Origin of the sequence: Microbacterium phycohabitans (assembly GCF_032464935.1) — a bacterium.
GTDB classification, from domain to species: Bacteria; Actinomycetota; Actinomycetes; order Actinomycetales; family Microbacteriaceae; genus Microbacterium; species Microbacterium phycohabitans.
Genome location: NZ_JAWDIT010000001.1, coordinates 788681 through 904023 on the forward strand (window position 1 = coordinate 788681; position 115343 = coordinate 904023).

99 protein-coding genes, 4 tRNA genes and 1 pseudogene (2 of these 104 running past the window's edge) are annotated in these 115343 nt (G+C 71.1%); 46 read left to right on the forward strand and 58 right to left on the reverse strand.

The features are described 5' to 3' along the window. Positions 1-640, forward strand: partial view of an SDR family oxidoreductase gene (locus RWH44_RS03745; RefSeq protein WP_316003514.1) — the 3' portion only. Its footprint begins 95 nt before the window's first position; the window shows 640 of its 735 coding nt (coding positions 96-735); the start codon falls outside the window, past its left edge; the stop codon is at positions 638-640. Here RWH44_RS03745 and RWH44_RS03750 read toward each other — a convergent pair. Both RWH44_RS03750 and RWH44_RS03755 read right to left on the reverse strand, forming a co-directional pair. Further along, complete coding sequence (locus RWH44_RS03750) at positions 637-2262, reverse strand: MFS transporter (protein ID WP_316003515.1); 1626 nt, start codon at positions 2260-2262, stop codon at positions 637-639. The two genes, RWH44_RS03745 and RWH44_RS03750, sit on opposite strands and share 4 nt — an antisense overlap. A 78-nt stretch (positions 2263-2340) precedes the next feature. Continuing rightward, a complete protein-coding gene (locus RWH44_RS03755; protein WP_316003516.1) occupies positions 2341-5538 on the reverse strand; it encodes a DEAD/DEAH box helicase in 3198 nt (1065 codons plus the stop codon). A gap of 101 nt (positions 5539-5639) precedes the next feature. Here RWH44_RS03755 and RWH44_RS03760 point away from each other — a divergent pair, with 101 nt between their 5' ends. After that, on the forward strand, positions 5640-6707 hold the full coding sequence (locus RWH44_RS03760) for a threonine aldolase family protein (protein WP_316003517.1): 1068 nt from the start codon (positions 5640-5642) through the stop codon (positions 6705-6707). A gap of 88 nt (positions 6708-6795) precedes the next feature. Here RWH44_RS03760 and RWH44_RS03765 read toward each other — a convergent pair whose 3' ends face one another. Further along, positions 6796-8718, reverse strand: coding sequence for a M3 family metallopeptidase (locus RWH44_RS03765; RefSeq protein ID WP_316003518.1), 1923 nt, complete (start codon positions 8716-8718; stop codon positions 6796-6798). An 82-nt stretch (positions 8719-8800) separates the two neighbouring features. Further along, positions 8801-9415 carry an NUDIX hydrolase family protein gene (locus RWH44_RS03770; protein ID WP_298870927.1) on the reverse strand — a complete coding sequence of 205 codons (615 nt, stop codon included), beginning with the start codon at positions 9413-9415 and terminating at the stop codon, positions 8801-8803. Between the two features lie 153 nt (positions 9416-9568). Here RWH44_RS03770 and RWH44_RS03775 point away from each other — a divergent pair, with 153 nt between their 5' ends. From RWH44_RS03775 to RWH44_RS03790, 4 genes are all read left to right on the forward strand, one after another. Continuing rightward, the gene (locus RWH44_RS03775; protein WP_316003519.1) at positions 9569-10234 is read left to right on the forward strand and encodes an alpha/beta hydrolase; all 666 of its coding nucleotides are present in this window, start codon (positions 9569-9571) and stop codon (positions 10232-10234) included. Between the two features lie 101 nt (positions 10235-10335). Next, on the forward strand, positions 10336-15009 hold the full coding sequence (locus RWH44_RS03780; RefSeq protein WP_316003520.1) for an ATP-dependent helicase: 4674 nt from the start codon (positions 10336-10338) through the stop codon (positions 15007-15009). Next, positions 15002-15778, forward strand: coding sequence for a DNA-formamidopyrimidine glycosylase family protein (locus RWH44_RS03785; RefSeq protein WP_298870917.1), 777 nt, complete (start codon positions 15002-15004; stop codon positions 15776-15778). Before RWH44_RS03780 ends, RWH44_RS03785 begins: the two co-directional genes overlap by 8 nt. A 292-nt stretch (positions 15779-16070) precedes the next feature. Further along, the gene (locus tag RWH44_RS03790; protein WP_076673580.1) at positions 16071-16478 is read left to right on the forward strand and encodes a transferase; all 408 of its coding nucleotides are present in this window, start codon (positions 16071-16073) and stop codon (positions 16476-16478) included. Positions 16479-16592: 114 nt separating this feature from the next. Here RWH44_RS03790 and RWH44_RS03795 read toward each other — a convergent pair whose 3' ends face one another. Next, positions 16593-16982, reverse strand: coding sequence for a DUF1304 domain-containing protein (locus RWH44_RS03795; RefSeq protein WP_316003521.1), 390 nt, complete (start codon positions 16980-16982; stop codon positions 16593-16595). Positions 16983-17016: 34 nt separating this feature from the next. On the opposite strand from RWH44_RS03795, the gene RWH44_RS03800 reads away from it, so the two are divergent. The 4 genes from RWH44_RS03800 to RWH44_RS03815 all read left to right on the forward strand — a co-directional run bounded on the left by RWH44_RS03800 (position 17017) and on the right by RWH44_RS03815 (position 20904). Further along, positions 17017-17739, forward strand: a complete 723-nt coding sequence (locus RWH44_RS03800; protein ID WP_316003522.1) for a LysR substrate-binding domain-containing protein — start codon at positions 17017-17019, stop codon at positions 17737-17739. A 217-nt stretch (positions 17740-17956) separates the two neighbouring features. Further along, positions 17957-18685 (forward strand): glutamine amidotransferase-related protein, encoded by a 729-nt coding sequence (locus RWH44_RS03805; RefSeq protein WP_298870909.1) that lies wholly within the window; start codon positions 17957-17959, stop codon positions 18683-18685. Between the two features lie 208 nt (positions 18686-18893). After that, positions 18894-19709: a TspO-related membrane protein gene (locus RWH44_RS03810; protein ID WP_316003523.1), complete on the forward strand. Its 816-nt coding sequence runs from the start codon at positions 18894-18896 to the stop codon at positions 19707-19709. 154 nt (positions 19710-19863) lie between these two features. After that, positions 19864-20904, forward strand: coding sequence for a sodium:calcium antiporter (locus RWH44_RS03815; RefSeq protein ID WP_316003524.1), 1041 nt, complete (start codon positions 19864-19866; stop codon positions 20902-20904). Positions 20905-20929: 25 nt separating this feature from the next. Here the strand turns inward: RWH44_RS03815 and RWH44_RS03820 are convergent, their stop codons facing one another. Further along, a complete protein-coding gene (locus RWH44_RS03820; RefSeq protein WP_316003525.1) occupies positions 20930-23068 on the reverse strand; it encodes an alpha-galactosidase in 2139 nt (712 codons plus the stop codon). Positions 23069-23124: 56 nt separating this feature from the next. Here RWH44_RS03820 and RWH44_RS03825 point away from each other — a divergent pair, with 56 nt between their 5' ends. Next, on the forward strand, positions 23125-24234 hold the full coding sequence (locus tag RWH44_RS03825) for an ROK family protein (protein WP_316003526.1): 1110 nt from the start codon (positions 23125-23127) through the stop codon (positions 24232-24234). Between the two features lie 41 nt (positions 24235-24275). Here the strand turns inward: RWH44_RS03825 and treZ are convergent, their stop codons facing one another. The 7 genes from treZ to RWH44_RS03860 form a co-directional block, all read right to left on the reverse strand. Next, entirely contained in the window at positions 24276-26027 is a 1752-nt protein-coding gene (treZ, locus tag RWH44_RS03830; RefSeq protein ID WP_316003527.1) for a malto-oligosyltrehalose trehalohydrolase, read from the reverse strand. 85 nt (positions 26028-26112) lie between these two features. Further along, complete coding sequence (treY, locus tag RWH44_RS03835) at positions 26113-28518, reverse strand: malto-oligosyltrehalose synthase (protein ID WP_316003627.1); 2406 nt, start codon at positions 28516-28518, stop codon at positions 26113-26115. A gap of 5 nt (positions 28519-28523) precedes the next feature. Beyond that, entirely contained in the window at positions 28524-30746 is a 2223-nt protein-coding gene (gene glgX / locus RWH44_RS03840; protein ID WP_316003528.1) for a glycogen debranching protein GlgX, read from the reverse strand. 97 nt (positions 30747-30843) lie between these two features. Beyond that, a complete protein-coding gene (locus RWH44_RS03845) occupies positions 30844-31326 on the reverse strand; it encodes a glutaminase (protein WP_316003529.1) in 483 nt (160 codons plus the stop codon). Continuing rightward, a complete protein-coding gene (locus RWH44_RS03850) occupies positions 31323-32174 on the reverse strand; it encodes a transposase (RefSeq protein WP_316003530.1) in 852 nt (283 codons plus the stop codon). Before RWH44_RS03850 ends, RWH44_RS03845 begins: the two co-directional genes overlap by 4 nt. Before the next feature lie 56 nt (positions 32175-32230). Continuing rightward, positions 32231-32908: a GTP pyrophosphokinase gene (locus RWH44_RS03855; RefSeq protein WP_298870887.1), complete on the reverse strand. Its 678-nt coding sequence runs from the start codon at positions 32906-32908 to the stop codon at positions 32231-32233. Between the two features lie 43 nt (positions 32909-32951). Continuing rightward, entirely contained in the window at positions 32952-33095 is a 144-nt protein-coding gene (locus RWH44_RS03860) for a hypothetical protein (protein ID WP_316003531.1), read from the reverse strand. Positions 33096-33207: 112 nt separating this feature from the next. Between RWH44_RS03860 and RWH44_RS03865 the strand changes: the two genes are divergently transcribed. Beyond that, complete coding sequence (locus RWH44_RS03865; protein ID WP_136586020.1) at positions 33208-33534, forward strand: DUF7882 family protein; 327 nt, start codon at positions 33208-33210, stop codon at positions 33532-33534. Between the two features lie 3 nt (positions 33535-33537). Here RWH44_RS03865 and RWH44_RS03870 read toward each other — a convergent pair whose 3' ends face one another. Further along, positions 33538-33855: a DUF7882 family protein gene (locus tag RWH44_RS03870; RefSeq protein ID WP_055959437.1), complete on the reverse strand. Its 318-nt coding sequence runs from the start codon at positions 33853-33855 to the stop codon at positions 33538-33540. A 118-nt stretch (positions 33856-33973) separates the two neighbouring features. Between RWH44_RS03870 and RWH44_RS03875 the strand changes: the two genes are divergently transcribed. Next, positions 33974-34285 carry a DUF7882 family protein gene (locus RWH44_RS03875; protein ID WP_298870878.1) on the forward strand — a complete coding sequence of 104 codons (312 nt, stop codon included), beginning with the start codon at positions 33974-33976 and terminating at the stop codon, positions 34283-34285. Between the two features lie 57 nt (positions 34286-34342). On the opposite strand, the gene RWH44_RS03880 is transcribed toward RWH44_RS03875, so the two are convergent. Both RWH44_RS03880 and RWH44_RS03885 read right to left on the reverse strand, forming a co-directional pair. Then, positions 34343-34597 carry a three-helix bundle dimerization domain-containing protein gene (locus tag RWH44_RS03880; RefSeq protein WP_298870877.1) on the reverse strand — a complete coding sequence of 85 codons (255 nt, stop codon included), beginning with the start codon at positions 34595-34597 and terminating at the stop codon, positions 34343-34345. A gap of 90 nt (positions 34598-34687) precedes the next feature. Continuing rightward, entirely contained in the window at positions 34688-35215 is a 528-nt protein-coding gene (locus RWH44_RS03885; protein WP_316003532.1) for a MarR family winged helix-turn-helix transcriptional regulator, read from the reverse strand. A 149-nt stretch (positions 35216-35364) separates the two neighbouring features. Between RWH44_RS03885 and RWH44_RS03890 the strand changes: the two genes are divergently transcribed. Beyond that, on the forward strand, positions 35365-35898 hold the full coding sequence (locus RWH44_RS03890; RefSeq protein WP_298870872.1) for a MarR family winged helix-turn-helix transcriptional regulator: 534 nt from the start codon (positions 35365-35367) through the stop codon (positions 35896-35898). A 31-nt stretch (positions 35899-35929) separates the two neighbouring features. Here the strand turns inward: RWH44_RS03890 and RWH44_RS03895 are convergent, their stop codons facing one another. Next, positions 35930-36169: a DUF3072 domain-containing protein gene (locus tag RWH44_RS03895; protein ID WP_298870869.1), complete on the reverse strand. Its 240-nt coding sequence runs from the start codon at positions 36167-36169 to the stop codon at positions 35930-35932. 79 nt (positions 36170-36248) lie between these two features. Between RWH44_RS03895 and RWH44_RS03900 the strand changes: the two genes are divergently transcribed. Both RWH44_RS03900 and RWH44_RS03905 read left to right on the forward strand, forming a co-directional pair. Continuing rightward, positions 36249-37214 carry an alpha/beta fold hydrolase gene (locus RWH44_RS03900; protein ID WP_316003533.1) on the forward strand — a complete coding sequence of 322 codons (966 nt, stop codon included), beginning with the start codon at positions 36249-36251 and terminating at the stop codon, positions 37212-37214. 96 nt (positions 37215-37310) lie between these two features. Beyond that, entirely contained in the window at positions 37311-38414 is a 1104-nt protein-coding gene (locus tag RWH44_RS03905) for an FUSC family protein (protein ID WP_316003534.1), read from the forward strand. A gap of 95 nt (positions 38415-38509) precedes the next feature. Here RWH44_RS03905 and RWH44_RS03910 read toward each other — a convergent pair whose 3' ends face one another. The 5 genes from RWH44_RS03910 to RWH44_RS03930 all read right to left on the reverse strand — a co-directional run bounded on the left by RWH44_RS03910 (position 38510) and on the right by RWH44_RS03930 (position 43868). Continuing rightward, positions 38510-39754, reverse strand: a complete 1245-nt coding sequence (locus RWH44_RS03910; protein WP_316003535.1) for an ADP-dependent glucokinase/phosphofructokinase — start codon at positions 39752-39754, stop codon at positions 38510-38512. Between the two features lie 19 nt (positions 39755-39773). Then, entirely contained in the window at positions 39774-40637 is an 864-nt protein-coding gene (locus RWH44_RS03915) for a ketose-bisphosphate aldolase (RefSeq protein WP_076673539.1), read from the reverse strand. Between the two features lie 34 nt (positions 40638-40671). After that, a complete protein-coding gene (locus RWH44_RS03920; RefSeq protein ID WP_298870858.1) occupies positions 40672-41571 on the reverse strand; it encodes a carbohydrate ABC transporter permease in 900 nt (299 codons plus the stop codon). Between the two features lies 1 nt (position 41572). After that, positions 41573-42502: a carbohydrate ABC transporter permease gene (locus RWH44_RS03925; RefSeq protein WP_316003536.1), complete on the reverse strand. Its 930-nt coding sequence runs from the start codon at positions 42500-42502 to the stop codon at positions 41573-41575. Between the two features lie 73 nt (positions 42503-42575). Further along, complete coding sequence (locus RWH44_RS03930) at positions 42576-43868, reverse strand: ABC transporter substrate-binding protein (RefSeq protein ID WP_316003537.1); 1293 nt, start codon at positions 43866-43868, stop codon at positions 42576-42578. A gap of 234 nt (positions 43869-44102) precedes the next feature. On the opposite strand from RWH44_RS03930, the gene RWH44_RS03935 reads away from it, so the two are divergent. Then, positions 44103-44909, forward strand: coding sequence for a DeoR/GlpR family DNA-binding transcription regulator (locus tag RWH44_RS03935; RefSeq protein WP_298870853.1), 807 nt, complete (start codon positions 44103-44105; stop codon positions 44907-44909). A 6-nt stretch (positions 44910-44915) separates the two neighbouring features. Here RWH44_RS03935 and RWH44_RS03940 read toward each other — a convergent pair whose 3' ends face one another. Then, positions 44916-46031, reverse strand: coding sequence for a PQQ-dependent sugar dehydrogenase (locus tag RWH44_RS03940; RefSeq protein WP_316003538.1), 1116 nt, complete (start codon positions 46029-46031; stop codon positions 44916-44918). 196 nt (positions 46032-46227) lie between these two features. On the opposite strand from RWH44_RS03940, the gene RWH44_RS03945 reads away from it, so the two are divergent. Next, complete coding sequence (locus RWH44_RS03945; RefSeq protein WP_298870849.1) at positions 46228-46854, forward strand: TetR/AcrR family transcriptional regulator; 627 nt, start codon at positions 46228-46230, stop codon at positions 46852-46854. A gap of 10 nt (positions 46855-46864) precedes the next feature. Here the strand turns inward: RWH44_RS03945 and RWH44_RS03950 are convergent, their stop codons facing one another. Both RWH44_RS03950 and RWH44_RS03955 read right to left on the reverse strand, forming a co-directional pair. Beyond that, complete coding sequence (locus RWH44_RS03950) at positions 46865-47680, reverse strand: DUF1206 domain-containing protein (RefSeq protein ID WP_298870846.1); 816 nt, start codon at positions 47678-47680, stop codon at positions 46865-46867. Between the two features lie 16 nt (positions 47681-47696). Beyond that, positions 47697-48377 carry a phosphatase PAP2 family protein gene (locus RWH44_RS03955; protein WP_316003539.1) on the reverse strand — a complete coding sequence of 227 codons (681 nt, stop codon included), beginning with the start codon at positions 48375-48377 and terminating at the stop codon, positions 47697-47699. A gap of 116 nt (positions 48378-48493) precedes the next feature. Here RWH44_RS03955 and RWH44_RS03960 point away from each other — a divergent pair. From RWH44_RS03960 to RWH44_RS03975, 4 genes and pseudogenes are all read left to right on the forward strand, one after another. After that, positions 48494-50167: pseudogene (locus RWH44_RS03960) on the forward strand (amidase); the annotation flags it as partial. 365 nt (positions 50168-50532) lie between these two features. After that, on the forward strand, positions 50533-53406 hold the full coding sequence (locus RWH44_RS03965) for an aminotransferase (RefSeq protein ID WP_316003540.1): 2874 nt from the start codon (positions 50533-50535) through the stop codon (positions 53404-53406). 63 nt (positions 53407-53469) lie between these two features. Beyond that, entirely contained in the window at positions 53470-54498 is a 1029-nt protein-coding gene (locus RWH44_RS03970; protein WP_316003541.1) for an agmatine deiminase family protein, read from the forward strand. Positions 54499-54616: 118 nt separating this feature from the next. Further along, positions 54617-55453: a universal stress protein gene (locus RWH44_RS03975; protein ID WP_316003542.1), complete on the forward strand. Its 837-nt coding sequence runs from the start codon at positions 54617-54619 to the stop codon at positions 55451-55453. A gap of 208 nt (positions 55454-55661) precedes the next feature. Here RWH44_RS03975 and RWH44_RS03980 read toward each other — a convergent pair whose 3' ends face one another. Then, positions 55662-56198 (reverse strand): pyridoxamine 5'-phosphate oxidase family protein, encoded by a 537-nt coding sequence (locus RWH44_RS03980; RefSeq protein ID WP_316003543.1) that lies wholly within the window; start codon positions 56196-56198, stop codon positions 55662-55664. A gap of 122 nt (positions 56199-56320) precedes the next feature. On the opposite strand from RWH44_RS03980, the gene RWH44_RS03985 reads away from it, so the two are divergent. Further along, positions 56321-58006: a sensor histidine kinase gene (locus tag RWH44_RS03985; protein WP_316003544.1), complete on the forward strand. Its 1686-nt coding sequence runs from the start codon at positions 56321-56323 to the stop codon at positions 58004-58006. After that, a complete protein-coding gene (locus tag RWH44_RS03990; protein WP_316003545.1) occupies positions 58003-58638 on the forward strand; it encodes a response regulator in 636 nt (211 codons plus the stop codon). Before RWH44_RS03985 ends, RWH44_RS03990 begins: the two co-directional genes overlap by 4 nt. Before the next feature lie 34 nt (positions 58639-58672). On the opposite strand, the gene RWH44_RS03995 is transcribed toward RWH44_RS03990, so the two are convergent. After that, a complete protein-coding gene (locus RWH44_RS03995; protein ID WP_316003546.1) occupies positions 58673-59509 on the reverse strand; it encodes a universal stress protein in 837 nt (278 codons plus the stop codon). 297 nt (positions 59510-59806) lie between these two features. Here RWH44_RS03995 and RWH44_RS04000 point away from each other — a divergent pair, with 297 nt between their 5' ends. Then, the gene (locus tag RWH44_RS04000) at positions 59807-60457 is read left to right on the forward strand and encodes a COG1361 family protein (protein ID WP_298870825.1); all 651 of its coding nucleotides are present in this window, start codon (positions 59807-59809) and stop codon (positions 60455-60457) included. A gap of 10 nt (positions 60458-60467) precedes the next feature. Beyond that, positions 60468-62189, forward strand: coding sequence for a LamG-like jellyroll fold domain-containing protein (locus RWH44_RS04005; protein WP_316003547.1), 1722 nt, complete (start codon positions 60468-60470; stop codon positions 62187-62189). Between the two features lie 97 nt (positions 62190-62286). Here the strand turns inward: RWH44_RS04005 and RWH44_RS04010 are convergent. Next, positions 62287-62376: transfer RNA gene (locus tag RWH44_RS04010), tRNA-Ser, on the reverse strand. A 126-nt stretch (positions 62377-62502) separates the two neighbouring features. Between RWH44_RS04010 and RWH44_RS04015 the strand changes: the two genes are divergently transcribed. Beyond that, entirely contained in the window at positions 62503-63456 is a 954-nt protein-coding gene (locus RWH44_RS04015) for an L-lactate dehydrogenase (RefSeq protein WP_316003548.1), read from the forward strand. Positions 63457-63710: 254 nt separating this feature from the next. Then, the gene (gene radA, locus RWH44_RS04020) at positions 63711-65078 is read left to right on the forward strand and encodes a DNA repair protein RadA (RefSeq protein WP_298870817.1); all 1368 of its coding nucleotides are present in this window, start codon (positions 63711-63713) and stop codon (positions 65076-65078) included. 433 nt (positions 65079-65511) lie between these two features. Here radA and RWH44_RS04025 read toward each other — a convergent pair whose 3' ends face one another. The 6 genes from RWH44_RS04025 to RWH44_RS04050 all read right to left on the reverse strand — a co-directional run bounded on the left by RWH44_RS04025 (position 65512) and on the right by RWH44_RS04050 (position 71444). Beyond that, entirely contained in the window at positions 65512-65922 is a 411-nt protein-coding gene (locus RWH44_RS04025; protein WP_298870815.1) for a dehydrogenase, read from the reverse strand. A 386-nt stretch (positions 65923-66308) separates the two neighbouring features. Next, positions 66309-67025, reverse strand: coding sequence for a FadR/GntR family transcriptional regulator (locus RWH44_RS04030; RefSeq protein ID WP_316003549.1), 717 nt, complete (start codon positions 67023-67025; stop codon positions 66309-66311). 23 nt (positions 67026-67048) lie between these two features. Beyond that, positions 67049-67828 (reverse strand): 3-oxoacyl-ACP reductase, encoded by a 780-nt coding sequence (locus tag RWH44_RS04035; protein WP_298870813.1) that lies wholly within the window; start codon positions 67826-67828, stop codon positions 67049-67051. A 151-nt stretch (positions 67829-67979) separates the two neighbouring features. Continuing rightward, on the reverse strand, positions 67980-69335 hold the full coding sequence (locus RWH44_RS04040) for an aldehyde dehydrogenase family protein (protein ID WP_316003550.1): 1356 nt from the start codon (positions 69333-69335) through the stop codon (positions 67980-67982). After that, positions 69332-70087 carry a gamma-glutamyl-gamma-aminobutyrate hydrolase family protein gene (locus RWH44_RS04045; RefSeq protein ID WP_298870811.1) on the reverse strand — a complete coding sequence of 252 codons (756 nt, stop codon included), beginning with the start codon at positions 70085-70087 and terminating at the stop codon, positions 69332-69334. Before RWH44_RS04045 ends, RWH44_RS04040 begins: the two co-directional genes overlap by 4 nt. Position 70088: 1 nt before the next feature. Next, complete coding sequence (locus RWH44_RS04050; RefSeq protein ID WP_316003628.1) at positions 70089-71444, reverse strand: glutamine synthetase family protein; 1356 nt, start codon at positions 71442-71444, stop codon at positions 70089-70091. 152 nt (positions 71445-71596) lie between these two features. On the opposite strand from RWH44_RS04050, the gene RWH44_RS04055 reads away from it, so the two are divergent. Beyond that, the gene (locus RWH44_RS04055; protein WP_316003551.1) at positions 71597-73132 is read left to right on the forward strand and encodes an amino acid permease; all 1536 of its coding nucleotides are present in this window, start codon (positions 71597-71599) and stop codon (positions 73130-73132) included. Between the two features lie 205 nt (positions 73133-73337). Here the strand turns inward: RWH44_RS04055 and RWH44_RS04060 are convergent, their stop codons facing one another. The 3 genes from RWH44_RS04060 to RWH44_RS04070 all read right to left on the reverse strand — a co-directional run bounded on the left by RWH44_RS04060 (position 73338) and on the right by RWH44_RS04070 (position 77209). Further along, positions 73338-74000 carry a hypothetical protein gene (locus RWH44_RS04060; RefSeq protein WP_298870803.1) on the reverse strand — a complete coding sequence of 221 codons (663 nt, stop codon included), beginning with the start codon at positions 73998-74000 and terminating at the stop codon, positions 73338-73340. A gap of 101 nt (positions 74001-74101) precedes the next feature. Beyond that, positions 74102-74611, reverse strand: a complete 510-nt coding sequence (locus RWH44_RS04065; protein ID WP_298870801.1) for an amino-acid N-acetyltransferase — start codon at positions 74609-74611, stop codon at positions 74102-74104. 72 nt (positions 74612-74683) lie between these two features. Next, positions 74684-77209: an ATP-dependent Clp protease ATP-binding subunit gene (locus RWH44_RS04070; protein WP_298870799.1), complete on the reverse strand. Its 2526-nt coding sequence runs from the start codon at positions 77207-77209 to the stop codon at positions 74684-74686. 189 nt (positions 77210-77398) lie between these two features. On the opposite strand from RWH44_RS04070, the gene RWH44_RS04075 reads away from it, so the two are divergent. Beyond that, complete coding sequence (locus RWH44_RS04075; protein ID WP_298870797.1) at positions 77399-78025, forward strand: hypothetical protein; 627 nt, start codon at positions 77399-77401, stop codon at positions 78023-78025. Further along, the gene (locus tag RWH44_RS04080; RefSeq protein ID WP_316003552.1) at positions 78022-78255 is read left to right on the forward strand and encodes a helix-turn-helix domain-containing protein; all 234 of its coding nucleotides are present in this window, start codon (positions 78022-78024) and stop codon (positions 78253-78255) included. Before RWH44_RS04075 ends, RWH44_RS04080 begins: the two co-directional genes overlap by 4 nt. Before the next feature lie 18 nt (positions 78256-78273). Here RWH44_RS04080 and RWH44_RS04085 read toward each other — a convergent pair whose 3' ends face one another. From RWH44_RS04085 to RWH44_RS04095, 3 genes are all read right to left on the reverse strand, one after another. Beyond that, positions 78274-79011: a hypothetical protein gene (locus RWH44_RS04085; RefSeq protein ID WP_316003553.1), complete on the reverse strand. Its 738-nt coding sequence runs from the start codon at positions 79009-79011 to the stop codon at positions 78274-78276. An 86-nt stretch (positions 79012-79097) separates the two neighbouring features. Then, the gene (gene cls, locus RWH44_RS04090) at positions 79098-80564 is read right to left on the reverse strand and encodes a cardiolipin synthase (protein WP_316003554.1); all 1467 of its coding nucleotides are present in this window, start codon (positions 80562-80564) and stop codon (positions 79098-79100) included. 64 nt (positions 80565-80628) lie between these two features. Next, positions 80629-80826, reverse strand: coding sequence for a hypothetical protein (locus RWH44_RS04095; protein ID WP_298870789.1), 198 nt, complete (start codon positions 80824-80826; stop codon positions 80629-80631). A gap of 113 nt (positions 80827-80939) precedes the next feature. Between RWH44_RS04095 and RWH44_RS04100 the strand changes: the two genes are divergently transcribed. Continuing rightward, complete coding sequence (locus RWH44_RS04100) at positions 80940-82094, forward strand: DUF4192 family protein (protein ID WP_316003555.1); 1155 nt, start codon at positions 80940-80942, stop codon at positions 82092-82094. On the opposite strand, the gene lysS is transcribed toward RWH44_RS04100, so the two are convergent. From lysS to hpt, 12 genes are all read right to left on the reverse strand, one after another. Then, on the reverse strand, positions 82045-83565 hold the full coding sequence (gene lysS, locus RWH44_RS04105) for a lysine--tRNA ligase (protein WP_298870784.1): 1521 nt from the start codon (positions 83563-83565) through the stop codon (positions 82045-82047). The genes RWH44_RS04100 and lysS overlap by 50 nt on opposite strands. Positions 83566-83709: 144 nt before the next feature. Then, a complete protein-coding gene (gene panC, locus RWH44_RS04110) occupies positions 83710-84564 on the reverse strand; it encodes a pantoate--beta-alanine ligase (protein ID WP_298870781.1) in 855 nt (284 codons plus the stop codon). Continuing rightward, positions 84561-85283, reverse strand: a complete 723-nt coding sequence (locus RWH44_RS04115) for a DUF2520 domain-containing protein (RefSeq protein WP_316003556.1) — start codon at positions 85281-85283, stop codon at positions 84561-84563. Before RWH44_RS04115 ends, panC begins: the two co-directional genes overlap by 4 nt. Next, positions 85280-87169: a PH domain-containing protein gene (locus RWH44_RS04120; RefSeq protein WP_316003557.1), complete on the reverse strand. Its 1890-nt coding sequence runs from the start codon at positions 87167-87169 to the stop codon at positions 85280-85282. The genes RWH44_RS04115 and RWH44_RS04120 overlap by 4 nt, the downstream gene beginning before the upstream one ends. After that, positions 87166-87759 (reverse strand): PH domain-containing protein, encoded by a 594-nt coding sequence (locus RWH44_RS04125; RefSeq protein WP_316003558.1) that lies wholly within the window; start codon positions 87757-87759, stop codon positions 87166-87168. The genes RWH44_RS04120 and RWH44_RS04125 overlap by 4 nt, the downstream gene beginning before the upstream one ends. After that, positions 87713-88198, reverse strand: a complete 486-nt coding sequence (locus tag RWH44_RS04130; protein WP_298870771.1) for a DUF3180 domain-containing protein — start codon at positions 88196-88198, stop codon at positions 87713-87715. The genes RWH44_RS04125 and RWH44_RS04130 overlap by 47 nt, the downstream gene beginning before the upstream one ends. Next, the gene (gene folK, locus RWH44_RS04135; protein WP_316003559.1) at positions 88195-88722 is read right to left on the reverse strand and encodes a 2-amino-4-hydroxy-6-hydroxymethyldihydropteridine diphosphokinase; all 528 of its coding nucleotides are present in this window, start codon (positions 88720-88722) and stop codon (positions 88195-88197) included. The genes RWH44_RS04130 and folK overlap by 4 nt, the downstream gene beginning before the upstream one ends. Next, positions 88719-89087 (reverse strand): dihydroneopterin aldolase, encoded by a 369-nt coding sequence (folB, locus tag RWH44_RS04140; RefSeq protein ID WP_298870767.1) that lies wholly within the window; start codon positions 89085-89087, stop codon positions 88719-88721. Before folB ends, folK begins: the two co-directional genes overlap by 4 nt. After that, positions 89087-89878 (reverse strand): dihydropteroate synthase, encoded by a 792-nt coding sequence (gene folP / locus RWH44_RS04145; protein WP_316003560.1) that lies wholly within the window; start codon positions 89876-89878, stop codon positions 89087-89089. The genes folB and folP overlap by 1 nt, the downstream gene beginning before the upstream one ends. Beyond that, positions 89875-90462 carry a GTP cyclohydrolase I gene (gene folE, locus RWH44_RS04150; RefSeq protein WP_298870763.1) on the reverse strand — a complete coding sequence of 196 codons (588 nt, stop codon included), beginning with the start codon at positions 90460-90462 and terminating at the stop codon, positions 89875-89877. The genes folP and folE overlap by 4 nt, the downstream gene beginning before the upstream one ends. A 6-nt stretch (positions 90463-90468) precedes the next feature. Continuing rightward, positions 90469-92472, reverse strand: a complete 2004-nt coding sequence (ftsH, locus tag RWH44_RS04155; RefSeq protein ID WP_316003561.1) for an ATP-dependent zinc metalloprotease FtsH — start codon at positions 92470-92472, stop codon at positions 90469-90471. Positions 92473-92596: 124 nt separating this feature from the next. Next, the gene (gene hpt, locus RWH44_RS04160) at positions 92597-93148 is read right to left on the reverse strand and encodes a hypoxanthine phosphoribosyltransferase (RefSeq protein ID WP_316003562.1); all 552 of its coding nucleotides are present in this window, start codon (positions 93146-93148) and stop codon (positions 92597-92599) included. Positions 93149-93263: 115 nt separating this feature from the next. On the opposite strand from hpt, the gene RWH44_RS04165 reads away from it, so the two are divergent. After that, complete coding sequence (locus RWH44_RS04165; RefSeq protein WP_316003563.1) at positions 93264-94601, forward strand: MFS transporter; 1338 nt, start codon at positions 93264-93266, stop codon at positions 94599-94601. A gap of 13 nt (positions 94602-94614) precedes the next feature. Here the strand turns inward: RWH44_RS04165 and tilS are convergent, their stop codons facing one another. After that, positions 94615-95613: a tRNA lysidine(34) synthetase TilS gene (gene tilS / locus RWH44_RS04170; RefSeq protein ID WP_316003564.1), complete on the reverse strand. Its 999-nt coding sequence runs from the start codon at positions 95611-95613 to the stop codon at positions 94615-94617. 224 nt (positions 95614-95837) lie between these two features. Here tilS and RWH44_RS04175 point away from each other — a divergent pair, with 224 nt between their 5' ends. Further along, the gene (locus RWH44_RS04175; protein ID WP_298870751.1) at positions 95838-96371 is read left to right on the forward strand and encodes an inorganic diphosphatase; all 534 of its coding nucleotides are present in this window, start codon (positions 95838-95840) and stop codon (positions 96369-96371) included. A 57-nt stretch (positions 96372-96428) separates the two neighbouring features. Here the strand turns inward: RWH44_RS04175 and RWH44_RS04180 are convergent, their stop codons facing one another. Continuing rightward, positions 96429-97880 (reverse strand): peptidoglycan DD-metalloendopeptidase family protein, encoded by a 1452-nt coding sequence (locus tag RWH44_RS04180; RefSeq protein WP_298870748.1) that lies wholly within the window; start codon positions 97878-97880, stop codon positions 96429-96431. A 213-nt stretch (positions 97881-98093) separates the two neighbouring features. Between RWH44_RS04180 and RWH44_RS04185 the strand changes: the two genes are divergently transcribed. The 4 genes from RWH44_RS04185 to RWH44_RS04200 all read left to right on the forward strand — a co-directional run bounded on the left by RWH44_RS04185 (position 98094) and on the right by RWH44_RS04200 (position 100988). Continuing rightward, positions 98094-98166 (forward strand) — tRNA-Glu (locus RWH44_RS04185). Positions 98167-98196: 30 nt separating this feature from the next. Continuing rightward, a tRNA-Asp gene (locus RWH44_RS04190) sits at positions 98197-98270 on the forward strand. Positions 98271-98334: 64 nt separating this feature from the next. Continuing rightward, a tRNA-Phe gene (locus RWH44_RS04195) sits at positions 98335-98407 on the forward strand. A gap of 502 nt (positions 98408-98909) precedes the next feature. Continuing rightward, positions 98910-100988: an MDR family MFS transporter gene (locus tag RWH44_RS04200; RefSeq protein ID WP_437127261.1), complete on the forward strand. Its 2079-nt coding sequence runs from the start codon at positions 98910-98912 to the stop codon at positions 100986-100988. Between the two features lie 263 nt (positions 100989-101251). Here RWH44_RS04200 and RWH44_RS04205 read toward each other — a convergent pair whose 3' ends face one another. The 3 genes from RWH44_RS04205 to RWH44_RS04215 form a co-directional block, all read right to left on the reverse strand. After that, positions 101252-102835, reverse strand: coding sequence for an AMP-binding protein (locus tag RWH44_RS04205; RefSeq protein WP_316003565.1), 1584 nt, complete (start codon positions 102833-102835; stop codon positions 101252-101254). A gap of 254 nt (positions 102836-103089) precedes the next feature. Then, the gene (gene chrA, locus RWH44_RS04210; RefSeq protein WP_316003566.1) at positions 103090-104283 is read right to left on the reverse strand and encodes a chromate efflux transporter; all 1194 of its coding nucleotides are present in this window, start codon (positions 104281-104283) and stop codon (positions 103090-103092) included. 70 nt (positions 104284-104353) lie between these two features. After that, on the reverse strand, positions 104354-105310 hold the full coding sequence (locus RWH44_RS04215) for a Gfo/Idh/MocA family protein (protein ID WP_316003567.1): 957 nt from the start codon (positions 105308-105310) through the stop codon (positions 104354-104356). 106 nt (positions 105311-105416) lie between these two features. Here RWH44_RS04215 and RWH44_RS04220 point away from each other — a divergent pair, with 106 nt between their 5' ends. The 8 genes from RWH44_RS04220 (at position 105417) to RWH44_RS04255 (ending at position 113914) form a co-directional block, all read left to right on the forward strand. Beyond that, positions 105417-106577, forward strand: coding sequence for a polysaccharide deacetylase family protein (locus RWH44_RS04220; RefSeq protein ID WP_316003568.1), 1161 nt, complete (start codon positions 105417-105419; stop codon positions 106575-106577). Between the two features lie 159 nt (positions 106578-106736). Then, a complete protein-coding gene (locus RWH44_RS04225; protein ID WP_298870727.1) occupies positions 106737-107864 on the forward strand; it encodes a glycosyltransferase in 1128 nt (375 codons plus the stop codon). Between the two features lie 69 nt (positions 107865-107933). Next, positions 107934-108191, forward strand: coding sequence for a glutaredoxin family protein (locus RWH44_RS04230; protein WP_298870725.1), 258 nt, complete (start codon positions 107934-107936; stop codon positions 108189-108191). A gap of 47 nt (positions 108192-108238) precedes the next feature. Next, entirely contained in the window at positions 108239-109120 is an 882-nt protein-coding gene (locus RWH44_RS04235; RefSeq protein WP_316003569.1) for an amidohydrolase family protein, read from the forward strand. Then, complete coding sequence (locus RWH44_RS04240) at positions 109110-110396, forward strand: kynureninase (protein ID WP_437127262.1); 1287 nt, start codon at positions 109110-109112, stop codon at positions 110394-110396. Before RWH44_RS04235 ends, RWH44_RS04240 begins: the two co-directional genes overlap by 11 nt. Before the next feature lie 107 nt (positions 110397-110503). After that, complete coding sequence (locus RWH44_RS04245; RefSeq protein WP_316003570.1) at positions 110504-112252, forward strand: cation:proton antiporter; 1749 nt, start codon at positions 110504-110506, stop codon at positions 112250-112252. Positions 112253-112347: 95 nt separating this feature from the next. Continuing rightward, positions 112348-113100: an SDR family NAD(P)-dependent oxidoreductase gene (locus RWH44_RS04250; protein ID WP_316003571.1), complete on the forward strand. Its 753-nt coding sequence runs from the start codon at positions 112348-112350 to the stop codon at positions 113098-113100. A gap of 337 nt (positions 113101-113437) precedes the next feature. Then, a complete protein-coding gene (locus RWH44_RS04255) occupies positions 113438-113914 on the forward strand; it encodes a dehydrogenase (RefSeq protein WP_316003572.1) in 477 nt (158 codons plus the stop codon). Between the two features lie 271 nt (positions 113915-114185). On the opposite strand, the gene RWH44_RS04260 is transcribed toward RWH44_RS04255, so the two are convergent. Then, positions 114186-115343 carry the 3' portion of an ATP-binding cassette domain-containing protein gene (locus RWH44_RS04260; protein WP_316003573.1) on the reverse strand. The gene runs 1182 nt beyond the window's last position, so 1158 of the gene's 2340 nt are visible here — the last part of the coding sequence; its start codon lies beyond the right edge, outside the window — the gene reads right to left on this strand; it ends in the stop codon at positions 114186-114188.

Below are 115343 nucleotides of genomic sequence, written 5' to 3' on the forward strand. Positions count from 1 at the left end.
CGGGACGAGCGCGGCGGGCCGCGCCGCAGCGCGCGCGCTGCTCGAGGCGGGCGCCCGGGTCGTGATCGTGGGGTCGGACGCCACCCGTCTGGCGGAAGCCGCGGCGGAAGCGCCCGGTGCCCTCACCGAGCAGTGCGACCTCACCGATGCGGATGCCGTGTCCGCGCTGCGCGACCGCGTGCACGCCGCGCACGGCGGGGTGGACGGCGTTCTCCATCTCGTCGGCGGATGGCGCGGGGGCGGCGGGCTGGCCGGCCAGAGCGACGAGGACTTCGCCTTCCTGCTCCGATCGTTCACGGCGCTTCGAACCGTCAGCCGCGCCTTCGACGACGACCTGAAGGCATCGCCCGCCGGCCGTCTCGCCATCGTGTCGTCGACCGCGGTCAGCCGCCCCCTGGCCGGCGGCGCGAACTACGCCGCCGTCAAGGCCGCGAGCGAGGCGTGGACGCGAGCGGTCGCCCAGGGGTTCGCGAAGAGTGCCCGCGACGCGGATCACCCGATCTCCGCCGCGGCCGTCATCTTCCGGGTGAAGAGCCTGGCCGGTCTCGAGGACGCCCTGGCCGCCGCCTTCGTCTCCCTGTGGGACGACACCGCCGACGCCTTCATCGATGTCGTGATCGAGGTGGGGGCGGGCGCCTAGGGGCGGCCTCCCGAACGGGAATCACGCTCCGCGCCCGGCTCCGCGGATGCGCGGCTGGACATCGCGACGCCATCGCGGCGCGACCCCTCTTCGAGAGTCGCCGCCGCCGTAGAGGCCGGGACGGCAGAGCCGGTCGCGCCGATGGCATCCCCCTCGCCCGACGTCGCGGGCGCGGCTGCGCCGGTACCGTTCGTGCCTGCGGCGTCGTTCGCGTGTGCATCCGCACTCGCATCGAGGTCTGCGTTGGCGTCGGCCGATCGATACTGCGTGGACAGCGTGCGGTACGACCGGGTGAAGAACGCGAGCACGCCGACCACGACCATCACGAGACCGGCGATCACGAAGACCAGCGCGATGCCGCGCGACTGTCCGTCGCCGAGCAGCCACCCCCATGCGGCACGCCCGCTCGCGCCCTCCATGTAGGGGATGACCACGAACTGCGCGATCGGCGCGATCAGGAACGAGGTGACGGGGGCGGCGGCCGATTCGAAGGCCGCGGCGAAGCCGAAGACGCGTCCCTGTGTGGCGAACGGCACGACCTTCTGGATCACGGTCTGCTCGGCCGCTTCGACGGGCGGGATCAGCGCCATGTACACCCAGATGCCGACCGCGTAGAGCCACCACCAGTCACGGAGGGTGAAGACCGCACCGAGCGCCCCCATGGCGATGACGATCCACAGCATGGTGCGGATCGGGTTCTTGCCGAGCCCGAACCTCGCGACCAGCCCTCCGCCGATGATGAAGCCGGTCGCGGTGACGGCGAGCACGACGCCCCAGACTTCGGCGTCGTAGACCCGGCCGTCGATCTCGATGCGGAACAGCTCGAGACCGTACGGGTCCATCAGCGCCATGTAGACGCCGCCGATGAGGTTGTTGAACGTCGTGAAGATGATGAGGGCGAACAACCCGGGTGCGGCTCGGACGGCCCGGACGGCCCCGCCCAGGTCGACGAGGGAACCCGCCTCGGCCCCCGCCGCCGGACGATTCTCGGGGATGCGGATCGTGAGGAGGTGCACGAGCGCCACGACGGTGAGCCCCACGGCGATCGCCAGCGTCCACCCCATGCCGAGGAATCCGACCGAGAGCCCGCTGAAGACACTGGTCACGACGAACGCGAGCCCTTGGACGGTGCCGACGAGGCCGTTCGCGTTCGCGTGACGCTCGACCGGCACGAGGAGGGTGACCGTGGTCGACAGGGCGATGTTGCGGAGGTTCTCGATCACGGCACCCGCGAGGATGATCCCCGAGAAGAGCCAGAACCAGGGTGCGCCGAGGTCGAGGAGCGCCGCCTCGGGGAAGGCGAGCCAGAGAGCTCCCGCGAGGAGGAAGGCCCCGAGGGTCACGACGCCCGAGAAGACCATGACGCGGTGCTTGCGGTGGCGGTCCACGAGGGAGCCGAAGACCATCGCGAAGATCGCGAGCAGCAGCATGTAGGCACCGCCGACGATGCCCGTCGCCAGCACCGAACGCGTTTCGAGGTAGACCCAGAACGTGAGCGCGAACCAGAGGAAACTCGTGGTGACGTTGGCCGCAGCCGTGTTGATCAGCACGGCGAGGAAGGTGCGGCGCCCGCTCTCGGGCGCGACCGAGACGACGGCGTCGGGAGCTGACTCGGGGGTCATGAGCACACGGTAGACCCGACCCCCGACATCGGCCAGACCTCGGCGTTCGCGACCGGGCTCGACACCCGGGCCTCGCGATCAGTCGAGCAGACTCCGGATGTCGTCGGCGGTCAGGCTCGGGCCGCCCGCGAACGTGCCCCCGCCCTCGTCGGAACCGCCGTCGAGGACGCGCGAGAAGAGATCGGCCTTCGCCTGACGCAGCGCCACGACCTTCTCCTCGACCGTGTCGGACGAGACCAACCGGTACACGATCACCGGTCTGGTCTGTCCGATGCGGTGGGCGCGGTCGATCGCCTGCTCCTCGACGGCGGGGTTCCACCACGGGTCCAACAGCACGACGTAGTCGGCCTCGACGAGGTTGAGCCCCACTCCGCCCGCCTTCAGCGAGACGAAGAACGCCGGCGCATCCCCGTCGCGGAACCGGTCGATCTCGGCCTGCCGGTTCACGGTGGTGCCGTCGAGGTAGCCGGATGCCAGTCCCGCATCGGTGCAGCGCTGACGGGCCGCCTTGAGGAAGCGCGTGAACTGGCTCAGCACGAGTACCCGATGCCCCTCGGCCTCGGCCTCGACCAGGAGGTCTTCCAGGGCGTCGAGCTTCGCGGACGGCGCATCCCCCTCGTCGACGAGGGAGGGGTCGAGCGCGAGCTGACGCAGCATCGTGAGGGAGCGGAAGATCGCGAACCGGTTGCCCTCGGCGTCGTCGTCGAGCAGCCCCAGCAGTCGCTGGCGCTCGCGATGGAAACGCCGGTCGTAGAGCTTGCGGTGCGCGGGGTGCAGGGCGACCTCGATGATCGTCTCCTGCTTGGGCGGGAGCTCTGCGGCGACGAGGTCTTTCGTCCGCCGCAGGAGGAACGGCCGGATACGCCGGCGCAGGAGATCGAGCCGCTCGGCGTCGGCGCCCTTCTCGATGGGCGTGCGGTACAGCTCGGTGAACGACTCGCGCGTTCCGAGCAGCCCCGGGGCCACGAGCGACATGAGCGCCCACAGCTCGAGCAGGTTGTTCTCCATCGGCGTGCCGGTGATGACGAGCGTGAAGGGCACCGCGAGCGCCCGGGCCGCCCGGTAGCCGCGAGACGACGGGTTCTTGATCTGTTGCGCTTCGTCGAGCACGAGACCCGACCAGTCGACCTCGGCGTACTGCTCCTGCTCGAGCCGGAACAGGGCGTAGCTGGTGACGACGACGTGCGCCCCCGTCGCGGCGTCGGCGATCGTGCCGGCGCGCCGCGCCCGCGTGGCCGAGATCGTGCGGACCTCGAGGTCGGGTGCGAAGGTCGCGCACTCGCGCGCCCAGTTGCCCACGACACTCGTCGGCGCGACGATCAGGAACGGCGGGAGCGTCGGGTCGTCGGCACGGGCCGCCTCCATCATGGCGATGGTCTGCACCGTCTTGCCCAGCCCCATGTCGTCGGCGAGGATGCCGCCGAGCCCCTGGGTGCGCAGGAAGTGGAGCCAGTCGAGCCCCGAACGCTGATAGTCCCGGAGGGTGGCTCGCAGCCCCACCGGGGGATCGACCCGGGTGAGGGCCGCCTCATCGGTCAGACCGCGCACGCGCAGCCACCACTCGGCCTCCTGGACGGCGAGCATGCCGAGCTCGGACAGGTCGTCCCACAGCCCCACGTTGTAGCGGTTGATCGTGAGCTCGTTGCCCGGCCGGTCGGCGAGGGTGCGGGCCTCGTCGATGACGGCGCGGAGGCGGTCGAAGTCGGGGCTGTCGAGCCGGACGTACTCGCCATCGCCCAGGAAGAGCACCCGGTCGCCGAGCGCCAGGGCGGTGTAGAGGGCGGTGAAGTCGACCTCGACCTCTCCCACGGTCACCCGGGCGTTCAGGTCGAACCAGTCGCTGCCGTCGTCGGCGCCGGTGCTCAGCTGCACCACGGGGACCTCGGCCGAGGCGCGGTAGTCGGGAGCGTCGCCGCGCACCTCCACGCGGACGGACTCGAGGGCCCGCAGACGCGGCATCATCTCCCCCACGAACAGTGCCGCCGCCGCGGGCGCCATCGCTCGCGCCGGCGCGGTCCCCGTCGCGAACGGCGTCGGGACGTCGATGCGCATCTCTTCGGCGAGGGAGGAGACCGCGCCCCACACCGCACCCTCGTGCTCATCGTGGCGGCGGCCCTGCGTCGACGAGCGGTCCCAGCGCGTGGCGAGCGTCGTGGAGGCGTCACGATGCTCCACGGTCACCTCGAGCACGGGACGCGGCGCGGGAGGAACATCGACGGTGCCCCGCGGCGAGACCACCGGAGCGTCGAGCTGGAGCCGCGGGAGGTACTCGCGCAGGAACGTCTCGGACCCGCGCTCGTCGACGGTGAGCGCGCTCGAGCGGGCGAGGAGTCCGCGGACCGGTCCCGACGCGGGTGTCGACAGCCGCACGAGGGTGATGCGCTCGTCGTCGCCGTCGCGGTCGGCGACGAACGCCACGGCCACGGCGGGGTCTCCCACCACCCAGGAGGGCAGCGCGGCCGTCTCGTCGTCGACGCCCTGCACCGCCCCGCGAACGTGCAGCGTCGGGCCGCGGCGGTCCAGCGCCACCGCTGCGGTCACGGGCTCTTCGACGACGCGGACCGGGTGATGGATGCCGGCACCCGATACGAGCGGGACCCCCGCCGCGACGACGGCCTCGAGCTGCAGCCACAGGGAGTGCGGGGGCACGGCGGCGAGGGGCATCCACTCGTCGGACAGATACGGGCCGGCGCTGAAGCGCCCCAACCGCCCCAGGCTGTCGAGAGCGGCACGCGCCCGCGGCTCGGCCGGGAGCGTCGCCAGGGCCGACCAGCCGGCCCGACCCTTGATCCACGTGCCGCGAGTGCCCCGCACCCCCGGTCGCGCGCTGAGCGTGAGCGCCGTTCCGTAGCCGCGCCCGCCGCCGCGGCGGATGGAGAGGAAGAGGCAGAGGTCGAAGGGGGCTTCGTCGCCGACGACCGGGGCGGCGGCGAACAGTTCGTCGAGCGAGCGCTGCCACTCGGCGCGGGGCGGGCGGCCCGCCGAGATGAGGCGGTCGAACAGCACCAGCGCCGCCGCGCACGAGTGCTCGCACTCGGGTCCGCGTCCGCACGAGCACCACCCGGAGAGGCGGGACAGGTCGTCGGGGACGCGGAGCTCGAGGTGTTCGTACCCCGACGCTCCGAAGGACTGCGCCGTGACCACGAGGACACCGGCGACGGATCGTGCGTCGCCGACCTCGACCGAGCCGTAGACGAGCAGGCGGTCGGCGCGCGTCATCGCGGACGCCGAGAACATCTCGCCGGCGATGCTGAGTGCTTCGGGATCCAACCGCATCCCTCCATTGTCGTCGGGGGCACGGACACCCCGACGCGTCACCGGATTCCCGTGGAGGAGATCGCCCCTGGGGAGGAGCCGGGAAAAGTTACGCTGGAGGGGTGACTTCCCTCCACGACACGTCGGTGCGCGGCTTCGCGTCCGACAACTATTCCGGCATCCACCCCGACGTGCTCGCCGCGATCGCGACGGCCAACGAAGGCCACCAGGTCGCCTACGGCGAAGACGTCTACACGGCGCGCCTGCAGGAGCTCTTCGTCTCGCTGCTGGGCGACGGCGTCGAGGCGTACCCCGTCTTCAACGGCACGGGCGCCAACGTCGTCGGGCTGCAGTCGATGCTGCCCCGCTGGGGCGCGGTGATCTCGGCATCCACCGCGCACATCAACGTCGACGAGGGAGGAGCCCCCGAGCGCGTGGGCGGCATCAAGCTGCTCACGGTCCCCACCGACGACGGCAAGCTCACGCCCGAGCTCGTCGACCGCGAGGCGTGGGGCTGGGGTGACGAGCACCGCGCGCAGCCGCTCGTGGTCTCGATCACGCAGTCGACCGAGCTGGGCACGCTGTACAGCGTCGAGGAGGTCCGCGAGCTGGCCGCCCACGCGCACGGCCACGGCATGCGCCTGCACATGGACGGAGCGCGCATCGCGAACGCCGCCGCCGCTCTCGACGTCCCGCTGCGCACCTTCACCCGCGACGCGGGCGTCGACGTGCTGAGCTTCGGCGGCACGAAGAACGGCGCGATGATCGGCGAGGCCATCGTCGTTCTCGACCCCGAGGCGTCGACCGGGCTCACCTACCTGCGCAAGCTCGACATGCAGCTCTCGAGCAAGATGCGCTTCGTGTCGGCCCAGCTGGTCGCGCTCCTCGACGGCGATCTCTGGCTGCGCAACGCCCGTCACTCCAACGCGATGGCGCAGCGCCTGCGCGCAGGCGTCGAGGCGGGACTGGCCGACGGCTCGATCCAGGGCGTGGAGTTCACCCAGCCCACGCAGGCCAACGGCGTGTTCGCGACCCTGCCGGCCGGCGTCGCCGATCGGCTGCGCGCGAGCTTCCGGTTCTACGACTGGGACGAGATGCGCCGCGAGGTGCGCTGGATGTGCTCGTTCGACACCACGGAAGACGACATCGACGCGTTCGTCGCCGCGATCGCGCGCGAGACGACCGCGTGACCTGACGCGCCTGCGCCCGTCGCCGACGGGATCGACGCGAGCCCGAGGGCCGCGGCATCCGGACCAGGATGCCGCGGCCCTCGTCGTCTCACGCTCCCGCGAGCCAGTCGCGGTAGGCGTCGAACGTGCTCTCACGCCCGAGGAACGACTCGACGAGCTCCCGAGCGTCGCGGGTGCCGCCGGGTTCGAGGATCTCGCGGCGGTAGCGCGTCGCCGTGTCGACGTCGAAGAGGTCGTCGCCGAACGCCGAGAGCAGGTCGCGCGCGATGACGAGGCTCCACTGGTACGTGTAGTAACAGGCCCCGTAGCCCGTGAGGTGCCCGAACCCGGCGTACGAGTGCGCACCGTCGAGCGGGGTCACCGGACTCGCGGCGCGGTAGTAGCCGTCGACGGCCGCGGCCAGATCCACCGGGCGGTCCACGTGCAGGCGGTACGAGGTGGTCGCGTGCCCGAGCTGCCTCGTCACCTCGAGGCCGCGCCCGAAGGCGTCGGCGGTGCGCATTCGCGCGACGAGGTCGGCGGGGATGGGCTCGCCCTGGTCGTTCACGGCGAAGGCGGCGAGCGCCTCGGCATCCCACGCCCACTCCTCGAGCAGCTGGCTGGGCGCCTCGACGAAGTCCCACTCGGTCGCCACGCCCGTCCAGCGCGCCCATGTCTGGTGGCCGCCGAGGATGTCGTGCACGAGGTGACCGAACTCGTGGAAGAAGGTCACGACCTCGTCGTGTTCGAGCAGTCCGCGCGAGAAATTGCACAGCAGCACCGATTCGGGCAGCGCGCGCCCCGCGATGCCGGAAGCGAGTCCGAAGCACGCGGCATGGTTGTACTTGCCCTCGCGGGGGTGCAGGTCGAGGTGGATGCGACCGAGTCGCTCCCCCGCGCGGACGACGTCGTACGTGCGCACGTCGTCGTGCCACGACGGAGCCTCGACTGGCACGTAGTCGACGTCGAGCAGGCGCCCGGTGGTGGCGAGGACCCCGTCGAGCACCCGGTCGAAGCGGAAATAGGAGCGCACGAGCTGCGCGTCGACGTCGTACTCCTCGCGCTTGAGCGCACCCAGGACGTACCAGAAGTCGGCGATCGTGACGGCCTCGGCGGTGGGGTCGTCGCGCCGGAGACGGGCGAGGACGCGCTCGTATTCGGCGGTCGCCGCCGGAGCCACGGCCTCCGCGACCCGCTCGAGGAATGCCGCGACCGCGGCGCTCGAGCCGATCATGCGCGTCTCGGTCTCGTAGTCGGCCCAGTCGCCGTAGCCGAGCAGCGCCGCGCGCTCCGCCCGCACCGCGAGCAGCTCGGCGAGCACGGGCTCGTTGACGGGCCACGCGAGGTCGTTGTACGTCGCCACCAGGGCGTGTCGCACCGACCGGTCGCGCGCGTACTCGCGCACGGGCATCAGGTCGGTGTACTCGGTGGTGAGGGTGACCATCCCCTCGTCGTCGGCGGGGTGCTCGGCGAGGAAGTCGTCGGGGAGGCCGTCGAGCGACGACGCCGGGACGCGGATCTCGCGACGACCCTCGCGGATGTTGCGTGAGAACGTCAGCGACAGCTCGGTGTCGCGATCGGTCAGCTCGCGCACGCGTTCGCGATCGGCATCCGCGAGATCGACGCCCCCGCGACGGAAGTCCCGCCGGACGTGCTCGAGGAAGCGCCGCTCGTCGGGGTCGAGCCCGTCGGGGTCGGCATCGGCGAAGACGCCCCAGAGCTCGCGCTCGAGGAGCCGGCGCGATTGCACGGCATCCACGGTCTGCGCCTGCTTCTCGGCGGCGTCGCGGACGCCGGCGTCGGGGTGCGACTCGCTGAGGAGGTGGGAGGGCGCCGCGGCATCGGCGAGGGCGAGATCCGCCTCGTTCCACAGGGCGAGACGCTCGCGCAGGCTCAGGTCGGTCTCGGCGACGAGCCGCGCGTCGATCTCGGCGACCCGGTCGAGGAGTCCACGCGGACGCTCTTCGGCGAACGCGCGCCAACCATCGAGGTCGTGGGGCAGGGTCAGGGGTTCCAGGGGAGAATCCGGCATCCTCCGACCCTAGGCAGAGCCTGCGACGCCGGGCAATGGCCGGGGGACGACCTCCCGCCCTCCCAGGCCTGGGGAGGAGTGGTCAGCGCAGGGCGCCGACCGAGGCCAGCGCGAGCCGGATGAGCGTGCCGCGGCCGCCCTCCATCTCGTCGGAGAGGGCATCGGATGCCGCCTCCTGCGGCGAGAGCCACGTGACCTCGAGCGCGTCCTGACGCGGTTCGCACGTGCCGGTGACCGGCACGACGTACGCGAGGGACACCGCGTGCTGGCGGTCGTCGTGGAAGGCGCTCACGCCCGGGAGCGGGAAGTACTCCGCCACGGTGAAGGGGGTGGGCTGCGGCGGCAGCAGCGGGAAGGCCATGGGCCCGAGGTCGTTCTCGAGGTGGCGGAACAGCGCATCGCGCACCGTCTCGCCGTAGCGCACGCGACCCGAGACCAGCGTGCGGGTCATCTCGCCGAGCGGGGTCGCCCGCAGCAGGATGCCGACCTGCGTCACCGCGCCCATGCCGTCGGTGCGCACCGGCAGCGCCTCGACGTAGAGCATCGGGAGGCGCCGGCGCGCCTCGGCCAGCTCGACCTCGCTCAGCCAGCCCGGGTTGGGGTTGGGGCCTCCCTGCGCGCCTGAGAACGACGCCGAGAGCGGCTCGCGCTCGTCGCCGTTGTCGCCGGGTTCGGGGTCGGGGGTACGCACGGGCATGATCCCTGTATATCAACGTCTGCTCCGGATGCCGCGTTCGGCGGTGCCGGAGCGGTCGCGCGGCGATCGCCCGTACCGGTCTCCGATCCCCTCCTGCATCGCGCCGCCCCGCGCGAGCGCCGCCGTGTCGGAGGCCTTTGCCACAATGGCGGCATGAGCGCGCATCCCTCCCTCGATCCCTCCGTCGTGCGGTGGTCCGTCCCCGCGGCCGAGCGCGGCGATCGCCCGGTGCTGCTTCTGCTGCACGGCTACGGCTCCGACGAGCACGACCTGTTCGGCCTCGTGCCGTACCTGCCCGAGGCCTTCGTGGTCGCGAGCGTGCGCGCTCCGCTGGCGCCGCCGTGGCCCATGCCCGGAGCCTCGTGGTACCCGATCGAGGGTCTCGACGGGCGCGACCCCGAGGCCGTGACCCTCGCGGCGCACGCGGTGCTGTCGTGGGTGCGGGAGGCCGTGGGCGAGGCGCCCGTGGGCCTGCTCGGGTTCTCGCAGGGCGGCGCGGTGGCGCTGCAGACCCTCCGTGCGGCGCCCGACGCGGTGTCGTTCGCCGTCGTGCTCGCCGGCTACGCCGCGGGTGGGGAGCTGCCGGGCGACGACATCCTCGCCGAACGTCGCCCCCCGGTGTTCTGGGGGCGCGGGGCCGCGGACGACGTCATCCCCGCGGCGCTCGTCGATTCGACGGCGCAGTGGCTCCCCGTGCACAGCGAGCTGAGCGGGCGGGTGTACCCCGGGCTCACGCACTCCATCTCGCAGGACGAGCTCGACGACGTGCGGGCGTTCCTCGAGGCACGGCTGCGCGACCGCGACGCCGCCTCCGACTGAGCGGCGCGGGGCCCGTGCGGCCCCGCCCTCCCGACGGGCGTTCCGCGACCAGCGAACGTCAAGCCCGACCCGATGTCGGAGGTCCGGGAGAGGATGTCGGCATGGCCGACGTGCTCGAGAGATTCGGTCCTGCGACGCAGGACTGGTTCCGTGGCGCGTTCTCCGCGGCCACCAACGCGCAGAAGGGCGCGTGGGAATCCGTCTCGTCCGGTCGCAACGCGCTGGTGGTCGCCCCGACGGGCTCGGGCAAGACGCTGTCGGCCTTCCTCTTCGCGATCGACCGCATCTTCCGAGAGAAAGCCCCCGAGGCCGCGGATGCCGCGCCCGCGCGCCGCGGCAAGAAGGCGGCCGCGAAGGCCCCCGCCACGAACACCCGCGTCCTGTACATCTCGCCGCTGAAGGCGCTCGGTGTCGACGTCGAGCGCAACCTCCGCTCGCCCCTCGTCGGCATCGGCCAGTCGGCCCGGCGACTCGGCATCGACGTCCCGGCCGTGAGCGTGGGCGTGCGCTCGGGAGACACCAGTTCGAGCGATCGCCGCAAGCTCGTCTCCGACCCGCCCGACATCCTGATCACCACTCCCGAGTCCCTGTACCTCATGCTCACGAGCCAGGCGGCCGAAACGCTGCGCGGGGTGCACACGGTGATCATCGACGAGGTGCACGCGGTCGCCGCCACCAAGCGCGGCGCGCACCTCGCGGTGAGCCTCGAGCGACTCGACGCCCTCCTCGACTCCCCCGCCCAGCGCATCGGGCTGTCGGCCACGGTGCGGCCGATCGACGAGGTCGCGCGGTTCCTCGGTGGAGCACAGCCCGTCGACATCGTGGCCCCCAAGGCCACGAAGGCCTTCGACCTGTCGGTCGTCGTGCCGGTCGACGACATGCTCAACCCACCGCCCCCGCCCGGATCGCCGGCTCCCGACGAAGCGGCCGAGGGCGAGTGGTTCTCCGAGCGCCCCGAGAGCACCGAGATGGCGGGGTCGGTCTGGCCCCACGTCGAGGAGGCCATCGTCGATCGCATCCTCCAGCGGCGATCGACCATCGTCTTCGCCAACTCCCGGCGTCTCGCCGAGAGGCTGACCGGACGCCTGAACGAGATCTACGCCGAGCGCCAGGGCATCGACGTCCCCGAGCCCACCGTGCCGGCATCCCTCATGGCGCAGGCCGGATCCTCGGCCGGCGTCGCCGCGATCCTCGCGAAGGCCCACCACGGCTCGGTCTCGAAGGAGCAGCGGGCCCAGGTCGAAGACGAGCTGAAGTCGGGGGCGCTGCGGTGCGTCGTGGCGACGAGCAGCCTCGAGCTCGGTATCGACATGGGCTCGGTCGACCTCGTCATCCAGGTCGAATCGCCGCCGAGCGCGGCATCCGGTCTCCAGCGCGTCGGGCGCGCGGGCCACCAGGTCGGCGAGGTGAGCCGCGCCGCCCTCTTCCCGAAGCACCGCAGCGACGTGCTGCACACCGCGGTGGTCACCGAGCGCATGCTCGGCGGACGCATCGAGGCGATCTCCGTGCCGCAGAACCCGCTCGACATCCTCGCGCAGCAGACCGTCGCCGCGTCGGCCCTCGGGTCGATCGACGTCGAGGAGTGGTTCGACACCGTCAAGCGCAGTGCGCCGTTCCGTTCCCTCCCCCGGTCGGCCTACGAGGCGACGCTCGATCTGCTCGCCGGCCGCTACCCCTCCGACGAGTTCGCCGAACTGCGCCCGCGCCTGGTGTGGGACCGCGACGCGGGGACGCTGACGGGGCGGCCGGGCGCCCAGCGCGTCGCCGTGACCAGCGGCGGCACGATCCCCGACCGCGGTCTGTTCGGCGTCTTCGTCGCCGGGGAGTCGCAGAACGCCCGCGTGGGTGAGCTCGACGAAGAGATGGTCTACGAGTCGCGCGTCAACGACGTGTTCACCCTCGGCACGACGAGTTGGCGCATCGTCGAGATCACCCACGACCGTGTGAACGTCGTCCCGGCGTTCGGCCAACCGGGCAAGCTGCCGTTCTGGCACGGCGACGGCATCGGTCGCCCCGCCGAGCTCGGCGAGGCACTGGGCAAGTTCTCCCGCGACATCGCCGGCGCCGACCGCGCCAAAGCCGAAGAGCGTCTGCGCGAATCGGGGCTCGACGACAACGCCATCGCCAACCTGCTCGCCTACCTCGCCGAGCAGCGCGAGGCCACCGGGAGCCTGCCCACCGACAAGACGCTCACGGTCGAGCGCAGCCGCGACGAGGTCGGCGACTGGCGCATCATCCTGCATTCCCCCTACGGCATGCAGGTGCACTCCCCCTGGGCCCTGGCGGTGAACGCGCGCATCCGCGAGCGTCTCGGCGTCGAGGGCGCCGCCGTGGCGAGCGACGACGGCATCATCGCGCGCGTTCCGGATGCCGCAGCCGAACCGCCCGGCGCCGATCTCTTCGTCTTCGAGCCCGACGAGCTCGAGCAGATCGTCACCGACGAGGTCGGCGGCTCCGCACTGTTCGCCTCGCGGTTCCGCGAGTGCGCCGCGCGCGCCCTGCTCCTCCCGCGTCTGAACCCGAACCGGCGTTCCCCTCTCTGGCAGCAGCGCCAACGTTCGGCCCAGCTGCTCGAGGTGGCGAAACGGCATCCCCGTTTCCCGATCATCCTCGAGACGCTGCGCGAGGTGCTGCAGGACGTCTACGACCTGCCCGCGCTGTTGCGCATCACGCGCCAGATCGGCGAGCGCCGCATCCGCCTCGTCGAGATCACCACCTCGCAGCCCTCGCCCTACGCCCGCGATCTGCTGTTCGGCTACGTCGGGGCGTTCATGTACGAGGGCGACTCGCCCCTCGCCGAGCGTCGCGCCGCCGCGCTCTCGGTCGATCCCGCGCTGCTGAGCGAGCTGCTCGGCAAGGTCGAGATGCGCGAACTCCTCGACCCCGACGTGATCGCCCAGTTCGAGCGCGAGGTGCAACGGCTCGACCCCGACCGGCGCGCCCGAGGGGTGGAGGGGGTCGCCGACCTGCTGCGCATCCTCGGTCCCCTCGACGCGGCCGAGGTGTCGGCGCGTCTCGACACCGACGGCGACGCCCTCGCCGAGGCAGAGCACCACCTCGCAACGCTCGTCGACGAGCGTCGGGCCATCCGTGTGACGATCGCCGGGATCCCGCGCGTAGCCGGCATCGAAGACGCCGGTCGCCTTCGCGACGCCCTCGGTGCCGCCCTGCCCGTCGGCATCCCGAACGCCTTCCTCGAACCGCTCGCCGATCCGCTCGGCGACCTGGTCGCCCGTTTCGCCCGCACGCACGCCCCCTTCACGACGGATGCCGTGGCCGAGCGGCTCGGTGTCGGTGTCGCCGTCGCCCGACTCACGCTGCAGCGACTCGAGTCGCAGGGGCGCCTGTCGAGCGGCTTCTTCCTCCCGGAGGCCTCGGGGGGAGCGCGCGGCGATGACATGGAGTGGTGCGACGTCGAGGTGCTGCGGCGCTTGCGCATGCGCTCCCTCGCCGCGATCCGCGGCAGTGTCGAGCCCGTACCGCCCGCCGCCTACGCGCGGTTCCTCCCCGTGTGGCAGCATCTCGGCCGACCCCTCGAGGGGATCGACGGCGTGCTGGCCGTCGTCGAGCAGCTGGCGGGGGTCCCCATCCCCGCGAGTGCGTGGGAATCGCTCGTGCTGCCCTCCCGCGTCGCCGATTACAGCCCGGCCCTGCTCGACGAGCTGACCGCCACGGGCGAGGTGGTCTGGTCGGGCCACGGCACCCTGCCTGGCCGTGACGGGTGGATCGCCCTGCACCCGGCGGAGGCCGCTCCCTTCACGCTGCAAGACCCCGACGAGGCCGACGACCCCGCCCCCGATTCGCTCGAGGCGCGACTCCTCGCGGCTCTCTCCGGCGGCGGCGCCTACTTCGCGGCCCAGCTGAAGCAGCTGGCCGGGGCCGAGAACGAGCAGTCCGTCAACGACGCACTGTGGGCGCTCACCTGGACTGGGCGAGTGACGAACGACACGTTCGCTCCGGTGCGCACCCTGCTCAGCGGGGGCGGGCAGTCGCACCGCGTCGCTCGGCGGGCGCCACGGGCCCGCATGTACCGCGGGGCCGCCATGCCCCGCGCGACCTCGGCTCCTCGACCGCCCTCGCTCGGCGGACGCTGGTCGCTCCTGCCCGAGCGCGAAGCGGATGCCGCGGCACGGGCGACCGCCACCGCGAGCCTCCTGCTCGACCGGTACGGCGTCGTCACCCGCGGAGCCGTTCAATCGGAAGGGGTGCCGGGCGGATTCGCTCAGGTCTACCGCATCCTCGCCGGGTTCGAAGAGGCCGGGCACTGCCGTCGCGGCTACGTCATCGAGAAGCTCGGTGCGGCGCAGTTCGCGGCGTCGGCGACCGTCGACCGCCTGCGCGAGTTCGCCGCGGTCGCCGATCCCCCACCGCTGCGGACCGTCACGCTCGCCGCCACCGACCCCGCCAACCCGTACGGTGCCGCCCTCGGCTGGCCGGCGATCGAGGGGGTCACGCACCGCCCCGGACGCAAAGCGGGCGGCCTGGTCGTGCTCGTCGACGGAGAGCTGACGCTGTACCTCGAGCGTGGGGGCCGCAGCGCTCTCGCCTTCACCGATGATGAGGCCTCCCTCCAGGCTGCGGCGCGCCACCTCGCGGAGACGGCGCGCAAGAGGCGGCTCGACACGCTGACGGTGGAGCAGGTGAACGGCGAGTTCGTCTACGGCACCGCCGTCGGGCGTGCCCTTCGCGAGGCCGGCTTCGTGGAGTCGCCGAAGGGTCTGACGCTGCGCAAGCTCACCGCCGGCGACACCCTGCGAGAGGCCGCGCGTGCCTGAGGGCGACACCGTCTACCGCGCCGCCGCGAAGCTGAACGCCGCACTGGCGGGCAGGGTCGTCACGCGCTTCGACATCCGCGTCCCCGGCAGCGCCACCGCCGATCTGCGCGGCGAGACCGTGCACGAGGTGGCGGCCCGCGGCAAACACCTCCTGCACCGCATCGGCGGCTACACCCTGCACTCGCACCTCAAGATGGAGGGCCGCTGGGACCTCTACCGCCCCGGGCAGCGGTGGCGACGCCCCGCGTTCAAGGCCCGCGCGATCGTCGGCGTCGACGGCATGGATGCCGTCGGCTTCGACCTCGCGATGGTCGAGGTCCTGCGCACCACCGACGAGCACACCGTCATCGGCCACCTCGGCCCCGACCTGCTCGCCGACGACTGGGACGAAGCGGAGGCGGTGCGGCGCGTCTCCGTCGACGACCGGGCAGCCCACGTCGCCCTTCTCGACCAGCGCAACGTCGCGGGTTTCGGCAACGTCTACGCGAACGAGCTCCTCTTCGTGCGGGGCATCGCTCCCACGACCCCCGCGACGCGGATCGACGCCCGCGCGACGATCGCCCTCGGCGAGCGCATGATCCGCGCGAACCTCCCGCGGCCCGAACGCACATTCACCGGCGACAGCAGGCCCGGTCGTCGCTTCTGGGTCTACGGGCGCGAGGGCGCGCCGTGCCGGCGCTGCGGCACCCCCATCCGAGCCACGACCCTGGGCGCGACCGACACGAGCGAGCGCAACGTGTTCTGGTGCCCGACCTGTCAGCCCGGCTGAGACCGGATCCGCAGCGCACCTCGACGGGGTGCACCGACCGTGCGCGCGACTCCCGGCATCCCGCCCGGAAAACGACCGTCGCGCCGTCCGCTGTCAACCCGGCCGTGACTGTCGGTTCGACATGCGAGAACAAGGGGACAACACAACGCCGGGCAACGGACCGCAGAGGATCTCTCGACATCGAGGAAACCGATAGCGGGAGGGGCGACGAAGAACCATTCGAGGGAATGAAGAGCATTCCCCACCCGTTGTCAGACATGTCGGCGCACCCGAGGGCCGACCGGAGGGGATCGTGGGAAAGAACTACATCGACATCGAGAACGACCACGGCGAAACGCTGCGTTACCGCAAGCACGTCAACGGTCGGGGCCTCGTCGCGCACGGCGCGAAGGTCCACCCGTCGGCGCTCGTGGAGAACGGCGCTTACGTCGAACCCGGCGTGCAGATCGCGGCCGGTGTTCGAGTGGGTCGCGGCGCGTGGATCGAATCCGACGCCGTCATCGGTCCGGAGGCCCGTATCGAACCGCACGCGCACATCTGTGCGGGCGCGGTCATCGGCGCCGGAGCGCACATCGGCGTCCGCACCCAGGTCGGCCACAATGCGCGTATCGCGGTGGGGTCGCTCATCGGCGACGACGAGATCATCAATGACGGCGAGGCCGTCGCGACCGACCGTCGGGGTCTGCGCCTCGCGGCCTGACCCTCGCCCGCCGGGCATTCATCGACCCGCACGACTCCTCGGAGCGTGCGGGTCTTCGTCTGCCCGGGCGAGGCGCCCGCGCACCCGCGACGGAGCGGGTGGCCGTCGAGTCCCTCAGGCGAGGATCGTCAGCACGAGACCGAGCAGCGGAAGCGTCCCCTGGATGGCGGCGGGACGAAGGTACTTCCGCCCGGAGGTGACGAGCACGAGCGCCGCCGCGAGCATCGAGCCGAGCGAGAAGATCAGCAGCGTCCGACCCGCGACGTCACCGGTGCCGTTGACGATCCACAGCACCACGCCCACGGCGGCGCCGATCGCGAGGAACAGGTTGTAGAAGCCCTGGTTGTACGCCATGGGCTTGGTGATGTCGGCGGCGCGCTGGTCGGCGATGCCGAACACCTTCCACGTCGCGGGCTGCGTCCAGCGCACGCTCTCGAGCACGAAGATGTAGACGTGCAGCAGGGCCGCGAGCCCCGCGAAGACGAGTGCCAGGACGCCGATCATCCCTCCACGTTAGCGGCGCGGCTAGCCTGGGACCATGGCGAACGGTTCGGGCTCCCGAGGTCGCGGCGGCGCACCGCGACGCGGCGGACCCGCGCGCGCGGCGGCGAAGGGACGGCCGCGGCCCACGCCGAAGCCCTCGCGCCGACCGGAGCCGACGCCTCCCCCCGAACCCCGCGCGTTCCGCCTCGGCGCCGTCCCCGGGGCGACGCCCGGCAAATGGATCGGCGTCTGGCGCGAACGCCTGCCGCACGTGTCGCTCGAACTGCGGGAGATCGCCGTCGCGTCGCAGCGGGATGCGCTCGACGAGGTCGATGTGGCTCTGGTGCGCCTTCCCGTGGAGTCATCCGACGACGTCCACGTCATCGAGCTGTACGAAGAACTCCCCGTGGTGGTGATGGTCGCCGAATCGCACCTCACCGCGGCCGAAGAGCTCGCCCTCGCCGATCTGGCCGGCGAGGTCGTGATCGTCCCGGCCGACGACGTGCTGCACACCGAGGTCCCGGATGCCGTGCCCCCGGCGTTCGCGCCTCCGGCCGACACCGCGGAGGCCATCGCGACGGTGGCCGCGGGCGTCGGCGTCGTGATCGTGCCGATGTCGCTCGCGCGCGCGCACCAGCGCCGCGACGTGGACTACCGCGTCCTCACCGACGGTCCGCGCTCCACGGTCGCCCTGGCGTGGCTGCGCGAGCGCACCACCGAAGACGTCGAGACGTTCGTCGGCATCGTGCGCGGCCGCACGGCCCGCTCCTCGCGCTGACGAACGGCTCGCGGATTCCGATCCGACGCGCCGCGTCAGCGGCATCCGCCCGCATCTCGAGCCGAGGGCGGCGAACGCGCGTCGAGCGGGGCTTCGTCGAGAATGCGCGGAAAGGCTTTCGCGCGCGGCGGGTCGCGCGAGAGGACGCGCAGCGCGGAACGTGTCGCCGCGTGTCCAGGCCCGCTCGGCCCGGGCGCCGCCCGCATAGAATCCCTGAGTGACCGCCCCCCTCCTCTACGTCTGCGCGCGCCCCCAGCGGGTCGCGGCGGAGGCGGAGTGGGCGTCGTTCCGTGATGGGCTGGGCGTGCGCGATCACGAGCTCGTGCACCACGACCTCGTCCGCGAGCCCCTGCCCGCCGATCTCGACCGGTTCGCCGCCGTGGTGGTGGGCGGCAGCCCGTTCAACGTCACCGATCCCGACAAGACCGACGAGCAGCGGCGCCTCGAACGCGACCTGGAGCGCCTGGCCGCTGCCGCGATCGAGGGTCGCACGAGCGCGCTGTTCACGTGCTTCGGGATCGGAGTGGTCACGCGGTTCCTCGGTGGCGACGTGACCCTCGGACACCCCGAGGGCACGGGTCCCGCCGACATCTCGCTCACCGAGGCGGGCCGCGCCGACGAGCTCTTCGGCATCCTGGAACCGCGCTTCCAAGCCCTGACCGCGCACAAGGAGGGCACCGCGAGCGTGCCGCCGGGGGCGACGCTGCTGGCCCAGAACTCCGCGTGTCCGGTGCAGGCCTACCGGGCGGGGCGCGCGCTATGGGCGACGCAGTTCCACCCCGAGCCGACCACCGAGGCGTTCGTGGAGCGCATGGTCGTCTACCGGGATGCCGGCTACTTCGACGCCGACGCCTTCGACGAGGTCTCGGCGCACGTGCGCACCGCGTCGGTCGAGCAACCCACCCGGCTGCTGCGCTCGTTCGCCGCTCGCGCCGTCGCCGCCTGACGGGCGGCACCTCCTCCGAGGCCAGGCGGGCACAACGGCGGGTGGCCGCGGCGAAACGCCGTCGGGCCCCGGCCGCCCTCCGGCGTGTCGCCGTGCGCTCCCGCTGCTGTGCACGGCCAGGCACGGCGGCGCGGCGGGCTCGGTGGGCGACGAGGGAGAAAGTCAAGCCCACGGCATCCATTTACCTAGCTTTTCTAGTGTTCTCTGTATGAACGCATCAGCTCAGTGGCGGGGCGCAGACCTCGCGCGTCAGATCGTCGTCCTCTCCGCGGTGTCGTTCATGCTCATCGCGGCCGTGATCGGCGCGGGAGCCTTCGGCAACACGGCCGTCGAGGATCAGCAGGGCGGCGCCCTCAGCACGAGCGGTTCGTACCTCGCGCCGGCCGGCCCGGCCTTCTCGATCTGGTCGATCATCTACCTCGGCCTCATCGTCTACGCCATCTGGCAGGCCCTCCCCCGCCAGCGCACGAACCCGCGCCAGCGCGCGATCGGTTGGCTCATCGCCCTCACGATGACCCTGAACGGTCTGTGGCTCGTCGCCGCCCGCTTCGGCACGCTGTTCCTCACCGTCGTCGTGATCGTCCTGCTCCTCGCCGCCCTCGGCTGGACCTTCCGCGTCGCCGTCGCCACCCGCGAACCGCGCGGGGGCGTCGTCGACTCGGTGCTCATCGACGGCGTCACGGGCCTTCACCTCGGATGGGTCACCCTCGCCACCGTCGCCAACACCGCCGCCTGGCTCACCACGGTCGTCCCGCCGTCGTGGGAGGAGGGGGCGGATGCCATCGGCGTCGCCGTGCTGATCGTGGTGGCGCTCATCGGACTCGCGATCGCCTGGCGCAGCTCGTGGCGCGTCGCGCCGGCTCTCGCCCTCGCGTGGGGCCTCAGCTGGCTCGCCGTCGAACGCTTCGGCGGCGAACCGCAGAGCACCCCGATCGGCGTGACGGCGATCATCGTCGCCGTCGTCGTGCTCGTGCCCCCCGTGGCCGTGAGCGTACTGCGCCTCATCCGCCCGAACGTCGACTGAGCGGGGGCGCACGAGCCGGCGGGGCGCCACGGCGCACCGCGCTTCACCCGCCGGACGTCGACGGATCGGGGGCGCACGGGCCGCTCGCGTAACCCCTCGGCATCCGCCGCACAAGAGCATCGGATGCCACAGCGATCGGTGGTCTCATCGGGGCGTGGACTCGTTGCCCTTCGCCCTTCTCGTCGTGATCTTCGTCGCCGCCGCGGCGGTGGTGTGGGTCGCCGGTATCCAGCTGTCGAAAGCGACCGACGTCCTGGACGCGCGCCTGCATCTGGGCAGCGCCCTGGGCGGGCTCATCGTGCTCGCCGTGGCGACCAACCTTCCCGAGATCGCCATCACCGTGTCGGCGGCGATGGCGGGGAACCTCGAGGTCGCCGTGGGCAACATCCTCGGCGGCATCGCCCTGCAGACGGTCGTCCTGGTGATCCTCGACGCGTTCGGCAAACGCGGGCGCGGCGTGAAGCCGCTCACCTACCGCGCGGCCTCGCTCACCCTGGTGCTGGAGGGATTGTCGGTGGTGGCGGTGCTGGCGGTGGTGATCGCCGGCAGCCAGCTGCCCGACGGCCTCGAGGTGCTGCGGCTGACCCCCGACGTGGTCCTGATCGCCGCTCTCTGGATCATCGGGCTGGTTCTGGTGCAACGCGCCGGCAAGCACCTGCCGTGGCACGAGGACGGCCGCGCCCCCGATGCGAGTCCGAAGCCCTCGCCCGCGAAGACGAAGATGAGCACGAAGAAGGCCGCGGTGGTCTTCTCGATCTCGGCGCTCGCGACCCTCGTCGCCGGTGTCGTCCTGGAGCGCGCCGGTGACGCGGCCTCCTCGCAGATCGGACTGTCGGGAGTGCTCTTCGGCGCGACGGTGCTCGCCCTCGCCACCTCCCTACCCGAGATCTCGACGGGTCTGCAGGCCATCCGGCAGGGCGACGACAACCTGGCCATCAGCGACATCTTCGGCGGCAACGCCTTCCTGCCCGTGCTGTTCCTGCTGGCCACGGTGATCTCGGGATCGGCGGTGCTCCCGCGCGCCAACGGCGCCGACATCTACCTGACCGCGCTGGCGGCGCTGCTGACGCTCGTCTACGTCGTCGGCCTGATCTTCCGTCCGCAGCGGCGGATCATCGGGATGGGCGTCGACTCGTTCGTCGTCCTCGTGCTCTACGCCGTGGGCATCGGCGGGCTGTTCGCGATCTCCGCGTGAGCGAGCCCCGGCTTTACGCCCGGGATCACGCCGTGAGCTCGACGACCACCGCCTGCTGCGGATTCTGCACCGGGGGACGGATGCCGGCGACGGCCAGCTGCCGGCCGGTGAGCACGGTGTCGTCGTGCGCCCAGGGCAGCGGGGACTGCGCGGGCTCCTGCACGAGTCCGCCCGGGGTGACCAGCCGCACGCGGTACGCGCGGTCGGGGTCGAGCCCGGGGAGGCGCACGCGCCCCGCGGGCGAGGCGATGAGCGTCTGGGTCTGCGCGATCGTGAAGAACGCGTGGTCGCGCTCGGCCGAGACGACGCCGCGCACGTCGAGACCGGGGTCGGTCGTGTCGACGTTGACCAGGCGTCCGGTCGCCACGAGCGGCCGCACCCGCCGCGCTAGGTCCACCCACTCCGCCACGAGCGCGCGGTCGTCGGCGGAGAGCGTCGTGAGGTCCCACTCGATCCCGAAGTGCCCGAAGAGGGCGACCGCCCCACTGAACGCGAGCGACACCGTGCGCCCCGTGGAGTGCACGTGCGGAGTGGTCAGGTGCATGCCCATCATCTCGGGCGGCACCACCAGGGCCGTGTGACGCTGCGTCTCGAGCCGTTCGACCGGGTCGAGGCAGTCGCTCGTCCAGATGCGATCGGTGCGATCCAGGATGCCGAGATCCACCCTTGCGCCGCCCGAGGCGCAGGATTCGATCTCGAGGTCCGGGAACGCGGCTTTGAGGTCGTCGATGAGGCGGTACACGGCGAGCGTGTGGGCGTGCACGGCCGAGCCTCCGCCCGGCCCGGTCGCGGCATCCACGAGATCGCGGTTGTGATCCCACTTCACGTAGGCGATCGGGTAGGCCTGCAGCACCGCGGTCATGCGGTCGAGCAGATAGGCGTAGGCGCCGGGGTGGGCGAGGTTCAGCACCTGCTGCTGGCGGGCCGAGGGCGGCAGCTCGTCGCGGCCGCGCAGGATCCACTCGGGGTGCGCGCGTGCGATGTCGCTGTCGGGGTTGACCATCTCGGGCTCGAACCACAGCCCGAACTCCATGCCGCGCTCGATGACGTGATCGACGAGCGGGCTCAGGCCGTCGGGCCACACGCCCTCGTCGACGAACCAGTCGCCCAGCCCCGCGGTGTCGTCGCGGCGGTGCCGGAACCACCCGTCGTCGAGCACGTAGCGCTCCACGCCGATCTCGGCGGCGACGTCGGCGAGCTCGAGGAGCTTCGGCAGGCGGTGGTCGAAGTACACGGCCTCCCAGGTGTTCAGGGTGATCGGGCGCGGGCGCGTGGGATGCTGCGGGCGGGCGCGCCAGGCGTCGTGGAAGCGCGTCGCGAGCTCATCGAGCCCGTCGCCCCACGAGCCGTAGACGATCGGCGACGACAGCTCGTCGCCGGGGGCGACGACGACCTCTCCCCACGCGAGCAGCTCGCCGCCCGCGAGCAGCGCCTCGCCCAGCGGCAGCCGCTCGGCGAACACTCGCTGGTTTCCGCTCCAACCGACGTGGATGCCGTGCACGAGACCGCTCTCGAACCCGAACCCCGGCCGCCCGGCGGCCAGCAGCAGCGTGGCATCCGCCCCCGGTCGACCCCGGCGGCTCTCGCGCAGGTGCGTTCCGAAGGTGAAGGCGTGGCGCTGCGCCGAGCGCTCGCGCAGGTGGCGCCCGGTCGTGTCGAGGATCTCGGTGGCGTCCCACGGCAGCGGGAACGTCGGCTGCAGCGCCTGCACGACGAGGTCGTCGGCGCCGTCGTTGGTCACCGTGAGTCGCTGCGTGAAGAGTCCGGCGTCATCCACCCGCAGCTCGGCGCGCAGGCGCAGAGCGCGCTGCTCGTCGACGAGGTGCAGCGTGAGGGCATCCTCGGCGACATCGACGGATGCCGTCGAGAACACCGTCCCCTGCACGACACCACCGCGTCCCCCCTCGAACCCGGGCGCCCCGGGCCATCCCGCCGCGGCGGTCGGCACGATCGTGAGGCGGGGCGTCTGGTCGATACCTCCCGACACGCGCTGCGGCCGCGCGGCGACGACCATCGACGACAGCTCGCGGGCCCCGAGTTCGCCGAGGTCGGGGCCCCAGTGGATGATCGCGGGCGCCGGGTGCGCGGTGAGGTCGACGACGACGCTCGTGCCACCGCCTCGCAGGTGGACGGCGGTCTCGGCGGCGGCGACGGGGTCGGACATGGCATTATTTTTATCACGGAAGTTATTCGACGCATCAGCCGGCGGGGGAGGAAACGATGCTCACCGAGAGCGAAGCCGCCGTCGCGCGCGAGGTGCTGATCCACGGACCGCTCTCGCGCAGCGCCCTCGCGACGCGCCTGCACCTGTCGCCTGCGAGCCTGACCCGTCTCACACGCCCGCTGCTCGACGCGGGCCTGCTCATCGAACTCGACGACGCCGCCGGATCGGTCGGCCGCCCGTCGCGTCCCCTCGACCTCTCCCCCGCCGCAGGAACCTTCGTGGGTGTCAAGCTCACCGGCGAGCGCCTGTACCTGATCACCACCGACATGCGCGCCCGGGTGATCGCGACGCACGAGAGGGCCCTCGCCGACACCTCTCCCGACGCGGTCGCCGCGGCGATCGCGCACCTTGTGGATGCCGTGGACCACGTTCGTGGCGTCGGCGTCGCCATCGGCGGGCATGTGCACGACGGCCTCGCCGCCGACGCCCCCTTCCTCGGATGGCGTGACGTGCCGTTCGCCGCCATGCTCGCCGAGCGGCTCGGCGTCCCGGTCGCGCTCGAGAACGACGTGGTCGCCCTCACGGATGCCGAGCGCTGGTTCGGCGTCGGACGGGGCATCCCCGGGTTCGCCGTCGTCACGATCGGCGCCGGCGTCGGCCTCGGGCTCGTTGTCGACGGGCGCACCGTCCGCTCCCCCGACGCGTCCCGCGGCACCGTCGGACACCTCCCGCTCCGGGCCGACGGGCCCTCGTGCGCGGAGGGTCATCGCGGGTGCGCCGACGCCCTGCTGACGACCGGTGCACTGAGCATCCGGGTGTCGAGGGATCTCGGGCGCGCGGTCAGCGCCGACGACGTCTTCTCGCTGGCCCGCGACGGCGAACCCGCGGCGCGGGCCGCGATCGACGATGCCGGCGAGGCCCTCGGCATCCTGTGCGGGCTGGCGGCGAACCTGTCGCTGCAGGCCGACATCGTGCTGGCGGGGGAGGCAGCCGCCGTCTGCGACCTCGCGCGCGAGCATGTCGACGCGGCCCTCGAGCGCACCCGCCCTCACGGCTCGACGCCGGTGCGGGTGCACGTCGACGGCGCGGGATTCTCCGCCTGGGCGAGGGGAGCGGCGGCGGTGGCGATCCAGGCCGAACTGGGACGCATCCCGCTGACACGCTGACGGCCCCACTCCCTCGCGGGAACGGGGCCGTCAGCGCGACGTCAGAGCGCCGGACCCACGATCGCGCCGGCCCCCGCGGGGACGCTCAGCGCCGTGCCGTCGAGCACCACGCCGTCCGCGGTGGCGAGCAGCACGCGCGCTCCCGGAACGACGGATGCCGTGGCCTCCGCCTCCGAGAGGTTCACCACGACCACGAGGTCGCGACGGTGCAGCTCGTAGACGCGTCCGCCGGTGGCCTCGCGCGCGGCGGCCGACAGACCCTCGTGCGACGGATCGGTCAGCTCGGGGCGCTCCCGGCGCAGCTTCGCGAGCTCGCGGTACAGGCCGAGGAGCTGCGCGTGATCGCCCTCGCCGACCTCGTCCCAGTCGAGCTTCGAGTTCTCGAACGTCGAGGGGTCCTGCGGGTCGGGCACGGAGTCCTCGTCCCACCCCATCTTCTCGAATTCGGCGATGCGCCCCTCGGCGGTGGCCTTGCCGAGCTCGGGCTCGGGGTGCGAGGTGAAGAACTGCCACGGCGTGGTCGCGCCCCACTCCTCGCCCATGAAGAGCATCGGCGTGCCCGGCGCGGTGAGCGTCAGCACCGCTGCCGCGGCGAGGCGGTCGTAGCCGAGCGACTGCGACAGGCGGTCGCCGGCGGCGCGGTTGCCGATCTGGTCGTGATCCTGGGCGAACGTCACGAGACGCCAGTTCGGCACGGCATCCGGGATGGGCTTACCGTGCTTCTCCTCGCGGAACGAGGAGTAGGTGCCGTCGTGGAAGAACCCGCCCTCGTTGACCTTGCGGAAGGCGTCGAGGTCGGCGAAGTCCTCGTAGTAACCGGTCGTCTCGCCGGTGAGGGCGACGTGGGCGGTGTGGTGCCAATCGTCCGACCACTGGGCGGTGAGGCCGTAGCCGCCGGCCTCGCGCGGCAGGATCAGCTTCGGGTCGTTCATGTCGCTCTCGGCGATGGTCGTGAGCGGGATGCCGCGGTGCGCCGACAGGGCGTCGGTGCGCTCGGCGATCTCCTGCAGCACGTGGACGTCGCGGTGGTCGAGCAGCGCGTGCACGGCGTCCAGGCGCAGGCCGTCGACGTGGTAGTCGCTCATCCACATCAGGGCGTTCTCGACGATGTAGGCGCGCACGGCGTCTTCGTCGAGATTGACCGAGTCGCCCCACGTGTTGCGGCTGCCCTCGCGCAGGTACTCCCCGAACTCGGGCAGGTAGTTGCCCGAGGGGCCGAGGTGGTTGTATACGACGTCCTGGATGACGGCGAGCCCGGCCGCGTGCGCGGCGTCGACGAAGCGCTGGTAGGCCTCCGGCCCGCCGTACGCCTCGTGCACGGTGTACCAGAGCACCCCGTCGTAGCCCCAGTTCCACGTGCCGTTGAAGCCGTTGACCGGGAGCAGCTCGATGTGCGTCACGCCGAGGTCGACGAGGTGGTCGAGGCGCCCGATCGCGGCATCCAGGGTCCCCTCGGGGGTGAAGGTGCCCAGGTGCAGCTCGTAGATCAGGCCCCCGGCGAGTTGCCTGCCCGTCCACGCGGCGTCGTTCCACGAGTACACCGACGGGTCGAACCACGCCGACGCCTCGTGGACGCCGCCGGGCTGACGCCGCGACCGCGGGTCGGGACGCAGGTCGTCGCCGTCGCCGAGCACGAAGCCGTACCGCTCACCGTCGGCGAGGTCGACCGGTGCCGTCCACCACCCGTCCGACGCCGAGGTCATCTCGATGTCTTCGACGACGTTGTCGCCGCTGTCGTCCAGCCGGCGCAGCCGCACCCGCTGTGCCTTGGGTGCCCAAACGTCGATGCTCATGGGGTGTCCTTACGCGTGAGGTGCCAGAAAGTGTCGCTGCGGGAGCGCGTGAGGCGACGATTCCCGGCACCTCACGCGCTCGGGGTCAGAAGATCAGGAGGGCGACCGGGAGGAACGCCAGCAGATCGGCCAGGGGGGTCGGGCCACCGGCGAACGAGCGGCCCGTCAGCACGTCGACGACGGGCGTGTCGGGCAGCAGCACGACGGTGTCGCGCCAGCCTCCCGCCGCCTTCAGCCCGTGCGGCAGACGCGTGGCGACCGTGAACACGCCGCCGCGGTCGAACGCGACGACATGGTCGGATGCCACTCCCGCGGCCTCGAGCGGACGGTAGATCTCGAGCGGGTGCTCGCGGCGCAGGCGCAGCGCGCGCGAGGTCACGAGCAGCTTCGCCGCCCCCGTGGCATCCACCGCCGGAGGACGAGCCCCCGGGGCGTCGATCTCGGCGAGCATCCGACGGCGCTCGGCGAAGTCGACCGCACGACGGTTGTCGGGGTCGACGAGCGACTGCTCCCACAGCTCCGAGCCCTGGTAGACGTCGGGGACGCCGGGGCCCATGATCTGCAGCAGCTTCGCCGACAGGCCGTTCGACCACCCGGCGGGCGAGATCTCGTCGACGAAGGCGCGGACGCGCTGGGCAGCAGGGCCGGTGGCCGCGTCGACGACCGCGTGCATGCGCTCCTCGAAGGCCTCGTCCTGCTCCCACCAGCCGGTGACCTCGCTCGCCTCGCGCGCCGCCTTCTCGGCGTACGCGCGCAGGCGCTCGCGGTAGTCCTTCAGCCCCTCGGGGGTGGATGCCGAGGCGGGCCACGCCCCCACGATCGCCTGCCACAGCAGAGCGTCGAAGGGTCCGTGGCCGGTCGAGGCGATCCCGCGGAACTCCTCGAGGCGTGCCGCCCACGTCTCCGGGATCTCGGCGAGCACCGCGATGCGGGCGCGCGTGTCCTCGCCGCGCTTGGTGTCGTGGGTCGACAGCGTCGTCATGGCGGTGGGCCACGACGCGTGCCGCAGGGCCTGCGCGGTGTGGAAACCCGCGACGTCGAGGGAGAACTCCCCCGGGTCGCCGCCCACCTCGGTGAGCGAGCCCAGCCGCGTGTAGCGGTAGAACGCCGTGTCTTCGACGCCCTTGGCCATGACGGGCCCGGTCGTCTGCTGGAACCGCCACGCGACCTCGAGACCCGTGTCGGCGAGCACCGGCACGAGCTTCTCGATGACGTCGCCGAGCTCGGGGCGGCGCACCTCGGCCTCGCCCGCGGCGGCGTCGAGGTGCGCGCGGCCGGCGGGGAGGTAGGAGCGGTAGACGGGGAAACAGGCCAGGATCTCGGCGAGCGCGTCCTGCAGCACGTCGGCGCCGAACTCCTCGCGCAGCCCCGCGGGAAGGCCCCGCACCAGGCGACGGATCTCCGACACCTGGATCGAGTCGGCGATCTTGCGCTTGGTGTCGTGGATGAGGTCGTGCCAGCCGGTGAGCGGCGCGAGGTCGCTGTCGGCGCGAAGGCGCGCATCGAGCGCGTCGAGGGCCGCCTCTCCGGCGGGGTCGGTGAGCACGCGGTCGATCTCGGCCAGCGCGTCGTATCCGGTCGTGCCGGCGGTCTTCCACCACGAGGGCAGCGCCTCGCCGTGCTCGAGGATCTTCTCGCCCAGCACGTAACCGACCTCGCCGTCGCCGGCCTCCTCGAGCGCGACGGCGAGCCGGTCGAGGTAGCCGCCGGGGTCGACGAGACCGTCGGGGTGGTCCACGCGCAGGCCGTCGGCCAGGCCCTCGCGCACCCAGCGCAGGATCTCGGCGTGCGTGGCGTCGAACACCTCGGGCAGCTCGACGCGCACGCCCGCGAGGGTCGTGACGGCGAAGAAGCGCCGGTAGTTGAGGTCGTCCGCCTCGTCCTGCCAGAACCGCAGCTCGAAGTTCTGCGCGTCGAGGAGAGCCTCGATCGCCTCGCGTGAGCCCGCGGCCGCGGCATCCGTCCCCGTTCCCGGCGCGACCGGGAAGGCGTGGTCGTAGTACCGGATCAGGCCGTCGGGAGCGTCGTCGGCGGGCGCGGGGTCGTACGTGATCTCGTCGATGACCGCGTCGAGGTGATCGCCGAGCACGGGCACGCGCACCTTGCCGCGACCGAATTCCCAGTCGATGTCGAACGCACTCGCGTGCGCCGACGCCCGCCCCTGTCGCAGCACGTCCCACCACCACGCGTTGCTGCGCGGTTCCGAGACGCCCATGTGGTTGGGCACGATGTCGATCAGGATGCCGAGCTCCGCCGCGCGCGCCGCCGCGGCGAAGCGGTCGAGGCCCTCGGCGCCCCCGCGTACGGGGTCGACGCGCTCGACGTCGACCACGTCGTACCCGTGGTCCGAGCCGGGAGTGGCCTCGAGGATCGGCGACAGGTACGCCCACGAGACCCCGAGGTCACGGAGGTATCCCGTGACCTCGGCGGCGTCGTCGAGGGTGAACGATTCGCGGATCTGCAGGCGGTAGGTCGAGAGCGGATGCCGCATGTCGCTCACAGCTCCGGCTTGGGCGCCTGACCGGGCAGGTCGTCGGTGCCGACCACCGGGATCTGCGCGGTGAGGGAGGCGGCGACCGAGTGGTCGATCTCGGGCTCGGGCAGGTGGTGCTCGCGCAGGACCATGAGCGACTTCGGCTCGAGCGGCAGCGTCTCCCCGGGCTCGAGGGGCTCAGTGTTGGCGCGCTCCCCCGCGGTGTCGACGTAGGCGTCCCACTTGGGGGCGTACTCGAAGTCGGGCAGGCGGAAGTCGACCTTGTCGTCACCGGCGTTGAACAGCACGAGGAAGTGATCGTCGCTGATGGACTCTCCACGACGATCGCGCTCGCGGATGCCCTGGCCGTTGAGGAACACGCCCACCGCGAGGCCGAAGCCGTTGTCCCAGTCCTCCGGCTGCATGAGCGAGCCGTCGGGACGCAGCCACACCACGTCGGGAATGGGCGCGCCCTCCTCCATCTTCACCGGGCGGCCGTCGAAGAACCGGCTGCGGCGGAAGGTGGGGTGCTGCTTGCGCAGTCGCGCGAGGGCGGCCGTGAACTCGATGAGCGGGGTGTCGATGTTCGACCAGTCCACCCACGTGATCTCGTTGTCCTGCGCGTAGCCGTTGTTGTTGCCGCCCTGCGTGCGACCGAGCTCGTCGCCGTGCAGCAGCATCGGCACGCCCTGGCTGAGCAGCAGTGTCGCGATGAAGTTGCGCTGCTGCTGCGCTCGACGCTTCAGCACGACCTGATCGTCGGTCGGCCCCTCGACGCCCATGTTGCTGGAGCGGTTGTGCGATTCGCCGTCGTTGTTGTCTTCGCCGTTGGCGTCGTTGTGCTTCTCGTTGTACGACACGAGGTCGCGCAGCGTGAAGCCGTCGTGCGCGGTGACGAAGTTGATGGATGCCACCGGGAAACGTCCCGAGTGCTCGTAGAGGTCTGCCGATCCCGTGAGGCGGGAGGCGAACTCGCCGAGGGCCTGGGGCTCGCCGCGCCAGAAGTCGCGCACCGTGTCGCGGTACTTGCCGTTCCACTCGGTCCACTGGGGCGGGAAGTTGCCGACCTGGTAGCCGCCGGGGCCGACGTCCCACGGTTCGGCGATGAGCTTGACCTGCGAGACGATCGGGTCCTGCTGCACGAGCTCGAAGAAGGTCGCGAGCTTGTCGACCTCGTAGAACTCGCGGGCGAGGGTGGATGCCAGGTCGAAGCGGAAGCCGTCGACGTGCATCTCGAGCACCCAGTAGCGCAGCGAATCCATGATCAGCTGCAGCGTGTGGGGGTTGCCCACGTTCATGCTGTTGCCGGTTCCGGTGTAGTCGGTGTAGTACCGCTTGTCGTCGTCTTCGAGGCGGTAGTACGCCTCGTTGTCGATTCCGCGCATCGAGAGGGTCGGGCCCATGTGGTTGCCCTCGGCGGTGTGGTTGTAGACCACGTCGAGGATGACCTCGATGCCGGCCGCGTGCAGCGCCTTGACCATGGCCTTGAACTCCTGCACCTGCTGACCGTGGTCGCCGGTGGACGAGTACGTGTTCTGGGGCGCGAGGAACGCGATCGTGTTGTACCCCCAGTAGTTCGACAGACCCTTCTCCTCGAGAGTGGAGTCGTTGACGAACTGGTGCACCGGCATGAGCTCGATCGCCGTGATGCCGAGCTTGCGCAGGTGGTCGATGACGGCCGGGTGGGCGACACCGGCGTAGGTGCCGCGCAGCTCTTCGGGCACGTCGGGGTGCAGCTGGGTGAGGCCCTTCACGTGGGCTTCGTAGATGAAGCTCTCGGCGTAGGGGATCTTCGGCTGACGGTCGCCCGCCCAGTCGAAGAACGGGTTGACGACCACGCCCTTCATCATGTGCGGGGCGGAGTCCTCGTCGTTGAACGAGTCGGGGTCGCCGAATTCGTAGCTGAAGACCGGCTGGCCCCAGTCGATCTGCCCCTCGACGGCTTTCGCGTAGGGGTCGAGCAGGAGCTTGCTCGGGTTGAAGCGCTTGCCCTGCGAGGGGTCGTACTCGCCGTGGACGCGGTAGCCGTACCGCTGCCCCGGCTGGATGTTGGGGAGGTAGGCGTGCCACACGAACGCGTCGACGTCCACGAGCTCGAAGCACGTCTCCGTTCCGTCCTCCGCGAAGAGGCAGAGCTCGACTTTCTCCGCTCCTTCACTGAACAGGGCGAAATTCGTCCCGTTACCGTCGTAAGTGGCCCCGAGGGGATAACTGGATCCTGGCCATACCTGCTGCACGTCGCTCACGATAGACCAGCGTCGTTTCGCCGAACGGTCGGGGTCGCGCCTGTTGACACCCGGGGCACCCCCGACTATGCGCACGAGGCTCCGCGAACTCCGGCCCTCACGCGCGCTCGGGCGGATGCCTCAGCAGCTCGACGCGCTCGTCGAGGTACCGCGCGAGCGGCATGTATCCGCCCGCGGCGCTCCACCGCACCCACGCCTCCCCGTCGCGCAGCGCCAGCGGCGCCGAGGCTGGGTCGAGGCGCTCGAGGTCGACCGGCCGCCACCCGATGTGCACCGTCTCCCCCTCGTCCACCCCGCCGCGAGCGGCGGCCGCGGCGAGCTCGGCGCGGCGCCGTTGCGACTCCGCCGCGAAACCGCGGCGCACCTCGGCGCGAGCGCGCACGATGTCACCGGTCGCGAGGATCCCGTCGTCGGTCACGAGCAGCACCCCGAGGTGCCACGCCGTTCCGCGCGGCACGATGCGGGGAGCGCGCGGGATGCCGAGCAGCCGCCGCCCCTCCTGCAGCTCGCCGATGCGCTCGCGCGGCGCATCGACGAGGCGGGCCCGGGCGGCGTCGATCAGGGGTGCGGCGCCGGTCATGCGTCCCCTCCCCCGTCTCGCGCGGCCTCTGCCCGTTCGAGCGCCCGCGCCGCGTCGCGGGCGACCGCCGCGGCGTCGCGCTGCGCCTCCTCGCGCTCGGTCACGGCCTCGTCGGCCTCGTCGGCCTCGGCTTCGGCGCGGCGCAGGTCGGCGCGGAGCCCCTCGACGCGCTCGCGCAGGCGGTCGGCTCGCTCGCGCGCCGTGGCGAGGCGCTTGTCGACCGCCGCCTTCTCGCGTTCGGCGTCGGCCCGCGCACGCTCGGCTTCGCGCACGGCGCGCTCGGCGGCCTTGCGCGCACGACGGGCCGTCAGATCATCGCGCGGCGCGGATGCCGGCGCGGCGTCTGGGACCGAACCCGCGACGGCGGCGCCCAGGTCGGAGGGGTCGAGGTCGGCCAGGTCGATCGCCGACACCAGGCGCCCGGTGAGCACGACGGCCGCCACCGCCGGATCGACGACCGCGGCGTTGACGGTCTTCTCGACCGCGTCGGTGATGGCGGCGCTGAGCGGAGTCCCCGCCTCGCTCGCCAGCTCCGCCGCCCGCCGCGCCAGGGCGGTCACCAGCTGACGCCGCTGGCGTCCGAGACGGGCGAGCTCCGCGGCATCCAGGTCGTCCTGCGCCTCGTGCAGGGCGCGCGACAGCTCCACGGCCTCTCCCAGCTGCCCGTCGGCGACGAGCAGGTTCACCGCCCAGGCCGCCACGGTGGGCTTGCGCAGCTTCGCGATACCGCGCCCCAGGGCGCCGCCGGCGGCGGCGGCGCGTTCGTTCCGGGCTGCGGTGAAGCGCGCGGGGGGAAGCGCGAGAAGCGCGGCTGCGGCTTCGTCGAGGCGGGCGGCGTCGTCGCTCATCCCTTCATTGTGGTCGCCCACCGAGACCTCGACCACCCGGCGACGGTCGGCGCGCGTCAGAGCGAGACGATGCCCGGGCGCGGGCCGCGGATCTCGCGGTGAAGCCGCTCCATGCGCGCGTCGAGCTCCGCGGCGGTGTCGGCGGCGTTCTTGAGCTCGGCCAGCAGCTCCGGGGGCACGAGCCGGTCGTATTTGTAATAGATCTTGTGCTCGAGGCTCGCCCAGAAGTCCATGGCGATGGTGCGGAACTGCACCTCGACCGGCACGTCGACCCGCCCGGTCGAGAGGTACACCGGCACCTCCACGATGACGTGCAGGCTCTTGTACCCGTTCGCCTTCGGCTCGGCGATGTAGTCCTTGACGTCGCGCACGGTGATGTCGTCCTGCCGGGTCAGCAGGTCGGACAGACGGTAGGCGTCGTCGACGAAGCTGCAGGTGATGCGGATACCGGCGATATCGGTGATGGTCGCGCGGATCGAATCGAAGTCGGTCTCGATGCCCTTGCGTCGCACCTTGTCGACGAGGCTGTCGGGCGACTTCACCCGGCTCGAGACGTGCTCGATCGGGTTGTACGCGTGCATCTCCTGGAACTCTTCCCGCAGGATCGAGATCTTGGTCTCGACCTCCGCGAGGCCGAAGCGGTACTCCATGAGGAATCGCTGGAACTCGTCGCGCAGAGCCCGCAGCGCCGCCCCGGAGACGGTGATCTGCTGATCGTCCAGCGGGTCCGACATGCGAACGACGCTAGCGCCGTCGGCTACGAGGGCGCTGGGAGCGTCACCCGGCGCGCGGCGGTTCCGTCGAGCGGGGAACCAGCTCGCCGTCGACCACGTCGATCGCGATCAGCCCCCGGAACACGTCCGGGAGATCGTCGGGATCCTCCGCCGGTCCGGGCTGCCGGGGAGTGGGGGGATGTGCCACGGCGCCTCCTTCCGTGCAGAGTCCCACTGTGACAGGCGCGGAGCCCCCCGCCGGTGGTCTTGACACCCGGCATCCCTGGGCGTAGCTGGAGCCCTGGCGTATCGTGAAGGCCATGGGGACCATTCACTACGGCGGCAGCGGCACCACGGTCCACATCGAAGACCGCGCGCTGGCCCACCTGAAAGTCGTGATCTCGACCAAGCTCCGCCGCGGCGAGAGCTTCACGCTGTCGTGGCGTCACCGCGACGACGAAGAACGCGGTCGCAGCACGCTGTGGCTGCACCCGGCGATCCCGTTGCGTTTCGTCTTCGACGACGCCGAGCCCACCACCCTCAGCCGCGAATGGATCGAGCGGCTCGCCGACTCGGCGAACTCGTCGGGCGGCATCATGCTCGTGCCCGAAGACGTCACCCCCGCGCAGGACGCGGAGAAGCGCTAGAGGTCAACCCTCTTCGACGTGGGCGTCTTCGCTCGGCTCGGGCGTGATCGCCAGACCGTTGGGGCCGGATGCCGCGAGCATGAGGTCTTCGACCCACACGCGGTTGATGCGCGGCTGACGGCTGCCGTAGAAGTGGAACTGGATCGGCACCGACGGGTGCATCCAGAAGCTGCGGCGTCCGCTGCCGTCGCCGACCTCGACGTCGAACATGAACGACTCGGAGCGGCGCAGCTTGTTCATCACGACGATGCGCAGGTGCGCCAGCGTGCGGTCATCGATGTCGACGGCGTTCGCGACGGTGTCGTAGATGAATCGGCCCATGCTCAAAGCCTAGTCGAGGAACGCAGCGTCATCCGCGAACCGCGATTCGGATGCCACGGGCACCGCCCGCGGTGCAACCCCCGGGGGCCCCGGAGGCCGGGGCGACTAACGTGCCGGTGTGGGAACGCTCTACTACGGCGACGTTGCAACGCCGATCGAGATCGAGGACCGCGCGCTGGCGCACGTCAAGGTGGTCGTCGCGACCAAACTGCGTCGCGGCGAGAGCTTCACCTTGTCGTGGACGCACGGCCCCGGGCAGGAGGTGGGGCGCAGCACCGTCTGGCTGCACCCGTCGATCCCGCTGCGGTTCGTGTTCGACGAGCCCGAGCCGGCCCTGCTCAGTCGCGCGTGGATCGAGGCCCTGGCCACGTCGGCGAACTCCTCCGGCGGCCTGCTGCTCGTGCCGGAGCCGGGTCAGCCCGACGCCTGAGTCGAACGTGGCGGCGGACGGCGGCGAACCGCTTCCGACCTTCGAGGACGGCCTGATTCAGACCGGCGGCTGGTCGAGTATTTCGCGAGCGCCCTCTTCGACGGCGGCGGGCACGACCAGCGGCCGACCGGCCGAGAAGGCCTCCCACTCGCGCAGGACGATCGCCTCGATGCGGGCGGGGTCCTCGCCGGGGTAGTCCGCGTGCAGGCGCGACAGCACTCCGCGGAACGAGGCGACGTGCACGCCGTCGACCATCTGCACGGCGTCGGACGCGCGAGGGGTCTCGCCCACGTCCACCGCCTTCTCGTTCATGACCTCATGGTTTCACGGCCACGCCGAGCGGCCTAATGCTGCGGAGGAAAGAAGGCCGCCTACTTACTTACGACCCGTTCGACCGGGGACTCAGTGCGCGGCGTCGACCGCGACGGGGTGGGGATCGACCTGATCGACCGCGTCCTGCAGGCGACCGAGACACGCGATGACGGCCGCACTCTCTTCGGGCGTCATGTCGACGACGGCCGCCATCATGCGGGAGTGCATCGACCCGAGGGTCGCACGCACCTCTTCGTCGCTGGCGGCAGTGGCCACGATGAAGATGCTGCGACGGTCGGTGGGGTGCGGCACGCGCGTGACGTGGCCGGACTTCTCGAGACGGTCGACGATCGCGGTGGTCGACGCGGTGGAGACGCCGAGATAGCGGGTGAGCTCGCTCGGCGAGACCTGGCGGTCCTGTCCCGCGGCCTTCAACAGATAGCGCAGCACGAGGAGCTCGTTCTCGCCCATCGACATCGATTCGCGCGTGCGCCGGCGCATCGCGACCTCGGCCGCACGGTAGACGCGGAAGGCCTGCAGCACGTCGACGGCGCGACGGCGGCGGTCTTCTTCGCTCGCGCCGTACCAGTAGCGCGACGACTCGGACCCGTTTTCCACCAGGGCAGCTTACGTCAGGGGAGGTCGTCCAGCCCCCTGCCGATGCGCATGGCGGACAGGTACGATGGTAAGTAGATCAGCTATCTACTCGACATGCGCGTAGATCGACATCGAAGACACTAGCGCAACGAGAGACACGGGGAGGCGAGATGAGAAGCACAGCGACGGCGGACGACGTGGTGAAGGCCCTCAACGACCTCACCGACTCGGGCGTGGCCTCCGAACGCGTGGCCCTGAGCACTCTGGGGATCGGCCCCAACGATGCGAAGGTGCTGCGCTTCCTTCTGCAGCGCCTGCCCGACGACGAGCCGGTCACGCCGCGCATGCTCGCCGCGATGCTGGGGATCTCGTCGGCGGCGACGACGGCGCTCATCGATCGCCTCGCCGAAGCCGGATGGGTCGAGCGAGAGCCCTATCCGGGCGACCGGCGCTCGATCGTCGTGCGCGAGACGATCGCCGACTCCTCACCCGCGCGCCGCATCCTGTCGGTGCGACGCGCATCGGCGAGCGCGGCCGCCGCGAAGCTCGGTCCGGTCGAGCGCCGCATCGTCGCCGACTTCCTCGACGACATCGCACGAGGCGAACGAGCGGACATCGACGATCTGGCCGCCGAAGACGGGGATGACGACGGTATGGCCGCCGACGACGGGGCCGCAGACGACGAAGCGTCCCGCACGGCCTGATCGGCACGTACGGGACGCTCGACGACGCGGATCACTCGGTGGAGCGGCCGGTCTCGTTCTGCAGGCGGTCGATCTGCTCCGAGGCCTCGGCCTTGGTGAGGTCGGCCGGGATCTCCTCGCCCGCCTCGCGAGCGAGCGTGTCGAGGTAGCTGCGCTGGGGAGCGGTCATCGGCTCGTCGCCGGTGACCCAGTCGGACGGGTCCTTCTCAGCGGGGTTCTCACCCTCGCGGACGGCACCCAGGGTCTCTTCTTCGCGGGATGTGTCGCTCATCCCCGAAGGCTAGGCGGCCGGGTCCGGCACGCCCCCCGGGATTGACAGGCCGCCCCACCGGGTGCGGCATCCTTGGACGATGGCCTCCGACCACCGTTCCCTCGACGTGCAGGTCGAGTCGTACCGCTCCTCCGGCGCGCGCACGCGCGTCACGCGCGTGTCGACCGGCGCGACCGCGGAGCGCCCTTTCGTCCTGATCGCGGGAATCGGGGTCGCGTCGACGTACTTCGAGTTCCTCGCACCCCTGCTGGCCGAGAGGGGCGAGGTCTATGCGCTCGACCTCCCCGGATTCGCCGGCGTGCCGGCATCCGGCGCTCAGCCCACCGCCGCCTTCTTCGCCGATCAGGTCGAGGGCGTGATCGACCACTACGGTCTGAACGACCCCGTGCTCGTCGGGCATTCGATGGGGACGCAGGTCGTGACGGAGGTGCTCTCGCGTCGGCCGCGCCTGTCGCACGCCGTGCTCGTGAGCCCGGTCGTCGACGAGGACGAGTCGGGGGCCGTGGTGCAGGCGGTGCGTTTCGCCCAGTCGACCGCGCGCGAATCGCTGCACGTCGCGCTGCTGGCGCTCTCGGCGTACCTGCTGTGCGGCGTGGTCTACTTCTTCGAGGTGCTCCCCTACATGCTGCGCTACCGCATCTCCGACCGGATCGGAGCGGGTCACGCGACGCTCCTGCTGCTGCGCGGCGAGTTCGACCGCCCCTCCCCGCGGCGGCTGCATTCGCGCCTGGTCGCCCGTGCCCGTGACGCGCGACGGTGGGAGATCCAGGGGGCCGCGCACTGCGTCGTCAACAGTCACGCGGTGGGGGTCGCGCGGCTCGTCCTGCGCCACATCGACGACGACCTCCCCCGCAAGGGACGGATGCCGGCGGCCGAGGCCGCGGTTCCGCCGGCGCGTCACGCCGACCTGCGCATGGTGGTCGGGGCCGTGGCCAGCCGCCTCGCCGAGTGGTTCAGCTCGGCGCGCAACGACGACGACGGGGTCGAGAAGGCGAAGGCCCGGCACGCGCACGTGCTGTGGAACGCCTACCGCCCCGGACGCTGACCTACCCCCGCCTCTCCCGCGCGGCAACCCCCGCGACGCCCGGGGGCTCGACGCCCAGCATGGGAACGTGCCGCCTCGCCCCCGCACCCCGCTGCGATGACCTTTCCCCCCGCCCTCGACCCCCGTCGGTGGTGGTCTGACGCCGTGTCCGCCGACCGGCTGCTGCTGGCGGCCAAGACCGCCGCGGCCGCCGCCCTCGCGTGGTACCTGGCACCGCTGGTGCCTTTCGCGCAGAGCGAGTACTCGTACTACGCCCCGCTCGGCGTGCTCGTGAGCATGTACCCGACGGTCGCCCGCTCCGCCTCGAGCGGCGTGCAGGCCGTCGTCGGTCTGGCGCTGGGCATCGGCCTGGGCCTGATCTCGCTCGCGGTGGTGGGCACGGGGCTGCCCCGCATCGTCGCGGTGGCCATCGTCATCCTCTTCGGCGTGCTGCTGGCCGGGGTGCGCGCGCTCGGCGTCGGCCGTGACTGGGTGGCGGTCGCGGCCCTGTTCGTGCTCCTGCTCGGCGGGGCGGACCCCGACGGCTATTCGTCGTCGTACCTCATGACGATGGCGTTCGGTGTGCTGGTGGGCGTGGTCGTGAACCTCGTCATCGTGCCGCCGCTGCGCGTGGGGCGCGCCGACGACCGCCTGACGCGGCTGCGCGATGCGCTCGGTTCCACCCTGGACCGCATGGCCGATGCCCTGGCCGGTCACGCCTTCGATCCTGTGGCCGCCGACGCCGCGACGGAGGGCCTCACGGCCACGCTGGCCGACGTGCGCGAGGAGGTGGACCTGGCCGACGAGAGCCGCCGGTACAACCCCCGCGGACGCCGGCTCCAGGCCCCGCGCGATCTCGGCCGTCGACGTCTCGACGCCCTCACCGGCACCGCGGACGCGACCCGCGAGCTCGTCGCCGCCCTGACCCGGCTCACGGCCGGACCCGACGCCGACGCCCGCCTGCCCACCGAGGCGCGCCGCACCCTCGCCGAGGCCGTCCGCGCGGTGTCGCGACTGGTGACGACACCCCCCGAGCCCGAGGGAACCGCCGTACAGCTCCGCGCGGCCGACGCCGCCCTCAGCGCCTACACGCAGCGCCTGCGCCGCCTGGACGCGGACGACGAACCCCTCGACGGGTGGGAGGCCGCCGTGGCGCTGCGCCGGGTCATCGCGGCGTGCGGTCCGTTCTCCGATCCGGATGCCGCGACCGGCGCGCAGTGACCCGAGGGATCGCGCCGGATGCCGACCCGGGGGCTGCGGACCCCGATGCCGCTCCCGCATCCCCGCAACCCCTCGGGCGCGGTGGCGCGAGCGGATCAGCGCGCCATCGTCGCCGCGGCGTCGAGAGCCCTCTCGAGCGCGGCGGCGGTCGCGACGCGCGCGGCCGAGGGCACGGCCGCGAGGAAGCCGCCGACGAACGTGTCGCCGAGGCCGATCGTCGTGGGGTGAGGGGTGTCGACCACGTACGCCGCCACCCCCGCGGCGGGCAGAGATCGCTCGACCTCCGCGACGACCGTCGCTCCGCCGGCATGACGGGGCAGCCGTGCCGTCTCGTCGAGATCGGCCGCCGTGCAGGCGTCGCCGAGGCGATACCGCGTCGCCGCCGTGCGCACCGCGCTCTCCAGCCCCGCGCGGTGCGCCGAGGCCCGGGGACCCACCGCGATCGCCCAGTACTTCGTGTGCACGACGAGGGCGCGCGCCGGGATCAGCCGATGCGCTTCGGCGAGGGCGGCCACGACGTCGTCGGGCGAGAGCAGGTCGACGGGACGACCGAGGTACTCCTGCAGCTCGTCTTCGTTCATGCCGTACACGTCGATGCGCTCGAGCAGGCGTTCCCGCACGGTCGCCGACAACTCGCGCCGATAGAACCCCGCATCCTCGTAGTAGACGAGAGCCGTCGCGGGAAGACGCTGCATGGCCCCGACGAGGTCGTCGAGCCGGCGCGCCAGCAGGTCGGCATCCTGCATCGTGTTGAAGCCGGAGACGAGGAACGCCGAGGCGTCCGCGAGGGCGTCGCCGAGGTCGGCGGCGATCGCCATCTCGCGATTGGGAGCGTCGTTGGCGAGGATGATGCGGTTCGAGGAGGGTGCCGTCACCTCCGCATCGAGCAGACGAACGGTCGTCCCCTCGGGGTACTGCACGATGAGGTGCGGGTCGAGCGTGTCGCGGGTCGCCGACGACACCACCCGCATCGACCGCGGCAGCAGGCGCCGCACGTTGTCGTCGATGCTGACCAGGTGCTGCACGGTCGGCACGCCGATGCGGTCGAGGGCGATGCCCGCCCGCACGCCCGTCCCCCCGAGCGTCACCTCGACGTCGAAGTGCCCGGCGAAGCGCTGGACGATCTCCGACGACAGCACGAAGCGCTCGCCTCCCCCGCCCGTGGCGAGGAAGGCGAGCACCGTGACGACGAGGGAGCGCTCGTCGATGATCGGCGTCGTGGTGGTCAGCTCGTCGAGGCGGATGCCGTACTCCCGCGCGAGGGTCGAGAGCACCTCGGCATCCCATCGGATCTCGTAGTCGACCGTGCCGCCGAGTCCGAGGACGAGGTCTTCCGCCATGTCGCCGTTTCCCGTCCGATCAGTACAGGTCGGCCTTGCCGGCGGCGCCGAACAGGTCGATCTTCTCCGCGGCCGTGACCTTCATGGCCGCGATGGGCTCCGGCTGGATGGCGTTCGGCTCGCGCAGGCGACGGTCGGTGCCGAGCACCTCGCGCATGCGGTCGTGGTACGCCACCTTGATGTCGCTGGAGATGTTGATCTTGTTGATGCCGAGCGACACGGCGCGGGCGAGTTCGGCATCCGGATTGCTGGAACCGCCGTGCAGCACCAGCGGGATGCCGACGGCCGCCTTGATCTGCTCGAGCAGGTCGTGGCGCAGCTCGGGGTTCTTGTCGGAGGGGTAGAGCCCGTGCGAGGTGCCGATGGCGATCGCGAGGCTGTCGACGCCCGTCTGCTCGACGAAGCGCACCGCGTCGTCGACGTTCGTGTAGATGATCTCGGCCGCACCCGACTCGCCGTAGCTGTCGTTCGCGCCGATCGTGCCGAGCTCGCCCTCGACCTGCACGCCGACCGCGTGAGCGGCCTCGACGACCTTGCGGGTCAGGGCGACGTTCTGCTCGAAGGGCTCGAGGGAGGCGTCGATCATGACCGAGGTGAATCCGGCCTGGATCGCGGTGATGATCTGCTCGTACGTTCCGCCGTGATCCCAGTGGATGGCCACGGGCACGCTCGAGCGGTGTGCGCGGGCGTGCATCGCGGGGATCAGGTCGGTGGTGATGTGCGAGACCTCGTCGGGGTGGATGGCGATGATGACCGGAGCGTTCTTCTCCTCGCTGATGTCCATGATCCCGGTGAACATCGCCCAGTCGCTGATGTTGAAGGCCGGGATGGCGAAGCTGTGGGCGTTCGCCACGTCGAGGATGGACTTGCCGGTGTAGAGCACGGATTTCTCCTTGTTCGGGGTTGGGTAGGCGGGTTCAGCTCTTCACCGAGCCGGCTGTGAGGCCGCTGATGAAGAAGCGTTGGAAGAAGAGGAAGAGCACCAGCACCGGGATCGAGCCGAGGATGCTCATCGCCATGATCTGGTTCCACTCGTAGGAGTGCTGGCCCATGAGCAGCTGGATGCCGATCGGCACCGTGCGCATGTCGATCGTGCGCGTGAGGGTCAGGGCGAACAGGAACTCGTTCCACGCGATCATGAACGTGTAGATGCCGACCGACACGATGCCGGGGATCGAGATCGGCACGAGCACGCGCCACAGGGCGGTGAAGGACCCGGCGCCGTCGACGCGGACGGCCTCGTCGAGCTCCTTCGGCAGGGTGTTGAAGTACCCGGTCATCATGATGATCGCGTAGGGCAGCGTGAACACCATGTAGGTGAAGATCAGCCCGGGGTAGGTGTTGTAGAGCCCCAGCCCCACCATGAGCCCGAAGTACGGGATCAGGAGGGTGATCGGCGGCACCGCCTGGACGCTGACGATGATGACGTTGACGATGCGCTTGCCCCGGAACTCGAAGCGGCTGAAGGCGTACGCGGCCTGGATGGCCACGAGCAGCGTCAGGATCGTCACCGCTCCCGCCACGACGTAGCTGTTGATGAAGAACCGCACGGTCTCGGGGTTGGTGAAGATCGACACGTAGGCGTCGAACGAGAAGGTGTCGGTGATCAGACGCGGCGGCAGCTCGAAGATCTGCGTGTTCGACTTGAACGAGCTCGACAGCATCCACAGCACGGGACCGGCGGCGAAGACGGCACCGAGCACCAGGCCGATCATCACGGCGATCTTGGCGACGCGCCGCCGGGTGACGGTGCTCGAGGGGCGCTGACGCGCCGGCGCGGTCGACACGCGCGGGCGCGCGGGGGTGGTCAGGGCCATGTCAGTCCCTCGCCTTCTGGTGGCGGACGTAGAGCACCGCGATGATCATCGACATCGCCAGCACCAGCACCGCCGAGGTGGATGCCATGGAGAAGTCGTACTTGGCGAATGCGAGCTTGTAGGTGAACGTGCTGAGCATCTCGGTGACGTCGATCGGACCGCCGCCCGTGGTCAGCCAGATGAGTGCGAACTGCTGCGAGGTCCAGATGAGATCGAGCAGCACGAGGCTGACGATGATCGGGCGCAGCTGCGGGATGGTGACGTTCCAGAAGCGCTGCGCGGGGCTGGCGCCGTCGACCGTCGCCGCCTCGTACAGGTCGCTCGGGATGCCCTGGAGGCCGGCGAGCAGGCTGACCATGAAGAACGGGTACCCGGCCCAGATGTTGATGAAAGTGACCGTGCCGAGGGCCAACGAGGGAGACGCGAGCCACTCGATGTTCGTGTTGAGCAGGAAGTTGACGATGCCGTTGGGGGCGAGCAGCATGCGCCAGAGCACCGCGATGACCGCGACGGTGAACAGCCACGGCAGCACGTACAGGCCGCGGAAGATCGCCCGGGGGACGGCGCCGATGAGGCGCGAGTTCAACATCATCGCGAACGACAGGCCCAGAACGAGGTGGGCGGCGACGCTCGTGAGCGTGAAGAAGAGGGTGTTGCCCGTCGCCTTCCAGAAGCCCGGGTCGGTGAGGATCGCGACGTAGTTGTCGGCGCCCACGATCTCGGGGCTCTTGTTCAGGATGACGTTGTCCTGGAACGAGTAGCCGATCACCATGACGATCGGGACGATCATCAGGACGAACAGCAGGATCAGCGTGGGCGAGAGGAAGACGTAGGCCTCTCCGGCCTTACGGAGCTGCCGGGTGCGGCGCGAGACCGGTCGTCCGGTGACGATCACCTCGGTGTCGGGGGGAGTCAGGGTGCGCATTGTCATGGTGTGCGGCTTTCGATGAGCGGGATGCCGCACCACCCGCGGGGGCGGTGCGGCATCCCGGATCGGGGTCGGATCAGAACTCCGACGTCCATTCGTCCTGCGTCTTCTTCAGCGCGTCGCTCATGGACTGCTGACCGTCGAGCGCGGACTGGAACTGCTCGCCGAACTGGCGCATGAGCTCCTCGGCGACGGGGAGACCGGTGAACTCGTTCGCCGGGTACCCCTCCTTGTAGATGTCGAACGCCGTCTTGAACAGCTCGTCGTCCTCGACGAAGGTCGGCACGCTCTCGGTGTTGCCGGGGAAGGCCTTCGCCATCGTCGACAGCTCGCTGTTGACGTCCTTGCTCATCAGGAACTGCACGAGCTTGAAGGCGGCGTCCTTGTGCTCGGAGTTCTCGGCGACGCCGATGCCCCACGAGGCGTAGGGGATGCCGCGCTCGCCCGAGAAGCCGTCCTCGGCGGGGATCGCCGAGATCGAGAACTTCAGGTCGGGGTTGGACTCGCGGATGAGGTTGATGTGCGCGAGCGAGTCGATCATCATCCCGACGCGGCCGTTGGTGAACTCCTCGACCTTGTCCTGCTCCTTCATGGTGAAGGATCCGGGGGCGATGACGCCGTCGTCCCAGAGCTGCTGGATGTAGTCGGTAGCCGACGCGACGTCGGAGTTGGTCAGGTCGGGCTGGCCGTCCTTCAGCATCGATCCGCCGGAGGCCCAGACCCACGACATCACGTCGTTCTGGACGCCGTTGGGGGCCTCGAGCGAGAGCGGGAGCACCCAGCCCGAGACGTCGCCGCCGAGCGCCTTGATCTTCTTCGCGGCGTCGGCGAACTCGGTGCGCGTCGACGGCGGGGCCGAGACGCCCGCCTGCGAGAGCAGACCGTCGTTGGTGAACATCGGGTAGACGAAGTTCACCACCGGGATCATGTAGGTGCTGCCGTCGACCTTGATCTGGCTGGCGAGCTGGCTCTCGTCGTAGCCGGAGTCGCTCATGAGCTGCGACAGGTCGGCGATGACGCCCTGTTTGGCGAAGTCGCTCACCCACGCACCGTCGAGACCGACGACGTCGGGCATCGTGCCGGAGGCCGCACCGGCGAAGAGCTGCTCCTTCGTCGACGCGTAGGGGCCGCTCACCAAGTCGACCTTGATGCCCGGGTTCTCCGCTTCGAACTGGTCCATGAGACCGCGGAACTGGCCGTCGCCGAGTTCCGGCTCCCACCACTGCGCGAACTCGATCGTGACGTCTCCGTCGGCCGAGGTGGCCGACGAGTTCGACGAGCACCCCGCCATGGCCAGGAGGGTCGTGGCCGCTGCCGCGACACCGACGAGCTTGATGGCGTTCCGACGCCGGCGCCCGCTGTTGTCCATCGTTTCTCCTCGTTGAGATCTGCCGCATTTCGCGCTGTTCTGCGCGTTCTTGCGTCTTTCAGCACGAGTATGCGCTCGCCTGCGGCGCAGGTCAAGCGACTGATGCATATTCGTGACAATTGCGGCAAAGAAACGCGTGCAACTCGGGCACATTTCGGCACCAAGATGCGCTTACGTGCTGTTTTTCCTCGAATTCTGCATCTGTTGCTGCAGCACTGTGCTAGACACGACCGCATGGATGCATCCACAGCCACGACGAAGCGGCGACTGCCGGCGGGGCGCAAAGCCGAGCTCGCGGCCTACGTCGCCGACTCGGGCCAGGTCACCGTGGTCGATCTCGCCTCGCACTTCGGCGTCTCCATCGACACCGTCCGCCGCGACCTCGATCAACTCGACCGCGAGGGCATCGTCGTGCGCACCCACGGCGGTGCCGTGAGCGCCATGTCGGTCCCCGGGCGCGATCGCGGCCTCGACGTGCGCTCGCAGATGCAGATCGCCGAGAAGGAGCGCATCGCGGCCCTGGCCGTCGACCTCATCGAGGACGGCTCGGTCCTCATGCTCAACGCCGGGACGACGACCCTCGCCGTGGCCCGCGCGCTGCGCAACCATCGCGACCTCACGATCGCGACGAACAATCTGCGCATCCCCGCCGAGATCTCCCCCTCGGCGTTCCGCGACCTGTTCATCTTCGGCGGCGCCGTGCGCACGATCACGCAGGCGACCACGGGTCCCGTCACACTCGCCCTGAACTCGCACTCCCCCGACGTCGACATCCGGTGCGATTACGCGTTGATCGCCGTCGGCGCGGTCGACGGCTCGGGCTTCTCCACGAGCAACCTCGGCGACGCCACGATGATGACCGAGATGATCCAGAAGGCCGACCGCACGGCGATCCTGGCCGACTCCAGCAAGCTGGATCGGCGACTGTTCGCCCAGATCGCGCCCCTCGAGAAGGCGGACTACCTCATCACCGACGCGCCACCGTCACCGGATCTCGCCGCCGCCCTCGCCGAGGCGGGGGTCACCGTCCTGACCCCCTGAGCAGTCTCAGTCGGAGATGAGCGGCACCCGGAGCAGCGCGTCGGTGCCCGCACCGCCGCGATCGGTGTTGCTCGTCACGACCCACACGGTCCCGTCGGGCCCCGCGACGACATCGCGCAGCCGGCCGTAATCGCCGACGAGATACTCCTCGGACGAGGACAGGTCGGCCGTCGGCACCACGCGGACGCGCTGGCCCCGGAGATTCGCGATCACGACGGCGCCGTCGACGACCGCGAGTCCGCTCGGGCTGGCCTCGGCGGGAGCCCATTGCTGCACGGGATCGACGAACCCCTCCCGCCCACCGACGCCCTCGACCTCGGGCCAGCCGTAATTCGCGCCCGGCTCGATGACGTTCAGCTCGTCCCACGTGTTCTGACCGAACTCCGACGCGTACATCGTGCCGGCGGCATCCCACCCGATCCCTTGCGGGTTGCGGTGGCCGAGGCTCCATACGGGTGAACCGGGGAAGGGGTTGTCGGCGGGAACCGAGCCGTCGGGGAGCACGCGCAGGATCTTGCCGCCGAGCTCGTCCGGGTCCTGGGCGGCTCGGGGGTCCGATGCATCGCCCGCGGTGATGTAGAGCATGCCGTCGGGCCCGAACGCGATGCGTCCACCGTTGTGGATGTTCGCGGAGGGGATGCCGTCGATCACCGTCCGCGTCACTCCCAGGCGCAGCGCCCCGGGCTCGCCCTCGAGCGCTGCTCGCACCACGCGGTTGTCGTCCGCGGTGGTCGCATAGGCGTAGAGGAAACCGTCGCGGACGGCGATGCCGAGCAGCCCGCCCTCGCCGCCGGGTGCGACGCCCGGGATCGCGCCGACCACGCGCGTGTCGTCGTCGACGACCTCGAGGATCTCGGCGGTGTCGCGCTGGCTCAGCAGGATCGCACCGTCGGACGACGTCACCGACCACGGCGTCGTCAGTCCGTCGACGACGGTGGTGGGGTCGCCGAGCGCGGGCGGAGCCGAGGCGACCTCCGACACGCGGGGCGAGGTCGACGGCGACGCCGTGGGGACCGCATCCGTCCGCCCTTCGGGCGCGCACCCGGCGAGCGCGGTCAGTCCGACGGCGACGGAGCAGGCGACACCCGCTCGACGACGGGGGAAGGGGGCCGGTGCTGTCATGGGTCTCCTCGTCGTCGTGGGCCTTCTGGATATCCGATCCGCCTGGATGACGGGTGGGGGTTGCCCGGACGCCCGCCGGGATCGCGGGGAGATCGACCTCCGCGGGATCGCATGCCGCGAGGCCTCGACGAGGGGCGCACGGACGGGGCCCGCCCGCATCGCGTAGCGTGGTCGGACCCCACCGAAAGGCCCCGCCGTGCCCCGGCCGACCCAGCCCAAGCTCTCGCGCGAGCAGATCGCCCGCGCCGCGCTCGCCCTCGTCGACCGCGACGGCAGCGAGGGTGCGAGCATCCGCCGCGTCGCGGACCGCCTCAAGGTGCACCCCACATCGCTGTACAACCACGTGCCGAACCTGGCCGCCCTCATCGAGGACGTGCGCGCGCTCGTGTCGTCGCGCATCGACTCGTCCGCCCTCCGCGACCGCGAGTGGGAGGAGGGGCTGCTGCTGTGGGCCCGGTCGTATCGCGACGCCTTCCGCCGGCATCCGAAGACGATCCCCCTGCTGATGTCGCACCGCTCGTCGGCACCGCTGCTGATGTCGCAGTACGAGGACTTCGCCGTCGCCGCCGAACGCGTCGGCTGGACGAGCGACGACATCCTGCCGCTGCTGACGGCGTTCGAGTCGTTCATCCTCGGCAGCGTGCTCGACATGAGCGGACCGTCGGTCATGTTCGACCCGACCGGGCAGGAGGAGGACGTTCCGCGCTTCGCGGCCGCCTACGCCACCCTCTCCGACCACGACCCGGGCGACCCCGTCGCCACGCGCGCCTTCGAGCTCGGCCTCTCGCTGCTCATCACCGGGGCGCGGCCCCGCGTCGACTGAGCGCCGGCCCTCACATGCGGGCGTAGCGCGCGCGGGCGAAGCAGAACAGGCCGTAGACGACGAGGCCCGCACCCACGAGCCAGAGCACGAACTGCCCGAAGGGGAGCCCCGCGAGCGAGCGAAGCGCGGCATCGAGGCCGCCCGCCGCGTTCGGATCGTGCGCGAAGGCCGCGACCAGGAACAGGATGCCGGCGACGCCGACCGCGATGCCCTTGGCGATGTAGCCGACCATCCCGAAGACGCGGATGCCCCGCCCGATCTCGCCGCCCGGGCTCGAGAGCCTCTTCATGAAGGCCTTCGTGATGCCGCGCACCACGAAGGCGACCCCGATCGCCGCCACGACGAGGCCGATGAGGACCAGCACGAAGATGCCGCCCGGGGCGGCCATCAGCTGCGCGCTCAACGATCGTGTCGATTCGCCCGACTCCGAACGCCCACCCAGCACGACCGTGAGGGCGGTGATCCCGATGGCGCCGTACGCGACGGCCGTGCCGACGTACTTCGCGCGGTGCGCCCAGCGCTTCTTCGTGTCGGGATCGCGCTCGGCGACGGCATCCGCGATCTGCCACACGGCGAGCGCCGCCAGACCGATCACGATGACCCAGAGCAGCAGCATGCCCGCGGGCGCTGCCGCCACCTGCTGGATCGCGCCGCTCTGGTCGGCGCTCTCGCCCCCGGCGCCGGTCGCGATCGAGATGGCGATCCCGCCGATCAGGAGGTGCAGCAGCCCGAGGACGACGTAGCCGATCCGCGCGGCGACGCGGAAGGCGGTGGAGTCCTGTGCCTTGTCGGCCGCGGCGGAAGCGGAAGCGGAGGCGGAAGTCATCCGTGCACGCTAGCGCTCAGGAGTCGACCTCGGCCACCCGTTGCGCGCGACGCACGCGCCACACCTCGACCAGCGCCCACACGAGCGTCGACACCGCGACGCCCTCGAGGAACCCGGCCACGACGTCGGAGAGCCAGTGCGCGTGGAGGTACGTGCGGCTCCACATCATGAGCAGCACCCAGACCACCCCCGCGACCCAGATCCATCCGCGCCGGAGGATCAGCGCGAGCGTGATCGCGATCGTCGTGGCCACCGCCGTGTGGCCGGAGGGGAACGAGGTCGCCTGCGTCTCGGCCAGGGAGTCCGTGGGACGTGCCCGGGCGATGACGGCCGCGAGAGGAGCGCCGATGAGCACGACCAGGGCGATGGCCCCCGCCACGTTCAGGGCGTCCCACGGGCGCTTGACCAGCAGGAAGACGATGCTGGTCGACACCCCGATGACGATCATGCCGATCGTGCCGCCCACGGTGGCGGGGATCCAGGCGACGATCACCGCGACCGGGTTCGCGAGGGCGGCCATGGCGTCGTCCCACCACCTGTCGAACGCGAGGGGTGCTCCCCCGTCGAGATCGACCGCGAGGCGCAGGGCCACGAAGAGCACCGTCGCGATCACGCCCACGATCAGCGCGACGGGGCGACGCGCGTCGGTCCGCGGGCGGTCGGGCAGCAGCGCGGGTTCGTCGGTGGTGGCATCCATCCCCGCATCGTGCCAGGGCGGTGGCGCGCAGCGATAGCCATTGCCGAGGCGGCGGGGATCCGTCAGGGGCGAAAGTCCCTCTCGAATCCGTAAAACAAACGGTGTAGGTTTCACGCATGACCTCCGAGGCCCTCACCGTCGTCGAAGCCGACATCGACCGCCTGCGCGCCGCCCTCGACGACGGCACCGTCACCAGCGTCGAGCTCGTCGCCCGCTACCTCAACCGCATCGCCGCGTACGACCGCACCGGCATCCGCCTCAACAGCGTCCCGGTGCTCAACCCCCGCGCGTTCGACGAGGCCCGCGCGAGCGACCGGCGTCGCGCCCGGGGCGCCGCGCTCGGCCCCCTCGACGGCATCCCCTTCACCGCCAAAGACAGCTACCGCGTCGAGGGGCTCCCCGTGGCCTCCGGCTCCCCCGCCTTCGCCGGGGTCATCGCGGGCGACGACGCCTTCGCCGTGGCGCGCCTACGCGACGCCGGGGCGGTCTTCCTGGGCCTGACGAACATGCCCCCGATGGCTGCGGGCGGCATGCAGCGCGGGGTCTACGGCCGCGCCGAATCGCCCTACAACGGCGAGTACCTGGCATCCGCCTTCGGGTCGGGCTCGTCCAACGGATCGGGCACCGCCACCGCGGCGAGCTTCTGCGCGTTCGGGCTCGGCGAGGAGACGTGGTCGTCGGGTCGCGCTCCCGCCTCGCACAACGCCCTCGTCGCCTACACGCCCTCGCGCGGGGTCATCTCGGTGCGCGGCAACTGGCCGCTGGTGCCGACGATGGACGTGGTCGTGCCCCACACCCGCACGATCGGCGACATGCAGCACGTGCTGGATGCCGTCGTGGCCGACGACCCGCAGACCGAAGGCGATCTGTGGCGCACCCAGCCGTGGGTTGCGCTGCCCCGCCCGTCCGAGGTGCGGCCCGCCTCGTTCGCCGCCCTCGAGCCCCTCCCGCTCGCGGGCCTGCGCGTCGCCGTCCCCCGCGTCTACATCAACGGCGACCCCGACAACGCCTCGCCCATCGTCACGCGCGACAGCATCATGCAGCTGTGGAACGCCCTGCGCCTCGACCTCGAGGCCGCGGGCGCCGAGGTGGTCGAGACCGACTTCCCCGTCGTCGACCGCTACGAGAAGCTGCACGACGGCGACGAGGACTTCCTCGATCGCGACTTCGTGACGCGGGACTTCCTCGACGACGAGGTGGGTGATCTCGCGGTGTGGGCGATGGACACGTTCCTGCGCACCAACGGCGACCCCGCCCTTCCCCGGCTCTCCGACGCCGATCCGGCGCTGATCTTCCCGCACCCGCCGGGCGCCCTCGCCGACCGGTACGGCATCTGGCACTACGACATCTCGTACGACATCGGCGAGTACGTCAGCCGCGCCCAGGGGTGGGAGCCGGACTGGCGCGACGTCGCGAGCCTCGAAGAGGGGCTCCGCGGCCTGGAGCACACCCGCCGCGTCGACTTCGAGGAGTGGATGGATGCCGAGGGCATCGACGCCGTGGTCTTCCCCACGCAGTCCGACGTCGGTCCCGCCGACGCCGACGTGAACCCCGCCTCGGCCGACATCGCGTGGCGCAACGGCGTGTGGGTCTCCAACGGCAACCTCGTCCCCCGCCACCTCGGCATCCCGACCGTCACCGTGCCGATGGGGACCATGCCCGACACGGGGATGCCGGTGGGCCTGACCATCGCCGGGCCCGCGTACAGCGACACGCGGCTCCTGCAGCTGGGGGCCGCGATCGTCGGCCTCGGCGAGCGCCGCACCGCCCCTCGCCGGACGCCCGCGCTGCCCGACGAGGCGCTCTTCGCCGCGCCCCGGCCGTCTGCGGAGGGCGAGCTCGCGGTCGTCATCGACGAGGTGAGCCGTCAGGGCGATCTCGTGCGGTTCCGCGCGACGGTCACCGGCGGCGCGGCCGTCGAGCACGCGGTGTTCGTCGACGGCGCGCGCGTCGACGCCGAGGTCTCGGGCGACCGCCTCGACGGTGTGGCCCGCGTCGCTCCCGACGCGTACGGTGAGCCCGTGAGCGAGTGGGTCGCCCCGTACGGACCGCTCGTGGTCGTCGCCGTGCGCGACGCCGAGGGAGCCGTCGCCGGCGCCGTCGGCACGGCATCCGACTCTCCCCTGTGACCCCCGAATCACCCGAGGAACAGCCCGTGAACGACACCACCCCCGTCTCGGTGTTCGACTACTTCAGCCAGGTCGACCTGCCCACCCCGACGCTCTCCGACGGGGAGGTCGCACGGCTGTTCGCCGAGACCTTCGGCGTCGAGATCGACGTGCGGGCGCTCGGCAGCCAGCAGGATCAGAACTTCCGCGTGTTCCGCCGCGGGTCGACCGAGCCCCTGGGCGTGCTCAAGCTCAGCAACCCCGTGTTCAGCGAGGCCGAGATCGACATGCAGGATGCCGCGGCGGCCCGCGTCGCCGAGCGGAGCCCGCAGGTGCGCATCCCCCGCCTCGTCGATGGACCACGCGGGCCGATGTCGACGTGGTGGGACTCGAGTCAGGGCCGCATCCACGCGCGCGTCATCGAGAACATCTCCGGCAGCACCTTCACCGGCTCGGGCTACCTCTCCCCCGCCGTCGTGGAGGGTCTGGGGGCGCTCGCGGGTGCGGTGAGCCTCGCGCTCGCCGACTTCGCCCACCCCGCGAGCGGCCGCGTGCTGCAGTGGGACCTCCGTCACGCCGAGCGCGTGATCGACACCCTCCTGCCGGAGGAGCCGGATGCCGCGGTGCGGACCGCCGTGGAACGCGCAGCCCGGGCCGCACGCGAGGCCCTGGCCCCGGTCGCCGCGACCCTGCCGATCCAGGCCGGGCACTTCGACGTCACCGACGACAACGTGCTGCGCGCCCCCGGCGCGACCGTGCCCGACGCCGTCATCGACTTCGGCGACGTGTGCGCGTCGTGGCGCGTGGGCGAGATCGCCGTGACCGTGTCGTCGGTGCTCCACCACGACGGCGCGACGCCCGAGAGCGCCTTCCCCGCGATCCGGGCGTTCGATCGACTGCGCGACCTCACCGACGACGAGATCACCGCCCTCTGGCCGCTGGTCGTCCTCCGCGGTGCGGTGCTGGTGCTGAGCGGGCGCGCGCAGGTGCGCCTCGACGAGGCGAACGACTACGCCGCCGTCGCGCTCGAGCGCGAATTCCGCATCCTCGAGCAGGCGGCATCCGTGCCCCTCCCCGTCATCACCGCGGCGACGCGCGCCGCCCTCGGCCGGCCGGCCCCGGCGGAGCGCGAGGGGACGGGGCCGACGCTCATCCCGGTCGGCCGCCACGTCGAGCTCGATGCCTCGACCGAGTCCGCGCTGAACGACGCGGGCGCCTGGCTCGCCCCTCGGACCCTCGACGCCGCCGCCCTCGCCGCGCTCGACGCCGGGGCCGACGTCGTCACGGCTCCCGCGTGGAGCGCGCGTCTCACCGGCACGACCGACCCGCTCCCCTCGACCGCCGAGACCGTGCCGACCGACGTCCTGGTGTGGCTCGCGGAGCCGCGGCACCTCGACGGCGTCGCCCGCGTCGACGGTGACACGCTCACGGTCACGGGGGATGGCGGCACCGTGACGATCACCGGCGTCGCCACCGACGCGGCATCCGGGACCCTGCCCGCGCGGACGCGTCTGTCGGTGCGGCGACCGCTCGGCGCACTCGTGCCTCCCCCGCGGACCACGCGCGCCCTCGCCGACGCGTGGCGCGAGGTCGCCGGCGACCCCGGCGCCGCTCTCGGCCTCCGCTCCCCCGCACCGGCGTCCGACGACTCCCTCGCGCGGCGTCACGGGGTGCTCGCCGAAGTGCAGGAGCATTACTTCGCCGCTCCCCCGCGCATCGAGCGGGGGTGGCGCGAGTATCTCGTCGACGTGAACGGCCGGGTCTACCTCGACATGGTGAACAACGTCGCGTCGGTCGGGCACGCTCACCCGCACGTGGTCGAGGCGGGCACGCGGCAGATGCACCTGCTGAACACCAACTCGCGGTTCCACTACCGCGCGATCACCGACTACGCCGACCGGATCGCAGCGACGCTGCCCGAGGGCTTCGACACGGTCTTCTTCGTCAACTCCGGGTCCGAGGCGACCGACCTCGCGATCCGCCTCGCGATGGCGGCGACCGGTCGCCCCGACATCGTCGCGATGCGCGAGGCGTACCACGGGTGGACCTACGCCAGCGATGCGGTCTCGACCTCGATCGCCGACAACCCCTTCGCCCTCGAGACCCGTCCCGAGTGGGTGCACACCGTCGACGCCGCCAACTCCTACCGCGGGGTGCACCGGGGAGCGGATGCCGCGAGATACGCCCCCGAAGCCGTTGCGGCGATCGACGAGCTCGCGGCATCCGGTCGCCCGCCCGCGGGCATGATCGCCGAGACCTACTTCGGCAACGCCGGTGGAGTGGCCCTGCCGGACGGGTACTTGCGCGAGGTGTACGCCGCGATCCGCCGGCACGGCGGGCTCGCGATCGCCGACGAGGTGCAGGTCGGCTACGGGCGCCTCGGCGACTGGTTCTGGGGCTTCCAGCAGCAGGACGCCGTGCCCGACATCGTCGCGGTGGCGAAGTCCATCGGCGGCGGACACCCGATCGGGGCGGTCATCACGCGCCGCGAGGTGGCCGACCGCTACCGCACGCAGGGCTACTTCTTCTCCTCCACCGGCGGATCGCCGGTCTCGTCGGCGATCGGCATGGCCGTGCTCGACGTGATCGAGCAGGAGGGGCTCCAGGAGAACGCCCGCGTCGTCGGCGGGCACCTGAAGCGCCGCCTCGAGGAACTCGGCCGTCGGCATCCGCTCATCGGCACCGTGCACGGGTCGGGGCTGTACCTCGGCGTGGAGTTCGTCCGCGACCGCGAAAGTCTCGAACCCGCCACGGCCGAGACCGCGGCGATCTGCGACCGCCTGCTCGAGCTCGGTGTCATCATGCAGCCGACGGGCGACTTCCAGAACGTGCTGAAGATCAAGCCTCCGCTGGTGATCACGCGCGCCTCGGTCGACGTCTTCGTCGATGCGCTGGACCGCGTGCTCAGCACCGGCTTCTGACCCCACCCGGCATCCCCCGCCACCGAACCCGAACCCGAACCGATCAGACCCGAGGAGCCCGCCATGTGGCGCATGCCCATCGAATCCGCCCCGCATGAGCGCACGTGGATGGCGTTCCCGCGCGAGGGCGTCACCCTCGGCGACGATGCCGAGACCCGCGAGGAGGGCTACCGGGCGTGGACCGAGGTCGCGCACGCCGTCGCGCAGTTCGAGCCGGTGACGATGGTCGTCGATCCGACCGAGATCGCGCGCGCCCGACGCATGCTGTCGGCCGACATCGAGATCGTCGAGGCGCCCCTCGACGAGTTCTGGATGCGCGACGTGGGCCCGACCTTCGTCGTCGACGCCGACCGCCCGGGCGTGCTCGGAGCCGTGGACTGGATCTTCAACGGCTGGGGCGCCCCCGACTGGGCCGAATGGCAGAAGTCGGCGCTGCTCGCGCGCGTGGTCGCCGAGCACGTCGGCGCCGAACGCATCGACTCGCTGCTCGTGGCCGAGGGCGGCGGCCTGCACGTCGACGGTCGGGGCACCGTGCTGCTCACCGACACCGTTCAGCTCGACCCGCGGCGCAACCCCTTCGCCGATCGCGCGCGGGTGGAGGCCGAGTTGGCCCGCACGATCGGGGCGACCGACGCGATCTGGCTCTCGCGCGGACTCACCCGCGACTACGACGACCTCGGCACCAACGGTCACGTCGACATCGTCGCGACCTTCGCCTCGCCCGACCACGTGCTCGTGCACGAGCAGACGGATGCCGCCCACCCCGACGCCGAGGTGTCGCAGCTCGTGCGTCGCGAGCTGACCGACGCGTTCGCCGCCCTCGGTCGGTCGGTGACGATCACCGGCATCCCCGCCCCCTCGACCCTGCGCGACGACCACGGCTGGGTCGACTGGAGCTACATCAACCACCTCGTCACCAACGACGGCGTGGTGCTCTGCGGCTTCGGCGACCCCGCCGCCGACGCGCGCGCCGCCGAGATCATCGCCGACGCCTACCCCGGCCGCCGGGTCGTGACGGTCGACTCCCGCCCGATCTTCGATCGCGGCGGCGGCATCCACTGCATCACGCAGCAGCAGCCGACGGTGGGCTGAGGGCGAGGCGCGGCCGGGACAGCCGGGGCGGACGACGGGTCGAAGGTCCCGCCAGGAGCGCTGCGCCGACGCGACGATGGAGGTGAGCCGATCCACGGCGCGAAGGCGAGGAGCGATCATGAACGGGACCATCGCGGTCGGAGTCACCGACGCACCGGGGGCGCAGAGCGCCCTCCACTGGGCCATCGAACGCGCGATCGCCCGCCGGGATCGGTTGCGGCTCGTCGGTGTGGTCGGCTCCGCGTGGGGCGTCGTCGGTGAGGAGATGCTCGTCGGTGACGCCATCTCGCGCACGACGGCCCTGCTCGAGGAGGCGGCCGCGAGCGCACGCGCCGCGGGAGCGGATGCGGAGATCCTCATCGAGCGCGGAGACCCCGTGGCGCGGCTCATCGACGTCTCGGGGCGCGTCGACCTCCTCGTCCTGGGGAGCGACTTCGTGCACGACGGTCCGCGGCTGCGCGGCGTGCGCGGGGTGCGCATCGCCGCCGGGGCGCACTGCCCCGTGGTCGTCGTTCCGGAAGACGGCGCGCGGGATCGCGCGGGCGTCGTCGTCGGGGTCGACGGCTCGGAGGCGTCGGAGAAGGCGGTCGCGTTCGCCGCGGCGGAGGCGGACCGCACGGGAGACGGTCTGACCGCGGTCATGACCTGGTCGCCGGTTCCGGTCCCGTTCGAGCTGGAGGGCTACCCGCCGGACTACCTGGAGCGGATGCAGGCTCTCACCACGGAGGATCTGGCGATCTCGCTCGCGGGCCTCCGGCAGGACTATCCCGACCTCGCGGTGACCACCCTCGTCGAGTCCGGGTACCCGGCGGCCGCCCTTCGACGCCTGTCGCGCTCCGCCCGTCTGCTCGTCGTGGGCAGTCACGGGCGCGGAACCCTGGGGCGGTTCCTCCTGGGCTCGACGAGTCAGGAAGTGCTGACGCAGCTCTCGACCGTGACCGCCATCGTCCGGTAGACGCGCCTCCTGCGGGGCCCGCACCCGGAGGCGCCGGTCGGAGCGGGCGCGTCGGTCGCCACGCGTGGGGGTCATGCGTCGGCGGGCGGCCCCGGTGGCGCCCGTCGACGCGGGCGCGTCGGTCGCCACGCGTCGGGGTCATGCGTCGGCGGGCGGCCCCGGCGGCCGAAGGTCACGGCCCAGGCGTCGCGCAGCCCCGCGTCGGCGCTCACCCCTCCGCGCGAGGGGTGAAGCTGGCGATCGGGTGCGGCGCTCGCGCGGACGCAGGAAGGGCTTCCTCCCGCGACCGGAAGATCCGCGAGCGCAACGCATCCTCCCGCGCGTCGGCGGGGCACTCCGGGAATCGACGTCCGGTGATGCTGCGCGGAGAGATGCGCACCAGGTAGGGCTTCGCCTCCGGATTCATCGAGCGCAACCCCGTCTCACGGGCGCGCCGGATCTCGGCATCCAGATCGACGGGCACCGCGTCTCCGCGCACGACCACGCTCCACCGATCGCCGGCATCCTGCCCGTCGACCTCGAACGCGACGGCCGGACGCGACCGCAGCAAACGCAGCTTCGCGTCGGCCGCGCTCCGCAGGTAGATGACGCCGTCGCGTCCGGCGAAATTCACCGGGTAGATCAGGGGTTCGCCGGACGCATCGATGAGAGCGAGGCGGCCGAGCCGCTCGGATTCGAGCAGGCGCCAGCAGTCGGACGTGCTGAGCTCCCGGACGATCGGGGGCGGGAACGGATCGTGGGTCATGGCGAGCCTCCTGTCGCCAGTCCAGCACGCGGGCGCCGGCGGCGATGGGGCGAAGGTCCCCCGGGTCCTGGCCAGACCCCGGCGCCGGTCGTAGATTGAGGATCCGGGGAGAGGAGCGTGCGATGACGAGCGAACATCTCGCACCGCCCGCCGACGCGCCGCCCCCGGCCCCCGACGAGACGTCCTCGGCGGACCACCTCCGCGGTCTCCTCCGCGCGATCGACACGATCGTCGGAGAGATCGAGCTGCCCGTCGTGCTGCGCCGCGTCGTCGAGGCGGCCGTCGACCTCGTGGATGCCGAGTACGGCGCGCTCGGGATCATCGCCGCCGACCGGTCGTCGCTCGATCAGTTCATCCACGTCGGCCTCCCGGCCGACACCGCGGATGCCATCGGCCACCTCCCGCGTGGCCGAGGTGTTCTCGGCGCCCTCATCGCCCATCCCGAACCGATCCGCCTCGACCATCTCGGCGAGGATCCCCGGGCTGTCGGCTTCCCCGCCCACCACCCGCGCATGGAGTCGTTCCTCGGGGCGCCCATCCGCGTACGCGGCGAGGTGTACGGGAACCTCTACCTCACCGATGCGCGGCGAGGGACGTTCTCGGCCGAGGACGAGGAACTCGTCCGCGCTCTGGCATCCACCGCGGGGTTCGCCATCCAGAACGCCCGCCTCCTCGACGAGGCGCGCACCCGGGCGACGTGGATGACGGCGACGGCGGAGCTGTCGGCGACGATCCTCGCCTCCCCGTCCGACGACGTGAACGACCTGTTGGCGAGACGCGTCGCCGACCTCGTCGACGGCAGCCTCGTGACGGTGCTCGTCCCCGTGGACGGATCGGACATGCTCCGTGTGGCTGCCGCTCTCGGCCCCGGAGAGGACGACGTGATCGGCGCGAGCGTCGATCGTGCGCACACCATCGCGGGGGCGGCGATGCACGACGGCGGCGCCCGGGTGGCCACCGTCCCTTCCGTCGCGGACCGTCCGGACCCGGCGTCGATCACCGGAGATCACGAGACCGGCCCCGCGATCGCCGCGCCCCTGCAGACGCGGCAGCACACGTGGGGCGCTCTGTGCATCGCCCGGGCGCCGGGCGAGCGAGGGTTCACCGCCGTCGAGCTCGAGGTGCTCCACGACCTGGCCTCGCAGGCGAGCATCGCGACGGAGCTCGCCCGCGTGCAGTCCGAGCAGCAGCGCGCCATGCTCACCGACGAGCGCGCGCGTATCGCGCGTGACCTGCACGACCACGTCATCCAGCAGCTCTTCGGCGCGGGTCTCACGCTCCAGTCGATGTCGGCCTCCCTCGACCGCACCGGGGACCGCGACCGCGTCGGCGACGTCATCCGCCAGCTCGACGATGCGATCACACAGATCCGCACCGTCGTCTTCGCGCTCTCCGCCCGCGACGGCAGTTCGCTGCGTCACCGCCTGATCGACGTGGTCGCCGAGGCGTCGGGCGCGCTGCGGCGCCCGCCCGCGCTGCGGTTCGCCGGCGCGGTCGACCACGCCATCCGCGGCCCGCTGGCCGACGACGTCGTGGGCGTGGCCCGCGAGCTGCTGACCAACAGCGTGCGCCACGCGGGCGCGGACAGCATCTCGCTCGACGTCGCCCTCACCGGGCCGGACGTGTCGGTCGTCGTCACGGACGACGGCGTCGGCATCCGCGACGACCGTCGGAGCGGGCTGGCCAACCTCACCGAGCGGGCCGCGCGACGCGGGGGGACGCTGACCCTGACCACCGGCCCCGGCGGAACGCGCGCCGAATGGCGGGCGCCCCTCGACACCGTGACCGAAGGGGGATCCGAGCGATGACACGCGTCTTCCTCGTCGACGACCACGAGATCGTGCGGCGCGGGCTGTCCGACCTCATCGACGGCGTCGAGGGACTCGAGGTGGTCGGCGAAGCGGGGACCGTCCGCCAGGCGCTCGCGCGCATCGAAGCCGCCCGGCCGGACGTGGTCGTGATCGACGTGCGCCTGCCCGACGGCAGCGGGATCGATCTCTGCCGCCAGATCCGCTCGTCGATGCCCCAGGTCGCGTGCCTCATCCTCACGGCCTACGACGACGACACCGCGACCTCCGCCGCGGTGTTGGCCGGGGCGTCCGGATATCTGCTGAAGAACATCGCCGGCATGCGACTGCTGGACGACATCCGCGCCGTCAGTACCGGTCGCACGCTTCTGGATGCCGGAACCGTGGCCCGCGCCGCGGCGAGCCTGAGGGACGGCGCCCGCGACGACGACCCGCGATGGGGCTCCCTCGGACTCCGCGAGCGGCAGGTGCTCGCCCTGATCGCCGACGGCCTCACCAACCGCCAGATCGGCGAGCGTCTCGGCCTGGCCGAGAAGACGGTGAAGAACTACGTGTCGTCGCTGCTGCTCAAACTGGGCGTCGGCTCGCGCACGCAGGCGGCCGTGCTGCATCTCGGGCATCCCGGCCGCTGAGGCGCGGCGCCGGCGCACACCCGCGCCGCAGGCTTCACGCGCCCTTCGCCGGGAAACTCGCGGACGGGACGACGACGAGCGGACACCGCGCCCGCCAGAGCAGGCCGCGGCCGACCGAGCCGACGTAGGCGCCCGTCAGCGGCCCACCGCGGTGGGTGCCGATCACGAGCATCGCCGCCCCCGGGGCATGATGCAGGAGGGCCGCCGCCGGCTCCGCGCGCACGAGGTCCGCCTCGATGTGCACGCGGGGGAAACGCCGGGTGACGGAGCGGACCGAGGCTTCGAGCAGTTCTCGATGCTCTTCCAGGATCCGTTGCGGAAGCACCAGCAGAGCCGCGGATCCGTCGCGCGAGGGCTCGGGGAGATGCCAGGCGTGGACGATGCGCAGTCGACCCGAGGAACGCTCGGCCTCCTGCGCCGCGAAGGTCAGGGCCTCCGACGACGACAGGTCGTCCTCGAGCCCGACGGTGACGCTCCCCTGCCGTCGCTCCCAACCGGAGGGGACGATGCACAGCGGCGACCGGGCATGCGCGATGATCCGGACGGGAAGCCACCCGCCCAGGGCTGCTCGAACGGGATGCTCCGGATCGACGCCGATCACGAGCAGATCCGCGCCCGCGGACGCCTCCGCGAGAGTCTCTGCGACCGCCCCCGAGACCCGGCGGAACGTCGCCGCCTGATCGGGCGCCGCGGCGCGCATGGCGCGCTCGGCGTCCGCGAGCGGGTCGTTCGGCGATGCCGTGCGCCCCGCGACGGGGCCGACGTGGACGACCTCGACCTCCGCCGTCCGCGTGCCGCATCGATCGACGACCCACGCGAGCGCAGAACTCGACGCCGCGCTGCCGTCCACCCCGACGACGATCTTCTCCATGGCATCCTCCGCTCCCTCCGCACGGTAGGCGCAGCGCGGGCCGCGGCGGGGGTCGAAGGTCCCGCCGGGGCGGGATCACCGGGCACGAGGGGGCTCATCTCTGTCCAGGCGGACTCACGCGGGCATCGGGTGACGTCGGGGGTGAACAGCTCCGAGGTCACTTCTTCACAGTCCCCGCCGACGGGCCGATCGGCGAGCTACACCCGCCTTCGACGACGTCGGCGCCCCGTTCGCACATGCACCGGGCGCGATAGGGAGGGGTGTCCTCACCTCCCCACCCACCCGACAGGAACAGTCGTGCCCACACCTCAGCCCGCGCCGTCCCGCCGACGCCGCCTCTCCTTGCCCGTCCTGCTCGCCGGCGGCGTGGCATCCCTCATCCTCGCCCTCGGACTCTCGCCCACGATCTCCGCGTTCACGGCGCAGATCAAGAACACCGTCGACACCGCCGGCACCGGAACCCTCATCATGCAGGAGACCAATGCCGATGGGTCCGTCGTCTGCACCAGCACCGACGGAGGGTCCGTGTCGACCAACACCGCCACCTGCGCGACCATCAACAAGTACGGCGGCACGCTCACCATGGTGCCCGGCCAGACGGTGTCGACCGACGTCAAGATCAAGAACACCGGCACCGCCGACGCCTCGGCGTTCACCCTCACGCCCGGCACCTGCTCGCAGTCCGCGAACGGAACCCCCAACGGCAGCGCGACCAATCTCTGCTCCACCATGACGCTGGTCGTGACCTCGGGATCCACGACGGTGTACTCGGGCACGCTGCAGGGATTCAGCTCCGCCGTGAACCTCCTGACCGCGCTGGGCCTGACGTCGATCCCTTCCGGCACGACCGTCCCCTTCACCTTCGCGGTGACCGTCCCGTCGACCGCGGGCAACACCTACGCGGGACTCCAGGTCTCGCAGCCCCTGACGTGGGACTTCAGCAGCTGAGCACCCGCCCGTGACGACTGACGCCACGGCGGCCGCCGTTCGACGCACCGCGGGCCCGGCCTTCGCCCTCGCCGCCGCGCTCGTGCTGATCTCGATCGCGGTCGCCGTGGCGTTCGCCGTCACCGGCATCCGTCTCTTCGCCGTCCAGACCCCCAGCATGGGCCAGACCGCGCCCGTCGGTTCCCTTGTCGTCACCCACCCCCAACGGTCCTACGCGATCGACGACGTCGTCACCTTCACGACGGGGGATCGCACCGTGACGCACCGCATCGTCGACGAACGTGAGGGAGCATTCGTCACCCGCGGCGATCTGAACGGCGCCCCCGACGCAGCGCCCGTCGCCCTCGACGAGGTGGTCGGGCGGGTCGTGGCGATCCTGCCCGGCGCCGGCTTCCTCCTGCAGGCGGCGCCGTGGCTGCTCCTCGGCGCCGTGCTGACCGAAGTGGTGGCGTGGGTGGGCGACCGGCGCCCCGGGTGGGCCTGGAGCGCACGCTTCACCGGATGGTCGCTGACGGTGACACTGGTGGGGTTGTGGATGCGCCCATGGTTCGACATGGTGCTGCTCGACTTCCGAGCGACCGACGGCGGGTCGGGCGCCCTCCTCCACGTCGTGAACACGGGGCTGTTCCCGCTCGTGGCGGGAGGAACGCGGATCCTCAGCGGCCAGGACGCCACCGTCCCGACGACGGACCGCGCGTCGAACGGGGCCTTCGTTCTCACCCCGCACCCCGACCTCGATCTCCCGATGCGCCTCGTCGTGATCGCCCTCTGTCTGCTCCCCCTCGTGGCGGCCCTGCTCGTGCGGGACCCCGTTCCCGTCGCCGCCCCGGGCGGACTGCGGGTCCGCCCCGACACCCGGGGCGGTCGGGTCGTCGTGCCGCTGATCGTCGTCACGGTGACGGCCGTCGCCCTGCTCACCGGACTGTCCTCGACAGGTGCCGCATTCGCCGCGCGCGTGAGCAGCACGAGCGACACCGCGGGGACGAATCCGTTCTTCACGTGCCGCGACGCGGAACTCGCCGTGGGCACCCTGGGGACGAAGGGCGCCTACGCCCTGAGCCCGACCAATACGCCGAGCAAGTCAGAGAACGACCTCTCCGGTATCGGCTCGCGACGCGCCACGTACGCCGTCGCCCCGGCACCGTCGACGAGCATCGGATGCCGCCGCGATCTCCCCGCCACGTCCGTCGTCTTCGACGGTCGTTCGCAGTGCCTGTTCGTTCCCGGGTCGGTGACCAACCCCACCACGTTCAGCCTCGAAGCCTGGTTCCGCACCTCCTCGACCTCGAACGGCAAGATCATCGGATTCGGCAGCGCCTCGCAGTCCGCGGCGGATTCGCAGTGGGACCGCCACATCTATCTCGACAGCACGGGGAGAGTGGTGTTCGGCGTCTACCCGGACCAGGTCCGCACGATCGCGACCCCCGCCGGACGCTCGTATGCCGACGGCGCCTGGCACGCGGTGGTCGCGTCGCTGTCCACCGCCGGCATGGCTCTGTACGTGGACGGGACCCTCGTCGCAACGAACCCGACCACGACGTCGGCCCAGAACTACACCGGGTTCTGGAAGATCGGCTGCGGAAACCTCGCCCTGTGGGCCAACGGCACCTCGAACGGGATCTCCGACTATTCGGGCCCGTCCTACTTCATCGGTCAGATCCAGTTCGCCGCGATCTACACCCGGGCGCTCACCGCCGACGAGGTGCGCCGCCACTACTACGCCGGACGCTGATGCCTCTTCGGGGCCAAGGTCTGCGGACGCGTGGGGGACCGACTCCACGCCGAACGCAGATCAGCCCCGCACGAATGCGGGGCTGATCTGGTGGAAATGGCGGTGACGGTGGGATTTGAACCCACGGTAGGGGTGAACCTACACAACATTTCGAGTGTTGCACCTTCGGCCGCTCGGACACGTCACCGCCGACAAGCTTACGACACGAGGGCGGATGCCGCGAATCGGCGCCGTGGTCGGCATCCGGCATCCATTCGTCCACCGTCGAAGCACCCCCCTGGAGCCGGTTCGCGCGCGCTGCCAGGATCGAGCCATGAGCGTGATCGAGAACTCCAAGCTGACGGTCGTGGGCGCGGGGAGCGTGGGGGCGAGCGTCGCGTACGCGGCGCTGATCCGCGGATCGGCCCGCCACGTCGCGTTGTACGACATCGCCGCAGAGAAGGTCGAGGCCGAGGTGCTCGACCTCGCCCACGGCACGCAGTTCACCGGCTCGAGCGACATCACGGGCGGTAGCGACGTGTCGGTCGCCGAGGGCTCGCACGTCGTCGTGATCACGGCGGGGGCCAAGCAGAACCCCGGTCAGACCCGCACCGAGCTCGCCGCCACCAACGCGCGCATCATCCGCGACATGATGCCGCAGCTGCTCGAGGTCGCCCCGAACGCGATCTACGTCATCGTCACCAACCCGTGCGACGTCCTCACCGTCCTCGCGCAGGAGGCCACCGGCCTGCCGACGCGGCGCATCTTCGCCTCCGGCACGGTGCTCGACACGTCGCGCCTGCGGTGGAAGATCGCCCAGCGCGCCGGCGTCGCCACCTCGAGCGTCCACGCGTGGATCGTCGGCGAGCACGGCGACACCGAGTTCCCGCTGTGGTCGACCGCCACGATCGGCTCCGTCCCCATCACGGAGTTCGAGCTGCCCGACGGCTCCTGCTTCGACCAGGACGAATTGGATGCCATCGCCGTCGACGTCCGCGACGCCGCGTACAAGGTGATCAAGGGCAAGGGCGCCACCAACTACGCCATCGGCCTCTCGAGCGCCCGCATCGTGGAGGCGATCCTGCGCGACGAGCACGCGATCCTCCCCGTCAGCACCGTGCTGTCGGACTTCCACGGCGTCGACGGCATGGCGCTGTCGGTGCCCTCGATCGTGTCGGCGAGCGGCGCCGTTCCGATCGCCGCCACGCCGTTCTCCGAGCGCGAGGTGACGCTGCTGCGGCGCTCGGCCGACGCCCTCACGACGGTGGCCGACTCGCTGCGCGGCTGAGGCGCCGCCTCGACGCCGTCGCGCGTCGCGCGGTCGGCCACACGTCGTCTGCGGAATCCGGGGATGCGAGCGCCCGGCGGCCCTCCGCCACGCCCACGCCCACATCATCGATAAACGCTCGCTGTGTCGACAAACGCTCTCGCACCGCGTTCCTCAGCGCGGCGAGCGTTTATCGGCAAGCTCACCCCGCCCCACAGCTCGGATGCCGGCGCCCCGGCGCGAGCGATGTCGGAGGCCCCGCGTAGCCTGACTCCATGGCATCCCGTCGTCCCGCAACCGCCCCCGCTCCCTACCGGTGCACCGAGTGCGGGTGGACGACGCTCAAGTGGGTCGGCCGCTGCGGCGAGTGCCAGTCGTGGGGCACGGTGGTCGAGGCTGCCGAGCAGACGGGCATCGTCCGATCCATCACGCCGGTCGCCCCGGGGGCGGCCCGTGCCGCGCGACGCATCACCGAGATCGACACGCAAGACGCCCCGCGGCGCACGAGCGGCGTCGGCGAGTTCGACCGCGTGCTCGGCGGAGGCATCGTTCCGGGCGCCGCCATCCTGTTGAGCGGTGAGCCCGGCGTCGGCAAGTCGACCCTGCTGCTCGAGGTCGCGGCGCAGAGCGCCCGCGCCGGACGCCGCGTGCTCTACGCCAGCGGCGAGGAGTCCGCCGCGCAGGTGCGCCTGCGGGCCGAGCGCACGGGGGCGCTGCACGACGAGCTCTTCCTCGCGGCCGAGACCGATCTCGCCACGATCCTCGGACACATCGACCAGGTCGAGCCGGGGCTTCTCATCGTCGACTCGGTGCAGACGGTGTCGTCGGCGCATAGCGACGGAGCGGCCGGTCAGCCGGCGCAGGTGCGCGAAGTGGCATCCGCTCTCATCCGCGTCGCCAAGGAACGGGGGCTGCCGGTGATCATCGTCGGCCACGTCACCAAAGACGGCTCGATCGCCGGCCCCCGCATCCTCGAGCACCTCGTCGACGTCGTCTGTCACTTCGAGGGCGACCGTCAGACCTCGCTGCGTTTCGTCCGGGCGCTCAAGAACCGCTTCGGCCCCACCGACGAGGTCGGCTGCTTCGACATGACCGGCACCGGCATCGCCGAGGTCGCCGATCCCAGCGCGCTGTTCCTCGGCCACGGCGAGCCCGAGCCCGGCACGTGCGTCACCATCGCGATGGAGGGTCGCCGCGCTCTCCCCGTCGAGATCCAGGCCCTCGCGGTCCGGCAGACGGCGCCCAACCCCCGACGCATCGTCAACGGCGTCGACTCGTCCCGCGTCGCGATGGTGCTCGCGGTGCTCGAGAGCCGCATGGGCCTCACCCTCTCCGACCGCGACGTGTACGTCTCCACCGTCGGCGGGGTGCGCCTGGTCGAGCCGGCGGCCGACCTCGCCATCGCGATCGCGGTCGCCAACGCCGTGAAGAACCGCAAGGTGTCGAAGCGCCTCGCCGCGATCGGCGAGCTCACGCTCACCGGCGAGATCCGCAACGTCACGCAGGCCGCCCAGCGCGCGTCCGAGGCGAAGCGGCTCGGCTATCACACCGTCCTCGACGCCTCCTCACGCAAGCTGGCGCAGGCGTTGAACGAGCTGCAGGTGCGAGGCATGCCGCGCGACGAGGTCGAACCCGGCTTCTGAGCGATCGCGCATCGAGGGCGACGCCCCCGACGTCCCGACATCTCCCGAGACCGGCCAGCTCGCCTTATCCGGGCGAACGGCTCAGCGACCGGGAGGAGCGGACCGACGACGACGGTGCGGCGAAGTCATCCCGAGGACCGCGGGGATGACAAGTCCGGCGGCGCACACGGCACCGGCGATCAGGTACTCCATGCCCCCGAGTCTCGCACGGGTCTTTCACCCACGCGACTCGGGTTTCTCACCCCCGCCGGATCTGTCGGCATCCGATCGCTGCTCCTCGCTCCCGGGCACGGCAGCGCGGGTGCACAACGGCTAACCGAGGCGGCGACACGCCGCGGCCGACGATCCGCCATCGGTGTGTCGTCACCCCGACCCGCCGTTGTGCGCGCGCCGGGCGGAACGCCGCCAGGTCGGCACGGGAGCCCGCCGCCCCTCAGGCGTCGAGCGCGGCGATCAGGTCGGCGGGCGAAGCCTGGATCGGGTGCGGTCCCGCGATGTCGATGAACACCGTCGTGATGGCATCCTGGTGCGCTCCCAGGAACGACCGCAGCCACTGCGGCGACTGCAGAGCCACGTGCGGCGGGAGCGTCTCGGGCTTGTGCGCCGCATCGCTGAACAGCAGCAGGGCCACCTGGCCCGTGTTCGGGTCGCGGTACGTCCACACCTCGCCCACGCTGAGCGGGTTGTCGGCGTCTCCCGGCGTCATGAGCGGCACGACCGTCGGTCCGTGCCGGAGCGCGAAGGCGATCGCCGCCATGTCCTGCGTCTGCAGGGCGTCGGTCAGCGCGGTGTTCTTGAAGTCCATGTCGACCTTCTTCCCCTTGCGCTTCTTGCTCGCGGCCATCCCCCGAGCCTATCCGCGGCGTCCCTCCCCCGCCCATCCGGCCCGGTGCCCGCCCGATGCCGCGTTTGCGTCCGCCCTCTCGGTTCGGGGCGCAGTCCTTGCTTCGGGGCGTGATCCTCGCGCCCCGAAGCAAGAAACGCGCCCCGAAACGCCACCCGACCACCCCGCCGCAGGCCCCACGGCGACAACCGCGCCCCAGAACGCCGCGCGACTACCCCGCCGCACACCCCACGGCGGCACCGCGCCCCACACGCCACCCGACCACCCCGCCGCAGGCCCCACGCCGGCAACCGCGCCCCAGAACGCCGCGCGACCCGTCCCGCATCCACCCCACGGCGAGCAACGCGCCCCGAAACGCCGCGCGATCACCGCCGCACGGGCCGCACCTACGCCAGGAACCCCCGCAACAGCGCCTCCGAACCAGCGAGGTGATCGCGCATCGCCGCGTGGGCGGCATCCGGTCGGCCGGCGAGGATCGCCGACACGATCGCGGCGTGCTGCCAGGTGGAGTGGTCGATGTTGCGTGGCAGGAGGGGGAACGTGTCGAGCCACGCGTTGACCTTCGCCCGGTTGTCGGCGACGAGGGGAACGAGAGAGGGGATGCCGGCGAGCTCGGCGATCGTCAGGTGCAGCAGGGTGTCGAGTCGGCGGTAGTCCTCTCCCCCGGCGACGGCCGCCGCCTCGTGGCGCGCCCACAGCACGTCGCGCTCGTCTGCGGACAGCGAGCGCCCGGCCGCGGCCCATGCAGCACCGGTCTCGAGCACGCCCCGCAGGGCGATGACGTCGCTGAGCTCGGCGGGCGACACCACGGCCGGCTCCGACGGCCGCGGCACCGGGTCGACGACGAACGTCCCCCCGTAGCGCCCGCGCCGCGTCTCGAGCCACCCGGCGTCGGCGAGCTCGCGGATCGCCTCGCGCACGGTGTCGCGACTCACGCCGTAGAGCGCCGCGAGCTCGCGTTCGGCGGGCAGCGATTCTCCCGGGGCGACGAGGCCGAGGCGCACGGTCTGCACGATGCGCGCCGTGGTGTCTTCGAGCGCGTTGCCGCTGCGCACGGGACGGTAGACCGCCCGCCGCAGGTCGTCCAGGGGCGCCTCGCTCACCGTCTCAGCCTGTCATGTCCGGATCAGAGCGGCGTGACGTAGGCGTTGGTGATCCCGCCGTCGACGACGAACGCCGTCGCGGTGATGAAGGACGCATCGTCGGATGCCAGGAAGGCCACGGCCGCGGCCATCTCCTCCGGTTCCGCGAAGCGGCCCATCGGCACGTGCACGAGACGTCGCTGCGCCCGCTCGGGGTCTTTCGCGAACAGCTCCTGCAGCAGCGGCGTGTTCACCGGTCCGGGGCACAGGGCGTTGACGCGGATCCCCTGCCGCGCGAACTGCACGCCCAGCTCGCGCGTCATCGCGAGCACGCCGCCCTTCGACGCGGTGTACGAGATCTGCGAGGTCGCCGACCCGAGCAGCGCGACGAACGACGCCGTGTTGATGATCGACCCGCGCCCCGCGGGCACCATGTGCCGCAGCGCCGCGCGCGAGCAGAGGTAGACGCTCTTGAGGTTGACGTCTTGCACCCGGTCCCAGGCGGGCAGCTCGGTCGTCTCGATCGAGTCGTCGTCGGCGGGCGAGATCCCCGCGTTGTTGAACGCGATGTCGACACTGCCGAGGTCGGCGGCGACGCCGTCGAAGAGGGCGTCCACGGAGGCCTCGTCGGCGACGTTCACCTGCCGGAACACCCCGCCCACCGCCTCGGCGGCGGCGGTCCCGGTGGTCTCGTCGAGGTCGGCGATCACGACGCGCGCGCCCTCGGCGGCGAAGCGGTGGGCGGTGGCGAGCCCGATGCCGCTCGCACCGCCGGTGACGATCGCGACGCGGTCGCGCAGACGCTGGGTGAGGTCGATGGTCATGGTGCGGTGGTTCCTTTCGCGCTGGACCTCGTCCCACTCATGGCTGGTGTGGGGCCTCCAGACCGGCCATGAGTGGGACGAGGACCGTCATAAGTGGGACGAGGGGGGCAGGCGGGCGGGGTGGGGCGGGCGGGAGGGAGGAACTGCGGCGTCACTCGGTGGCGTAGAAGACGTTCTTCGTCTCGGTGAAGTGCTCGGCGGCATCCGGGCCCAGTTCGCGGCCGAGACCCGAGGCCTTCATGCCGCCGAACGGGGTGGAGTAGCGCACCGACGAGTGCGAGTTCACCGAGAGCACGCCGCTGCGCACCCCCCGCGAGACCCGGATGCCGCGACCGAGGTTCTCGGTCCAGATCGAGCCCGCGAGGCCGTAGGCGGTGTCGTTGGCGAGGCGGATGGCATCCGCCTCGTCGTCGAACGGCATCACGGCGAGCACGGGACCGAACACCTCCTCCCGCGCGATGCGGTCGCCCGGCTGCGCGAGCACGACGGCGGGCGCGAACCAGAAGCCGTCGCCCGTGGGCGCCGAGCCGCGGAAGGCGATGTCGGCGCCGTCGAGGAAGCCCTCGACGGTGGAGCGGTGGGATGCCGAGATCAGCGGCCCCATCTGCGTGTCGTCGTCGCGCGGGTCGCCGACCTTCCACGCGGCGACCGCGGGCTCGAGCAGCTCGAGGAACCGGTCGTAGACGCTCCGCTCGACGAGGAGGCGGCTGCGCGCGCAGCAGTCCTGGCCGGCGTTGTCGAAGACCGAGCCGGGAACCCCCGCCGCGGCCTTGTCGAGATCGGCATCCGCGAAGACGATGTTGGCGCTCTTGCCGCCGAGCTCGAGCGTCACGGGCTTGAGCAGCCGCGCGCAGCCGGCGGCGACCTCCGTGCCCACCTCGGTCGAGCCGGTGAAGACGACCTTGTGCACGTCGGGATGCGACACGAAGCGCTGCCCCACGACCGAGCCCGACCCGACGACCACCCGGAAGAGGCCCTCGGGGAGCCCCGCCTCGAGGGCAAGCTCCCCCAGCCGCACGGCCGTGAGGGGAGTGAGCTCGGCGGGCTTGAACACGACGGCGTTGCCCGCGGCGAGCGCCGGGGCGAAGCCCCAGGCGGCGATCGTCATGGGGAAGTTCCACGGCACGATGATCCCGACGACGCCGTACGGCTCGTGGTAGGTCACGTCGAGCCCGCCGGCCACCGGGATCTGCGATCCGATCAGGCGTTCCGGCGCCCCCGCGTAATAGTTGAGCACCTGGGCGACGTGCTGCGCCTCCCAGCGGGCCGAGCCGATCGGGTGCCCCGAGTTGCGCACCTCCAGCGCCGCCAGCTCCTCGACGTGCGCCTCGACGACGCGGGCGAACGCCCGCAGCGTGTCCGCGCGGGCGACGGGGGCCAGGGCCGCCCACGCGCGCTGCGCGCGCACGGCGTCGGCGACGGCGGCATCCACCTCGGCGATGTCGGCGCGCTCGAGGGTGGTGATCTCGGTCCCGGTCGCGGGATCGATGACGGTGAAGGTGCTCATGCGGACACTTCCTGGTGGTGATCGGAACGTTCGGCCCGGTATCGCGCGGCGGCGGCGACGAGGCCGAGGAACAGGCGCCGGTCCTCGGCGTTCTCCTCCGGATGCCACTGCACGGCGACGAGGTAGTCGTCACCCGGCAGCTCGACGGCCTGCACGAGCCCGTCGTCGGTCCGGGCGGTCACGCGCAGTCCCTCGGCGACGCGGTCGACGCCCTGGTGGTGGTAGCTGTGGACGGTGAGGTCTCCGGCACCGACGAGGCCGGCGAGCCGGGTGCCGGCATCCACCTCGACGACGTTGTCGGCGAACACGCCGCCGCCCACGCGATACCTCTCGGTGCCGAGGGCCTCGGGGAGGTGCTGGTGCAACGTCCCGCCCATCGCGACGTTGATGAGCTGCAGACCGCGGCAGATGCCGAAGACGGGGATGCCGCGCTCCCGCGCCCCCGCGAGAAGGGCGATCTCCCACGCGTCGCGGTCGGCACGGGCGGGGTCGGTCGTCGGGTGGCGCTCGGCGCCGTAGAGCTCGGGCTGCACGTCGAGCCCGCCGGTCAGGATGAGTCCGTCGAGGCCGTCGAGCACAGCATCGGCGGCCTGCTCCGGCCGGGGCTGCGGGGGCAGAAGCACCGCCGAGGCCCCCGAGGCGGTCACGGCGTCGAAGTACTGCTGCGGGAGGAACGACGCGCGCACGTCCCACACGCCCTGCTTCGCGCGTTCGAGGTAGGTCGTGAGCCCCACGACGGGAGTCCGGTTCACGTCAGAGCCGCTCGAAACCACGCACCCGCTCCCAGTCGGTCACGGCGGCGTCGTAGGCCTCGACCTCGATGCGCGCCTGGTTGAGGTAATGCTCGACGACGTCGTCGCCGAACGCGGCACGGGCGATCGTCGACTCGCTGAAGAGCCGCGCCGCCTCGCGCAGGGTCGTCGGCAGGGTGTCCACGCCCGCGGCGTAGGCGTTGCCCGTGAGCGGCGCGGGGAGGGCGAGCTCGTTCTCGATGCCGTGCAGACCGCCCGCGATGATCGCGGAGATCGCGAGGTAGGGGTTCACGTCTCCCCCGGGCACGCGGTTCTCGACCCGCAGTGACGAGCCGTGACCGACGACGCGCAGGGCGCACGTGCGGTTGTCGACGCCCCACGCCACGCCGGTCGGCGCGAATGAGCCCTTCGCGTAGCGCTTGTAGGAGTTGATCGTGGGGGCGTACAGCAGCGTGAACTCGCGGAGGGTGGCCAGGATGCCGGCGATCCAGTGCTCCATGAGTGGACTGAACCCGTGTTCCCCGTCGCCCGCCATGACGGCCTCGCCGCCGTCGCCGCGCACCGAGAGGTGGATGTGGCAGCTGTTGCCCTCGCGCTCGTTGAACTTGGCCATGAAGGTCAGCGACTTGCCGTGGCGGTCGGCGATCTCCTTCGCGCCGTTCTTGTAGAGCGTGTGGTTGTCGGCGGTCTCGAGGGCTTCGGCGTAGCGGAAGGCGATCTCCTGCTGGCCGAAGTTGCACTCGCCCTTCACGCCCTCGCAGTACATGCCCGCGCCGTCCATGCCGAGGCGGATGTCGCGCAGGAGCGGTTCGAGGCGGGTGGTGGCGAGCAGGTTGTAGTCGACGTTGTAGTCGGTCGAGGGGGTGAGCCCGGTGTACCCCTTGGCCCACGCGTCGCGGAAGGAGTCGTCGAACACGATGAACTCCAGCTCGGTCCCCGCGTAGGCGGTGAGCCCACGCTCGGCGAGGCGCTCGCGCTGCGCATTCAGGATGCCGCGCGGCGACTGCACGACGCGTTCGCGGTCCTCCCACGCGAGGTCGGCGAAGACGAGCGCCGTCCCGGGCTGCCACGGGATGCGGCGGAGGGTGTCGAGGTCGGGCACCAGCAGCATGTCGCCGTAGCCCTTGTCCCAGCTCGACATCGCGTAGCCGTCCACGGTGTTGAGATCGACGTCGACGGAGAGCAGGTAGTTGCACGCCTCGGCGCCGTGACCCCGCACCTCGTCGCGCCAGAATCGCGCAGCCACGCGCTTTCCGACCAACCGGCCCTGCGCGTCGGGGAAGGCGACGACGACGGTGTCGATCTCTCCCGCCTCGGTCGCGGCATCCAGATCTGCAGTGGTGAGATTGCCCGCCATGGTGTCGTGTCCCTCTCGCCTCATCGGCGCCCTCCGATGCGGAGGACGTAACGAGGAACTTACACGTCAAAGGTAGACAGGTCGACCAATAGAGGGCCATGATCTTCCGCAAAGGCGAGCCCGAAGCCTGCCCCCATCCCTCTGGAGGTCACATGTCCACCTCGAGCAGTTCCCGCAAAAAGGTCGCCGGAGCCACCTATACGGAAACCGACGCCAGCTACTTCGAGAAACGCACCCTGAAACGCTCGGCGGGCGTGTGGGGACTGTGGGGACTCGCGGTCGCCGCGGTCATCTCCGGCGACTTCTCGGGCTGGAACTTCGGCATCGGCTTCGCCGGCTTCGGCGGCATGCTGATCGCCTTCGTGATCCTCGTGATCATGTACTACGGCCTCACGTTCTCGATCGGCGAGATGGCGGCGGCGATGCCCCACACCGGTGGGGCCTATTCGTTCGCCCGCTCGGCGATGGGCCCGTGGGGCGGCTTGGCCACGGGTCTGGCCGAGACGATCGAGTACGTCGCCACCACCGCCGTCGTCGTGTACTTCTCGGGCCAGTACGCCGACTCGGCGCTCGAACTGCTGACCGGGGTGAGCCTGCCCGCCTTCGTCTGGTGGATCATCCTGTACGCGCTGTTCATCGCTCTCAACGCCGCGGGGGCGAATATCTCGTTCGGCTTCGCGATCATCGTCTCGATCATCTCGATCGGCATCATCGTGGTCTTCGGCGCGATGGCGCTGATGTCGGGCGCGTTCGACTGGGGCTCGCTGTGGAACATCGCCCCCACCGACGGCAACACCGAGTTCCTGCCCTTCGGCGTCGGCTCGATCCTGCTGGCGCTCCCCTTCGCGATGTGGTTCTTCCTCGGCATCGAGGAGCTCCCCCTCGCGGCGGAGGAATCCCACGACCCCGCCCGCGACATCCCCCGCGCGGGGCTGTGGGCCCGCGGCACGCTGATCGTGACCGGCCTCATCGTGCTGTTCCTCAACACCGGCGTGCTGGGCGCCGAGGCGACGGGCGGCTCTCTCGAGCCCCTGCTCGACGGCTTCCGTGCGATGGTCGGCGATCAGGCCGCGGCGCTGCTGTCGCTCCTCGCGCTCGTCGGCCTGCTGGCATCGCTCATGGGCATCATGTTCGCCTACGGACGCAACATGTACTCGCTCTCGCGGGCCGGGTACTACCCGCGCTGGCTGTCGCTCACGGGAGGGCGCAAGACGCCGTGGGTCGCTCTCGTGTTCGGTGCCGTCCTCGGCTTCCTCGCGCTCGTGGTCGTCCAGGCGGCGGGTGGGGATGCCAGCCCCGCCGGCGCCATCGTGCTGAACATCGCCGTGTGGGGCGCGGTGGTGGCGTACTTCCTGCAGATGGTGTCGTTCATCGTGCTGCGACGGAAGTTCCCGAACGCGCTCCGCCCGTACAGGAGCCCCTGGGGCCTGTTCGGCGCCTACTCGGCCGCGATCATCGCCGCCGTCGTGTTCTTCGGCCTCCTGCTGAACCCCGCGTACCTCCTGGCGATCGTCGCGATCATCGTCGTCTACGCGGTCATCTTCATCGCCTTCGCCGTCTACGGCCGGCACCGCCTCGTGCTCTCGCCCGAGGAGGAGTACGCCCTCTCCGGCGGACTCCACGGCGACCCGCAGAGGGAGGGCTACGACGCGATGGAGGGCGAGGTCTTCGGCGACCGGCGCTCCTGAACGAGCAGCGGAGGGGGCGGGCGCTGCGGCATCCGTCCCCTCCGGCGTGTCCTCCGCCGTGTGGCCTCGCGTGTTCGGGGCGCATTCCTCCGTTCGGGGCGCGCGACTCACGCCCCGAAGGGGGAATCGCGCCCCGAACGGATGCGGCGACAGAGCATCGGCGCGGCACGCCGACCCGGCCGGAACGGATGCCGCGGACGCGACGTCACTGCAAGACGAACGACGCCGTTCCGGCCGACGGGATGCCGCCGATCGACACGCTCAGGTGGTAGGTCGCCCCGCCGCCGGGAGCGTACGGACGCTCGCTCTCGCACGAGCCGACCGAGGAGCGCGTGCGGTCCCAGGTGAGCGGCGCGGAGCTGGTGACGACCTGCCCGGCGGCGAGCGTCACCTCCATGTCGCTCGGCTCGGTCTGGCAGTCGGTCGAACGCCACCACACGTCGGAGCCACTGGTCACCGTGAACGATTGCGCGCTGGTGCCGACGTTCATCGTGCACGGATTCGCCGAGGTGTTCGTCAGGCGGATCGAGAGCTGCGGGTTCTCACCCTGGCCGTACTGCCCCTTGTCGGAGAGCGCCTCGACGGTGATGTCGGCCGCGGTGCACTCGACGGGCCCCGACGGCGCGCTGGCGGTCGGCGTCGGGGAGCTCGACGGGGATGCCGCGGGCGCGGATGACGAGGGTGCGGCGGCGGGCGTGCTCTCGGCGGGGGCGGGGGTGTCGAGGGCTGTCGGGGCGGAGCGCCACGGCGGAGCCGCGACGAGCCACACGACGAGGCCGATCACGACGAGCGCCAGAAGGCCCGCCGCGAGACGACGTCGACGGTAGACCGCCGGGGACTGCCTCCGCCTACGGGGGGCATCGGTCATGATTCCAGGGTAGGCGCCTGGGCGGCGACGGCATTCCACGGCGCGCGCGCATCAGCACGCTCACAGGCACGCGGAGCCCTCAGCGCCGGGCGATGCGCGCGTCAGAGGTGCTTGAGCATCCGGGTGTTGCCGAGCGTGTTCGGCTTCACGTGCGCGAGATCGAGGAACTCGGCGACGCCCTCGTCGGGGCTGCGCACGAGCTGCGAGTACACGTCGGGGTCGACCACCTGCTCGCCGATCGGAGCGAACCCGCGCCGCGTGAAGAAGTCGACCTCGAAGGTGAGGCAGAACAACCGGGCGACCCCCAGCTCGCGCGCGCGCTGCTCGAGGTCCTCCACGATGGCCCGACCCACGCCATGGTGCAACCAGTCGTCGTGCACGATGAGCGTGCGGATCTCGGCGAGGTCGTCCCACATCACGTGCAGCGCGCCGCACCCGATGACGACCCCGTCGGCCTCGGCGACGACGAACTGCTGCACGGAGCCGTAGAGCACGACGAGGTCTTTGCCGAGCAGGATGCGCTTCTGCACGAACGGCTCGAGCAGTTCGTGGATGCGTCGCACGTCGGCGGTTCCGGCGGGGCGGACGACGAACGGCGCGGGTGAGGTCATCGGAACAGCCTACGCCGCAACGACGAAGGGGCCCGGATGCCATGGCATCCGGGCCCCTTCTGAGATAGGCGATCAGCTCCCCGCGAGGGTGTCGGGGGTGGCGGCGATCTCGCCGGCCGTTCCGACGCCGATCGCGACCTTCTCGCCGCGCGGAGCGGTGTCGAAGGTGAACTGACCGTTCTCGACACCGACCTTCACGTGGTCGCCCGACTCGAGCTCGCCGTGCAGGATCTTCTCGCTGAGACGATCCTCGACCTCGCGCTGCATGGCGCGGCGCAGGGGGCGCGCACCGAGCGTGGGGTCGAACCCGATCTCGATGAGCTTGTCCTTCGCGTCGTCCGACAGCTCAACCGTCATGTCGCGGTCGAGCAGGCGGTCGGCCAGGCGCTTGACGAACAGGCCGACGATCTGACGGAGCTCGTCCTTGTTCAGCTGCGGGAAGACGATGACGTCGTCGACGCGGTTGAGGAACTCGGGCTTGAAGTGGCGCTTGAGCTCTTCGTCGACCTTGCCCTTCATCCGCTCGTACGAGGTCTGCGCGCTGCCCTCGACCTGGAAACCGACCGGACCACCGGCGATCGCCGACGAACCGAGGTTCGTCGTCATGATGATCACGGTGTTCTTGAAGTCGATGACGCGACCCTGACCGTCGGTCAGACGACCCTCTTCGAGGATCTGCAGCAGCGAGTTGAAGATGTCGGGGTGGGCCTTCTCGATCTCGTCGAAGAGCACGACCGAGAACGGCTTGCGACGCACCTTCTCGGTGAGCTGGCCGCCCTCTTCGAACCCGACGAACCCGGGAGGGGCACCGAACAGGCGCGAGACGGTGTGCTTCTCACCGAACTCCGACATGTCAAGGGAGATCAGCGCACCCTCGTCGTCGAAGAGGAACTCGGCGAGCGCCTTGGCCAGCTCGGTCTTTCCGACACCGGTGGGGCCGGCGAAGATGAACGAGCCAGAGGGGCGCTTGGGGTCCTTGAGGCCCGCGCGCTGACGACGGATCGTGCGCGAGAGGGCCGCGATCGCCTCTTCCTGGCCGATGACGCGCTGGTGCAGCGCCTTCTCCATGAACATGAGGCGGCTGGACTCCTCCTCGGTGAGCTTGAACACCGGGATGCCGGTCGCCTGGGCGAGCACCTCGGCGATCAGGCCCTCGTCGACCACCGCGTGGGAGGCGACGTCGCCGGAGCGCCACTGCTTCTCGAGACGCAGACGCTCAGCGAGCAGCGACTTCTCCTCGTCGCGCAGGGCCGCTGCCTTCTCGAAGTCCTGCTCCTCGGAGGCCTGCTCCTTCTGCTCGCGGACCTTGGCGATCTTCTCGTCGAACTCGCGCAGCTCCGGCGGCGACGACAGGATCGACAGGCGCAGGCGCGCGCCGGCCTCGTCGATCAGGTCGATGGCCTTGTCGGGCAGGAACCGGTCGCTGATGTAGCGGTCGGCGAGGTTCGCCGCGGCGACGATCGCACCGTCGGTGATCTGCACCTTGTGGTGGGCCTCGTAGCGGTCGCGCAGCCCCTTCAGGATGTTGATCGCGTGGGGCAGGCTCGGCTCCGCGACCTGGATCGGCTGGAAGCGGCGCTCGAGGGCGGCATCCTTCTCGAAGTGCTTGCGGTACTCGTCGAGCGTGGTGGCACCGATGGTCTGGAGCTCACCGCGGGCGAGGAGGGGCTTGAGGATGGATGCCGCGTCGATCGCGCCCTCGGCGGCACCGGCACCCACGAGGGTGTGGATCTCGTCGATGAAGACGATGATGTCGCCGCGCGTGCGGATCTCCTTGGTGACCTTCTTCAGGCGCTCCTCGAAGTCGCCGCGGTAGCGGGATCCGGCGATGAGCGAGCCGAGGTCGAGCGAGTAGACCTGCTTGTCCTTCAGCGTCTCGGGCACGTCGCCCTTGACGATGGCCTGGGCGAGACCCTCGACGACCGCCGTCTTTCCGACCCCGGGCTCGCCGATGAGGACGGGGTTGTTCTTCGAGCGGCGCGACAGGATCTGCATCACGCGCTCGATCTCCTTCTCGCGCCCGATCACGGGGTCGAGCTTGTTGTCGCGCGCGGCCTGCGTGAGGTTGCGGCCGAACTGGTCGAGCACCGCCGACCCGCCCTGGGCAGCACCCTGGCTCTGCTCACCGGCTCCGGACGCGACGCCCGCGGGCTCCTTGCCCTGGTAGCCCGAGAGCAGCTGGATGACCTGCTGGCGCACCTTGTTCAGGTCGGCGCCGAGCTTGACGAGCACCTGGGCGGCGACACCCTCGCCCTCGCGGATGAGGCCGAGCAGGATGTGCTCGGTCCCGATGTAGTTGTGGCCGAGCTGCAGCGCCTCGCGCAGGGACAGCTCCAAGACCTTCTTCGCGCGCGGCGTGAAGGGGATGTGGCCGGTCGGCTGCTGCTGACCCTGGCCGATGATGTCCTGCACCTGCTCGCGGACGGCGTCGAGCGAGATGCCGAGCGACTCGAGCGCCTTCGCGGCGACGCCCTCGCCCTCGTGGATCAGCCCGAGCAGGATGTGCTCGGTCCCGATGTAGTTGTGGTTGAGCATCTTCGCCTCTTCTTGGGCGAGGACGACCACACGACGAGCACGGTCGGTGAATCTCTCGAACATCTCAGTCCCTCCAGAAATGGGCTGACAGGCACGCCTCCGCGCGCCGTACATCGAGAGTAACCAGCGGCCGGATGCCGGAGACGCGTGTTCGCCGTGGGCATACCGCCGTGACACCCGGTGTTGCGAAACCTATCGAGTATCGATACCTTATCGACTGTCAATAACAACGATCATCGATAAGGAGCGATCATGGCATCCCCCCGATCCACCTCGCGCACCCTTTCCCGAGGCGACACCGGCAGCTTCCTGCTCTTCATCGTCGCGGGCGTCGCCATCGCCGCCTGGGCGGTGATCCGTTCGGTGGGCACTATCGTGGCCGCCGTCGGCAACCGCGACGTGCGCGTCCCCATCGAGTTCCTCGACACCGTCGCCCAGGCGCCGATCGGTCCCGACGGGGCGTCCGTCCCCGTCGAGCTGACCGGCGCGGTGGTCACCGCCCCCTCGCTCCCCCTCGCCTCGCTCTGGGCGCTGTTCCTCTCGCAGGGGATCTTCGCCGCCGCGGTCGTGACGGTGGTGGTGCTGCTCGTCGTCCTGTGCGTCGGCATCCTGAAGGGGGAGATCTTCAGCCGCCGGCACACCCGTCTGGTGGCGGCCGCCGGCATCGTCTCGCTCGTCGCGGCGTTCGCGGTGCCGTTTTTCCACAACATGGTCGCGAACGGCGCCCTCGCGTGGCTTTCGGATCGCACCTACGACCGCGGACTGACCCAGCAGATCGACCTCCCGATCCTCATCGTGATCGGCTTCGTCGCGGGACTCTCCAGCACCGTGTTCACGGTCGGCGACCGCCTGCGGCGCGACACCGAGGGCCTCGTATGAGCCCGGCCGTCGCCGACGAGGGGCCCACCGGCATCCATTGCCGCCTCGACGAGCTGCTGGAGGCCCGCGGGATGACGCTGACCCGACTGAGCGAGCTCGTGGGCGTCTCGGTCGTCAACCTCTCGGTGCTCAAGAACGACCGGGCGAGGGCGATCCGCTACTCGACGCTGTCGGCCATCTGCCGCGTGCTGGAGTGCGAGGTGGGCGACCTGCTGGTCGTCAGCCCGTGAGACCCCGCGGGCCGGCGCTCAGCGCGAGCCCAGCACCGGGATCGGATCCGGCGCATCGACTCCGCCGCCCGACAGCACCACCGACACGGCACCCTCGGGCGCCCCGTCGCCGACGTCGGCGAGGGTGACGCGCGGGGCGAGGTCCATCGTGCAGATCTGGTCGGCGGGCGGGGTGGCGAACTGCACCGCGATGCCGGTCCCGGTCGTGGTGACCGACTCCACGGTGGGCGGGCAGCCGGAGCTGCCGTAGGTGACGAGGGCGATGGTGCGCGCGTCGACCCAGCCGGCGCTGGGAGCGAACTGCTCCGCGTCGGACGGGGCGGAGGTCAGCGGTGCGAGGGTCGTTCGCCCCTCGGCCGCGCCTTCCACGGTCACCTCGAGCGATCGGGTGGGGTCCACGCCCGCGGGCAGGCCCACCAGGGTGGCCCGCGGAGCCATGTCGCGCGTGCAGTCCGTGCGCGCGGACTCCCCGAGGGTGACGGTGACCGCATCACCGGACACGGTCGGCTCCGCACTGACGACGGGCACGCAGGTCGAGCTCCCCCAGGTGACGACGGCGATCGCGCGACCCGCGTCGAGCCATGCGGCCCCGACCTCGGCCGCGGATGACGACTCCCCGGCATCCGGACTGGACGAGGCGGACGGCGAGGTCTCCTGCGCGGGCGACGACGCGCCGGTGGCGCAGCCGGTGAGGGCGCCGGCGGCCAGCAGGCCGGCACCGAGGGCGGCGATGAGAGTCAGACGATGACGGGACATGTGGACCTCCGGGGCGAGTTCCGCCCCATGATGGCGGAGATTCCTGGATGCCGGCGGCGAAGCCGCGGCGCGTCACCGCCGGAGGATCACTGCAGCGCCGAGGTGAGCCGCGCGAGGTTGTCGAGGATCGTCGAGCGGAGCGGCTGGTGCTTCCACTCCTCGATCGTGAGCTGGCGGCTGAGGCTGCGGTAGGTGTGCTCGACGGCGCGCATATCGCGGACGAACTCCTCGCCCCGCACGAGCATCGACACCTCGAGGTTCAGACCGAACGATCGCATGTCCATGTTGCTCGAGCCGATGACCGCGACCTCGTCGTCGATCGTCACGCTCTTGGAGTGCAGAATGAACGGCTTGCGGTACATCCAGATGACAACGCCGGCGCGCAGCAGCGCCTCGTAGTAGCTGCGCTGGGCGTGGTAGACCATCGCCTGGTCGCCCTCTTCGGACACGAAGAGCTCGACGTGGACGCCGCGCTGGCACGCCGTCGTGATCGCCAGGAGGAGAGCCTCGTCGGGGACGAAGTAGGGGCTGACGATGATGATGCGCTCGCGCGCGGCGAAGAGCAGCCCGAGGAAGAGCTTGAGGTTGTTCTGGAAATCGAAGCCGGGTCCCGAGGGCACGATCTGGCAGTCGAGGTCGCCGGGGCCGGAGGTCACGCTGAACAGGTCGATCTCGTCGCGCAGGGTCTCGTCGGTCTCGCTGTACCAGTCCGACAGGAACACGGCGTTGATGCTGGCCACCACGGGGCCTTCGACGCGCACCATCAGATCGACCCAGTGCAGGCCGCGACGGATGTTCTTGCGCAGGTTGTACGACGAGTCGGTGACGTTCTGCGAGCCCATGTAGGCGACGTCGCCGTCGATGACGAGGAGCTTGCGGTGGTTGCGCAGGTCGGGGCGCTGATACCGCCCGCGCAACGGCTGCACGGGGAGCATGAGATGCCAGTGCGCGCCCATGTCGTCGAGACGCCGGAGGGTCTGCTTGTAGAAGGGCTTGCCCCGGTTGGCCCAGTGATCCAGCAGAACGCGGACGACGACGCCGCGCTCGGCCGCCTCCTCGAGGGCGCGGAAGAAGTTGTCGGTCGATTCGTCGGACTGCAGGATGTAGAACTCGACGTGCACGTAGCGCTTCGCGAGGCGGATGGCCTCGGCCATGGCATCCAGGCTCTGCTGGTAGTCGGCGATGAGGGTCGCGGCGTTGTCACCGGCGATCGGCATCGCCCCGAGGTTGCGGTTGAGGCGCACGAGGGCGCGGAACCAGTCGGGGGCGTGGGGACGCAGGGTGCCGAACTCGAGCGACGCGCTCGTGTCGTGGATGTACTCGTTGATCGCGGTCTGCTTGCGCCGGCGCTTGCGCGGCAGACGGGGGTTGCCGATCAGCAGGAAGAGGAAGACCCCGAGGAAGGGGATGAAGTAGATCGCCAGGAGCCACGCCATCGCGGCGGTCGGGCGGCGGTTGCGCGGCACGATGATGATCGCGGCGATACGCACCACGAGGTCGACGACGAACAGCGTGATGACGAGCCAGCTCGCGTCGAACGTGGCGTTGATCACGGGTCCTCCTGGGCGGGTCGTCCACCCAGCGTAGCGAGGGGCTGCGACAGCGGTCGCGGGATCGTCAGCTCGCGGGACCGTCGCCGGTGGAGGCGACCGGCGGGAGGCCGCGCTTCGCGCGCTCCTCGGCCTCGATGCGCGAGTAGACCTTGCGCTCGGTGCGGTCCATGCGGATCACGTTGCGGAGGATAAAGAAGAACACGACCGAGACGACGATCGTGGGCAGGATCGCCCACAGCATCGCGACCCAGGTCTCATCCATACCCCCAGGATACCCGCGCACCGTTCCTCCCCACGCGCCGTGGCAGTCGGGTTATCCACGATCGAGCTTTCCCGCCCCGCGCGCGGATGCCGCGACCCGGCACGCTCGTGCCCATGACCCCGACCGTCGTCCGCGCCGCCTCGTCCGCCTCGTTCCTCGCCCTCGTCCCGCACCTGCTGGAGTGCACCCCGCGGGAAAGTCTCGTCGTCGTCCCCTTCGCCGACGGGCGATCTCTCGGGGCCATGCGCGTCGACCTCCCCCGCGGCGGGCCGACCGAGGCCGAGAGCATCGCGTCGACCGTCATCGGCATGGCGTGCAAGGTCGCGTCGACGGACGCGATCGTCCCGGTCGTGTACACCGACCACCCGGTGACCGGCGGCTCCGACCTCCCGGAACGCGCGCTGATCGACGAGATCGCGTCTCGCGCGGGCATCTGCGGCCTGCGCGTGCTCGACGCCCTCGTCGTCGGTCCCGATGCCTGGGCCTGCTACCTCGACCCCGCGGGCACGTCCGCGGCGTCGCTGTCCGAGATCGCCGACGCCGACGCCCGAGGAGCCGACGCACTCCCCCGCACCGACCAGTTCTCCGCCGCCGCGCTCCCCGCGGTCGACACCGAGACCGCGGCATCCGTGGCGCGATCGCTCGGCGACGTCGACGACACCCTCGGCCGCCCGCGCGATCGGCGTCGCCTGCCGCTCGCGCGGCGAGCCGAGGCCGACGAGATCGCTTCACTGCTCGCCGACCCGCCCGCCCTGTTCGAGAGGGCGGTCACCGAGTCGGGGCGCCTGCGGTCGACGATGATCGCCGCCCTCGCGTTCTGCCTCGAGCGTCCGTCGCTGCGCGACGTGGCCCTCATGCAGTGGGCCGCCGATGTCGCCGCCGGCGATGCGGTGCTGCGCGCGCAGACCGCGTTCAGCGTGGGCACGCCCTTCCCCGAAGACCTCGCGCGTCCGATGTGGGGAGAAGGCGCGCGGCCCGAGCCCGAGCGCCTTCGGACCGCCCTGGAGGTGTGCCGGCAGGTCGCCGCGACCGTGCCGCCCGATCGACGGCCCGGGGCCCTGTCGGCCTGCGCCTGGCTGGCATGGGCGCAGGGACGCTCATCGCACGCCGGGACCTACGCCGAAGAGGCGATCCGCATCGACCCCCAGCACGGCCTCAGCGCGATCATGCTGAGCCTTCTCGACGCCGGTCGCCTGCCCGAGTGGGTCTTCGAGCGCCCTACTTCACCAGCGGGAAGAGGATCGTCTCGCGGATACCGAGCCCGGTGATGGCCATCAGCAGACGGTCGATCCCCATCCCCATCCCCCCGGTGGGCGGCATCCCGTGCTCGAGCGCCCGCAGGAACTCCTCGTCGATCGGCATCGCCTCGTCGTCGCCCCGCGCGGCGAGCTTGGCCTGCTCGACGAAACGCTGGCGCTGGATCACCGGGTCGACGAGCTCGGAGTACCCGGTGGCGAGCTCGAATCCTCGGACGTACAGGTCCCACTTCTCCACGACCCCCGCGATGGAGCGGTGCTCGCGGACGAGGGGACTCGTGTCGACCGGGAAGTCCATGACGAAGGTGGGGCGCGTCAGGCCCCCCTTCACGAAGTGCTCCCACAGCTCCTCGACCCACTTGCCGTGGGTCTCGTGCGGAGGCGCGTCGACACCGGACTTCTCGCCGAGAGCGCGCAGCTCGTCGAGCGAGGTCTCGGGGGTGACCTGATGACCGGATGCCGCCGACAGCGAGTCGTACATCGAGATGCGGTCCCAGTCTCCGCCGAGGTCGTACTCGGTGCCGTCGGCCCACGTCACAGTGGTCGAGCCGGCGACCGCGATCGCGGCATCCTGGATGAGCGTCTGGGTCAGGTCGGCGATGCCGTTGTAGTCGGTGTAGGCCTGGTAGGCCTCGAGCATCGCGAACTCGGGGCTGTGCGTGGAGTCGGATCCCTCGTTGCGGAAGTTGCGATTGATCTCGTAGACGCGGTCGATGCCGCCGACGACCGCACGCTTCAGGTAGAGCTCCGGCGCGATGCGCAGGAAGAGCTCGGTGTCGAAGGCGTTCGAGTGGGTCGTGAACGGCCGGGCCGACGCGCCGCCGTGCTGCACCTGGAGCATCGGGGTCTCGACTTCGACGAAGTCGCGCTCGGTGAAGGTGCGGCGCAGGCTCGCGTTGACCGTGGCGCGAGCGAGCACGGTCTCGCGCGCCCGGTCGCGCACGATCAAGTCGAGGAAGCGGCTGCGCACCCGGCTCTCCTCGCTGAGCTCGGTGTGCAGATTGGGCAGCGGCAGCACGGCCTTGGCCGCGATGCGCCACTCGGCGACCATGATCGACAGCTCGCCACGGCGGCTCGAGATGACCTCGCCCGAGACGAACACGTGGTCGCCGAGGTCGACGAGCTCCTTCCACGCCTGCAGCGACTCCTCGCCGACGACGCCCTGCGACACCATCGCCTGGATGCGACTGCCGTCACCGGCCTGCAGCGAAGCGAAGCAGAGCTTGCCGGTGTTGCGACTGAACACCACGCGCCCGGCGACGCCGACGGTCTCGCCCGTCTCTTCACCTGCCTCGAGCTCGCCGAAGCGCTCGCGCAGGGAGGTGATGGTGGTCGTGACCGGGACCGACACCGGGTAGGCGCCGCCCGCGGCGTCGCTGCGCTCGGCGAGCAGTCGCTCGCGCTTGGCCAGGCGTACCGCCTTCTGCTCGAAGACCTCGTCTTCGGTGGGTTCGGCGGCGTCGTTCGCGGGCGCGTCGGTCATCGTGGAAGCTCCTCGGGGTCCTCCCCAGTGTATTCGCCCGGCCCGGGCCGCTCGGGGCACTCGCCCGCCTCGACGGTCGGCCACCTTCGCCGCACGCCGTGCCGCAGCGGCCGTCGCCCGCGTCCGGGTCGGGCCGCCGGATCGTCAGCGCAACGAGATCTCGGCGTTGTCGATGAAGCGGTGGCCACCGACGGTCGCCGCGATCAGCGCGAAGGCGCGACCGCGATGCCCCTCGTCGACCGGCAGGAACGTCGCCGGATCGACCACGCTCAGGTACTCCAGCGAGATGCGCTGCTCGCCCATGAGCGCCGACTGGGCCGCCGCGATGCACGCGTCGACGCCCATGTCGGCATTCGACGCAGCGGCCTCCAGAGCACGCGGGAGCTTGGCGACCGCCCGGCGGTCGACCTCGTCCAACAGGGCGATCCGGCTCGACACCGGCAGGCCGTCGTCGGTGCGCACCGTGGGGACCGTGTCGATCTCGACGGGGAAGTTCAGATCGCGCACCATCCGCCGCACCAGGAAGATGCGCTGCAGGTCGCGCTCACCGTAGACGGCGACGTGGGGGGCGACCAGATGGAACAGCTTCGCCTCGACGGTCAGGACGCCGTCGAAGTAGAACGGGCGCACCCGACCCTCGTAGCGGAGCCCGACGTCGCCCGCCGACACCCGCGTGGTCGCCGTGCCGGCCGGCAACAGCTCCGCCGCGGTGGGGGCGAAGACCACGTCTACCGCGAGATCGTCCAGAACGCGCGCGTCCGCGTCAGGAGAGCGGGGGTAGGCCGCGGTGTCTTCGGCCGTACGGAATCGCAGCGGGTTGACGAACGTCGAGACCACCACCACGTCGGAGCGCTCCCGGGCACGCTTGATGAGGTCGACATGGCCGTCGTGCAGGGCTCCGAGCGTCGAGACGAGCGCGATGCGGGGTCCCTGCGCGGCGCGGTCGGTCCCTCGGATCTCGTCGAGTCGGGCGCGCAGATCCTCGAGGGTGGCGATCATCCGTCGATCGTAGCGTCGCCGTCGAGGCGACCCGCGCCGGTGCCCTCGACGAGGGCGTGGTCGACGCTCGAGCGCACGAGCGCTGACAGGTACCCGCCCGGGTTGTCGATGCCGACTCGGCTCAGCAGGTCGGACGACTGTCGCACGATCGAGCGAGAGAACTCCGTCGCCGTCGCGATCGCCTCGGCGTACGTCGGTCGATCGCGCTCGGCCACGACGACGGGCTCGCATCCGAGTTCGACGGCGAGAGCTTGGGCGATCGGCAGCACGGGAGCGGGCGCCGTCACCGCGGCGTACGCCTGCGCGAGCTGGCGGAGGTCGATCGACGACGCACCCGTGAACACGATGGCGGGGTGGATGGCGAGGGGGATGGCCCCCCGCTGCGCCGCGGGATCGAGTACGCGCGCACCGTACGCGGCGTCGGTGTGCAGCACCAGCTGTCCGGGCTGCCAGGCGCCGAGCTCCGCGAGACCGACCACGAGGCCCGGGAGCTGGTCGTGCGGAACCGCGATGACCACGAGTTCACTCCGGCGCACGACCTCGTCGGCCGTGAGCTGCGGCACTCCGGGCAGGATCGCCTCGACGCGGTCGTCGTCCGAGCCCGAGGTGATCCCGGTGAGAAGGTGTCCGGCGCCCGCGAGGGCGGCCGCGATGACGGGTCCGACTCGTCCGGCGCCGATCACCCCGACGCCGAGACGTCCGTCGCGACCGCCGCTCATCCGGCCCACCGATGCGTGCGGTCGCCCGCGGCCGCCACCACACCGCCGCGGGCGGTGGCCTCGAACACGCGGAGGGCGTCGTCGCGGTCGATCGCTCCGACGGCGGTCTGCACCGTGCCCGCGATGACGTGACCGGTGAGGGTCGCCGTGCGAGCCGCGCGGGCCAGCGGCCCCTGATGCAGGCCGATCGACTGCAGCCGGGCGAGCGGCAGCACGGTCAGCGAACGCCAGACCCACCCCCGGCGCAGCAGGAGCGCGTCGGCGGTGAGGAGAACACCGTTGCGGCGCCACGACAGCGGCCGCAGCCACCGCGCGCGTCGCGGAGTCGTCACGTAGGGGTCGTCATCCACCGGACCCAGGATGCCGTCACGGAACACGAGTGTCCATTCCTCGCTCGACAGGCCGGGGGCGAGGATCCGCAGCACCTTCTCGACGTCGGCACGCGTGCCGATGGGCAGCACGGCGGCGATCTGGTCGGCGCTGGAGTCGGTGGACGAGCGACCCGACAGGCGGTTCACCGTCACCGCCCACCACCCGAAGGGACGCCACAGCAGGGGCTGGCGCACCTCGATGGCGTGCACGCGCCCCGGCGGGACGACCTCCGTGACCGTGGTGAAGAGACCGAACGTGACGCGCACCCCATCGGCGGTCGGGGCGATCGAGTACCGCAGCCCCCGCGCGATCGAGCGCACGTAGTACGCACCGAAGGCGAGGAACATGGGCACGACGGTGAAGAGCAGCCACAGCGTCGACACCGATGCCGCGACGACGATCCCGATCACGAAGGCGATCAGCACGAGGGTCGATCCGCTCAGCACGCGCGAGGCGACGAGGCGGCCCAGCGGGATGCGCACGATGCTCTCGGGCTCGGCGTCGGAGAAGTCCTCCCCGTCGACGATGCCCTGCAGCCCGTCGGCGACGGTGTCGGCGGCCGCCGTCACGAGGGAGCGCTTCGCCCCCGAACCGGCGCCCGCCTCGGCCAGACGTCGACCCGACGCCAGCCGGAGGATGTCGCCACGGATTGCCTCGGCATCCTTGCCCGAGAGGTATTCGAGCTTGACGTTCGCATCGAGACCGGCACCCACGACTTCGAGCTTCGCGAGCCCGAGGAGGCGCGCGACCATCGGACGGGTCAGGTTCACGCCCTGCACGCGATCCAGCGGGGCCCGGCGATGGGTGCGGAAGAGCACACCGGAGCGCACCTCGACGTCGTCGTCGCCGATGCGCAGGGTGTGGAAACGCCACGACAACCGGAACAGCACCAGCAGCACGAGGAGGACGACCAGGGCCACTCCGGCCGCGATCAGGATGAGGTTGTTCGCCAACAGGAAGTCCACCGGGTCGGGCGGGACCGCCCCGGGCGGGAGGTCGGTGAAGATCGGGAAGAACAGCTCCAGCAGCCGCTCGCGGAGATTGGCCACGATGAGGCCCCCGATGACGAGCAACGAGAGACCGCCGCGCAGCAGGGGCGTCAGCGGGTGCAGTCGGTGCCATCCGCCGTCGCTGTACGGCGATCGCACGACCGACCGCGGCACCCCGGGGGCGCCTGCCGGATCCGGGGTGGCGGCATCCGGGGCGATTCCGGGCCCGTCGCCCGACGCCGCGACCCCGGAACCGTCCCCCGACACCGCGACCCCGGACCCGTCGCCCGATGGCGCGACCCCGGAACCGTCCCCCGACAGCGCGGCCCCGGGGCCGTCGCTCGACGGCGCGACCTCGGGCGAGTCGCCCGACGCCGCGACCCCGGCCCCGGTCCCGTCGCCCGCTGCCGCTACCTCGGCGGGCGCTCCCGGCGCGACGTCGGCCGAGGGCTCCGGCGTCGCTCGCGAGCCGGTGTCGGTCGGCTCGACCGCGTCACCGCGAGCGCGATCGTCCGTGTCGCTCACAGCCCTGTCCGTCGCGTCTCCGCCACGGCGACGAGGGTGTCGCGCAGCTGCTCGGCCGCCTCCTGCGTGAGCCCCGGGATCGTTACGCCGGTCGAGGCCGCGGCCGTGACGAGCTTGAGCTGGGCGATCCCGAACCCGCGGTCGAGGGGCCCGTGCGTGATGTCGACGAGCTGCATGCGCCCGTACGGCACCGCGACGACACGCTGCCACAGGATGCCGCGGCGGAAGACGAGGTCGTCCTGGCGCAGCTGATAGCCGAACGAGCGCGCCTGCCGCGGCGTGATGAGCAGACCGATCGCCGTCACGACGAGCACGATGCCCGCGGGGATCCACTGCCAGGGCACGCCCGTGAAGACCTGAACGACGATGGGGACGACGAGCGCGAGGAGGAAGACCACCCCCTGCGAGATGAGCTGCACCCACACGTAGGCACGCGCCAGCTGGTGCCACGTCCCGTCGCCGAGAGGAAGGCGACCGGCGGCACCCGGCTCCAGGATGCGCGAGAACGTCCGCGCGTCGAGGGCGTCGACGCGCGGCGGGGCGTCAGATGCCGACGGGTCCGGCAGGGGTGTTCCCGGGGGTGTCGTCATCGTCGTCCTTCCGGATGGTGCACAACTGCTCGGCCACGAGCCCCGCGACGACGAGGACGACCGCGCACACGACCGTCGCGATGATCGATCCCATCGAGCCTAGCGACGGTGTCGCGGGCCGGCTCAACAGGAACGCGAGCAGACCGGCGCCGAATCCGAAGGCCGCAGCCCCCACGAGCGACGACGCCTTCGCGAGCATGGCGATGCGCAGAGCCCGGAACGGGTCGATGCGTCGCTCACTTCTCCCCCGCGTCGCGCGGAACACCGGCACCGCGAGAATGACGATCACCGCACCGACGAGCGCGAGGATCGTCGGCAGACTCGCCGCGGGGGTGAACGTCGCGCGACCCATCGCCGTGAGCATCGTGTCGAGGACGAAGCCGACCACGCCGCCGATGATGGCGGCGATGAGCAGGATGCCGGCACCGGTGCGCTTCACCGTGCTCCTCCCCGCAGCTCGGCGAGAAGGTCGTCGACACGACCCCGGCCGGGGATCACGGCATCCGGGTCCACGTCGAGCCACGGCGCGAGCACGAAGTCGCGCTCATGCGCGCGCGGGTGCGGGACCACGAGGTCGTCGCGGTCGATGATCTCGTCGCCGTAGGCGATGAGGTCGAGGTCGAGCGTGCGGTCGCCCCACCGTTCGCGACGCACGCGACCATGTCGTGCCTCGATGCGGTGGAGGGCGGCGAGCAGCGCCGTGGGGGCCAGTCTCGTGCGCAGCGTGGCAACGGCGTTGAGGTAGCGGGGGGCGTCGTCGTCCTCGCCGTCGAGGGTCACGGCGACGGTCTCGATCGGCGCCGACACCGTGACGTCGCCCGTGAGGGGCAGCGCCCGCAGTTCCGTCACGGCGGCGGCGAGCGTTTCGGCCCGCTCCCCGAGGTTCGCACCCAGTGCGACCACGGCCGCGACGGGAGAGGTGCGCGGCGCCTCTCCGATGCCGTGCGCCAGTCGCACGCTCACGAGCGCCCGCGCGTGATCGTCACCGACACGTCGGCGAAGGGGACGGGGATGGGCGCCGCGGGCTTGTGCACCGTGACGGCCACGGCCTCGATCCGCTCGTCGCGGAGCACCTCGTCGGCGATGCGCGCGGCGAGCTTCTCGAGCAGGTCGACCGGCTCCCCCGACACGATCGCGGCGATGCGTTCCGCGAGCTCGCCGTAATGGACCGTGTCGACGACGTCATCCGTCTCCGCCGCCCGTGCGAGCGGGAGGTAGACCGTCGCGTCGACGACGAACTCCTGCCCGTCGCGCTTCTCGTCGGGGTAGACCCCGTGGTACCCGAAGGCGCGCACGCCCGTCAGGGTGATGTGGTCGACGGCATCCATCAGGCCTCCCAAGCGCGGGCGACGGCGAGCGCGTCGCGGGTGGTCGGTACGTCGTGAACGCGCACGGCCCAGGCTCCGGCCCGGGCGGCGAGGGCGCTCGTGACGGCGGTGGCGAGGTCGCGGCGGGCGAGGTCGGCGTCGTCGCCGAGCGCGTCGGCGAGGAACCTCTTGCGGCTCGTGCCGACGAGAACACGCCGACCGGCGGCGACGAGGTCGGGCAGCGCCCGCAGCGTCTGCCAGTTCTGGACGCCGCGCTTGCCGAACCCGATCCCGGGGTCGACGACGATCCGCGACGCCGGGATGCCGGCGGCCTCCGCGGCCGCGACGCGTTCGTCGAGTTCCGCGGCCACCTCGGCAGCCACGTCGACGTACTCCGCGCGCGCGTACATCTCGCTCGACGGCCCGCGCCAGTGGCCGATCGCCACCTCGGCTCCGCTCTCGGCCACGGCCGCGAGCATCTCGGGGTCGGCGAGACCTCCTGACACGTCGTTGACAAGGCGCGCACCTGCCGCCACCGCGGCCGCCGCAGTCGAAGCGTTCATGGTGTCGATGCTGACGTACGCCCCCTCGGATGCCAGGGCGGCGACGACGGGGAGCACGCGCTGCTGCTCGACCCGGGGCGAGACGCGCTCGGCACCGGGCCGCGTGGACTCTCCGCCGATGTCGAGCAGGTCGGCGCCCTGCGCCCGCAGACGGCGGGCGTGGGCGATGGCCACGTCGGGGTCGAGGTAGCGTCCGCCGTCGCTGAAGGAATCGGGGGTGACGTTGACGATCGCCATCACGAGGCTCACGCGCGCGCTCCGATCAGGGCGACGAGCTCGGCGCGGGCCACGGGCTCCGCGTAGGCGCCGCGAGCGGCGATCGTCACGGTCGAGGCGTCGAGCTGCCGGCCGCCGCGCATGGTGACGCACTCGTGGGTGGCATCCAGGACGACGAGGACCCCGCGGGCGTCGAGGGCGGATGCGATGGCGTCAGCGATCTGTTCTCCCAGGCGCTCCTGCACCTGAGGACGGGCGGCGAGGATGTCGATGACCTTCGGCAGTGCGCCGAGACCCACGACCTCCTCCCCCGGCAGATAGGCCACGTGCGCGCGGCCGCGGAACGGCAGCAGATGGTGCTCGCACATCGAGCGGAACGCGATGTCGCGCACCATCACCGCTCCCGAGGGCAGCGTGTCGGGCGCAGGTCCCCGCGACACCGAGATGGTGTGCTGAAGCGGCGCGCCGGCATCCTGATTCACTCCCGAGAAGAACTCGGCCCAGCTGTCGGCGACGCGCGCCGGGGTCTGCCGGAGGCCGGGGCGATCGGGGTCTTCCCCGATCGCCTCCAGCAGCTCACGGACGAGGGCTGCGACCCGCTCTCGATCGACGGCCACGGCGCCTCAGGCGGTCGCCGGGCGTGTCTGTCCGCTCGGACGGGGCTGCGCCTGAGCCTGCGTCTGCGCTCCCGCCTCGGCGGAGGCGGCGATGCCGGCCGGAGCCTGACGACGCGGGACGTTGACCGGCGGCTGGTTCGAGACGGGACGATCGCCCGACGACAGCCACTGCGGACGCGGGGTGAGGCGCTTGACGTCCTTGAAGATCTCGGCGAGCTCGATGTGGTCGAGCGTCTCCTTCTCGAGCAGCGCCAAGGCGAGGCGGTCGAGCACCTCGCGGTTGTCGTTGATGACCTGGTACGCCTCGTTGTGCGCCTGCTCGATGAGCGCGCGCACCTGGCTGTCGACACGCTCGGCGATCCGCTCCGAGAAGTCGCGGCCGTGGCCCATGTCGCGACCCATGAAGACCTCGCCCGACGAGGAGCCGAGCTTCACGGGGCCGACCTCATTGGTCATGCCGTACTCGGTGACCATCTTGCGGGCGATGCTGGTGGCCTTCTCGATGTCGTTGGAGGCGCCGGTCGTGGGGTCGTGGAAGACGATCTCCTCTGCGACGCGGCCGCCCATCGCGTACGTCAGCTGGTCCTGCAGCTCGTTGCGGGTGACGGAGTACTTGTCGTCGAGCGGGAGCACCATCGTGTAGCCCAGAGCCTTGCCGCGCGGGAGGATCGTCACCTTCGTCACGGGGTCGGTGTGGTTCATCGCCGCCGCGGCGAGAGCGTGACCGCCCTCGTGGTAGGCCGTGATGAGCTTCTCCTTGTCCTTCATCACGCGCGTGCGCCGCTGGGGACCGGCGATGACGCGGTCGATCGCCTCGTCGAGGGCCCGGTTGTCGATGAGCTGCGCGTTCGAACGCGCGGTCAGCAGGGCGGCCTCGTTGAGCACGTTGGCCAGGTCGGCACCGGTGAAGCCGGGCGTCTTGCGCGCGACGACCTCGAGGTCGACCGAGTCCGACAGCGGCTTGCCGCGGCCGTGCACCTCGAGGATGCGCTGGCGGCCCTTGAGGTCGGGGGCGTCGACGCCGATCTGGCGGTCGAAGCGGCCCGGGCGCAGCAGAGCGGGGTCGAGGATGTCGGGGCGGTTGGTCGCAGCGATCACGATCACGTTGACCTTGGGGTCGAAGCCGTCCATCTCGACGAGCATCTGGTTCAGCGTCTGCTCGCGCTCGTCGTGACCGCCGCCCATACCGGCACCGCGGTGGCGCCCGACGGCGTCGATCTCGTCGATGAAGATGATCGCCGGCGAGCTCTCCTTCGCCTGGTTGAAGAGGTCGCGGACACGGCTGGCGCCGACGCCGACGAACATCTCGACGAAGTCCGACCCGGAGATCGAGTAGAACGGCACACCGGCCTCGCCGGCGACGGCGCGGGCGAGCAGGGTCTTACCGGTTCCGGGAGGGCCGTACAGCAGCACGCCCTTCGGGATGCGGGCGCCGACCTCTTCGAACTTCTTGGGGTCCTTGAGGAACTCCTTGATCTCGTCGAGCTCTTCGATCGCCTCGTCGGAGCCCGCGACGTCCTGGAAGGTGACGGTCGGCGTCTCCTTGGTGACGAGCTTGGCGCGCGACTTGCCGAACTGCATGACCTTGCTGCCGCCACCCTGGGCGCTGGAGAGCAACCACCAGAACAGCAGGCCGAGCAGAATCAGCGGGAGCAGGAGGCCGATCAGACCGTCGAACCAGCTGGGCTTGGGCACGACGTCGTTGAAGCCGTCGGCGGGGGCCGCGGCGTCGATCGCGTTGGCGACCTCGTTCGCGCGGGCCTGGCTGAAGTAGAACTGCACGTCGTTCGCGCCCTCGAAGGGCTGCGACAAGGTCAGATCGACGCGCTGATCGGGATCGTTCGTGACGACCTGGGTCACGGTGCCGCCCTTGAGCAGGTCCAGCCCCTCCTTGGTGGACACCTGACGGGCACCACTGAGGTTGGAGATGAGGGAGAAACCGACGACCAGAAGCAGACCGACCAGCAGAACGTAGACGATCGGATTACGCGTGATCTTCTTGAAATTCATGGTGGGCGAGCCCAGCCCTTTCGTGATCCTCCGCCGAAACGCGGTCGCAACAGGCTAACGCCCGCGGACTATGCCGGGCCTGTGCGTTCGTCGAGGGCGTACGCCGGACTCCGCTCCGAACGCCTCAGGAATACACGTGCGGTGCGAGGACGGCCACATCGCGGAGGTTGCGATAGCGCTCGGCGTAGTCCAGTCCGTAGCCGATCACGAAATCGTTGGGGATGTCGAAGCCGACGTAGCGGCAGTCCACTTCCACCTTCATCGCATCCGGCTTTCGCAGCAGCGCCAGCACTTCGACCGACTCCGCTCCGCGCGAGGCGAAGTTCTCGAGCAGCCAGCTCAGCGTCAGACCCGAGTCGATGATGTCCTCGACGATCAGCACGTGCTTGCCGGTGATGTCGGTGTCGAGATCCTTCCGGATCTGCACGACGCCGCTCGAACGGGTCGAGGCGCCGTACGACGACACCGCCATCCAGTCCATCGAGACGTGCATGGGCAGATGCCGCGCGAAGTCGGCCATGACCATGACCGCACCCTTGAGGACGCCCACGAGCACGACCTCGCGGCCCTCGTAATCGGTCACCACCTGGGTCGCCAGCTCGGCGAGCTTCTCGTGGATCTGCTCCTCGGTGAGGAGGACTTCGCTGATGTCGTCGGAGATGTCGGCCGCGCGCATTGGGAAAGTCTACGTCGGGTGATTCCGGATGCCGTCCGCGCGGTCCCGCGTCGCGCCACCGGGTAGCGTCGGTGCGCGAGGCAGTCGCACCGCCATCGACCTCGAGGAGGACGCGTTGAGTCATCCGCTCCCCTCGCCCGGGCCGGCATCCGTGTCGACGCCCGATTCGCCGACGCCTCCCCGCGGCGCCGGCGCGGTCATCGTGGCCCAGCTGCTGCTGCGGACCGCGTCGGCCGCGGGCGCCCTCGCTCTGGGTTCCTACTTCGTCGACCTCTCCCGCCAGGGCACGTCGGTGGGCCCGCTCGTGTTGGGGATCCTGTCGGGCATCGGCTTCCTGGCCGAACTCGTGCTCGCGCCCGCCGCGGGATCAGCCAGCGACCGTCGAGGGCGCAAGATCTTCCTCGTCGCCGCTCCCCTGCTGGCCGCGGGCGGCGTCCTGCTCACCCCCGGCGCCTCGCTGATCGCGACCGCCCCGTCCATCGCCCTCGTCGTGGTCATCGTCGGCACCTCGCGCCTGCTCGACGGAGCGGGAGCGGCGATCTCCGCGCCCACCACCCTCGGTCTCCTGGCCGACGCCAGTGACGACGACCGCCGACGCCGCGGCCGGGTGACGAGCCTGTACGAGCTGTCGTCGTCCGGAGGCATCGCTCTCGGCGCGGTCGCCGGACCGCTCCTGTACGGGGCGCTCGGACTCGGCACGTTCGTCGCACTGGCGGCCGTCTACGTGGTGGCGGCCGTGGTCACCCTCGTCTTCGTGCCTCGGCACGCCCGGACATCGCCGGCACCCGTCCGCGCCGGCGTGCGCGATCGCCTGCGCGTGCTCGTCCAGCCCCGCCTGCTCGCGTTCCTCCCCGCGTGGATCGCGGTGAACGCGATCCTCGGAACGTGGGTGACCTCGCAGATCACCTTCGTGCTGGCCGGCGACCGGCGTGCGGACGGCCAGCTGTTCCCCGGTGCGTTCCGCGGCGACGAGATGGGACTGTCGATCGTGCTCGGGGTCTACGTGTTGTTCTTCAGCCTGTGCATCATCGCGTGGGCGTTTTTCATCGGTCGGCTGCCCACGGTTCCTGTTCTCTTCGTCACGGTGGCGGGCGCGTTGATCGCCTCGGTCGGCCTGATGCTCGCCAACGGCGGCGCACCGATCGCCGTCGCGGTGCCGCTGGTGATGGTCGGGGTCTTCCTCGAAGCCGGGTTCACTCCCGCAGCCCTCACCCATCTCAGCGACATCTCCGCCGAGTTCCGCGACGATCGTGGTCTCATCATGGGCGCGTACTCGGTCGTGGTCGGCGCCGGCTACCTCCTCGGCAACGTCCTCGGCGGTGTCTTCGCCGAGTGGCTCCTCTTCGACGGACTCGCCCTGCTCACGATCGGGCTCGCGGCCGTCGCTCTGGCGTCGATCACGGTCATGGCGGTGATCGAGTCCCGCCTCACTCGACGCCGCGCTGTGAGCTGAACGCGCCGCGGCGTCATCCGCGCCCGCGCGCCACGATCTCGATGCGGGCCGCCACCCGCCGAGCCGTGCAGGAGGGCAGATCGATCGCTCCCTGCCCCCGCCAGTCCACCGCGAGCCGCGCGACCTCGAGGGTCTGCGCGCGCGTCAGCGAGACGCCGAACTCGCTCTCGACGACGTAGCGGATGACGCGGTTGCGCAGGGCCGCGGGGTTGGCGGCGAGAGCGGCGACCGAGATCGAGATACCCGCCTCTGCGTGCTCGACGATGTCTTCGATGGTCTCGTCGATCATGTCCTGAAAGGCGGCCGCATCCTCCCGCAGTTGCTCGGCCGTGCGGGCGAGGGCCTCGGCGACACCGGGACCGAGCTCCGTCTCGAGCACGGGGAGCACGCGCTCGCGCACCCGCACCCGGGCGTACGACGGGTCGGCGTTGTGCGGGTCGGACCACGCGTCAAACCCCTCCGCGGCGCAGGCGGCGGCGGTCGTCCGGCGGTGGACGCCGAGGAGAGGTCGCAGCCACACCGGCCCCGTCGCATCCCGTCTCTCGGGTGCCATGCCGGCAAGGCTCGTCGCACCGGATCCACGGGCGAGGCCGAGCAGCACCGTCTCCGCCTGATCGTCGAGGGTGTGCCCCAACAGCACGGCGTCCGCGCCGATCTCGGTCGCCGCCCGGGCCAGCCCGGCGTACCGCGCCGCACGCGCGTCGGCCTCGGGACCGTCGTTCGCGACGACGTCGACCGCGACCACGCGCGCGTCGATCCCCCGCCCGCGCACGGCCTCCGCAGCGCGGCGCGCGACGGCATCCGACCCTTCCTGCAGGCCGTGATCGATCACGACGGCCTCGACCCGGATGCCGAGACGCTCGGCCTCGAAACCCGTCGCCGCCGCGAGGGCCAGCGAATCGGCCCCGCCCGACAGCGCCACCACGACCGCACCGGTGCGTCCCTCGAGCACCGCGCGGACGGCTCGGCGCACCTCGGCGACAGCGGGAGAGAGTCCAGGGCGGCGGTCCATCCCCCTACGGTATTGGCCGATCGGCACAACGCAGGAGTTCCCCCGTCGCGGGGCTGGATGGATCGGCGTCCGACCGGGTCGCACCTCGCCGGTCGCCCGTTCCCTGCGCCGAGTGCCGACCGCGCGGCTCCGCCCGACCGCCCGTCGCCGCCCGCAGACCAGACGTGCGACCCCGGCCCGACTAGGCTGGGCCGCGGAAATCCACAGATCTAAGGAGCACGAGTATGGGCGCTTTCGACGCCGTCATCGAGATCCCCCGCGGCAGCCGCGTGAAGTACGAGGTCGACCACGGCACCGGCCGTGTCTACCTCGACCGCATCCTCTACACGGTGTTCGGCTACCCGGCCAACTACGGCTTCTTCGAGAACACCCTCGGCGAAGACGGCGACCCGCTCGACGTGCTCGTGCTGCTCGACCGCGACCTGCACCCCGGCATCCTGGCCAAGGTGCGCCCGGTCGGCGTGCTCAAGATGAGCGACGAGGCCGGCGGCGACGACAAGGTCGTGGCGGTCCTCGCGAAGGACCCGCGCTGGGATCACATCCAGGACGTCGACGACATCGACGAGTGGACCAAGAAGGAGATCTCGCACTTCTTCGAGCACTACAAGGACCTCGAGCCCAACAAGTGGGTCAAGGTCGACGAGTGGGCGAACGCCGCCGAGGCCGAGCGTCTCGTGGCCGAGGCCTTCACGCGCTTCGACGAGCACGACGCGCAGACCAAGACGCAGGGTTCGGGCGAGGCCCCCAACACGCTCTGAGTCGATGAGACGACGAAACCCCCGGTCGATCGACCGGGGGTTTTCTCGTGGAAGGGATCAGACCCAGACGCCGCGATCGCGGAGCCAGGGGGCCGGATCGGTCGTGCCGCCCCACGGCGGGTAGACCTCGAAGTGCAGGTGGCAGCCGAAGGAGTTGCCGGTCTGCCCGGTCGCGGCGATCTGCTCGCCCGCACCGACGCGCTGGCCGTACGAGACATAGATGCCGCCGTTGACGATGTGCGCGTAGCCGGTGGCCGAGCCGTCGTCGTGCTGGATGCGGATGTAGTTGCCGTAGCCGCCGTTGTAGCCGGCGTAGGTGACGCGCCCGGCCGACGCCGCATAGATCGGCGAGTAGCAGCCGGCGCCGAAGTCGAGACCCAGGTGCCACGAGCTCGCGCAGTAGCTGCCGTTGCACTGGCTGGAGCGCGGGCCGTAGCCCGAAGTGGTCCCGGCCGACGAGGGACGCGCCCAGCCCGAGCCGGTGGCCTGACCGCCGCCTCCGCCGCTGCTCGAACCTCCGCCGCTGCTGGAGCCGCCGCCTCCGCCACCACCGCTGTTGTTGTTCGCGGCTTCGCGATCGCGCTGCTCCTGCTCGCGACGCGCACGCTCGGCGCGGTCACGGGCCTCCGCCTCTTCGCGCGCCTTGCGTTCGCGTTCCTCGCGGGCTTTGCGCTCGGCTTCGACACCGGCCTGGTAATCGGCCACGGTCTTGGCGGTCGTGTCCTGCAGGGCGGCCAGCTGCGCCTCGAGCACGACCTGATTGGCCTGCTGCGCGGCGAGTGCCTCTTGCGCGGCCTGAGCCGCCTGCTGCGCGGCGACCATCTTCTCTTCGGCGATCTTCTGCAGACGGTCGCGCTCGGTGCGGGCGTCGTTCGCCTGGTTGCTCAGCTGCGTCGCGGAATCGCGCGCCGTGACGGCCGCGGCGTACACCGAGCGGTTGCGCTCGATGAGCTTGTCCATCGTGCCGAGCTTGGCCAGCAGATCGTCGGCGCTGGCCGCGGAGCCCGAGAAGAACAGGTCGAGAGAGGTGTCGTCGCCACCCGAGCGGTACAGCTGCGCGGCGACCTTTCCGGCCTTCGCGGCCGCGTCGGTGGCCTTCGCGGCCTCGGCGTCGGCCTGCGCCTGAATCTGCTGGGCGCGGTAGTCGGCGTCGAGGTACGCCTGCTGCGCGGTGTAGTACTCGTCGGATCGGGCGACGACCTCGGCCTGCGTGCGGGCGACCTCGGACTGCAGCCCCTGGATGAGCCCCTGGATGCGGGCGATCTCGCCGGCCTTGGCGGACTCGTTCGCGCGCGCCGCCTCGACGTCGGCCCACGAGGGGTAGTCGGCGGCCGCCGCGGGAGACGAGAATCCGGATGCCGCCGCACCGAAGGCGCCGAGAGCCACGGCGCCGAGAGCGCCGAACTTCAACGCGCTGCGTCGATCGAAGGTCGGCCACAGGCGCCGCCGCTCATCCGCGGTGGGCGCGCAGCCGCAATCGTCTGACTCAACGGGGCGCTCGAGCGTCACGGGAATACCTCATCTCACCGGTCGCAACTCGACTCACAGTAGCAACACGAGTCACACACACAACAGGGCGAGTTCCCGTCGGCAGCGCCCATCCTGCGCCCCCGACACGCGCGAGCCGCGTACGCCACGCCCCGAATTGGCAATCTCGCGAGATGTGAAGTAGGCTCGGTCGTCGGCAAGCGAGAAGGAAATCGCAAGGTTTCCGCCTCATCCGGCCCCATCGTTTAGCGGCCTAGGACGCCGCCCTTTCACGGCGGTAGCACGGGTTCGAATCCCGTTGGGGTCACTTTCCGGTGAAGTACAATTGAAAATGCATGGCCCTGTAGCGCAGTTGGTTAGCGTGCCGCCCTGTCACGGCGGAGGTCGCGGGTTCAAGTCCCGTCAGGGTCGCTCCACAGCGACGGGCCTTCTTTCGAGGAGGCCTTTCGTTTAGGAAGCGGCAGACATGTCGCTCGGCTCTGTAGCTCAGTTGGTAGAGCGCACGACTGAAAATCGTGAGGTCACGGGATCGACGCCCGTCGGAGCCACACGGATCATCATTACATTGATCCCAGAAACCCTCGCCTAGCTTCTACATGGCGGGGGTTTTGCTTTTCCCGGCGAGTGATGACCTCCTCGCCAACACCCATGGCTCCGACCCCGCGTTCGTCGAGCGGTCGCCCCGCGACGAAGCGCCGGTGTCCCCTTGCCCCCTCAGGGCAATAGCCTCCCTCCCCACGGCACCGCGCGCGCCGACAGGCGATCGTTCGAGAACAGGACGGTCGCCGCCGGTTACGCCCTGTCCTCGAGCGATCGCCCGTTCTCGCGCCCGTTCGGCACGGCCCACCCGCGCCCCGGACGCCGCCCCGACCGTCGCCCCGAGACCGGGCTCCCCCCACAGGGGTATTTCTGCGCGCCTGGCCCATCGACGACCCGCAGGTGGTTCCGCGATGCCGCCGGGCAGCGCTACTATTTGTTGACTTTTAGCAAACACCTGGCGCCCGGCCCTGCCCGATCGAGCCGCCCGCCGCCCCTTCTCGATGAGGACAGATGTCAGACATCACCCGTAGCCGCCGCGCGCCCGCGGCATCCCGCCCCACCACCGGCGCCACCGACACGGTCATGACCCACCGCATGATCATGTTCGTGATCTTCGGCCTCATGGCCGGAATGTTCCTGTCGGCCCTCGACCAGACCATCGTCGGCACCTCGATCCGCACGATCGGCGACGACCTCCAGGGTCTCAGCCTGCAGGCCTGGGTCACGACCGCGTACCTGATCGTCTCGACGATCGCGACGCCCATCTACGGCAAGCTCTCCGACATCTTCGGGCGCCGGCCGCTGTTCCTGCTGGCGATCCTCATCTTCATCGTCGGCTCCGTGCTCGCGAGCTTCTCGACCTCGATGGCCGAGCTCGCGGCGTTCCGCGCCATCCAGGGCCTCGGCGCCGGTGGCCTGATGTCGATGCCGCTGGCGATCATGGGCGACATCCTCGCCCCGCGCGAGCGCGCGAAGTATCAGGGCTACTTCCTCGCCGTCTTCGGCATCTCCAGCGTCATCGGCCCGCTCGTCGGCGGTCTGTTCGCCGGCGCCGATCAGATCCTCTTCATCACTGGCTGGCGCTGGGTGTTCCTCATCAACGTGCCCATCGGCATCGCGGCGCTGGCGATCGTGTGGCGATTCCTGCACATCCCCAAGCAGCCGCGCCACTCGGTGCGCATCGACTGGTGGGGCGCCACGACGGTGATCGTCGCCCTCGTTCCGCTGCTGCTCGTCGCCGAGCAGGGACGCGAGTGGGGCTGGGGCTCCCCCATCTCCATCGCCTGCTACGTCATCGGCGCCCTCGGCATCGCGGCGTTCGTGATCGCCGAGACCACGATGAAGGACGACGCGCTCATCCCGCTCAAGCTCTTCCGTTCGCCCACCTTCTCAATGGCGACGATCATCGGAGTGCTCGTGGGCTTCGGCATGTTCGGCGCGATGCTGACGCTGCCTCTCTATCTGCAGCTGGTGTTGGGCTCGACGCCCACGCAGAGCGGGTTCGAGATGCTCCCGATGATCCTGGGCCTCATGATCGCCTCGATCGCGAGCGGCCAGATCATCGCGCGCACGGGCCGCTACCGCATGTTCCCGATCCTGGGCACGGCGCTGATGTCGATCGGCTTCTTCCTGCTGACCTTCCTGAAGTACGACAGCCCCTATTGGCACGTCGCGCTGGCGATGCTCGTCATCGGCCTCGGGCTCGGCCAGCTCATGCAGACCCTCACGATCGCCAGCCAGAACTCCGTCGGCCTGCGCGACATGGGCGTGGCCACGAGCGGATCGACGTTCTTCCGCCAGATCGGTGGAACCCTCGGCACGGCCGTGCTGCTCTCGCTGCTGTTCACGCTCATGCCCTCGAACATCATCGGCTCGTTCTCCGACCGGGCGACCCTCACCGACGCGCTCGACGCTGCCTTCGACCCGACGGTGGCCTCGGCCCCGGCGAACGAGAAGATCATGTCGAGCATCTACACCCCGATCGTCACCCAGACCACCGATGCCGTGACCCAGCAGGTGCAGCAGGGCGTGCAGCAGGCGACGGATGCCGCGACCCAGGCGGTGGCCGCCCAGGTCGCCGCCGGGCAGATCCCGGCTGCGGCGCAGGCACAGGCCACGCAGGCGGCGGTGTCGCAGGCGATCGCGGCGGCCACGGCGCAGATCCAGCAGCAGGTGCCCGTGGCGCGTATCGGCGTCGACGGCTCGGTGAGCCTGGACTTCTCCGACGCCGCCGACCGCGCCGCGTTCGTCGACGGCGTCGCGACCACCCTCCAGGATCGCTTCACCGCGGGCGATGAGAACACCTCGATCGGTGGCTCGACCCTCGACGACACGTCCTTCCTCATGGGTGCCGACGCGCGGCTGACCAAGCCCTTCCTGGTGGGCTTCAACGCCTCGTCGACGAGCGTCTACTGGGTCGCGATGGGCGTGGTGCTGCTCGCCTTCGTGCTGTCGCTGTTCTTCCGCACACCGCCCCTGCGCGCGAAGTCGGCGTTGCAGGAGGCCGCCGACGAGCGTCGCGGCAAGGACGACGAGGAGAAGCGGGCGGAGGAGTCCGCGGCGCAGACCGGCGCTCTGCTCGCGCCGTAACCGCAACGAAGAAGGGCGGGGCCGTCGCCAGACGCCCCGCCCTTCTTCGTCCCTGTGGCTGCGGTCGCCGCCCCTCGCGCGGGCCCGCATCGCGGCGAGACGTCGGCGACCCGGCATCCATGTCCCACTTGTGGCGTGTGAGCGCGCTTCGCACCCACCACGAGCGGGACATGCACCGCCATAAGTGGGACGAGGGGGATGCAGGGATGCCGACCGAGGGCGGCAGTCCTGCGGCCTCGCCCCGCCGCGGGGACGGGCCGGGGTCACACGGCTTCGCGCGCGCGCAGATCCTTCCGCAGGATCTTGCCCGACGTCGATTTCGGCACCACGTCGATGAACTCCACGCGCCGCACCTTCTTGTGGGGAGCGACCTGGCCCGCGACGAACGCCATGACGTCCTCCGCCGTGAGGCCGGAATCAGGTGCCATCACGACGAACGCCTTGGGGATCTCCTCCCCGTCGTCGCCGCGCACGCCGATCACGGCGGCATCCTGGATCTTCGGATGCGACAGCAGCAGCGCCTCGAGCTCGGCCGGGGCGATCTGGTAGCCGTGGTACTTGATGAGCTCCTTCAACCGGTCGACGATCGTGAAGAAACCGTCGACGTGGTGCACGCCGATGTCGCCGGTGTGCAGGAAGCCGTCGGCGTCGAGGGTCTCGGCGGTGGCGTCGGGGCGGTTGAGGTAACCGAGCATCACGTTGGGGCCCCGCACCCAGATCTCCCCCGGCGCGGTCAGGCCGTCGTCGCCGTGCTCCTCGAGCTCGGCCCCGGTCTCGGGGTCGACCAGCTTGGCGTCGCAGCCCGGGATGAGCACGCCCACCGAACTGACCGGGAAATCGGAGTCGGCGGGGATGGCGTGCGACACCGGGCTCAGCTCGCTCATGCCGTAGCCCTGGAAGAAGCGGGCGCCGATGCGTCGGCCGGCGGTCTCCGCGGTCTCGCCGTCGAGCGGAGCGGCTCCGGAGAACACGCTGTGCACGCGGGAGAGGTCGAACTGATCGACGGCGGGGTGCTTGGCCAGGGCGACCGCGATGGGCGGCGCGATGAACAGGAAGGTGCAGCGGTGGTCCTGCACGACACGGAGGAACTCCATCAGGTCGAAGCGGGGCATCGTGACCAGCGTCGCCCGCTGGCGCAGCGCCAAGTTCAACAGCACCGTCATGCCGTAGATGTGGAAGAAGGGCAGCACCGCGAGAACTCGGTCGTCGGGCGAGATCTCGATGATCGGTCGGCACTGGTGCACGTTCGCCACGAGGTTGCGGTGCGACAGCATCACTCCCTTGGGCACACCGGTGGTCCCCGAGGAGTACGGGAGCACGGCGACGTGCGTGGCGGGATCGAACGACACCTCGGGCGGGGTCCTGCCCTCGCTCAGCAGCGACCGCAGGTCGGGGTGCCCCTCGGCGCCGTCGAGCACGATGATCCGCTCATCGGGGATGCCGACGGCCGCCGCGGCCTGCGCCGCCTGCGGCAGCAGCGGCGACACGGTCACGAGCCAGGTGGCCTCGGCATCGCGCAGCTGGTTCTCGATCTCGTGCGCGGTGTAGAGGGAGTTGATGGTGGTGATGGCCGCCCCGAGCCTCAGGATGCCGTGGAACACCGTCGCGAAGGCGGGGACGTTCGGGCACAGCATCGCCACCACGGTGTCGGTGCCGACGCCGCGCGCGGCGAGCGCTCCCGCGAAGGCGTCGACCTGTGCGCGCAGCGCGCGGTAGGTGGTCTCGGCGCCGCTGGCCGGGTCCACCAGCGCCACCCGATCGAGGTCGCCGTCGGCGAGTGAGCCGAACAGGTAGTCGTAGATGCTCTGGTCGGGGATCTCGACGGGCGGGTAGGGGCTCTGGAACACGGTTCTCTCCCTCGAAAACACCGGCGGCGTCGCCGTGCGCTCATCCTGGCACCGCCGACACCCGGTGTCACGCACCGTGGAGACGAGTCTCAGGATGCCGCGGGTGTCGAGGTCGCGGCGGAGCGGCGGTGCCTCACGCAGGACGAACGGCGGCGCCGCCTGACGCAATACCCGGAATCCCGCGGACGACGGCAGAGGCGGCGCCGGATCTCCTGCGCTGTGCACGCTGCGTCCCCTGCGCCGTGGGCGCCGGCTCACACCAGGCTCAGCACGATCCCACCCGCGGCTCCGACGAGCACGACCGCCCACGCGGGAGTCCGGAACGCCGTCAGAAGGACGAAGCCCACCGCGGCGAGCACGAGCGACCCGGGTCCCGTGATCGCGGTCGAGAACACGGGGGTGTACAGCGCCGCGCCCAGGATGCCGACCACGGCCGCGTTCGCCCCGCGCATGGCCGCACGCACGCGCGGCCGTGTGCGCACGGCATCCCAGAACGGAAGAGCACCGACGAGCACCAGGAAACCGGGGAGGAAGATCGCGCCGAGCGCGAGCGCGGCCCCGAGGATGCCACCGGGCCCGGCCTCCGAGACGGAGCCGAGGTACGCCGCGAAGGTGAAGAGCGGCCCCGGCACGGCTTGGGCGGCGGCGTACCCGGTGAGGAAGGACTCGGGTGAGACCCAGCCCGTCTGCACCACGCCCGCCTGGAGGAGGGGGAGTACGACGTGTCCGCCACCGAACACGAGCGCACCCGCACGGTAGAAGGCGTCGACGAGGGAGACGCTGCTCGATCCCGTGAGGGCGGCGAGCAGCGGCAGCGCCACCAGCCCGCCGACGAAGAGCGCGAGGCACGCGACCGCCACGCTCCTCCGTACGCCGAACGACGGTGACGGCACCGCGTCGGCCTCGTCGGTCCCGCGCAGCACGACGACACCGGCCACCGCCCCGATCACGAGGGCGGCGAGTTGACCCGGGGCGGCGGGCAGCAGCAGCGCCAGGGCGAGGGCGACCACCGCGATGCCCGCGCGCGGCGCGTCGGGGGTGAGGGAGCGCGCCATGCCCCACACGGCGTGCGCGACGATCGCCACGGCCACGATCTTCAATCCCGACAGGATGCCGTCGCCGACGACTCCGCCCAGCGCGGCCGCACCGCCGGCGAAGGCGACGAGAAGCACCGCCGAGGGCAGGGTGAAGGCCGCGAAGGCGGCGAGCGCCCCGAGCACGCCCGCGCGCTGCAGCCCCATCGCGAAACCGACCTGGCTGGAGGCCGGCCCGGGGAGGAACTGGCACAGGGCGACGAGGTCGGCATAGCCCCGGTCGTCCATCCACCGGCGGCGGACGACGAGGTCATCGCGGAAGTACCCCAGGTGGGCGACGGGGCCGCCGAAGGAGGTCAGCCCCAATCTCAGGAACGCGAGGAAGACCTCGGTCGCGGTCCCGGTCCTCTGCATCCGTCGACCCTCTCAAGACGGGGGAAACGACAGGTGAACTCCGTGCCGTCCCGGCTACGTGCCGTCCCGGCTACGCGAGGGGGACCGCGAGCACCTCGTCGACGAGGCGCAGCGTCATCGCGGTGAGGTCCTGGTCGCCGACGATGTCGGCCCCCTCGACCGCCTGTCGCAGACGCTCGACCTCTCCCACCATCGGATTGCCCGGGGCATCGACCTCGATCACGGAGGGCGCCTGACCGCGCGGCGTCAGGGTGAGCCGCCGCGGCGCGTCGATGGCGTCGATCGCGAGCGAGCCGTCCTCGCCCTGGATCTCGCTCGGCAGGGCCGTGTCGGTGATCTTCGACCAGGCGACGTCGGCTACGAATCCGTCGTAGACGGCGAGCGCGCTGCCGAGACCGTCGGTGCCGGAAGCGATGCCCACGCGCGCTCCCCGGATCGATCGCGGCTCGCCGAACAGCCGCACCAGGGCGTGCAGCGGGTAGACGCCCAGGTCGCGCAGCGCGCTGCCGCCGAGCGAGGGGTCGAAGATGTTCGTCTGCTCTCCTGCCAGGACGTGGTCGTACCGCGCCGACCTCTTCTCGTAGCGCAGCGAGACCCGCCGCACGGCGCCGAGGCGAGGCAGGAGATCGCGCACAGCCGCCAGCCCGGGGTCGTAGGCGGTGCGCATCGCCTCGAGCAGCACCACGCCCCGGGAGCGAGCGTGACCCAGCGCGGCGTCCCAGTCGGCAGCCGACAGCACCGCCGGTTTCTCGACGAGCGTCGGGATGCCGGCATCCACGGCCGCGGAGATCTGCTCCGCGTGCACCGAGTTGGGGCTGGCGAGGTAGACGGCATCCACGTCGGGCGCGGCGAGGAGGTCGTCGAGACCGACCGCGATGCCGGGGGCGCCGATGGCGTCGGCGAAGGCGCGCGCCCGGTCGGCGTCGCGGGAGGCCACGCGCGAGACGACCATGCCGTCGACCACGCCCACCGCCTCGGCGAAGCGTTCGGAGATGCTGCTGGTGCCGACGATGCCGATGCGGATCATTCCCCCATCCTCTCGCGCCGGTGCGTCGCGACGCGATGGGTCCCGGGCGCGCGCGAATCGTCCCGCTAGGATCGCGGCGAGCCGCCCCACCCGACCCCGAGGCACCATGACGACCACCCGAGCCGCCCGCCGCCGGCGCGCCAGTCGACGCGTCCGCGCGCGGCGCACCCTCGTCGCGACGGTCGCCGTCGCCCTGATCGCCGGGGCGGTCACCGCCTTCGCCCTCACCCGTGGTCCCGCTGCGGTGGACGAGACGACTGCTGCGAGCGGAACGCCGACGAGCTCGCCCACGCCCACCCCCACTCCGACTCCGACGCCTCTGACCGCCGCCGAGCGGCTGCTGGCGACGACGAGCGATCCGAACGCGTGCGCGGTGTCGTTCGCCGGCGACGGGATCGCCCTCGACCCCGAACTCCAGACGCGGGGGGTGCGATACGCGGCTCTGCCCCTCCCCCGGGCCGAGGGGCGCGTCTTCGCGGGGTGGTACCCCACCGTCGCCGACGCCCAGGCGCTCACCCTGTCCGCCCGCGTCAACGGCGCCGACCTCGTCAGCTGCACGGGTCGCGAGCAGGTGCTGCACGCCGGGTGGACGACCCCGGAGGCGAACGCCGCGGAGGATGCCGGCATCCCGATCCTCATGTACCACCAGTTCACCCAGAAGCCGGAGGGGGAGGACGGCTGGCTGCGCGGGAACTACGCCTACATCGGGGATTTCGATGCGCAGATGGCCCACATCCAGGAATCGGGCTTCTACCTGCCGACGTGGGACGAGCTGAGCGCGTTCATCGACGGGAGGCTCTTCCTGCCGAAGCATTCGGTCATCATCACCGACGACGACGCCGACTCGTCGTGGCTCGAGCTCGCCGCCCCGATCGTCGATGCCCGGCATCTGCTCACGACGTCGTTCGTCATCACGTCGTCGCGCACCGAGCCGACGCCCAACGGCTTCGTGCTGCAGCGATCGCACACGCACGACATGCACCGTGCGGGCGCCAACGGCAAGGGACGCATGGTCAACGACGACGCCGACACGATCGCCGCCGATCTCGAGCAGTCCGCGCAGATCCTCGGGGCGAAGGAGGTCGTCGCCTATCCGTTCGGCCACTACAACGACACGACCAAGGAGGGCGTACGCCGAGCCGGCTTCGAGCTGGGGCGCACCATCGAGCCCGGGTACGTCCGCATCGGCACCGATAAGCTGGCCCTCCCGGTCATCCGCGTCAACTACGGCATGACGGTCGACGACCTGAAAGCGGAGATCGGCTGAGCTCCGCCGCGTTATCACGCCGGTGACGGGCGGTTTCTGGACGGACACTGGGGTGAACACCCGCTAGCTCCCAGGTAACTCCTCCACAATCCCAATTTGGGCACGCGTCGGCCGGTCTACGCTGTGTACTTCTGACTTACCGAGAAAACGCGAGCACACATGGATATTTCCGTCATCGTTCCGACCTTCAACGAGGGTCCGAACGTCGCCGAGCTCGTTCGTCGCACGACGGACGCCCTGCTCGGTCGTGACGTGGAGATCATCTTCGTCGACGACTCCCGCGACGACACCCCCGACATCATCCGGGCCGTCGCGGCGACGTCCGACGTCCCCGTGCGCCTCATCCACCGCGACGAGCCCGTCGGTGGCCTCGGCGGTGCCGTGGTCGAGGGCATCAAGGCCGCGGTGTCCGACTTCTGCGTCGTCATGGACGGCGACCTGCAGCACCCGCCCGAGGTGATCGCCGAGCTGCTCGCGCGCGCCGAGATGGGCGACGCCGACGTGGTCGTGGCATCCCGGTACATCGCCGGCGGCACTTCGGACGGCCTCGCCAACGCCGTGCGCACCACGGTGTCGCGGGCGTCCACGCTGCTCACGAAGGCGATGTTCCCGAAGAAGCTGCACAACTGCTCCGACCCGATGACGGGCTTCTTCCTCGTCGACCGCCGCTCGCTCGAGGTCGAGACCCTCCAGCCGCGCGGCTTCAAGATCCTGCTCGAGATCCTCGCGCGCAAGCAGATGCGCGTCGCCGAGGTGCCCTTCTCCTTCGCTCCCCGCTTCGCCGGCGAGTCCAAGGCGTCGTTCAGCCAGGGCATGCGCTTCCTCACCCAGCTCACGATGCTGCGCTTCGGCCGCATGTCGGCCTTCGCACTCGTGGGCGGTCTCGGCGCCGTCGCCAACCTGCTGATCATGGGGGCGCTGCAGGCCGTCGGCGTGCAGTACATCATCGCCGCGGTGATCGCGAGCGTCGTGACCATCGTCGCGAACTTCCTCGCCCTCGAGTACCTCGTCTTCGCCGACATGCGCGCGGAGTCCGGGCTCATGCGACACCGGTTCATCAAGTCGTTCACGTTCAACGGCATCGAAGCCATCGTGCGCATCCCGGTCATCTGGGTCCTGGTCAGCCAGGCGCACATCCAGAGCGTCGTCGCCGCCGCGCTCACACTGATCGCCGCCTTCGTCGTGCGGTTCGTCTTCCACGCGCTCGTGGTCTACGCGCCCAAGAAGAGCCGTGTCGGCAAGGTCGTGCACGCCATCGAGCCCCTCGAAGACGAAGTCACGGCCTGACGCCGCTCCGCCCGCCCTCGGGCGCGGGTACTCAGCGCCCGCCGAGCGGGGGCGGCGTACGCTGGAAGCATGTCCTCCGACGCATCCATCCGTATGTTCGGCGCCGACTGGTGCCGTGATTGCATCCGCACCAAGAAGCAGCTCGACGAACTCGGCATCGACTACGAATACGTCGACCTCGTGGCCGACCCCGCCGCCGCCGACGTCGCCAAGGAGATCTCGGGTCGCACGAGCATCCCCGTGGTCGTCTACCCCGACGCCAGCCACCACGTCGAGCCGTCGAACGCCGACGTCGAGGCGAAGCTCCGCGAACTCGCGCTGATCTGACGACCGTGTGGCCGGTCCGGCGCGCGTTGACCGGCGAGAGCGGCACGATGCTGCCTGCCTTCGTCGACCATCACGTGCACCTGCACCTCGTCGACGCCGCCGGCCTGCCCCGCCGCGGGGTCGCCGCCGTCGTCGACCTCGGCGGTGACCCGGTCGCCCTCGCGCGTCGCGGGGCGGGACTCCCCCACGTCGCCTACGCGGGCGCGTTCGTCACCGTGCCGGGCGGGTATCCGACGGGGCGCTCCTGGGCGCCCGAGAGCATCGTTCGCGTCGTGACGGGGAGTTCACGGCATCCGGGGGTCGCGGGCGGCGCGCGCACGGCGGTCGACGCGCAGGCGGATGCCGGGGCCTCGGTCATCAAAGTCGCCCTCCACGCCGACGCGGGCCCCGTCCCCGACGACGACACCCTGGCCGCCATCGTGGGGTCCGCTCGCGAGCGCGGGCTCGTCGTCGTCGCGCACGCGCAGGGAGACGGCCAGGTGGAACGCGCGATCGAGGCCGGCGTCTCGGCCCTCGCACATGCCCCCTTCGACGCTCCGCTGTCGCGCCGGGTCATCGCCCGAGCGGTCGCGGCCGGACAGTCGTGGATCTCGACTCTCGACATCCACCGCGGCGAGGCCCGTCGCGTGGCGATCGCGAACGTCCGCGCCTTCGCGGCGCGCGGAGGGCGCGTGCTGTACGGCACCGACCTCGGCAACGGTCCCCTGCCGGTGGGCCTGAACCGCCGCGAGCTGCTCGCCCTGCACGAGGCGGGCGTCCGCGGCGACGCGCTCGTCGCCGCCCTCACCGATCCCTGGCCCGGCTCGGACGCGATCGGCGCCGTCTCGACCTTCATCGCCGGTCCCGCCCCCACCGACCCCGACGACGTGCCCACCTGGCTCAGCCGGGCGACGGTCGTCCCGACCGAGGAGCTCACGCGTGTCGACTGACCCCTCACCCGCCTTCGGATCCGTCGACCGGTTGGAGGTGCCGCACCCCTCCCTCGAAGTCGAGGCGGCGGCCCTCGACGCCGACGACCCGCTCGCGTCGTACCGCGACGCCTTCGTCGGGGCGGACACCCCGCTGGTGTACTTCGACGGCAACTCGCTCGGGCGCCCTCCCCGCGCCTCCGCGGAGCGCCTCTCGCGCTTCGTCACCGACGAGTGGGGAGGACGCCTCATCCGCGGCTGGGACGAGGCGTGGATGGAGCTCCCCTTCGCGATCGGCGACCGCATCGGCGCGCTCGCGCTCGGCGCGGCATCCGGGCAGACGGTCATCGGCGATTCCACGACCGTGCTGCTGTACAAGCTGCTGCGCGCGGCGCTCGACGCCCAGAGCGCGGCCGACCCCGAGCGGGTCGAGATCGTGGTGGGACGCGACGACTTCCCCACCGACCGCTACCTCGTCGAGGGCATCGCCGCCGAGCGCGGCGCCCGCGTCGTCTGGATCGACGTCGACCCGACGCGCGGAGTGGATGCCGATCTGCTGCGCGACGCGGTCGGTCCGCGCACCGCGGTGGTGCTGCTCAGCCACGTCTCGTACCGCTCCGGGTACCTCGCCGACGCCCCCGCGCTCACCGCGATCGCGCACGAGGCGGGCGCGCTCGTGCTGTGGGACGTGTGCCATTCCGCCGGTTCGGTGCCGATGGAGCTCGACGCGTGGGGCGCCGATCTCGCCGTCGGGTGCACGTACAAGTACCTCAACGGCGGGCCGGGCTCCCCGGCCTTCGCCTACGTCGCCGCGCGCCACCAGCGTCGACTCACCCAGCCCGTGCAGGGGTGGATGGGCGCGGCCGACGTGTTCTCGATGGGGCCGCGGTACGAGCCCGCCGACGGCATGCGTCGGTTCCTGTCGGGCACGCCGCCGGTGCTCGCGATGATCGCGATGCAGGACACGCTCGATCTGCTCGAGGAGGCCGGTATCGCGGACGTGCGACGCAAGTCGATCGCGCTGACCGAGTTCGCCCTACGGGTGGCCGACGGCATCCTGGTTCCTCTCGGGGTGCGGCTCGCGTCGCCGCGGGATCCGGGCGAGCGTGGAGGGCACGTGACGCTGTCGCACCCCGCGATGCGCGCGGTGACCGCGCGACTGTGGGACGACGACGTGATCCCCGACTACCGCGACCCGCACGGTCTGCGCATCGGGCTGTCGCCGCTGTCGACGAGCTTCACCGAGACGCTCGCGGGCATGCGCGCCGTCGCCGCCGCGGTGCGCGCCGAGATCTGATACGCGGGTTCCCGCGCGCGAGGATCCGCCCGGGCCGCCTCCCGGCCCGCCCACCGGATGGTCGGGCGCGGTCGAGGCACCGCGGGGCGGAGGGCTAGCCTCGGAGGGTGATCGATCCGCTCATCATCGTCGTCGCCGGCGTGGTGGTCGTCGCCCTCGCCACGGTCATCGGGCCGCGTTTCAACGTCGCCGGGCCCCTGGTGCTCCTCGCCATCGGTGCGGGGGTGAGCCTGCTCCCCTTCGTCCCCGCGTTCGCGGTGAACCCCGAGGTCATCCTCATCGGAGTGCTCCCGCCGCTGCTGTACTCGGCGGCGGTGCAGCTGCCCGCCATCGAGTTCCGCCGCGACTTCGCTCCGATCGCGGGCCTCTCGGTGCTGCTCGTGGTGTTCAGCTCGCTCGTCCTGGGGCTGTTCTTCTGGGCGGTGATCCCCGGTCTGGGGCTCGCGCTCGCGATCGCGTTGGGCGCCATCCTCAGCCCCACGGATGCCGTGGCCACCTCCATCGCGAAGCGTCTGGGCATCTCGCCCCGCGTGGTGACGATGCTCGAGGGTGAGAGCCTGCTCAACGACGCCACCGCGCTCGTGCTGCTGCGCACCGCGGTGGCGGCCGTGGCATCCGGGTTCGCGTTCGGTGATGCGCTGGCCGCGTTCGCCTGGGCCGTCGTGATCGCCATCGCCCTGGGCGCGGTCGTCGGATGGGGGAACCTGCGGGTGCGCGAGCGCGTGACCAACTCGGCGGCGAACACCGCGCTGAGCTTCACCGTTCCCTTCATCGCCTACCTGCCGACCGAACACCTGGGGGGATCGGGTCTGGTCGCCGCGGTGGTGGCGGGAATCGTCACCGGCCAGGGAGCGGCACGCCGGTTCACGCCCGAGCAGCGCATCAGCGACCGCCTCAACTGGCGCACGATCGAGCTCATCCTGGAGGGCGGCGTCTTCCTCGTGTTCGGCCTCGAGCTGAAAGACATCGTCACCGCCAACCTGCGGGAGCACGAGGGCCTGTGGCACGGCACGTGGCTCGCACTGTCGGCGCTGGGGATCACTCTCGCAGTGCGCGCTCTGTACGTGTCGTGGCTGATCTGGGTGCAGGGGCGCCGCAGCCGTCGCGTCGTGCACCACCAGGAGCGCGTCGACGACGCCCAGCGCCGTCTGGACCGGTTCGAAGAGGCCTATCGCACCTCGCCCGCGCAGTTCGGCGTGCGCGCCGACGATCCGGCGCGCACCGCCCGGCGCGTCGGGTGGATGCGCGCGCGCATCTCGCGCACCATGGCCGACCTCGACTACTACCGCGACACCCCGCTCGGCGCGCGTCACGGGAGCGTCATCGTGTGGGCCGGGATGCGCGGCGTCGTCACGCTCGCCGCCGCCCAGACCCTCCCCGAGAACACCTCGCAGCGTCCCCTGCTGATCTTCGTCGCGTTCCTGGTCGCCCTGTTCAGCCTCGTGCTGCAGGGACTCACGCTCCCGGCCGTGGTGCGCACGGTCGGATTGGCGGGCGACGGGGGCGAAGGTCCCTCGCGCGACGAGCAGCGCGCGCTCGACGCGGAGCTCCGGGATGCCGCGATCGCGGCCGTGCAGTCGGGATCGCTGACGCGGCGCGACGGCGAAGCCTTCCCCGACGAGATGATCGAGCGCGCGGGCGCCCGCTTGGTGCAGCCGCCCGACGAAGAGGCCTCGACGCGCGTCCGCGATCTGCTCGAACTCCGGCTCGCCTCGATCGAGGCGATGCGGCGGCGCCTGCACGACGTCGGCCGCGACGGTCGGTACAGCACCGCGGCCCTGCGCCACGCCCTCGCCGAACTCGACGCCGACCAGCTGAGCCTGGAGCTGCGCATCGACGACGGCGAGGACGACTGACCCGGAATATCGCGACCCGGGAACCGGTTTTCATTCACGCGCATGCGGTCACCTCGAGATCCGTGGTGACTCGACGGCGGGAGAGAAGTGCATCCATGAGCAGGTTCGCCCAGAAGGTCGCCCTCGTCACCGGCGGTGGGAGCGGTATCGGATCCGCGATCGCGCGAGAGTTGGCCGCCGAAGGCGCGTCGGTCGTCGTGACCGACATCAACAAGGATGCCGCCGAGAGCGTCGTGCAGCAGATCACCGACGCGGGCGGGACCGCCGCCGCTTTCGCCCAGAACACCGCGAAGTGGCAGGACTCCGAGGCGGCCGTCGAATTCGCCCGCACCACCTTCGGCGGACTCCACCTCGCCGTCAACAACGCCGGAATCGGCGCCCCGCCGCAGAACATCGGCGACTACGACATCGAGGCCTGGGACCGCGTGCGCGCGGTCGACCTCGACGGGGTCTTCTACGGCCTGAAGTTCCAGCTGCCGGCGATCGTCGCCTCCGGTGGCGGTGCGGTGGTGAACATGGCATCCGTCCTGGGGTCGGTCGGCATCGCGCAGAACGCCGCCTACGTCGCGAGCAAGCACGCCCTGGTCGGCCTGACGAAGGTCGCTGCCCTCGAGTACACGAAGCAGGGGGTGCGGACCAACGCCGTGGGTCCCGGATTCATCGACACCCCGCTCGTGCGCTCGAGCCTGACCCCCGAAGCGCTGACGCACCTCGAGAACGAGCACGCCACCGGCCGGCTCGGCACCGATTCCGAGGTCGCCGCGCTCACGCTGTTCCTGCTGAGCGACGCCGCGTCGTTCATCTCGGGCAGCTACCACCTCGTCGACGGCGGGTATTCGGCTCACTGAGCCATCGCCGTCCGGGCCCGTCGCACGGGGTGCGGCGGGCCTTTGCGCGCGTGGGGCTCGGGCTTGCGGCTTGGGCTGGGGACGCGGTTGCGGGCTTGGGCAGGGGCTTGGGCAGGGGCTTGGGCAGGGGCTTGGGCAGGGGCTTGGGCAGGGGCTTGGGCTTGGGCTTGGGCTTGGGCTTGGGGGGGGTATGTCCCACTTATGGTCGGTGCGGGAGCTCCGGAGTGACACTTTTCGGGACATGCACCGCCATAAGTGGGACGAGGGGGGGAAGGACTGGCGGGACCTCGACGGCGGTTTCGCAGGGGCGTGAGGCACAATGGTCGCGGAGGTTTCCATGAGCGATCCGATCCCGACGATGCCGTCATCCACGGATGCCGCCGGGACCGCCGCGGTGCCGATCACGCACGCCGCGGCCGAGTGCCCGAAGTGCTTCACCGAGCTGCAGAGCGACCGGGACTGGTGGCGTGCCCGCCCGGCGGGGTCCCGCCTCGTCGGGCTCGTCGTGTCGCGTCCCGACATGCCCAGCGTCGTGCAGCAGCGCGACGACCTGACACGGTTCGGGGTCCCCATCGAGGGCTTCCGGCATCCGGCCCCCGAGACGCTCGAGGGCTGGGCGAACCGCCTCGATCGATTCTTCGGCACGCTGACGCGCGGAGACGTGCTCGTGGTGGCCAGTGTTCACGCCCTCGGCCTGACGCGCGAGGACGAGTCGCGCGCGGTCGCCGATCTGCGTCGCCGCGGAGTCATGGTGAAAGTGCTCCCGCACGGCGACCGTCACCTGCACGACGCGTCGCTTCCCGCGCGCGGCTGACCGCCGACCGGAGGGAACGCGCCGCGTGAGGCGCTCGAACGCCGGAGCGCGCGAGAAGCGTCGACGTCGGGCGTTCTGGTACCGGCGAGGCGAGTGCGTTGCCGGAGGTTGTGCGCCGACGGAGCGCGAGGCTCCGGGGGGCGCGGTCGAACGTCCGAAGAGCCCGACGTGCGTTCGCTCCTCGGGGGTCGTGCGCCGACGTAGCGCGCGGGGCTGAGGGCTCGCGCGATCGCACGTCCGAAGAGCCCGACGTGCGTTCGCCCCTCGGGGATCAGGCGCCGACGTAGCGCGCGAGGTGCTCCCCCGTCAGGGTCGAGCGCTCGGCGACGAGCTGGGCGGGTGTCCCCTCGAACACGACCGTGCCGCCGTCGCGACCGGCTCCCGGCCCGAGGTCGATGAGCCAGTCGGCGTGCGCCATCACGGCTTGATGGTGTTCGATCACGACGACGGTGTTGCCGGCATCCACGAGGTGATCGAGCAGCCGGAGGAGCCTGTCGACGTCGGCGAGGTGCAGACCCGTCGTGGGCTCGTCGAGGACGTACACGGCTCCCGCCTTGGCCATCGAGATCGCGAGCTTGAGGCGTTGGCGTTCTCCGCCCGACAGCGTGCTCAGCGACTGCCCCAGCGTGAGGTAGCCGAGCCCCACGTCGCGCAGGCGGCCGAGGACGGCGACGGCCGGACCGGTGACGAGGAACTCCCCCGCCTCGGCGACCGACATCGCGAGCACCTCGGCGATGTTCTTGCCGTCGAGCGTGTACTCCAGCACGTCGTCGGAGAACCCGGTGCCCTCGCACAGCTCGCAGACGGTCTCGACCGTGGACTGGAACCCCAGCTGCGTCACGATCACGCCGAGTCCCTTGCACGCCGCGCAGGCGCCCTGACTGTTGGCGCTGAAGAGCGCCGGCTTGACGCCGTTCGCCTTCGCGAAGGCCGCACGTACCGCGTCGAGGATGCCGGTGTAGGTCGCGGGACTGCTGCGGCGTGACCCCTTGATGGCGGTCTGATCGACCACGACGACGTCGTCGAACGCGGGGAGGTTGCCGTGGATGAGCGACGACTTGCCGGACCCGGCGACTCCGGTCACCACCGTCAGCACGCCGAGCGGGATGTCGACGTCGACGCCGCGGAGATTGTGCTGGGTCGCGCCGCGGATCGAGAGCGCGCCGGTGCCCGTGCGCACGATGTCTTTGAGCTGCGCGCGGTGATCGAGGAAGCGGCCCGTCAAGGTGTCGGACGCACGCAGCCCTGCGACGTCGCCCTGGAACTGGATGGCGCCGCCCTCGCGGCCCGCGCGCGGACCGAGATCGACCACATGGTCGGCGATGTCGATGACCTCGGGCTTGTGCTCGACGACGAGCACCGTGTTGCCCTTGTCGCGCAGCTGCAGAAGCGTCTCGTTCATGCGCTGGATGTCGTGCGGGTGCAGGCC

Coding starts and splice junctions, on each gene's coding strand:
- RWH44_RS03750 (WP_316003515.1), bottom strand. CDS start 2,262: ATGACCCCCGAGTCAGCTCCCGACGCCGTCGTCTCGGTCGCGCCCGAG.
- RWH44_RS03755 (WP_316003516.1), bottom strand. CDS start 5,538: ATGCGGTTGGATCCCGAAGCACTCAGCATCGCCGGCGAGATGTTCTCG.
- RWH44_RS03765 (WP_316003518.1), bottom strand. CDS start 8,718: ATGCCGGATTCTCCCCTGGAACCCCTGACCCTGCCCCACGACCTCGAT.
- RWH44_RS03770 (WP_298870927.1), bottom strand. CDS start 9,415: ATGCCCGTGCGTACCCCCGACCCCGAACCCGGCGACAACGGCGACGAG.
- RWH44_RS03775 (WP_316003519.1), top strand. CDS start 9,569: ATGAGCGCGCATCCCTCCCTCGATCCCTCCGTCGTGCGGTGGTCCGTC.
- RWH44_RS03780 (WP_316003520.1), top strand. CDS start 10,336: ATGGCCGACGTGCTCGAGAGATTCGGTCCTGCGACGCAGGACTGGTTC.
- RWH44_RS03795 (WP_316003521.1), bottom strand. CDS start 16,982: ATGATCGGCGTCCTGGCACTCGTCTTCGCGGGGCTCGCGGCCCTGCTG.
- RWH44_RS03800 (WP_316003522.1), top strand. CDS start 17,017: ATGGCGAACGGTTCGGGCTCCCGAGGTCGCGGCGGCGCACCGCGACGC.
- RWH44_RS03810 (WP_316003523.1), top strand. CDS start 18,894: ATGAACGCATCAGCTCAGTGGCGGGGCGCAGACCTCGCGCGTCAGATC.
- RWH44_RS03820 (WP_316003525.1), bottom strand. CDS start 23,068: ATGTCCGACCCCGTCGCCGCCGCCGAGACCGCCGTCCACCTGCGAGGC.
- RWH44_RS03825 (WP_316003526.1), top strand. CDS start 23,125: ATGCTCACCGAGAGCGAAGCCGCCGTCGCGCGCGAGGTGCTGATCCAC.
- treZ (WP_316003527.1), bottom strand. CDS start 26,027: ATGAGCATCGACGTTTGGGCACCCAAGGCACAGCGGGTGCGGCTGCGC.
- treY (WP_316003627.1), bottom strand. CDS start 28,518: ATGCGGCATCCGCTCTCGACCTACCGCCTGCAGATCCGCGAATCGTTC.
- RWH44_RS03845 (WP_316003529.1), bottom strand. CDS start 31,326: ATGACCGGCGCCGCACCCCTGATCGACGCCGCCCGGGCCCGCCTCGTC.
- RWH44_RS03850 (WP_316003530.1), bottom strand. CDS start 32,174: ATGAGCGACGACGCCGCCCGCCTCGACGAAGCCGCAGCCGCGCTTCTC.
- RWH44_RS03855 (WP_298870887.1), bottom strand. CDS start 32,908: ATGTCGGACCCGCTGGACGATCAGCAGATCACCGTCTCCGGGGCGGCG.
- RWH44_RS03865 (WP_136586020.1), top strand. CDS start 33,208: ATGGGGACCATTCACTACGGCGGCAGCGGCACCACGGTCCACATCGAA.
- RWH44_RS03870 (WP_055959437.1), bottom strand. CDS start 33,855: ATGGGCCGATTCATCTACGACACCGTCGCGAACGCCGTCGACATCGAT.
- RWH44_RS03880 (WP_298870877.1), bottom strand. CDS start 34,597: ATGAACGAGAAGGCGGTGGACGTGGGCGAGACCCCTCGCGCGTCCGAC.
- RWH44_RS03890 (WP_298870872.1), top strand. CDS start 35,365: ATGAGAAGCACAGCGACGGCGGACGACGTGGTGAAGGCCCTCAACGAC.
- RWH44_RS03895 (WP_298870869.1), bottom strand. CDS start 36,169: ATGAGCGACACATCCCGCGAAGAAGAGACCCTGGGTGCCGTCCGCGAG.
- RWH44_RS03900 (WP_316003533.1), top strand. CDS start 36,249: ATGGCCTCCGACCACCGTTCCCTCGACGTGCAGGTCGAGTCGTACCGC.
- RWH44_RS03905 (WP_316003534.1), top strand. CDS start 37,311: ATGACCTTTCCCCCCGCCCTCGACCCCCGTCGGTGGTGGTCTGACGCC.
- RWH44_RS03910 (WP_316003535.1), bottom strand. CDS start 39,754: ATGGCGGAAGACCTCGTCCTCGGACTCGGCGGCACGGTCGACTACGAG.
- RWH44_RS03920 (WP_298870858.1), bottom strand. CDS start 41,571: ATGGCCCTGACCACCCCCGCGCGCCCGCGCGTGTCGACCGCGCCGGCG.
- RWH44_RS03925 (WP_316003536.1), bottom strand. CDS start 42,502: ATGACAATGCGCACCCTGACTCCCCCCGACACCGAGGTGATCGTCACC.
- RWH44_RS03930 (WP_316003537.1), bottom strand. CDS start 43,868: ATGGACAACAGCGGGCGCCGGCGTCGGAACGCCATCAAGCTCGTCGGT.
- RWH44_RS03935 (WP_298870853.1), top strand. CDS start 44,103: ATGGATGCATCCACAGCCACGACGAAGCGGCGACTGCCGGCGGGGCGC.
- RWH44_RS03940 (WP_316003538.1), bottom strand. CDS start 46,031: ATGACAGCACCGGCCCCCTTCCCCCGTCGTCGAGCGGGTGTCGCCTGC.
- RWH44_RS03950 (WP_298870846.1), bottom strand. CDS start 47,680: ATGACTTCCGCCTCCGCTTCCGCTTCCGCCGCGGCCGACAAGGCACAG.
- RWH44_RS03955 (WP_316003539.1), bottom strand. CDS start 48,377: ATGGATGCCACCACCGACGAACCCGCGCTGCTGCCCGACCGCCCGCGG.
- RWH44_RS03970 (WP_316003541.1), top strand. CDS start 53,470: ATGTGGCGCATGCCCATCGAATCCGCCCCGCATGAGCGCACGTGGATG.
- RWH44_RS03975 (WP_316003542.1), top strand. CDS start 54,617: ATGAACGGGACCATCGCGGTCGGAGTCACCGACGCACCGGGGGCGCAG.
- RWH44_RS03980 (WP_316003543.1), bottom strand. CDS start 56,198: ATGACCCACGATCCGTTCCCGCCCCCGATCGTCCGGGAGCTCAGCACG.
- RWH44_RS03985 (WP_316003544.1), top strand. CDS start 56,321: ATGACGAGCGAACATCTCGCACCGCCCGCCGACGCGCCGCCCCCGGCC.
- RWH44_RS03990 (WP_316003545.1), top strand. CDS start 58,003: ATGACACGCGTCTTCCTCGTCGACGACCACGAGATCGTGCGGCGCGGG.
- RWH44_RS03995 (WP_316003546.1), bottom strand. CDS start 59,509: ATGGAGAAGATCGTCGTCGGGGTGGACGGCAGCGCGGCGTCGAGTTCT.
- RWH44_RS04015 (WP_316003548.1), top strand. CDS start 62,503: ATGAGCGTGATCGAGAACTCCAAGCTGACGGTCGTGGGCGCGGGGAGC.
- radA (WP_298870817.1), top strand. CDS start 63,711: ATGGCATCCCGTCGTCCCGCAACCGCCCCCGCTCCCTACCGGTGCACC.
- RWH44_RS04025 (WP_298870815.1), bottom strand. CDS start 65,922: ATGGCCGCGAGCAAGAAGCGCAAGGGGAAGAAGGTCGACATGGACTTC.
- RWH44_RS04035 (WP_298870813.1), bottom strand. CDS start 67,828: ATGACCATCGACCTCACCCAGCGTCTGCGCGACCGCGTCGCGATCGTC.
- RWH44_RS04040 (WP_316003550.1), bottom strand. CDS start 69,335: ATGAGCACCTTCACCGTCATCGATCCCGCGACCGGGACCGAGATCACC.
- RWH44_RS04050 (WP_316003628.1), bottom strand. CDS start 71,444: ATGGCGGGCAATCTCACCACTGCAGATCTGGATGCCGCGACCGAGGCG.
- RWH44_RS04055 (WP_316003551.1), top strand. CDS start 71,597: ATGTCCACCTCGAGCAGTTCCCGCAAAAAGGTCGCCGGAGCCACCTAT.
- RWH44_RS04060 (WP_298870803.1), bottom strand. CDS start 74,000: ATGACCGATGCCCCCCGTAGGCGGAGGCAGTCCCCGGCGGTCTACCGT.
- RWH44_RS04065 (WP_298870801.1), bottom strand. CDS start 74,611: ATGACCTCACCCGCGCCGTTCGTCGTCCGCCCCGCCGGAACCGCCGAC.
- RWH44_RS04070 (WP_298870799.1), bottom strand. CDS start 77,209: ATGTTCGAGAGATTCACCGACCGTGCTCGTCGTGTGGTCGTCCTCGCC.
- RWH44_RS04075 (WP_298870797.1), top strand. CDS start 77,399: ATGGCATCCCCCCGATCCACCTCGCGCACCCTTTCCCGAGGCGACACC.
- RWH44_RS04080 (WP_316003552.1), top strand. CDS start 78,022: ATGAGCCCGGCCGTCGCCGACGAGGGGCCCACCGGCATCCATTGCCGC.
- RWH44_RS04085 (WP_316003553.1), bottom strand. CDS start 79,011: ATGTCCCGTCATCGTCTGACTCTCATCGCCGCCCTCGGTGCCGGCCTG.
- RWH44_RS04095 (WP_298870789.1), bottom strand. CDS start 80,826: ATGGATGAGACCTGGGTCGCGATGCTGTGGGCGATCCTGCCCACGATC.
- RWH44_RS04100 (WP_316003555.1), top strand. CDS start 80,940: ATGACCCCGACCGTCGTCCGCGCCGCCTCGTCCGCCTCGTTCCTCGCC.
- lysS (WP_298870784.1), bottom strand. CDS start 83,565: ATGACCGACGCGCCCGCGAACGACGCCGCCGAACCCACCGAAGACGAG.
- panC (WP_298870781.1), bottom strand. CDS start 84,564: ATGATCGCCACCCTCGAGGATCTGCGCGCCCGACTCGACGAGATCCGA.
- RWH44_RS04115 (WP_316003556.1), bottom strand. CDS start 85,283: ATGAGCGGCGGTCGCGACGGACGTCTCGGCGTCGGGGTGATCGGCGCC.
- RWH44_RS04125 (WP_316003558.1), bottom strand. CDS start 87,759: ATGACGACACCCCCGGGAACACCCCTGCCGGACCCGTCGGCATCTGAC.
- folB (WP_298870767.1), bottom strand. CDS start 89,087: ATGGATGCCGTCGACCACATCACCCTGACGGGCGTGCGCGCCTTCGGG.
- ftsH (WP_316003561.1), bottom strand. CDS start 92,472: ATGAATTTCAAGAAGATCACGCGTAATCCGATCGTCTACGTTCTGCTG.
- hpt (WP_316003562.1), bottom strand. CDS start 93,148: ATGCGCGCGGCCGACATCTCCGACGACATCAGCGAAGTCCTCCTCACC.
- tilS (WP_316003564.1), bottom strand. CDS start 95,613: ATGGACCGCCGCCCTGGACTCTCTCCCGCTGTCGCCGAGGTGCGCCGA.
- RWH44_RS04175 (WP_298870751.1), top strand. CDS start 95,838: ATGGGCGCTTTCGACGCCGTCATCGAGATCCCCCGCGGCAGCCGCGTG.
- RWH44_RS04200 (WP_437127261.1), top strand. CDS start 98,910: ATGTCAGACATCACCCGTAGCCGCCGCGCGCCCGCGGCATCCCGCCCC.
- chrA (WP_316003566.1), bottom strand. CDS start 104,283: ATGCAGAGGACCGGGACCGCGACCGAGGTCTTCCTCGCGTTCCTGAGA.
- RWH44_RS04215 (WP_316003567.1), bottom strand. CDS start 105,310: ATGATCCGCATCGGCATCGTCGGCACCAGCAGCATCTCCGAACGCTTC.
- RWH44_RS04220 (WP_316003568.1), top strand. CDS start 105,417: ATGACGACCACCCGAGCCGCCCGCCGCCGGCGCGCCAGTCGACGCGTC.
- RWH44_RS04225 (WP_298870727.1), top strand. CDS start 106,737: ATGGATATTTCCGTCATCGTTCCGACCTTCAACGAGGGTCCGAACGTC.
- RWH44_RS04230 (WP_298870725.1), top strand. CDS start 107,934: ATGTCCTCCGACGCATCCATCCGTATGTTCGGCGCCGACTGGTGCCGT.
- RWH44_RS04235 (WP_316003569.1), top strand. CDS start 108,239: ATGCTGCCTGCCTTCGTCGACCATCACGTGCACCTGCACCTCGTCGAC.
- RWH44_RS04250 (WP_316003571.1), top strand. CDS start 112,348: ATGAGCAGGTTCGCCCAGAAGGTCGCCCTCGTCACCGGCGGTGGGAGC.
- RWH44_RS04255 (WP_316003572.1), top strand. CDS start 113,438: ATGAGCGATCCGATCCCGACGATGCCGTCATCCACGGATGCCGCCGGG.